This is a genomic window from Frigoribacterium sp. CFBP9029, assembly GCF_034045305.1.
Lineage (GTDB): Bacteria > Actinomycetota > Actinomycetes > Actinomycetales > Microbacteriaceae > Frigoribacterium.
Map to the genome: position 1 here is coordinate 1 of NZ_JAXCWB010000006.1, position 111,055 is coordinate 111,055.

General features: G+C 70.8%; 118 protein-coding genes, 2 tRNA genes and 1 pseudogene (1 of these 121 cut by a window edge). 47 read left to right on the forward strand and 74 right to left on the reverse strand.

All coding sequences use genetic code 11. The features are described 5' to 3' along the window. Positions 1 to 234: 234 nt before the first annotated feature. Positions 235 to 525 (reverse strand): DUF4190 domain-containing protein, encoded by a 291-nt coding sequence (locus tag SOM11_RS09460; RefSeq protein ID WP_320477863.1) that lies wholly within the window; start codon positions 523 to 525, stop codon positions 235 to 237. Between the two features lie 159 nt (positions 526 to 684). Between SOM11_RS09460 and hutH the strand changes: the two genes are divergently transcribed. Further along, positions 685 to 2,268: a histidine ammonia-lyase gene (gene hutH, locus SOM11_RS09465; protein WP_320477864.1), complete on the forward strand. Its 1,584-nt coding sequence runs from the start codon at positions 685 to 687 to the stop codon at positions 2,266 to 2,268. Positions 2,269 to 2,564: 296 nt separating this feature from the next. Here hutH and SOM11_RS09470 read toward each other — a convergent pair whose 3' ends face one another. Both SOM11_RS09470 and SOM11_RS09475 read right to left on the reverse strand, forming a co-directional pair. Beyond that, positions 2,565 to 5,168 carry an MMPL family transporter gene (locus SOM11_RS09470; protein WP_320477865.1) on the reverse strand — a complete coding sequence of 868 codons (2,604 nt, stop codon included), beginning with the start codon at positions 5,166 to 5,168 and terminating at the stop codon, positions 2,565 to 2,567. A 132-nt stretch (positions 5,169 to 5,300) separates the two neighbouring features. After that, on the reverse strand, positions 5,301 to 5,945 hold the full coding sequence (locus SOM11_RS09475) for a TetR/AcrR family transcriptional regulator (RefSeq protein ID WP_320477866.1): 645 nt from the start codon (positions 5,943 to 5,945) through the stop codon (positions 5,301 to 5,303). A gap of 169 nt (positions 5,946 to 6,114) precedes the next feature. Between SOM11_RS09475 and SOM11_RS09480 the strand changes: the two genes are divergently transcribed. Beyond that, positions 6,115 to 7,413: an NAD(P)/FAD-dependent oxidoreductase gene (locus SOM11_RS09480; protein ID WP_320477867.1), complete on the forward strand. Its 1,299-nt coding sequence runs from the start codon at positions 6,115 to 6,117 to the stop codon at positions 7,411 to 7,413. 84 nt (positions 7,414 to 7,497) lie between these two features. Here SOM11_RS09480 and SOM11_RS09485 read toward each other — a convergent pair whose 3' ends face one another. From SOM11_RS09485 to SOM11_RS09540, 12 genes are all read right to left on the reverse strand, one after another. Further along, entirely contained in the window at positions 7,498 to 9,588 is a 2,091-nt protein-coding gene (locus tag SOM11_RS09485) for a fructose-specific PTS transporter subunit EIIC (RefSeq protein ID WP_320477868.1), read from the reverse strand. 33 nt (positions 9,589 to 9,621) lie between these two features. Continuing rightward, on the reverse strand, positions 9,622 to 10,590 hold the full coding sequence (locus SOM11_RS09490; RefSeq protein WP_243216471.1) for a 1-phosphofructokinase family hexose kinase: 969 nt from the start codon (positions 10,588 to 10,590) through the stop codon (positions 9,622 to 9,624). A 98-nt stretch (positions 10,591 to 10,688) separates the two neighbouring features. Next, positions 10,689 to 11,477 (reverse strand): DeoR/GlpR family DNA-binding transcription regulator, encoded by a 789-nt coding sequence (locus SOM11_RS09495; protein ID WP_320477869.1) that lies wholly within the window; start codon positions 11,475 to 11,477, stop codon positions 10,689 to 10,691. Between the two features lie 137 nt (positions 11,478 to 11,614). Beyond that, positions 11,615 to 12,826: a Fic family protein gene (locus SOM11_RS09500; RefSeq protein WP_192060632.1), complete on the reverse strand. Its 1,212-nt coding sequence runs from the start codon at positions 12,824 to 12,826 to the stop codon at positions 11,615 to 11,617. 122 nt (positions 12,827 to 12,948) lie between these two features. After that, entirely contained in the window at positions 12,949 to 13,653 is a 705-nt protein-coding gene (locus SOM11_RS09505) for an NADPH-dependent F420 reductase (RefSeq protein ID WP_320477870.1), read from the reverse strand. A 44-nt stretch (positions 13,654 to 13,697) separates the two neighbouring features. Next, positions 13,698 to 14,108 (reverse strand): hypothetical protein, encoded by a 411-nt coding sequence (locus tag SOM11_RS09510; RefSeq protein WP_320477871.1) that lies wholly within the window; start codon positions 14,106 to 14,108, stop codon positions 13,698 to 13,700. Further along, a complete protein-coding gene (locus SOM11_RS09515) occupies positions 14,108 to 15,100 on the reverse strand; it encodes an Asp23/Gls24 family envelope stress response protein (protein WP_320477872.1) in 993 nt (330 codons plus the stop codon). Before SOM11_RS09515 ends, SOM11_RS09510 begins: the two co-directional genes overlap by 1 nt. Positions 15,101 to 15,248: 148 nt before the next feature. Then, positions 15,249 to 15,854, reverse strand: a complete 606-nt coding sequence (locus tag SOM11_RS09520) for a hypothetical protein (RefSeq protein ID WP_192060636.1) — start codon at positions 15,852 to 15,854, stop codon at positions 15,249 to 15,251. Further along, positions 15,851 to 16,429 carry a DUF6286 domain-containing protein gene (locus SOM11_RS09525; protein ID WP_320477873.1) on the reverse strand — a complete coding sequence of 193 codons (579 nt, stop codon included), beginning with the start codon at positions 16,427 to 16,429 and terminating at the stop codon, positions 15,851 to 15,853. Before SOM11_RS09525 ends, SOM11_RS09520 begins: the two co-directional genes overlap by 4 nt. Continuing rightward, positions 16,426 to 16,779, reverse strand: a complete 354-nt coding sequence (locus tag SOM11_RS09530) for a hypothetical protein (protein WP_192060638.1) — start codon at positions 16,777 to 16,779, stop codon at positions 16,426 to 16,428. The genes SOM11_RS09525 and SOM11_RS09530 overlap by 4 nt, the downstream gene beginning before the upstream one ends. Continuing rightward, entirely contained in the window at positions 16,776 to 16,964 is a 189-nt protein-coding gene (locus SOM11_RS09535) for a DUF2273 domain-containing protein (protein WP_192060639.1), read from the reverse strand. Before SOM11_RS09535 ends, SOM11_RS09530 begins: the two co-directional genes overlap by 4 nt. Continuing rightward, positions 16,961 to 17,401, reverse strand: a complete 441-nt coding sequence (locus tag SOM11_RS09540; protein WP_320477874.1) for an Asp23/Gls24 family envelope stress response protein — start codon at positions 17,399 to 17,401, stop codon at positions 16,961 to 16,963. The genes SOM11_RS09535 and SOM11_RS09540 overlap by 4 nt, the downstream gene beginning before the upstream one ends. A gap of 257 nt (positions 17,402 to 17,658) precedes the next feature. Between SOM11_RS09540 and SOM11_RS09545 the strand changes: the two genes are divergently transcribed. The 4 genes from SOM11_RS09545 to SOM11_RS09560 all read left to right on the forward strand — a co-directional run bounded on the left by SOM11_RS09545 (position 17,659) and on the right by SOM11_RS09560 (position 20,451). Beyond that, positions 17,659 to 18,255, forward strand: a complete 597-nt coding sequence (locus SOM11_RS09545) for an RNA polymerase sigma factor (RefSeq protein WP_243216454.1) — start codon at positions 17,659 to 17,661, stop codon at positions 18,253 to 18,255. After that, entirely contained in the window at positions 18,252 to 18,890 is a 639-nt protein-coding gene (locus tag SOM11_RS09550; protein WP_192060642.1) for an Asp23/Gls24 family envelope stress response protein, read from the forward strand. Before SOM11_RS09545 ends, SOM11_RS09550 begins: the two co-directional genes overlap by 4 nt. Next, positions 18,887 to 19,288 (forward strand): hypothetical protein, encoded by a 402-nt coding sequence (locus SOM11_RS09555; protein ID WP_192060643.1) that lies wholly within the window; start codon positions 18,887 to 18,889, stop codon positions 19,286 to 19,288. Before SOM11_RS09550 ends, SOM11_RS09555 begins: the two co-directional genes overlap by 4 nt. Before the next feature lie 209 nt (positions 19,289 to 19,497). After that, positions 19,498 to 20,451, forward strand: a complete 954-nt coding sequence (locus SOM11_RS09560; RefSeq protein WP_244637104.1) for a diacylglycerol/lipid kinase family protein — start codon at positions 19,498 to 19,500, stop codon at positions 20,449 to 20,451. 81 nt (positions 20,452 to 20,532) lie between these two features. Here the strand turns inward: SOM11_RS09560 and SOM11_RS09565 are convergent, their stop codons facing one another. Beyond that, positions 20,533 to 21,318 (reverse strand): SDR family oxidoreductase, encoded by a 786-nt coding sequence (locus SOM11_RS09565; RefSeq protein WP_192060644.1) that lies wholly within the window; start codon positions 21,316 to 21,318, stop codon positions 20,533 to 20,535. Positions 21,319 to 21,524: 206 nt separating this feature from the next. Here SOM11_RS09565 and SOM11_RS09570 point away from each other — a divergent pair, with 206 nt between their 5' ends. Together SOM11_RS09570 and SOM11_RS09575 are read left to right on the forward strand one after the other, a co-directional pair. After that, positions 21,525 to 22,550 (forward strand): SDR family NAD(P)-dependent oxidoreductase, encoded by a 1,026-nt coding sequence (locus SOM11_RS09570; RefSeq protein WP_320477875.1) that lies wholly within the window; start codon positions 21,525 to 21,527, stop codon positions 22,548 to 22,550. Positions 22,551 to 22,655: 105 nt separating this feature from the next. Further along, on the forward strand, positions 22,656 to 23,258 hold the full coding sequence (locus tag SOM11_RS09575; RefSeq protein ID WP_320477876.1) for a TetR/AcrR family transcriptional regulator: 603 nt from the start codon (positions 22,656 to 22,658) through the stop codon (positions 23,256 to 23,258). Here the strand turns inward: SOM11_RS09575 and SOM11_RS09580 are convergent. Continuing rightward, positions 23,206 to 24,513: an acyl-CoA dehydrogenase family protein gene (locus SOM11_RS09580; RefSeq protein WP_320477877.1), complete on the reverse strand. Its 1,308-nt coding sequence runs from the start codon at positions 24,511 to 24,513 to the stop codon at positions 23,206 to 23,208. The two genes, SOM11_RS09575 and SOM11_RS09580, sit on opposite strands and share 53 nt — an antisense overlap. A 162-nt stretch (positions 24,514 to 24,675) precedes the next feature. On the opposite strand from SOM11_RS09580, the gene SOM11_RS09585 reads away from it, so the two are divergent. The 4 genes from SOM11_RS09585 to SOM11_RS09600 all read left to right on the forward strand — a co-directional run bounded on the left by SOM11_RS09585 (position 24,676) and on the right by SOM11_RS09600 (position 28,119). After that, a complete protein-coding gene (locus SOM11_RS09585; RefSeq protein ID WP_320477878.1) occupies positions 24,676 to 25,737 on the forward strand; it encodes a MetQ/NlpA family ABC transporter substrate-binding protein in 1,062 nt (353 codons plus the stop codon). Then, the gene (locus SOM11_RS09590) at positions 25,734 to 26,771 is read left to right on the forward strand and encodes a methionine ABC transporter ATP-binding protein (protein ID WP_320477879.1); all 1,038 of its coding nucleotides are present in this window, start codon (positions 25,734 to 25,736) and stop codon (positions 26,769 to 26,771) included. Before SOM11_RS09585 ends, SOM11_RS09590 begins: the two co-directional genes overlap by 4 nt. Next, on the forward strand, positions 26,764 to 27,444 hold the full coding sequence (locus SOM11_RS09595) for a methionine ABC transporter permease (protein WP_243215034.1): 681 nt from the start codon (positions 26,764 to 26,766) through the stop codon (positions 27,442 to 27,444). Before SOM11_RS09590 ends, SOM11_RS09595 begins: the two co-directional genes overlap by 8 nt. A gap of 87 nt (positions 27,445 to 27,531) precedes the next feature. Then, complete coding sequence (locus SOM11_RS09600; RefSeq protein WP_320477880.1) at positions 27,532 to 28,119, forward strand: sugar O-acetyltransferase; 588 nt, start codon at positions 27,532 to 27,534, stop codon at positions 28,117 to 28,119. Between the two features lie 40 nt (positions 28,120 to 28,159). Here the strand turns inward: SOM11_RS09600 and SOM11_RS09605 are convergent, their stop codons facing one another. From SOM11_RS09605 to SOM11_RS09615, 3 genes are all read right to left on the reverse strand, one after another. Beyond that, complete coding sequence (locus SOM11_RS09605; RefSeq protein ID WP_192060651.1) at positions 28,160 to 28,453, reverse strand: ArsR/SmtB family transcription factor; 294 nt, start codon at positions 28,451 to 28,453, stop codon at positions 28,160 to 28,162. An 88-nt stretch (positions 28,454 to 28,541) separates the two neighbouring features. Further along, positions 28,542 to 28,697, reverse strand: a complete 156-nt coding sequence (locus SOM11_RS09610) for a zinc transporter permease (protein ID WP_192060652.1) — start codon at positions 28,695 to 28,697, stop codon at positions 28,542 to 28,544. A gap of 138 nt (positions 28,698 to 28,835) precedes the next feature. Continuing rightward, positions 28,836 to 29,957 (reverse strand): ROK family transcriptional regulator, encoded by a 1,122-nt coding sequence (locus SOM11_RS09615; protein WP_320477881.1) that lies wholly within the window; start codon positions 29,955 to 29,957, stop codon positions 28,836 to 28,838. Positions 29,958 to 30,103: 146 nt separating this feature from the next. Between SOM11_RS09615 and SOM11_RS09620 the strand changes: the two genes are divergently transcribed. Next, the gene (locus SOM11_RS09620; protein ID WP_320477882.1) at positions 30,104 to 31,087 is read left to right on the forward strand and encodes a bile acid:sodium symporter; all 984 of its coding nucleotides are present in this window, start codon (positions 30,104 to 30,106) and stop codon (positions 31,085 to 31,087) included. Between the two features lie 99 nt (positions 31,088 to 31,186). Continuing rightward, the gene (locus SOM11_RS09625) at positions 31,187 to 31,477 is read left to right on the forward strand and encodes a hypothetical protein (protein ID WP_320477883.1); all 291 of its coding nucleotides are present in this window, start codon (positions 31,187 to 31,189) and stop codon (positions 31,475 to 31,477) included. Here SOM11_RS09625 and SOM11_RS09630 read toward each other — a convergent pair. Then, positions 31,470 to 31,775, reverse strand: a complete 306-nt coding sequence (locus SOM11_RS09630; protein WP_320477884.1) for an MmcQ/YjbR family DNA-binding protein — start codon at positions 31,773 to 31,775, stop codon at positions 31,470 to 31,472. The two genes, SOM11_RS09625 and SOM11_RS09630, sit on opposite strands and share 8 nt — an antisense overlap. A gap of 215 nt (positions 31,776 to 31,990) precedes the next feature. Between SOM11_RS09630 and SOM11_RS09635 the strand changes: the two genes are divergently transcribed. Beyond that, complete coding sequence (locus SOM11_RS09635; RefSeq protein WP_320477885.1) at positions 31,991 to 32,539, forward strand: GNAT family N-acetyltransferase; 549 nt, start codon at positions 31,991 to 31,993, stop codon at positions 32,537 to 32,539. Positions 32,540 to 32,547: 8 nt separating this feature from the next. On the opposite strand, the gene SOM11_RS09640 is transcribed toward SOM11_RS09635, so the two are convergent. Continuing rightward, a complete protein-coding gene (locus SOM11_RS09640; RefSeq protein WP_320477886.1) occupies positions 32,548 to 32,931 on the reverse strand; it encodes a MerR family transcriptional regulator in 384 nt (127 codons plus the stop codon). Positions 32,932 to 33,134: 203 nt separating this feature from the next. Here SOM11_RS09640 and SOM11_RS09645 point away from each other — a divergent pair, with 203 nt between their 5' ends. Then, positions 33,135 to 34,649, forward strand: coding sequence for a SulP family inorganic anion transporter (locus SOM11_RS09645; protein ID WP_243215041.1), 1,515 nt, complete (start codon positions 33,135 to 33,137; stop codon positions 34,647 to 34,649). 61 nt (positions 34,650 to 34,710) lie between these two features. Here SOM11_RS09645 and SOM11_RS09650 read toward each other — a convergent pair whose 3' ends face one another. The 6 genes from SOM11_RS09650 to SOM11_RS09675 form a co-directional block, all read right to left on the reverse strand. Continuing rightward, a complete protein-coding gene (locus tag SOM11_RS09650; RefSeq protein ID WP_320477887.1) occupies positions 34,711 to 36,612 on the reverse strand; it encodes an ABC transporter ATP-binding protein in 1,902 nt (633 codons plus the stop codon). A 48-nt stretch (positions 36,613 to 36,660) separates the two neighbouring features. Then, a complete protein-coding gene (locus SOM11_RS09655; RefSeq protein ID WP_320477888.1) occupies positions 36,661 to 37,173 on the reverse strand; it encodes a signal peptidase I in 513 nt (170 codons plus the stop codon). A 113-nt stretch (positions 37,174 to 37,286) separates the two neighbouring features. Continuing rightward, positions 37,287 to 38,585, reverse strand: coding sequence for an RICIN domain-containing protein (locus SOM11_RS09660; protein ID WP_320477889.1), 1,299 nt, complete (start codon positions 38,583 to 38,585; stop codon positions 37,287 to 37,289). A 2-nt stretch (positions 38,586 to 38,587) separates the two neighbouring features. Continuing rightward, positions 38,588 to 39,151 carry a hypothetical protein gene (locus SOM11_RS09665; RefSeq protein ID WP_320477890.1) on the reverse strand — a complete coding sequence of 188 codons (564 nt, stop codon included), beginning with the start codon at positions 39,149 to 39,151 and terminating at the stop codon, positions 38,588 to 38,590. Beyond that, a complete protein-coding gene (locus SOM11_RS09670; protein WP_192060662.1) occupies positions 39,151 to 39,717 on the reverse strand; it encodes an alternate-type signal peptide domain-containing protein in 567 nt (188 codons plus the stop codon). Before SOM11_RS09670 ends, SOM11_RS09665 begins: the two co-directional genes overlap by 1 nt. A 301-nt stretch (positions 39,718 to 40,018) precedes the next feature. After that, positions 40,019 to 40,396, reverse strand: a complete 378-nt coding sequence (locus SOM11_RS09675; RefSeq protein WP_192060663.1) for a winged helix-turn-helix transcriptional regulator — start codon at positions 40,394 to 40,396, stop codon at positions 40,019 to 40,021. 90 nt (positions 40,397 to 40,486) lie between these two features. On the opposite strand from SOM11_RS09675, the gene SOM11_RS09680 reads away from it, so the two are divergent. Beyond that, the gene (locus SOM11_RS09680) at positions 40,487 to 41,137 is read left to right on the forward strand and encodes an NAD(P)-dependent oxidoreductase (RefSeq protein WP_320477891.1); all 651 of its coding nucleotides are present in this window, start codon (positions 40,487 to 40,489) and stop codon (positions 41,135 to 41,137) included. A gap of 49 nt (positions 41,138 to 41,186) precedes the next feature. Here the strand turns inward: SOM11_RS09680 and SOM11_RS09685 are convergent, their stop codons facing one another. Next, positions 41,187 to 41,750 (reverse strand): hypothetical protein, encoded by a 564-nt coding sequence (locus SOM11_RS09685; RefSeq protein ID WP_320477892.1) that lies wholly within the window; start codon positions 41,748 to 41,750, stop codon positions 41,187 to 41,189. Between the two features lie 218 nt (positions 41,751 to 41,968). On the opposite strand from SOM11_RS09685, the gene SOM11_RS09690 reads away from it, so the two are divergent. Both SOM11_RS09690 and SOM11_RS09695 read left to right on the forward strand, forming a co-directional pair. Further along, positions 41,969 to 42,718, forward strand: a complete 750-nt coding sequence (locus SOM11_RS09690) for a helix-turn-helix transcriptional regulator (RefSeq protein WP_320477893.1) — start codon at positions 41,969 to 41,971, stop codon at positions 42,716 to 42,718. Next, on the forward strand, positions 42,715 to 43,575 hold the full coding sequence (locus SOM11_RS09695; RefSeq protein ID WP_197981939.1) for a hypothetical protein: 861 nt from the start codon (positions 42,715 to 42,717) through the stop codon (positions 43,573 to 43,575). The genes SOM11_RS09690 and SOM11_RS09695 overlap by 4 nt, the downstream gene beginning before the upstream one ends. Before the next feature lie 9 nt (positions 43,576 to 43,584). Here the strand turns inward: SOM11_RS09695 and SOM11_RS09700 are convergent, their stop codons facing one another. Next, on the reverse strand, positions 43,585 to 44,532 hold the full coding sequence (locus SOM11_RS09700; RefSeq protein ID WP_192060667.1) for a GlxA family transcriptional regulator: 948 nt from the start codon (positions 44,530 to 44,532) through the stop codon (positions 43,585 to 43,587). 129 nt (positions 44,533 to 44,661) lie between these two features. Between SOM11_RS09700 and SOM11_RS09705 the strand changes: the two genes are divergently transcribed. From SOM11_RS09705 to SOM11_RS09715, 3 genes are all read left to right on the forward strand, one after another. Continuing rightward, a complete protein-coding gene (locus tag SOM11_RS09705; protein ID WP_192060668.1) occupies positions 44,662 to 45,300 on the forward strand; it encodes an isochorismatase family protein in 639 nt (212 codons plus the stop codon). A gap of 117 nt (positions 45,301 to 45,417) precedes the next feature. Next, positions 45,418 to 46,305 (forward strand): helix-turn-helix transcriptional regulator, encoded by an 888-nt coding sequence (locus SOM11_RS09710; RefSeq protein ID WP_320477894.1) that lies wholly within the window; start codon positions 45,418 to 45,420, stop codon positions 46,303 to 46,305. An 88-nt stretch (positions 46,306 to 46,393) separates the two neighbouring features. After that, positions 46,394 to 47,605 carry an MFS transporter gene (locus SOM11_RS09715; RefSeq protein ID WP_320477895.1) on the forward strand — a complete coding sequence of 404 codons (1,212 nt, stop codon included), beginning with the start codon at positions 46,394 to 46,396 and terminating at the stop codon, positions 47,603 to 47,605. A 611-nt stretch (positions 47,606 to 48,216) separates the two neighbouring features. On the opposite strand, the gene SOM11_RS09720 is transcribed toward SOM11_RS09715, so the two are convergent. The 4 genes from SOM11_RS09720 to SOM11_RS09735 form a co-directional block, all read right to left on the reverse strand. Further along, positions 48,217 to 48,801 (reverse strand): DUF1349 domain-containing protein, encoded by a 585-nt coding sequence (locus tag SOM11_RS09720; protein WP_192060671.1) that lies wholly within the window; start codon positions 48,799 to 48,801, stop codon positions 48,217 to 48,219. A 68-nt stretch (positions 48,802 to 48,869) separates the two neighbouring features. After that, entirely contained in the window at positions 48,870 to 49,091 is a 222-nt protein-coding gene (locus tag SOM11_RS09725) for a hypothetical protein (RefSeq protein ID WP_320477896.1), read from the reverse strand. 159 nt (positions 49,092 to 49,250) lie between these two features. Further along, positions 49,251 to 50,450 carry a Fic family protein gene (locus SOM11_RS09730; RefSeq protein WP_192060673.1) on the reverse strand — a complete coding sequence of 400 codons (1,200 nt, stop codon included), beginning with the start codon at positions 50,448 to 50,450 and terminating at the stop codon, positions 49,251 to 49,253. A gap of 136 nt (positions 50,451 to 50,586) precedes the next feature. After that, the gene (locus SOM11_RS09735; protein WP_192060674.1) at positions 50,587 to 50,943 is read right to left on the reverse strand and encodes a VOC family protein; all 357 of its coding nucleotides are present in this window, start codon (positions 50,941 to 50,943) and stop codon (positions 50,587 to 50,589) included. 334 nt (positions 50,944 to 51,277) lie between these two features. On the opposite strand from SOM11_RS09735, the gene SOM11_RS09740 reads away from it, so the two are divergent. The 3 genes from SOM11_RS09740 to SOM11_RS09750 all read left to right on the forward strand — a co-directional run bounded on the left by SOM11_RS09740 (position 51,278) and on the right by SOM11_RS09750 (position 54,805). Beyond that, positions 51,278 to 52,324 (forward strand): NAD(P)-dependent alcohol dehydrogenase, encoded by a 1,047-nt coding sequence (locus SOM11_RS09740; protein WP_192060675.1) that lies wholly within the window; start codon positions 51,278 to 51,280, stop codon positions 52,322 to 52,324. Positions 52,325 to 52,534: 210 nt separating this feature from the next. Next, positions 52,535 to 53,371, forward strand: a complete 837-nt coding sequence (locus SOM11_RS09745) for an alpha/beta fold hydrolase (RefSeq protein WP_192060676.1) — start codon at positions 52,535 to 52,537, stop codon at positions 53,369 to 53,371. 126 nt (positions 53,372 to 53,497) lie between these two features. Beyond that, positions 53,498 to 54,805: an alpha-amylase family glycosyl hydrolase gene (locus SOM11_RS09750; protein WP_320477897.1), complete on the forward strand. Its 1,308-nt coding sequence runs from the start codon at positions 53,498 to 53,500 to the stop codon at positions 54,803 to 54,805. Positions 54,806 to 54,867: 62 nt separating this feature from the next. Here the strand turns inward: SOM11_RS09750 and SOM11_RS09755 are convergent, their stop codons facing one another. Beyond that, on the reverse strand, positions 54,868 to 56,019 hold the full coding sequence (locus SOM11_RS09755; protein WP_320477898.1) for an MFS transporter: 1,152 nt from the start codon (positions 56,017 to 56,019) through the stop codon (positions 54,868 to 54,870). 222 nt (positions 56,020 to 56,241) lie between these two features. On the opposite strand from SOM11_RS09755, the gene SOM11_RS09760 reads away from it, so the two are divergent. After that, positions 56,242 to 56,586: a carboxymuconolactone decarboxylase family protein gene (locus SOM11_RS09760; RefSeq protein ID WP_320477899.1), complete on the forward strand. Its 345-nt coding sequence runs from the start codon at positions 56,242 to 56,244 to the stop codon at positions 56,584 to 56,586. Next, positions 56,583 to 56,984, forward strand: a complete 402-nt coding sequence (locus SOM11_RS09765) for a cupin domain-containing protein (RefSeq protein ID WP_320477900.1) — start codon at positions 56,583 to 56,585, stop codon at positions 56,982 to 56,984. Before SOM11_RS09760 ends, SOM11_RS09765 begins: the two co-directional genes overlap by 4 nt. A 59-nt stretch (positions 56,985 to 57,043) precedes the next feature. Here the strand turns inward: SOM11_RS09765 and SOM11_RS09770 are convergent. The 6 genes from SOM11_RS09770 to SOM11_RS09795 form a co-directional block, all read right to left on the reverse strand. After that, a tRNA-Arg gene (locus SOM11_RS09770) sits at positions 57,044 to 57,113 on the reverse strand. Positions 57,114 to 57,249: 136 nt separating this feature from the next. After that, entirely contained in the window at positions 57,250 to 57,717 is a 468-nt protein-coding gene (locus SOM11_RS09775; protein ID WP_192060680.1) for an RbsD/FucU family protein, read from the reverse strand. A gap of 81 nt (positions 57,718 to 57,798) precedes the next feature. Beyond that, positions 57,799 to 58,854 (reverse strand): ABC transporter permease, encoded by a 1,056-nt coding sequence (locus tag SOM11_RS09780; RefSeq protein WP_192060681.1) that lies wholly within the window; start codon positions 58,852 to 58,854, stop codon positions 57,799 to 57,801. Continuing rightward, entirely contained in the window at positions 58,847 to 60,454 is a 1,608-nt protein-coding gene (locus SOM11_RS09785; protein WP_320477901.1) for a sugar ABC transporter ATP-binding protein, read from the reverse strand. Before SOM11_RS09785 ends, SOM11_RS09780 begins: the two co-directional genes overlap by 8 nt. Continuing rightward, entirely contained in the window at positions 60,451 to 61,347 is an 897-nt protein-coding gene (locus SOM11_RS09790) for an ABC transporter substrate-binding protein (RefSeq protein ID WP_320477902.1), read from the reverse strand. Before SOM11_RS09790 ends, SOM11_RS09785 begins: the two co-directional genes overlap by 4 nt. A gap of 268 nt (positions 61,348 to 61,615) precedes the next feature. Further along, a complete protein-coding gene (locus tag SOM11_RS09795) occupies positions 61,616 to 62,563 on the reverse strand; it encodes a sugar phosphate isomerase/epimerase family protein (RefSeq protein WP_192060684.1) in 948 nt (315 codons plus the stop codon). Between the two features lie 185 nt (positions 62,564 to 62,748). Here SOM11_RS09795 and SOM11_RS09800 point away from each other — a divergent pair, with 185 nt between their 5' ends. Continuing rightward, positions 62,749 to 63,705 (forward strand): ribokinase, encoded by a 957-nt coding sequence (locus SOM11_RS09800; protein ID WP_320477903.1) that lies wholly within the window; start codon positions 62,749 to 62,751, stop codon positions 63,703 to 63,705. After that, positions 63,653 to 64,408, forward strand: a complete 756-nt coding sequence (locus SOM11_RS09805; RefSeq protein WP_192060686.1) for a DeoR/GlpR family DNA-binding transcription regulator — start codon at positions 63,653 to 63,655, stop codon at positions 64,406 to 64,408. Before SOM11_RS09800 ends, SOM11_RS09805 begins: the two co-directional genes overlap by 53 nt. Positions 64,409 to 64,442: 34 nt before the next feature. Here SOM11_RS09805 and SOM11_RS09810 read toward each other — a convergent pair. From SOM11_RS09810 to SOM11_RS09885, 16 genes and pseudogenes are all read right to left on the reverse strand, one after another. Further along, positions 64,443 to 64,715 (reverse strand): annotated as a pseudogene (locus SOM11_RS09810) (ABC transporter permease subunit); the annotation flags it as partial. After that, positions 64,643 to 65,395 (reverse strand): LacI family DNA-binding transcriptional regulator, encoded by a 753-nt coding sequence (locus SOM11_RS09815; RefSeq protein WP_320477904.1) that lies wholly within the window; start codon positions 65,393 to 65,395, stop codon positions 64,643 to 64,645. The gene SOM11_RS09815 and the pseudogene SOM11_RS09810, both read right to left, overlap by 73 nt. Positions 65,396 to 65,523: 128 nt before the next feature. Next, complete coding sequence (locus SOM11_RS09820; protein WP_320477905.1) at positions 65,524 to 67,545, reverse strand: serine hydrolase domain-containing protein; 2,022 nt, start codon at positions 67,543 to 67,545, stop codon at positions 65,524 to 65,526. A gap of 136 nt (positions 67,546 to 67,681) precedes the next feature. After that, positions 67,682 to 68,428, reverse strand: coding sequence for a TIGR03943 family putative permease subunit (locus SOM11_RS09825; RefSeq protein ID WP_243214275.1), 747 nt, complete (start codon positions 68,426 to 68,428; stop codon positions 67,682 to 67,684). Continuing rightward, positions 68,421 to 69,452, reverse strand: coding sequence for a permease (locus tag SOM11_RS09830; protein WP_320477906.1), 1,032 nt, complete (start codon positions 69,450 to 69,452; stop codon positions 68,421 to 68,423). Before SOM11_RS09830 ends, SOM11_RS09825 begins: the two co-directional genes overlap by 8 nt. 33 nt (positions 69,453 to 69,485) lie before the next feature. Beyond that, positions 69,486 to 70,133 carry a DsbA family protein gene (locus SOM11_RS09835; protein ID WP_320477907.1) on the reverse strand — a complete coding sequence of 216 codons (648 nt, stop codon included), beginning with the start codon at positions 70,131 to 70,133 and terminating at the stop codon, positions 69,486 to 69,488. Positions 70,134 to 70,194: 61 nt separating this feature from the next. Then, positions 70,195 to 70,875 (reverse strand): cation diffusion facilitator family transporter, encoded by a 681-nt coding sequence (locus tag SOM11_RS09840; protein WP_192060691.1) that lies wholly within the window; start codon positions 70,873 to 70,875, stop codon positions 70,195 to 70,197. Beyond that, positions 70,872 to 71,225: a Cd(II)/Pb(II)-sensing metalloregulatory transcriptional regulator CmtR gene (gene cmtR, locus SOM11_RS09845; protein ID WP_192060692.1), complete on the reverse strand. Its 354-nt coding sequence runs from the start codon at positions 71,223 to 71,225 to the stop codon at positions 70,872 to 70,874. Before cmtR ends, SOM11_RS09840 begins: the two co-directional genes overlap by 4 nt. Positions 71,226 to 71,497: 272 nt before the next feature. Then, complete coding sequence (locus SOM11_RS09850; RefSeq protein ID WP_320477908.1) at positions 71,498 to 72,088, reverse strand: DJ-1/PfpI family protein; 591 nt, start codon at positions 72,086 to 72,088, stop codon at positions 71,498 to 71,500. A gap of 147 nt (positions 72,089 to 72,235) precedes the next feature. After that, positions 72,236 to 73,006 carry an ABC transporter ATP-binding protein gene (locus SOM11_RS09855; RefSeq protein WP_192060693.1) on the reverse strand — a complete coding sequence of 257 codons (771 nt, stop codon included), beginning with the start codon at positions 73,004 to 73,006 and terminating at the stop codon, positions 72,236 to 72,238. Further along, the gene (locus SOM11_RS09860) at positions 73,003 to 74,043 is read right to left on the reverse strand and encodes a FecCD family ABC transporter permease (RefSeq protein WP_243214279.1); all 1,041 of its coding nucleotides are present in this window, start codon (positions 74,041 to 74,043) and stop codon (positions 73,003 to 73,005) included. Before SOM11_RS09860 ends, SOM11_RS09855 begins: the two co-directional genes overlap by 4 nt. Positions 74,044 to 74,056: 13 nt before the next feature. Further along, complete coding sequence (locus tag SOM11_RS09865) at positions 74,057 to 75,151, reverse strand: ABC transporter substrate-binding protein (protein ID WP_192060694.1); 1,095 nt, start codon at positions 75,149 to 75,151, stop codon at positions 74,057 to 74,059. 118 nt (positions 75,152 to 75,269) lie between these two features. Then, positions 75,270 to 76,115: a DJ-1/PfpI family protein gene (locus SOM11_RS09870; RefSeq protein ID WP_243214280.1), complete on the reverse strand. Its 846-nt coding sequence runs from the start codon at positions 76,113 to 76,115 to the stop codon at positions 75,270 to 75,272. A gap of 47 nt (positions 76,116 to 76,162) precedes the next feature. Next, a complete protein-coding gene (locus SOM11_RS09875; protein ID WP_320477909.1) occupies positions 76,163 to 76,942 on the reverse strand; it encodes an ABC transporter ATP-binding protein in 780 nt (259 codons plus the stop codon). After that, the gene (locus SOM11_RS09880) at positions 76,939 to 78,006 is read right to left on the reverse strand and encodes an iron ABC transporter permease (protein ID WP_320477910.1); all 1,068 of its coding nucleotides are present in this window, start codon (positions 78,004 to 78,006) and stop codon (positions 76,939 to 76,941) included. Before SOM11_RS09880 ends, SOM11_RS09875 begins: the two co-directional genes overlap by 4 nt. Beyond that, positions 78,003 to 79,049, reverse strand: coding sequence for an ABC transporter substrate-binding protein (locus tag SOM11_RS09885; protein WP_320477911.1), 1,047 nt, complete (start codon positions 79,047 to 79,049; stop codon positions 78,003 to 78,005). The genes SOM11_RS09880 and SOM11_RS09885 overlap by 4 nt, the downstream gene beginning before the upstream one ends. Positions 79,050 to 79,182: 133 nt before the next feature. Between SOM11_RS09885 and SOM11_RS09890 the strand changes: the two genes are divergently transcribed. Further along, positions 79,183 to 79,416: a hypothetical protein gene (locus tag SOM11_RS09890; RefSeq protein WP_192060699.1), complete on the forward strand. Its 234-nt coding sequence runs from the start codon at positions 79,183 to 79,185 to the stop codon at positions 79,414 to 79,416. 89 nt (positions 79,417 to 79,505) lie between these two features. Next, positions 79,506 to 80,450, forward strand: a complete 945-nt coding sequence (locus tag SOM11_RS09895; protein WP_320477912.1) for a PDR/VanB family oxidoreductase — start codon at positions 79,506 to 79,508, stop codon at positions 80,448 to 80,450. Between the two features lie 57 nt (positions 80,451 to 80,507). On the opposite strand, the gene SOM11_RS09900 is transcribed toward SOM11_RS09895, so the two are convergent. Beyond that, the gene (locus tag SOM11_RS09900) at positions 80,508 to 81,119 is read right to left on the reverse strand and encodes a DUF5134 domain-containing protein (protein ID WP_192060701.1); all 612 of its coding nucleotides are present in this window, start codon (positions 81,117 to 81,119) and stop codon (positions 80,508 to 80,510) included. 77 nt (positions 81,120 to 81,196) lie between these two features. Here SOM11_RS09900 and SOM11_RS09905 point away from each other — a divergent pair, with 77 nt between their 5' ends. From SOM11_RS09905 to SOM11_RS09925, 5 genes are all read left to right on the forward strand, one after another. Further along, positions 81,197 to 82,648, forward strand: a complete 1,452-nt coding sequence (locus SOM11_RS09905) for a PepSY domain-containing protein (protein ID WP_320477913.1) — start codon at positions 81,197 to 81,199, stop codon at positions 82,646 to 82,648. A gap of 91 nt (positions 82,649 to 82,739) precedes the next feature. Beyond that, a complete protein-coding gene (locus tag SOM11_RS09910; RefSeq protein WP_192060703.1) occupies positions 82,740 to 82,958 on the forward strand; it encodes a heavy-metal-associated domain-containing protein in 219 nt (72 codons plus the stop codon). 108 nt (positions 82,959 to 83,066) lie between these two features. Next, entirely contained in the window at positions 83,067 to 83,273 is a 207-nt protein-coding gene (locus SOM11_RS09915; protein WP_243214286.1) for a heavy-metal-associated domain-containing protein, read from the forward strand. Beyond that, positions 83,266 to 85,341, forward strand: coding sequence for a cytochrome c oxidase assembly protein (locus SOM11_RS09920; RefSeq protein ID WP_320477914.1), 2,076 nt, complete (start codon positions 83,266 to 83,268; stop codon positions 85,339 to 85,341). Before SOM11_RS09915 ends, SOM11_RS09920 begins: the two co-directional genes overlap by 8 nt. Further along, entirely contained in the window at positions 85,338 to 87,638 is a 2,301-nt protein-coding gene (locus SOM11_RS09925) for a heavy metal translocating P-type ATPase (RefSeq protein ID WP_320477915.1), read from the forward strand. Before SOM11_RS09920 ends, SOM11_RS09925 begins: the two co-directional genes overlap by 4 nt. A gap of 20 nt (positions 87,639 to 87,658) precedes the next feature. Here the strand turns inward: SOM11_RS09925 and SOM11_RS09930 are convergent, their stop codons facing one another. The 5 genes from SOM11_RS09930 to SOM11_RS09950 all read right to left on the reverse strand — a co-directional run bounded on the left by SOM11_RS09930 (position 87,659) and on the right by SOM11_RS09950 (position 91,097). Then, entirely contained in the window at positions 87,659 to 88,501 is an 843-nt protein-coding gene (locus tag SOM11_RS09930; RefSeq protein ID WP_192060705.1) for a M56 family metallopeptidase, read from the reverse strand. Between the two features lie 50 nt (positions 88,502 to 88,551). Further along, positions 88,552 to 88,932, reverse strand: coding sequence for a BlaI/MecI/CopY family transcriptional regulator (locus SOM11_RS09935; protein WP_192060706.1), 381 nt, complete (start codon positions 88,930 to 88,932; stop codon positions 88,552 to 88,554). 63 nt (positions 88,933 to 88,995) lie between these two features. After that, positions 88,996 to 89,877 (reverse strand): DsbA family protein, encoded by an 882-nt coding sequence (locus SOM11_RS09940; RefSeq protein ID WP_192060707.1) that lies wholly within the window; start codon positions 89,875 to 89,877, stop codon positions 88,996 to 88,998. A gap of 188 nt (positions 89,878 to 90,065) precedes the next feature. Further along, positions 90,066 to 90,629, reverse strand: a complete 564-nt coding sequence (locus SOM11_RS09945; protein ID WP_320477916.1) for a hypothetical protein — start codon at positions 90,627 to 90,629, stop codon at positions 90,066 to 90,068. An 87-nt stretch (positions 90,630 to 90,716) separates the two neighbouring features. Then, complete coding sequence (locus SOM11_RS09950; RefSeq protein ID WP_192060709.1) at positions 90,717 to 91,097, reverse strand: winged helix-turn-helix transcriptional regulator; 381 nt, start codon at positions 91,095 to 91,097, stop codon at positions 90,717 to 90,719. A 65-nt stretch (positions 91,098 to 91,162) separates the two neighbouring features. On the opposite strand from SOM11_RS09950, the gene SOM11_RS09955 reads away from it, so the two are divergent. Both SOM11_RS09955 and SOM11_RS09960 read left to right on the forward strand, forming a co-directional pair. Then, a complete protein-coding gene (locus tag SOM11_RS09955; RefSeq protein WP_192060710.1) occupies positions 91,163 to 92,011 on the forward strand; it encodes an SDR family oxidoreductase in 849 nt (282 codons plus the stop codon). A gap of 73 nt (positions 92,012 to 92,084) precedes the next feature. Continuing rightward, the gene (locus SOM11_RS09960) at positions 92,085 to 92,570 is read left to right on the forward strand and encodes a GNAT family N-acetyltransferase (RefSeq protein ID WP_192060711.1); all 486 of its coding nucleotides are present in this window, start codon (positions 92,085 to 92,087) and stop codon (positions 92,568 to 92,570) included. Positions 92,571 to 92,715: 145 nt separating this feature from the next. On the opposite strand, the gene SOM11_RS09965 is transcribed toward SOM11_RS09960, so the two are convergent. Continuing rightward, the gene (locus tag SOM11_RS09965) at positions 92,716 to 93,915 is read right to left on the reverse strand and encodes an MFS transporter (protein WP_192060712.1); all 1,200 of its coding nucleotides are present in this window, start codon (positions 93,913 to 93,915) and stop codon (positions 92,716 to 92,718) included. Between the two features lie 63 nt (positions 93,916 to 93,978). Then, the gene (locus SOM11_RS09970; protein WP_192060881.1) at positions 93,979 to 94,182 is read right to left on the reverse strand and encodes an ArsR/SmtB family transcription factor; all 204 of its coding nucleotides are present in this window, start codon (positions 94,180 to 94,182) and stop codon (positions 93,979 to 93,981) included. A gap of 132 nt (positions 94,183 to 94,314) precedes the next feature. On the opposite strand from SOM11_RS09970, the gene SOM11_RS09975 reads away from it, so the two are divergent. After that, on the forward strand, positions 94,315 to 94,512 hold the full coding sequence (locus tag SOM11_RS09975) for a hypothetical protein (RefSeq protein WP_320477917.1): 198 nt from the start codon (positions 94,315 to 94,317) through the stop codon (positions 94,510 to 94,512). A gap of 122 nt (positions 94,513 to 94,634) precedes the next feature. On the opposite strand, the gene SOM11_RS09980 is transcribed toward SOM11_RS09975, so the two are convergent. From SOM11_RS09980 to SOM11_RS09990, 3 genes are all read right to left on the reverse strand, one after another. After that, on the reverse strand, positions 94,635 to 95,294 hold the full coding sequence (locus SOM11_RS09980) for an HAD hydrolase-like protein (RefSeq protein WP_192060713.1): 660 nt from the start codon (positions 95,292 to 95,294) through the stop codon (positions 94,635 to 94,637). A gap of 215 nt (positions 95,295 to 95,509) precedes the next feature. Further along, positions 95,510 to 95,582: transfer RNA gene (locus SOM11_RS09985), tRNA-Arg, on the reverse strand. Positions 95,583 to 95,681: 99 nt separating this feature from the next. Further along, a complete protein-coding gene (locus SOM11_RS09990; protein ID WP_320477918.1) occupies positions 95,682 to 95,972 on the reverse strand; it encodes a hypothetical protein in 291 nt (96 codons plus the stop codon). A 161-nt stretch (positions 95,973 to 96,133) separates the two neighbouring features. Between SOM11_RS09990 and SOM11_RS09995 the strand changes: the two genes are divergently transcribed. Then, the gene (locus tag SOM11_RS09995) at positions 96,134 to 96,994 is read left to right on the forward strand and encodes a phosphatase PAP2 family protein (RefSeq protein ID WP_243214292.1); all 861 of its coding nucleotides are present in this window, start codon (positions 96,134 to 96,136) and stop codon (positions 96,992 to 96,994) included. 212 nt (positions 96,995 to 97,206) lie between these two features. On the opposite strand, the gene SOM11_RS10000 is transcribed toward SOM11_RS09995, so the two are convergent. Further along, on the reverse strand, positions 97,207 to 98,409 hold the full coding sequence (locus tag SOM11_RS10000; protein ID WP_320477919.1) for a VIT1/CCC1 family protein: 1,203 nt from the start codon (positions 98,407 to 98,409) through the stop codon (positions 97,207 to 97,209). Positions 98,410 to 98,714: 305 nt separating this feature from the next. Between SOM11_RS10000 and SOM11_RS10005 the strand changes: the two genes are divergently transcribed. Next, entirely contained in the window at positions 98,715 to 99,626 is a 912-nt protein-coding gene (locus tag SOM11_RS10005) for a DUF429 domain-containing protein (RefSeq protein WP_320477920.1), read from the forward strand. Here SOM11_RS10005 and SOM11_RS10010 read toward each other — a convergent pair. Both SOM11_RS10010 and SOM11_RS10015 read right to left on the reverse strand, forming a co-directional pair. After that, complete coding sequence (locus SOM11_RS10010) at positions 99,623 to 100,009, reverse strand: YchJ family protein (protein ID WP_243216596.1); 387 nt, start codon at positions 100,007 to 100,009, stop codon at positions 99,623 to 99,625. The genes SOM11_RS10005 and SOM11_RS10010 overlap by 4 nt on opposite strands. Positions 100,010 to 100,148: 139 nt before the next feature. Next, complete coding sequence (locus SOM11_RS10015; RefSeq protein ID WP_320477921.1) at positions 100,149 to 100,562, reverse strand: VOC family protein; 414 nt, start codon at positions 100,560 to 100,562, stop codon at positions 100,149 to 100,151. A 145-nt stretch (positions 100,563 to 100,707) separates the two neighbouring features. On the opposite strand from SOM11_RS10015, the gene SOM11_RS10020 reads away from it, so the two are divergent. The 5 genes from SOM11_RS10020 to SOM11_RS10040 all read left to right on the forward strand — a co-directional run bounded on the left by SOM11_RS10020 (position 100,708) and on the right by SOM11_RS10040 (position 104,776). After that, a complete protein-coding gene (locus SOM11_RS10020; RefSeq protein ID WP_192060720.1) occupies positions 100,708 to 101,103 on the forward strand; it encodes a hypothetical protein in 396 nt (131 codons plus the stop codon). A 119-nt stretch (positions 101,104 to 101,222) separates the two neighbouring features. Continuing rightward, entirely contained in the window at positions 101,223 to 102,128 is a 906-nt protein-coding gene (locus SOM11_RS10025; RefSeq protein WP_320477922.1) for a metallophosphoesterase, read from the forward strand. 136 nt (positions 102,129 to 102,264) lie between these two features. After that, positions 102,265 to 103,281, forward strand: a complete 1,017-nt coding sequence (locus tag SOM11_RS10030) for an NAD-dependent epimerase/dehydratase family protein (RefSeq protein ID WP_192060722.1) — start codon at positions 102,265 to 102,267, stop codon at positions 103,279 to 103,281. 55 nt (positions 103,282 to 103,336) lie between these two features. Then, positions 103,337 to 104,239 (forward strand): aminotransferase class IV, encoded by a 903-nt coding sequence (locus SOM11_RS10035; RefSeq protein ID WP_320477923.1) that lies wholly within the window; start codon positions 103,337 to 103,339, stop codon positions 104,237 to 104,239. A 285-nt stretch (positions 104,240 to 104,524) separates the two neighbouring features. Beyond that, positions 104,525 to 104,776, forward strand: a complete 252-nt coding sequence (locus SOM11_RS10040) for a hypothetical protein (protein WP_320477924.1) — start codon at positions 104,525 to 104,527, stop codon at positions 104,774 to 104,776. A 191-nt stretch (positions 104,777 to 104,967) separates the two neighbouring features. On the opposite strand, the gene glgX is transcribed toward SOM11_RS10040, so the two are convergent. Further along, entirely contained in the window at positions 104,968 to 107,016 is a 2,049-nt protein-coding gene (gene glgX, locus SOM11_RS10045) for a glycogen debranching protein GlgX (protein ID WP_320477925.1), read from the reverse strand. Between the two features lie 344 nt (positions 107,017 to 107,360). Here glgX and SOM11_RS10050 point away from each other — a divergent pair, with 344 nt between their 5' ends. Continuing rightward, positions 107,361 to 108,410, forward strand: coding sequence for a hypothetical protein (locus tag SOM11_RS10050; protein ID WP_320477926.1), 1,050 nt, complete (start codon positions 107,361 to 107,363; stop codon positions 108,408 to 108,410). A gap of 177 nt (positions 108,411 to 108,587) precedes the next feature. Here the strand turns inward: SOM11_RS10050 and SOM11_RS10055 are convergent, their stop codons facing one another. Then, positions 108,588 to 110,579 (reverse strand): APC family permease, encoded by a 1,992-nt coding sequence (locus SOM11_RS10055; protein WP_414655458.1) that lies wholly within the window; start codon positions 110,577 to 110,579, stop codon positions 108,588 to 108,590. 99 nt (positions 110,580 to 110,678) lie between these two features. Beyond that, positions 110,679 to 111,055, reverse strand: partial view of a response regulator gene (locus SOM11_RS10060; RefSeq protein ID WP_192060728.1) — the 3' portion only. The gene runs 322 nt beyond the window's last position; only the last 377 of its 699 coding nucleotides appear in the window; the start codon falls outside the window, past its right edge; it ends in the stop codon at positions 110,679 to 110,681.

A 111,055-nucleotide genomic window follows, 5' to 3' on the forward strand; every position in this document is an offset into this window, starting at 1 on the left:
CCGAGTCCGACCTTGGTGATCTTCTTACGGGAGAAAGCATTCATGATCAGGTCCTTTTCTGTGATTCCCGGTGGGGATGAAAAGGATTCGCCACCCTCCCCCGAAAGGATTGGAACGATCTTCTTTCGTTATCGCCCCGTTACCTGCGCGGGCGACCGGTGATCCGTCGCGCGCCTCCTCGGGGGGGGGGTACGACGAAGGGGCCGGGCACATGGCCCGGCCCCTTCTGCTGGATCAGCCCTGGAACGTCTGGACGGCGATCATCGCTCCGACGACCATCGAGGCGATGTTCGCCGCGATGCCCACGAAGCCGAGGATGATGCCGACGAGCGCCATCGTGCGGGCGTTCTCGCGCTTGCGCGACAGGAAGCCGAGGATGACGGCCGCGATCGCCATGAGGATCCACAGGATCGGGAAGAACGGGCTGAGCACGACGCTCACGATGCCGAAGACGAGCGACAGGACGGCCATCGTCTTCTTCTGCGTGGTGGGCGTGGCGTCGGGTGCCGGGTTGGCGTAGGTCATGGGTTCCCCTTGGTGTGAAAGATGACAGGCCGTCGTGATCGAACGGCCCGGTACGGATCGAAGATACCGGCAACCGGGGCGGCAGGCACGGACTCGACTCGAAAGGCGCCCACGGCGCGCCCACGATGCGCGGCCGGGGTGACGCGGTGTGATGTGGTCATGACCGACTCGACCCGCGCCTCCTCGTCCACCACCGCCCCCGACGAGACGCCGGTCGTCGTCGGGATCGGCCCCGTCTCGGCCGCCGACGTCGTGCGCGTGGCGCGCCACGGCGTCCGCATCGGGATCGCCGAGGAGGCGCGGGTCGCCGTGGCCGCCAGCCGCACCGTCATCGACGCGCTCGCCACCGACGACCGCCCGCACTACGGCATCTCGACCGGCTTCGGCGCCCTCGCCACGACCTACATCGACGCCGATCGTCGCACGCAGCTGCAGAAGAGCCTCGTCCGCTCGCACGCCGCCGGATCGGGGCCCGAGGTCGAGCGCGAGGTCGTGCGCGCACTGATGCTGCTGCGCATCTCGACCCTGCTGACCGGGCGGACGGGCATCTCCCCCACCACCGTCGAGCGCTACGTCGATCTGCTGAACGCCGGCATCACGCCCATCGTCGCCGAGTACGGCTCGCTCGGCTGCTCGGGTGACCTGGCACCTCTCGCCCACTGCGCGCTGGCCCTGATGGGCGAGGGCGAGGTGCGCGACGCGACGGGCACGGCCATGCCCGCCGCCGAGGCCCTGGCGGCCGCCGGCATCGAACCGGTCGTGCTCGCCGAGAAGGAGGGTCTGGCGCTGATCAACGGCACCGACGGCATGCTCGGCATGCTGACCCTCGCCCTCGCCGACCTCGACCTGCTGCTCGCCACGGCCGACGTCTCGGCCGCGCTGTCGATCGAGGCGCTGCTCGGCACCGACGCCGTGTTCGCGGCCGATCTGCACGCGCTCCGCCCGCAGGCCGGGCAGCAGTCGTCGGCCTCGAACCTCCGCCGACTGCTCGCCGGGTCGCCCATCGTCGCGAGTCACGCCCACCCGGGTCACACCGTCGTGCAGGACGCCTACTCGCTGCGCTGCGCCCCGCAGGTGCACGGCGGCGCGCGCGACACCGTCGACCACGCCCGACTGGTCGCCGACCGCGAGCTCGCCTCGGCGGTCGACAACCCCGTGGTCACAGTCGACGGGCGCGTGCAGTCGAACGGGAACTTCCACGGGGCGCCGGTCGCCTACGTGCTCGACTTCCTGGCGATCGTCGTCGCGGACGTCGCGAGCATGTCCGAGCGGCGCACCGACCGCCTCCTCGATCCGCATCGCAACCACGGGCTGCCGGCGTTCCTGGCGCACGACGCCGGGGTCGACAGCGGACTGATGATCGCGCAGTACACGTCGGCGGGCATCGTCTCGACGCTGAAGCGGCTGGCCGTGCCGGCGTCGGTGGACTCGATCCCGTCGTCGGCCATGCAGGAGGACCACGTGTCGATGGGCTGGTCGGCCGCCCGCAAGCTGCGGACCGCCGTCGACGGACTCGCCCGCGTCGTGGGCATCGAGGCGCTGGCCGCTGCTCGCGCCCTCGAGCTGCGCGCCCCGCTCGAGATGGGGGCTCCGGCGCGCGCGGTCGTCGAGGCCCTGCGGCCCGGGGTCGGCGGACCGGGGCCGGATCGCTGGCTCGCGCCGGAGATCGACGCCGCGCACGCCGCCGTCGCGTCGGGCCGGGTGCGGGCTGCGGCCGAGTCGGCCGTGGGGGCGCTGGACTGACGCGTCGCCTGGCCGCCGCGGGGGTTCGGCGGGTCCGTGTCGGCGGCGGCGGGTGCGCTGGGCTGACGCGGCGGGGGCGCGGCGGGTCCGTGTCGGCGGTGGCGGGTCAGCGCTGACCCGCCGCGGATGACGGGAACCCGCCGAACCCCCTCGGGACATGCAGGAGGCGCGGTGCGGGAACCCGCCGAACCCGATTGTGCACGCAGGAGGCGCGGTGCGGGAACCCGCCGAACCCGCGCGGGGATACGCAGGAGGCGCGGTGCGGGATATCCCCGCACCGCGCCTCCTCGGTTCCGCTACGCCCGGTGCGCGGGCGGGCCGTCCGACCCCTGCACGTGCGGAGCACCGTCGGGTGCGGCACCCTCGATCACGTGCGACGCGTGCTCGCCGTCGGCGTTCGCGGCGGCGTCGGTCGAGCTGCCGGGGTGCGACCGCTCGAGCGAGGCGCCCTCGACGTCGACGTCGGGCAGGATCCGGTCGAGCCACTTCGGGATCCACCACGCGGCGTCGCCCAGCAGGTGCATCACCGCGGGGATCAGCAGCAGGCGGACGACGAAGGCGTCGACCAGCACGCCGAGCGCGAGCCCCAGACCGATCGACTGGATCATCACCGAGTTCGAGAACACGAAGCCGGCGAACACCGCGGTCATGATCAGCGCGGCCGCGGTGACGACGGTGCGCCCCGCGTGGACCCCGCGCTGCACGGCGAGACGCGCCCCCGCACCGTGGGCGTACGACTCGCGCATGCCGCTGACGAGGAACAGCTGGTAGTCCATCGCGAGCCCGAACAGCACGCCGACCATCAGGATCGGCAGGAAGCTCAGGATGGGCCCCGGGTCGTGCACGCCGAAGACGGGCGCCAGCCAGCCCCACTGGAACACCGCGGTCACCCCGCCGAACGCCGCGAACAGCGACAGCACGAACCCGATGGTCGCCGTGATCGGCACGAGGATCGACCGGAACACGAAGATCAGGATGATCAGCGAGAGCCCCACGACGACGAGCAGGTAGAGCGGCAGCGCGGCCGACAGCTTCTCGCTGACGTCGATGTTGCCGGAGGCGTTGCCGGCGACTCCGAACTCGGACACCCCGTCGAGCTCGAGACCGCGCAGATCGCGGACGAGCTGCTCGGTCGACTCGTCGGTGGGACCACCGTCGGGCACGACCTGGAAGGCCAGCAGCGTGTCGTCGTCGGAGGCGCCGATCGGCGCGACGGCGACCACGTCGGACTGGTCTTTCAGCAGTGACCCGACGCGGACCTGCTCGGCGACGAGATCGTCGTCGGACACGGCCTCGTCGAGATCGGCGACGACGAGCAGCGGACCGTTGACCCCGGCGCCGAACTTGTCGGCGACGAGCGTGTACGCCTTGTACGCGCTCGAGTCGACGGGCTCGGACGAGCCGGCCGGCAGACCGAGACGCATCGAGAGCGCGGGGATCGCCACGATCAGCAGCACGATGACGCCGCCGATCAGGGTGAGAACGGCACGGCTGGTCTTCATGGGCTTGCTCGGCACACGCACCGGGCCGGTGTGACCGACTCGGGCGCGGACCTTCTTCGGCAGGATGCGCATCCCGACGATCGAGAGGAGCGCCGGCGTGAGCGTGATCGCGATGAGGATGGCGGCCAGCACGCAGACCGCGCCGACCGTCCCCATCAGGCCGAGGAACGGGATGCCCGTGAGGTTCAGCGCGAGCAGGGCGATGAGCACCGTCGAGCCGGCGAAGACGACCGCGTTGCCCGACGTGCCGTTGGCCAGCCCGATCGACTCGGGCAGCGGGGTGCCGTCGCGGAGCTGCGTGCGGTGCCGGTTCAGGATGAAGAGCGAGTAGTCGATGCCGACCGCGAGACCCAGCATCACCCCCAGCACGGGCGTGACCGACAGCATCTCGACGGTGCCCGAGAGGGCGAGCGAGGCGAGCACGCCGACACCCACGCCGATCAGCGCGTTGATGAGCGGCAGACCGGCGCCGATGAGGGTGCCGAGCATGACGAGCAGCACGATGGCGGCGATGACGACACCCGCCACCTCGCCCGGTCCGAGGATCTCGGGGATGGAGGCGGCGATGTCGTTCGACACCTCGGCGCGGACGCCGTCGATGTCGGCCTCGTTCATCTCGGCGACCACGGCCTCCTTCGACTCGGCCGGGACGAGGTTCAGCGCCTCGTCGAACTGGATGGTCGCGACGGCGGTCGTCTCGTCGGTCGAGACCTGACGGATGTCCTCGGCGAGGGCCAGCAGGGCCGCGCCGTCCTCCAGGGTCGAGCTCTGCGTCTCGAGCTCGGTGCGGCTGGAGTCGAGGGTCGCCTGCTGCTCGTCGATCTGCTGCTGGCCGGCGTCGATCTGAGCCTGCTGCGCGTCGAGCTGCGGCTGCGCGGCGGCGAGCTGACCCGCGGCCTCGGCCTGGGCGCGCGCGGCGTCGAGCTGCTGCTGACCGGCGGTGAGCTGGTCTTGCGCCGCGTCGATCTGCGACTGGCCCGCCTCGAGCTGCGCGGTGCCGTCGGTGATCTGCTGACGACCGTCGGCGACCTGCTGCTGCTGATCGTCGAGCTGCCGCTGCGTGTCGAAGGGGTTCGTGCTGCCCTTGACGTCGTCGAGCTCTTCGGTGGACGTCAGAAGATCGCCGACGGCGGTCTTCTGGGCGTCGGTGAAGGGGGCGTCGTCGGTCGTGGTGAACACCACGGTGCCGGTGCCGCCGCTGGCCTGCGGGAACTTGTCGGCCAGCTCGTCGCTGACCTCCTGGGTGGCGGTGCCGGGGATGCTGACGGCGCTCGTGAGCGTGCCGCCGAACAACGCGAACGCGCCGCCGGCGAGGCCGAGCACGACGAGCCAGGCGACGACGACCGTCCAGGCCCGGCGGGCGGCGAACCGTCCGAGTCGATAGAGCAGAGATGCCATGGTGCTGGGTTCCTCCAGAAGGTGAAGCGGGGTGTGCTGCGGTGGGGGTGGTGGAGCCTCGCGTCGCGTCGTCGGGAAGGAGGTGCGGGTCGGCCGTCGCGGGCGGCGGCCGGGGGGGGCGGTCGGGGGCGGTCAGTCGGCGGGTGCGTACCCGCGTCGGACGGTCGAGACGAGTCGGTCGAGGAGGGCGTCCCACTCGGCGCGCGAGGCGGGGTCGAGGGAGGCGCCGGTCGCGGTGATCCAGCGGTGCGAGACGACGGCGATGCCGTTCATCATCGAGCTGACAAGGATCTCCGCCTCGAGTCCGTCGACGTCGCTGCCACGGACGGCGAGCTCGGCGGAGAGCTCTTCGGTCGTGCGGGTGAAGACGTCCTGGATGAGGTGGTGCGATCGCGGATCGGTGCCGTCGTCGCCGAGCACCGTCCAGAGGTAGGCGATCACGGCGGGCAGGTCGATGCCGCGCATGGCGGCGGTGATCTCGGAGAACATCGACGCCGGCGAGCCGTCTCCGACGGGCGTCGCCGCGGTCGCGGCCCGGAACTCGTCGACGGCGCCGGTGAGCACGCGAGTGCAGGCCGTCATGACGACCTCGTCGAGCGAGGCGAAGTGGTTGAAGACGGTGCGGCGCGAGACGTCGGCCCGCTCGGCGAGCTCGTCGACGCTGAACCTCGGGGCGCCCCGTTCGGCGATCAGGGCGTCGGCGGCGTCGACGATCGCGAGGCGGTGCCTGGCCTTGAGGGCGGCACGGCGATCGGGCGCGAGGGTCTTGACGGTCACGTGCCTACACTAAGTGCACCGACGCACTCGGTGCACGGTGCGGGGCTGGGGATCGACTGGGACTTCGGAGGCGCGCCGAGGCGAGTAAGCTCGCGGCTGGCCGCACGAGGGCCGCGAATTCAAGGGTCGATGGGGATCCGCACACCATCGACACCCGCAGGAGCTCAGCATGAGCGAAGATCACCGTAAGCACGTCGTCATCGTCGGCGGAGGGTTCGCCGGCATCGCCGCCGTCAGGGCGCTGCGCAATGTCGACGTCCGCGTGACCCTCGTCGATCGCCACGTCTACAACATGTTCCAGCCGCTCATGTACCAGGTCGCGACCGGCGGCCTCAACGCCGGCGACGTCACCTACTTCCTGCGGAGCCTCCGCTCCCGGCAGTCGAACGCCGACTTCCGTCACGGCCTGCTCACCACCATCCGCCCGGACGAGCGCATCATCACCCTGCGCGACGGCGAGGAGATCGCCTACGACGCCCTCGTGCTCGCGAACGGCGTGAACACCAGCTACTTCGGCACCAAGGGCGCGTACGAGTACGCCTACTCGATGTACTCGCGCTCGCAGGCGCTGCGGATCCGCGACGAGCTCTTCACCCAGCTCGAGAACGCGGCCGCGTCGCAGGGCAGCGGGGAGGTGCGGGTCGTCATCGTCGGCGGCGGTGCGACCGGCGTCGAGATGGCCGGCTCGCTGGCCGAGCTGCGCGACCAGGCCCTGAAAGACGCCTACCCCGAGATCGACGCGTCGAGCATCACGATCACCCTCGTGCACCGCAGCGGCGAGCTGCTGAAGCCCTTCGCCCCGCGCCTCCGCCGCTACGCCGCCAAGGTGCTGCGCAAGCGCGGCGTCGATCTGCGCCTCGACACGGGTGTCGAAGAGGTGCGCCCCGACGGGGTCGTCGCCGCCGACGGCGAGTTCATCCCGGCCGAGCTCGTCATCTGGGCGACCGGCGTCGCCGCGCACGCCGAGGTCGCCGGCTGGGGTGTGCCGCAGACCCACGGCGGGCGCATCCAGGTGAACGACGACCTCACGGTCAAGGGCCTGAACTGCATCTTCGCCGCAGGCGACATCGCCGCCACCGACGACGCCCTCGCGCAGCTGGCCCAGCCGGCCATCCAGGGCGGCGAGCACATCGGCGAGCAGATCCAGCGGATGTTCGCGGGCAAGCCGCTGACCAGGTTCAAGTACCACGACAAGGGCACCATGGCCACGGTCGGCACCAACGCCGCCGTCGTCCAGCTGCCGAACGGCTTCACCCTGACCGGCCCGATCGCCTGGCTGCTCTGGGTCTTCGTGCACATCACGAGCCTGCTCGGCAACGGCAACCGCCTGTCGACCCTCACCCACTTCACCGTCCGGTACCTCTGGGCGATGCGCAAGCGGGCCATCCCGATCGTCGGCGACGTGCGCCCGGTGCGCCCGAACGGCGACCGTGCGCCCGAGAAGTGGCAGACGGAGAAGACCGAGTAGCGCCTCCTCGGCCACCCCGCCACGAATTCAACAGCCCGCCACCGGATTCGGTGGCGGGCTGTCGAGTGTGTGGCGGCGTGCGGCCTAGGCGACGACGGGGCTGCGCTGACCGACGACCGAGCCGGCCTCGGCCGCCTCGACCGACGCGTCGGCACCGGCCGGCGTCGAGCGACGGACGAACTTCTTCAGCAGCACGAGCACGACCGCGCTCACCACGGTGCCGGCGAGGATCGCGACGACCCACATGCCGAGACCCGTGATCGCGAAGAACACGAAGAAGCCTCCGTGCGGGGCCTGCGACGTGACTCCGGCGGCCATCGAGATGGCTCCCGTCACCGCGCCTCCCACCATGCTGGCGGGGATCACGCGCAGCGGGTCGGCTGCAGCGAACGGGATGGCGCCTTCGGAGATGAACGACGCGCCCAGCAGCCAGGCCGCGGTGCCGTTCGAGCGCTCGACCTGGGTGAAGCCCTTGCGGTACAGCACCGTCGACGCGAGCGCCATCGCGAGCGGGGGCACCATGCCGGCGCCCATGACGGCGGCCATGATCATCAGCGGTGCGGGGTTGTCGGTCAGCGAGCCGGCCGAGAGACCGGCGACCGCGAACGAGTACGCGACCTTGTTGACGGGTCCGCCGAGGTCGACGCACATCATCAGACCGAGGATGACGCCGAGGATGATCGCCCCGCCGCCGTTGAGGCCGTTCAGGGAGTCGGTCAACGCGACGGTCAGCGCGGCGATGGGGCCGCCCAGCACGAGGACGAGCAGACCGGACGCGAAGATCGAGCCCACCAGCGGGATGATCACGACGGGCATCAGACCGCGCAGCCACCGCGGCACGCTCAGACGGCCGATCCAGTAGGCGGCGAAGCCGGCGAGCAGACCGCCGACGAGACCGCCGATGAAGCCGGCGCCCATGAAGACGGCGACGGCACCGGCGACGAAGCCGGGCGCGATGCCGGGTCGATCGGCGATGGCGTAGGCGATGTAACCGGCCAGGGCGGCGACCAGGAAGCCCATCGACAGATTGCCGATCTGGAACGCGGCGGCACCGAGGAAGTACTGCAGACCCTCGGGCGGCAGGTTGGTCAGCGAGTAGTCGGTCAGCACGGTCGCGGCGTTGCCCGCGATCTCGTAGCCCGACAGCAGGAACCCGAGCGCGAGCAGCAGACCGCCGCCGGCGACGAACGGGATCATGTACGACACGCCGGTCAGCAGCCAGCGCTTGAGCGACGAGCCGAAGCCCTGCTTCTCGGCGGTCGAGCCCGCGGCGGCACCGGCGGCACCGGCCGTGCCGCCCACGCGGGCGGCGTTCGGGTCCGTGGCGGCGGCCAGGGCCTCTTTCACCATGGCGTCGGGAGCGTCGACGCCGCGCTTGACCGGTCCGCGGACGACGGGCTTGCCGGCGAAGCGGCCCTGGTCGCGCACGTCGACGTCGACGGCGAAGATCACCGCGTCGGCCTCGGCGATGACGGCCGGGTCGAGCGGAGTGACCTTGCCCGAGCCCTGCGGCTCGATCTGCAGGTCGGCGCCGAGGCGCTTGGCCGCGGCGACGAGGGCGTCGGCGGCCATGAAGGTGTGCGCGATGCCGGTCGGGCAGGCGGTGACGCCGACCAGCTTCGGGCGGCGGGCGCCGTCGGTCGAGCCGGCGGCACCGGCGGCCGAGGAGGCGCTGGTCGCGTCGGTCGCGGACGCCGCGGTCGCGCCGCGCGTCTCGGCGACCTCGCCGCTGACCTCGTCGTCGACGAGCTTCACGATGTCGGCGGGGGTCTTCGCCGCGCGGAGGGCCGCGGTGAAGTCGTCGCGGATGAGCGCACGGGCGAGCGTCGAGAGCACCGTCATGTGGTCGCTGTCGGCGCCCTCGGGCACCGCGATCATGAAGACGATGTCGGCGTCGCCGTCGGGTGCGCCGAAGGGCACGGTGCGGGCGAGGCGCGAGAACGCCAGCGTGGGCTCGGTGACCGAGGCCGACCGGGCGTGCGGGATGGCGATGCCGCCGGGCACGCCGGTGCCGACGGAGGCCTCGCGCTTGATGGCGTCGTCGGCGAGCGAGTCGGCCGAGCCGGCGCGTCCGGTCGCCGCGACACGGGCGGCCAGGGCGCGGATCACGTCGGTCGACGTGCCGCCCAGGTCTTCGTCGAGACCGACGAGGTCGGTGCTGATGAGGGATGACATGGTGTTCTGCTCCTTGGGTGTGGGCGACGCTGCTCAGAGGTGCCCGACGGCCGCGGGGGCCACCGGGACGACGTCGATGTCGTCAGGGAAGGTCTGGTCGAGGGAGGGGACGATGCTGCCGGGCAGGGCCGCCGCGGCGGCTCCCGACGCGACGGCCTGGGCGAGGCGCGCGGGGGCGGGAGCGCCCGTCGTCTCGGCGAGCAGGTAGCCGGACAGCGACGAGTCGCCGGCGCCCACCGTGCTCAGGGCGGTGATGACGGGGGCCGCGGCGAACCACGAGCCCTCGCCGTCGATCAGCAGGGCGCCGGCGCTGCCGAGGGTCAGCAGGACGGTCTCGACGCCGAGCCCGCGGAGGCGACGCGCGCCCTCGACGGCGGACGCGGGGTCGGCCTCGTACTCGGCGGGGTCGCCGCCGACGATCTCGGCGAGCTCCTCCGCGTTCGGCTTGACCAGATCGACGCCGACGCCCGAGGCGATGAGAGCGGCGAAGGGCTCGCCCGACGAGTCGACCGCGATGCGGGGTGCGTCGTCACCGCAGGAGGCGCGCACGGCCCGGACGACGTCGGCCAGCCAGGTGGTCGGCAGGCCGGGCGGCAGCGAGCCGGCCAGCACCAGCCACGAGGCGAGCGGCGCGTGCTCGACGATCAGCGCTGTCAGCGCGTCGGCGTGGGCGCTGAGATCGGGGCCGAGCTCGTTGATCTTGGTGGTCGTGCCGCCGGGCTCGGTGACGGTGACGTTCGAGCGCAGGCGCACGTCGATCGGGAGGTTGACCGTCGGCACGCCCCGCTCGCGGAGGGCGACGAGCACCGGGTCGTCGAGCGCGCCGGGCAGCACGGCGACCGTCTCGGCACCCGAGGCGACCAGTGCGCGCGAGACGTTGACGCCCTTGCCGCCCGGCTCGTCGGTTGTGCTCACGGACCGCTGGACGGCACCGCGCTGCAGGTGACCCGAGAGCTCGATGGTGCGGTCGAGCGAGGGGTTCGCGGTGACGGTGAGGATCATGCGGGCTGCTCTCTGCGGATCGGCTCGGTGCGGATCGGCGTGCTGGGGGTCGAGATGCTGCGGGGTCGGGCTCTCGGAGACCGGCTGCGGGGTGGCGGTCATGCGACGATCACCTCGACGTCGGCCTCGGCGAGCGCGTCGGCCAGATCGGAGGCGGGGGCGGCGTCGGTGACCACCGTGTCGATCTCGGGGAGGCGCGCGAACCGGACCAGCGCCTCCTCGCCGTGCTTGGTGCGGTCGACCACGGCGACGATCCGACGCCCGGCACGGACGTAGGCGGCCTTGACCGCGCCCTCGAACTCGTCGGGGGTCGACAGGCCGAACCCGGCGCTGACGCCGTTGGCCCCGACGAAGACGATGTCGGGGCGGAGGGCCTGGATCTGCTCGACGGTGGTCGTTCCGACGGCAGCGCTGGTGAGCCCGCGCACGCGACCGCCGAGCAGGTGCAGCTCGATGTGCGGGCTGTGCTGCAGCAGCGCGGCGATCGGAACGGCGTTCGTGATGACCGTGAGCACGGTGCCGGTCTCGGCCGGGACCCACGTGGCGAGCTGCGCCGCGACGGCCGCGGTGGTCGTGCCGGCGTCGATCGCGATGGAGCCGGTGAAGGTGGCGGGCACGAGCCGCGCGGCGGCGGAGGCGACGGCGGTCTTCTCGGGCGAGTGCTGCCCCTCGCGCTCGCTGAGACTCAGCTCGCGGATGCTGGAGCGCCCCGCGGCGACGGCTCCGCCGTGCACGCGCTGGAGGAGACCGGACTGCTCGAGCTGATCGAGGTCGCGGCGGACGGTCTCGGGGGTGACGTCGAAGCGGACGGCCAGATCGGCGACGGAGACGCGGCCCACGGTGCGCAGGTCGTCGGCGATGGACTCGTAGCGCTCTGTCGCGTACATCCCGGTGACCTCTTCGTCGTCTGCGTGCTCTCACGACGGGTTCTCTCGTCGTGCTGACGAGACTCTACGTCGATGAACCCACAGAAAACAAGATCAACGAAGAGAAACGCAGAATCCGCGAGTCGGGCGCTCAGGGGTCACGGGTGTCTGCGCTTGGCCCGCTGCGCGAACGCGTCGAGGGCGACGAGCACGTCCGGCGCCTCGAACACCCGGTCTCGCCGCGCCTCGCCGATCGGCCGGATGATCCCGTCGGCGGCGAGCCGGTCGATGCCGGCCCGCGCGTTGTTGGTCGCGACACCGAGCTCACGGGCCACGAGCGACACGTCGACCACGGGCTGGCGCTGCAGCAGATCGAGCATCCGGTGCCCTGCCGAGCCCTGGCGAGCGCTCGTCAGATCACCCCACTCGAGGCGGAGTTCGGTCAGATCCGTGACGAGCGCCCTGCCGTTGACGACCGCTGCGAGCGTCGCGTCGACGAAGGCCCGGACGACGGGCTCGACCTCGCCCTCGCGATAGGCCCCGAGCGCCGCAAAGTACCCGGACGTGTCACTGAGCAACCCGGCCGAGACGGGCACGGTGACCTGCCTCGTGATGCGCAGTCGGCGGAGCATGGAGTGCACGATGGCCCGACCCGTCCGCCCATTGCCGTCGGGGAACGGATGGATGGTCTCGAACTGCGCGTGCGTCAGGGCGACATGGGCGAGGGCCGGGATGTCGACCCGTCGTGCGAAGCGGATCAGGTCGTCCATGGCGGCGGGCACCCGGTCGGCGTGCGGCGGGACGAAGTCGGCGGTGTGCGGGCTGCGACCGGAGCCCCCGATCCAGACCTGCTGATCACGCCACGAGCCCGTGAGGTGCGGCTGGTCGTCGGCCAGCAGCGCCGCGTGCATGCCGATCACCGCAGCCTCGTCGAGGTCGTCCGCCAGGGTGAGCGCCGCCTCCATCGCGTGCACGTTCGCCACGACCAGCCGTGCGTTCGGGCCGGCCTTCTTACCGAGGGCCGCCAGGGCGATGCCTCGGGGCAGAGCCGTGAGATTCTCGATCTCGGAGCTCGAGGCGCTCTCGCTCCGCAGCAGGATGGCGGCGAAGGGAGCGGTGAAGGCCCCGACCTCGGTGTCGAAGCGGGACAGCTCGGCGACGGCGTCCTCCGCATCGACGACGAGATCGGCGGACAGCCCGGGAGGCGCGGTGGCGGCGATCTCGGGCGTCACCGCTGCGAGATACGGACCCCGCGCCCGGAGTCTGGCACGGCGCGAGGCCGGTGCATGCTCGTCGTCGTCCCACGCGTACGACTCGAACCGGACGCCTGGCCATGCCGCCGATGCGGCAGAGGACGCGACTGACTCCATGCGACGATCTTAGCCATGGTTATGGACTTAACCATGGTTAAGAGAATCTCTCAGCCATGGTTGCCTCGATGACCATGGTCAGTGAGGTGCGGTGTCGACGCCTGTGGAGAAGGAGGCGCGGGTCAGGCGGGCTCGACCGCCGCGTCACGCGAACGCGCACGACCGACGGCGAGACCGCGCTGCGACGACCAGAACGAGCGGGCGGTCTCGACCAGTTCGGCGGCGCCGACGTTCGCGCCGAAGGCGAGCGAGCCGGGCTCGAGCGAGATGCCGTCGGCGAGGCTCGGCAGCGCGACCGGGTCGAAGCCGATCGCATCGACGATCTCGGCGACGCGGGCCAGGGCCGCCTCGTCGTCGGCGGCCAGCGCGATCGCCTTGCGCTCGGGGTCGCCTGCGGGCAGCGCGCCCTCATCGAGGTCGTGATAGCCCATGTGATTGAAGCCCTTGACGATGATCGAGTCGGGCAGGTGCCGCTGCACGAGCTCGCTGGTCGACTGGCGCACGTCGGCCAGGTCGTCGCGGATGCCGTCGGTCTCCCACCAGTAGTTCATCGCGTCGACGACGATCTTGCCGGCGAGGGCGTCGACCGGCACGGAGTCGAGCTTGCCGAGCGGGAGCGCGAGCACGACGATGTCGGCCTCGCGCGCCGCCTCCTCCGACCAGACGGCCCGGGCACCCGGGGCGATCACGTCGACGATCAGACGGATGCGCGCGGGGTCGCCCGACCCGGAGAGGAGCACCGGGTGCCCCGCGGCGTGCAGGAGGCGGGCGAGCACCGTGCCGACCTTGCCGGCGCCGAGTATTCCGATGGTGGCAGGAGACGTCATGCGTCGTGCAACCGCGGAGCCGCTGTGGTCATTCCTGGTGCGGATCAGGCCCCGGGGAAGTACTGCCGGATGAGGTCCTGGATGAACGGGACGACGTCCTGCACCTGGTCGACGCCGGCGATCGCCACGGCGACCAGCGGCCACAGCGACACCAGCAGCGTCGAGATGACGGCCGCGACACCGAGGATCCAGGCGAGCGCGCCGTTGCGGACCTTGATGATCAGTGCCAGCAGCACGAGGGCGAGGATGTAGCCGATCGCGATCGCCGCGACGATCTGGCCGACGGGCACGTCGAGGGCGCCGGCCGTGCCGCCGTCCGCCGCGCCGATCAGCGTCAGCACGGGCACGAGCACCCCGACGACGATCAGGAAGCAGACGATCGCCGAGGTGATCAGCGCCGCCCAGACCGCCCGCGGGCGGGGGCGTCGGGTCGAGCCCGACCGGGCGCCGCGCATCAGCGGGCCTGGCCGTTCTCGTCGCGGGCCGCCTCCGCGGCGGCCGCGTCGGCGGCGACGTCCGCAGCAGCCTGCGCGGCGTCGGCGGCAGCCTGCGCCGCGTCCGCTGCGGCCTGCGCGGCGGAGGGGGCGGCCGTCGGGGTCCCGCTCGCGTCGGACGAGGTCTCGCTCGCGTCGTCCGAGGTCTCGTTCGCGTCGCCAGAACGCTCTGCGTCGTCGGCCGCTTCGCGGGCGCGGCGGGCGTCGCTCTCGGCCGCGTCGGCAGCCGCATCAGCGTCGTCGGCGGCGTCACGGCGGTCGGCGTCGCGGCGGCCCTTCTCGTCGTCCACGGCGTCGGCGATGCCGTCGAGGGCGTCGGCCGTCTTGCTCTTGGCCGTGTCGACGACGTCGGCGGCGACCGTCTTCGTGGTCTCGAGCGCGTCGGACGCGCCCTTCTTACCGTTCTCGAGCGCGTCGGACGCACCCGCCTTGGCCTTGTCGGCGGTCTCGGAGGCCTTCGCACCGGCGGTGTCGAGCGCCTCCTTCGCCTGGGCCTTCTTCTCGGCGATCGCCCGCTCGCGCTGCTCCTTCTTCTCGGCGTCGGCCGCGGCCTTGGCGGCGTCGGCCTCGTCGAACGGGCCGTGCACATCGGTCACGGTCACGTCGATCGTCACCGGCTCGCCGTCGAGCTGGCCGACCGCGTGACGGACCTGGGTGCGGATGGTGTCCGCCAGCTCGGTCACGTTGGTCGGGTACTCGGCGACGACGGACACGTCGACGGCCAGACCCGTGTCGGTCGTGGTGACCTTCACCCCGGTCGAGTCCGCCGAGCCGACGGCGTTGCGGACGGCGCCGACGACGCGGGCCGCTCCGGTGCCGAGACGGTGCACGCCCGTCACGCCGAGCACGGTGACCGCGATGGTGCGCTCGAGTCGCTGCTCGGGCGTCTCGGGAGCGGACTGACCTGCCGAGTCGAGGTCGATGGGGGTGACGTGGTGGGTGGACTCGGACATGAGGCCGTCCTTTCTTCGTGATGCGGGAGGCGGTCTGCGCGATGCAGGCGGCGGGGTCGTGCGGGTCTGGGGACGGCGATGGCCCTCGTCCTCGTCGGAGGTCGAGGGCCATCACCGGGGTGGTGCGGATGCTGCTGCGGAGCGCTTCTCAGTCGAGGCGCGTGGCCGAGGCCATCTGCGTGCGGAGACCGCCGTTGATCTGGATGACCACGGGCGTCTCGGTGCCGAGCAGCTCGTCCCAGCGGGCGACCGCCTGGTCGATGCTGCGACGGATCTCCACGGGCGAGGCGCCCTTGCGAGCGTCCGCCGTGACGCGGAGGACGTTCTCGCCCTTGACGCGGAAGGCGGTGACGTCGATCGAGACGATCCCCGCGGTGTCGGCCAGCGCCTCCTCGAGGACCTGCTCGGCGACCTTCGCGTCGATGACGAGGCGTCCACCGGTCGGCTCGTCACGGCCCGACCCCTCGTGGACGGTCAGCAGCTCGCCGGTCTGACCGTGCCCCTGACGGAGCGCGAACCAGACGAGCAGGAGGATCAGCACCAGGGAGGCGGCGGCGACGACCCAGAGGATCCAGACCTGGTCACCCGACAGGGCGTCGGAGACCGGACCTGACGCGTCGGAGGCGGCGCCGGAGACGGTGTCGCGGACGTCGGGCCAGAGGGCCCCGACCGCCACGGCCGCACCGCCGGCGAGCAGCACGAGGCCGATCACGAAGACGAGGAGACGGTTGAGGGCGCGATTGGTGTTGTTCATGCTCCGACCGTTCCTTTCTTGGACAGGCGCACGGTGTGCGTGAGCGCGGGGCTGAAGTCGTACGCGTCGAGCTCGTCGCGGACGGCCTCGTCGATGCTGCGCACGTCGGTGTTGCGACCGGAGGTGCGGGTCACCTCGATCAGGGCCTTCCGCTTGCCGACGCTGACGCTGACCTGCGAGGGGTCGACGTCGCCGGCGTAGCTCGCGGTGCGGGCCAGAGAGCGGGCGATGACCCGGTCGTCGACGATCGCCGCGGTGCGACCGACCTGACCGCCTCGACGACCGCGGCGCCCGGGGGCGAGTGCGACGACGATGAGGACGATGCCGATCACGGCGACGACGGCGCCGATGGCCGTGAGCACGCCCACGGCGGCCCCGGCGGCGCCGAGCACGGCGCTGGCGGCGTCGGCCGGAGCGACGAGCAGCGGCTGCTGCCCGATCGCGGCGAGCACGGACTCCGTGCCGATCCAGGCGAGGACGACGATCAGGATCACCGCGAGGGTGATCGCGATGACCGCACGCGACGAGTGCGTCTCACGACGCACGACGCGGCGGTAGAGCGGACTGCTGCTCATGAGACCCGCTTCCTTTCACGGAGTTCGGCGCCGGTGATCTGGAGATCGACGCGATCGATGGACGACCCGGTCAACTGCAGGACCCGGTCGCGGATGGTGCCCTGCGCCGAGGTGAGGCGTTCGAGCAGGGTGCCCGACGAGCGGGCGGGGATCCCCAGCGGAGTGATCCGGATGGGGGTCTTGGCGATCACGCTGAGCGCGCCGTCGCGGTCGGCCAGTTCGACCGACACATCGGACGCGGTGACCTCGAGGGCCTCCGCGGTGACGGCCGACACGACCCGGCGGACGGCACGCGACGTGATCTTGTTCCGGCCGTGGAGGGTCTGGTCGGCCGTCACCGCCGCGGTCACGACGACCGCCGCCCGCGGAGGGCGTCCGCGAGACCGCGGACGTCGAGCTTGCCCTCGACGACACGACCGACGCCGAAGCCGATCGCCATGGCGATGGCCACGAAGACGAAGGCCCAGAATCCGAAGGCCACCGCCGTCAGCGCGAGGACCGCGCCGACGAGGATGCCGGTTGTCGTGGCGGTCACTTGACGCGGCTGTCGTCGGTGTCGTCGTCGTTGTCGTCCGAGGGGATGTGGACGTCGGAGACGGTGACGTTGATCTCGGCGACCTCCATGCCGACGACCTGCGAGATGGCCTCGGCGACCGACTTGCGGACGTCGTCGGCGACGCGCTGCAGCTCGACGGGGTACTCGGCGACGATGACGATGTCGGCGGCGACCTGCTTCTCGCCGACCTCGACGGAGACGCCCTGGCTGCGGTCCTGCTGGTTGATGGCGTTGCGGATGGCGCCGATGGCACGGGCCGCTCCGTTGCCGAGGTCGTGGACTCCACGGACCTCGCGGGCGGCGATGCCGGCGACCTTCGAGACGACGCCGTCGGCGATCGTGTTCTTGCCGGTGGCCGACGAGCCCGAGGTCTTCGCGGCGGCGGAGCCGGTCGTGGTGGGGGTGACGTTGCTCATGGGATTGCTCCTTGATGTCGTTGTCGCTGGATGTCGTGGTCGCCGACCCGGGGAGGTCCGCGATGCCCGTGAAGCGGGACACATCATTCAGACGCATCGAGCATCTCGGAGGTCACGGTCGTTCAGGTTCCTATCAGGAACGATCGACGGGCCACTCGTTTTCCGGCCGGACGACGGCCCCGGTAGGGGGGCCTCCACCGTTACCGGCCAGCGCGGACGCACCGCCTGCGACGAGGTGGTATCCACGAAGAGCGCGGGTGATCGACCCGCGCACCGCACGCCATGAGGAGGTCGTCATCACCACCGACGATCCCCTCCTCGACGCCGGCGACGCACTCCTCGCCGCTCGAGCCCGCGACGGCGACGTCCACGCGTACGAGGTCCTGGCCCGTCGGCACGGTCCCCTGATGCGCGTGTACGCCTCGCGCCTCCTCGGCTCCGATCTCGAATCCGACGACGTCGTGCAGGACGCGTTCCTCACCGCATGGCGACGACTCGGAGATCTGGAGAACCCCGCGCAGGTCCGCAACTGGATGATGCGCATCGTCAGCAACAAGAGCATCGATCGCCTGCGCGCCCGGCGCGACCACGACGACATCGATCAGCGCGACCCCGCGGCCCCCCGGTCGCAGTCGCCCGACCGGGTCGTCGAGGCCCGCCTCCAGATGGACGCCATGTGGACGGCGCTCGACAAGCTCCCCCTCGACCAGCGACGCTGTTGGCTGCTGCGCGAGACCGCCGAGTACTCGTACGCCGAGATCGCCGAGGCCCTGGGCATGTCGGTCTCGACCGTCCGCGGGCGGATAGCCCGAGCACGCACCTTCCTGATGACGGAGATGGAGGCATGGCGATGACGACACCCGACGACGCCCTGCCCGGTGCGACGCCTCCCGACGGCGCGCTGCCCGACGAGGCGCTCCCCGACGAGACCGTCGACGGGTACTCGGTCGAGCGTCTGAGCGACTACCTCGACAGCGGCAGGTCCCCCCGCGACGCCGGCATCGAGGGGTCCGCCGCGTGCCGTCTCTATCTGATCTCGCTGGCCCAGGTGCACGAGCTCTCGCGCGCCTCCCTCGAGAGCGAGGCCACCCGCGAGCCCGACCGCGACGGACTGTGGATCAGCAGCCTGCTCGAGTCGATCAGGCGCGAGGTCGTCGGCGGCCGCGAGATCCCGGTCAGGCACCCCGACCCCGGCATCGACCTGCGCATCACCGAGGCGGCCGCCCGCGGTCTCGTGCGGCGGACGGGCGACGCGGACAGCGGCGTCGTGCTCGGCGCCACGACCTTCTCGGGCGACGTCACCCAGCCGGGCGAGCCCATCACGGTCGAGGTCACGGCCGCCGTCCGCTACGGCCGCGACATGCGACTCGTCGCCGACGAGCTGCGCGCCCGCATCGTCGAGACGCTGACCCGACACACCCACCTGACGATCGCCGCCGTCGACATCGTGATCGACGACGTGCTCCTCCCCCGAGCGGACGACCGATGAGCACCGACGACCGACTCTCGCAGAACCTGACCGACCTGCTCCGGCGGATCGACGGCGTGATCGACGTGTTCGACGCGCACCCCGCCGTCGAGTCGACCGTGCGCGCCGTCGCCGCCGAGCTCGACTGGGCCGAGTCGACGGGGCTCGTGCACGTGCACCGCTCCCCCGGGATCGTCGCCGTCACGGCGAAGGTCGCGACCGACCTCGACGGCTCCACGCCGGAGATCCTCGCGCGTGCAGCCGAGGCCCTGAAGGCACGGGTCGAGCAGGGCGCGGACGACGCGGGCGAAGGCGCGAGTGCGGGTGCGGGCGAGGGCGTCGACGGCGACCGCGCCGAGACGCTCGTGACCGTGACGGCGCATCTCGTCGACCGACCGAGCGGCCCCGCCTCCGTCTGACCGGGCCGCGGGACCACGCGGCGGCGTCGCGGGCCGCGGCCTGGCGCCGACGGGCCTGGCGCCGACGGGCCTGGCGCCGGGGGCCGATGGCGACCCCGTGACCCGCCGGGGCTCCGGACGCGACGGGCACCGCGCCTCCTCGGCTCGGCGACCTTCGGCGTGTGTTCTGCGGTTTCATGGAGGACCACCCCGCACTCAGAAGGTCGTCCATGCGCGCAGCCGTCGTCTATAACCCCATCAAGATCGATCTCGATGCCGTCAAGGCGGTCGTCGATCGCGAGCAGAAGGCCGCGGGATGGGACGACACGCTCTGGTTCGACACGTCGAAGGAGGACCCGGGGCGCGGCGCCACGCTGGAGGCGCTGGAGGCGGGGGTCGACCTGGTCATCGCAGCCGGCGGTGACGGGACGGTGCGCATCGTCGCCGAGACGCTCGCCGATCACGACGTCGCCTTCGCCCTGCTGCCGTCGGGCACCGGCAACCTCCTCGCGCGCAACATGAACCTGACGCTCGACGACGTCGACCACTCGATCCACACCGCGTTCACCGGTCAGGACCGCGCCATCGACCTCGGACGCATCGAGATCCGCGCCGGCGACGGCTCCATCTCGAAGCACGCGTTCCTGGTGATGGCGGGGGTCGGCATCGACGCGAAGATGCTCGCCGCCACCGACGAGGACCTCAAGGCGAAGATCGGCTGGCTCGCCTACGTCAAGGCGATCGTCGTCGCCCTGCGCGACGAGAACACCCTCAAGCTGCGGTACCGGTTCGACGACGGGCCCACGAAGCGATCGCACGTGAACACGGTGATCGTCGGCAACTGCGGCACCCTCACCGGCAACATCCTGCTGCTGCCCGACGCGGCTCTCGACGACGGCCAGTTCGACATCATGCTGCTGCGCCCCGAGGGTCTCGGCCACTGGCTGCAGATCATCGGGAAGGTGCTGATCGAGAACGGCCTCGTGCAGCGCACTCCGCTCAAGCGCATCGTCGGCTCGCGCGAGATCGCGGCGATGAACTACGTCAAGGCGAAGCAGCTGACGGCCCGCCTGTCGGAGCCCCAGGAGATCGAGCTCGACGGCGACGGCTTCGGCAAGGCGATCGGGTTCCGCACGACGATGGACGCCGGGGCGCTGCGCGTGCGGGTGCCGCGCGACGCGTAGCGCGACGAGACCCCAGCAATTCGCTCAGACCCCCGTGCGCGCACCGGGGTCTCAGCGAATTGCTGGGGTCTGAGCCGAACGCTAGTACTTGGCGGACTGCCCGCCGTCGATCGGCACGACCGCGGCGTTGACGTACGTCGCGTCGTCCGACAGCAGGAACGCGACGACCGAAGCGATCTCGGCGGCCTCGCCGTAGCGCTTGGTCGGGTTGATCTGGATGAACTGCTCGGCGGCGCCCTTGGGGTCGTCGGCGTCGAGCTGGCGCATGGAGGCCTCGACCATGGGGGTCCAGATCGCTCCCGGCGCGATGGCGTTGACGCGGATGCCGAACTGGCCGTACTCGACGGCCGAGTTGCGGGTCAGCCCGACGACGCCGTGCTTCGCGGCGGCGTAACCCGACTGGTTGCCGACGCCGCGGATGCCGCCGACGCTCGCCGTGTTGACGACCGCGCCGCCGTCGCCCTGGGCGCGCATGACGCCGAGCACCTTCTCGAGCCCGAGGAAGACGCCGCGGAGGTTGATCGACACGACCTTGTCGAACTCGTCGGCCCCGAAGTCCTCGGTGAGGTTCTGCCGACCCTCGATGCCGGCGTTGTTGAAGAACGCGTCGATGCGTCCGAAGCGCTCGAGCGTGGCGGTCACGTAGGCGTCGACGTCGGCTGCGCTCGACACGTCGGCGACGGCGGTCAGCACCTCGGCACCGGGGACGGCGTCGAGCACGGCCTCCTGCGAGGCAGCGAGGCCCTTCTCGGAGATGTCGACGAGCGCGACGCGCGCACCTTCCTGTGCGACACGGACGGCGGCGGCGCGGCCGAGGCCGGACCCCCCGCCGGTGATGAGGACGACCTTGTCGGTGAAACGCTCCATGGGGATGACTCCGGTTCTCTCGGTGACTCGGCGGACCCGACGCTTCGCCGAGCCCTCGGCACGCTACGTCGCGCACCCCGTTTCACGCTACACCTGTCGCTTTACCCTCCCCTCAGGTCGTGCGGCGACGACATCCGGCCCGCTCCCAGCAAAACGAGACAAACTGTCTCGAAATAAGCCGCCCGACCCATGGAGAAGAGACCCGCATGCCCGAGAACACCGCCCCCCTGACCGGTTCGAGCACGATCGGCCGCTGGCTCGAGCACTCCGAAGGCGGGCCGGCCCTGCGGGGCGCGCTCGCCCAGGGCGGGGAGTTCGACGAGAGCACCCTCACCCCGGTGCTCGGCCTACCCCTGCAGCAGCTCGTGTCGCTCAGCCAGGGCCGACTGCCCCAGGAGCTCGTCGACGGCCTCGTGCTGCAGGTCAACGGCGGGGTCCGGCCCGATGAGACCGACGACGCCGACGGCCCGTGGCGCGAGACCATCACCGCCGGTCGCTTCGCAGGGCGGACGGTCGTCGTGACCGGGGCCGCGGGCGGCATCGGCAAGGCCACCGCGTCGCGTGTCGCCCGAGAGGGCGGGCGCGTGATCGCCGTCGACATCACCGCACCGGGGCTGGAGGCGCTGGTCGCCTCCCTGCCCGACAGCACCGTCGAGACCGTGGTCGGCGACATCACCAGCCAGGCCGACATCGACCGCATCGTCGAGGTCGCGGGCGGCCGCATCGACGCGCTGGCGAACATCGCCGGCATCAACGACGACTTCTCGCCGCTGCACGAGACGAGCGACGCGATGTGGGAGCGCGTCATCGGCATCAACCTGACCGGCGGTTTCAAGCTCTCGCGCGCCGTCATCCCGGTCATGCTCGCGGCGGGCCGGGGCTCGATCGTGAACGTCGCCTCCGAGGCGGGTCTGCGCGGCAACGCGTCGGGCAACGCCTACACGGTGTCGAAGCACGGCGTCGTCGGGCTGACGAAGTCGGCCGCGTTCATGTACGCGAAGCAGGGCCTGCGGGTCAACGCGGTCGCCCCCGGCGGCGTCGCCACCGGCATCCCGTTCCCCGCGAACGTGTCGGAGGCGGGGTCGGCGCGACTGCGCCCCTTCCAGGCGGCCATCCCGACCGTCGCCACGGCCGAGGAGCTCGCCGCGTCGATCACGTTCCTACTGAGCGACGACGCGGTCAACATCAACGGCGCGGTGCTCGCCTCGGACGGCGGCTGGTCGGTCCAGTAGGCGGCGCGCCTCTGCAGGCGGCGCATCTCAGGAGGCGCGGGTCGGCGAAGCCCAGGAGGCGCGGGTCGGCGATCACCGGCCCGCGCCGTGCACGAGGATGACCGTATGACGACAGCACGCCCCGGCCGGGTCCGCAGCGAGGCGGCGCGCCTGGCCATCCTCGAGGCGACGACGAGCGAGCTCGCCGAGCGCGGCTACGACAAGCTGTCGCTCGACCGGATCGCGGCGGCCGCCGGGGTCGGCAAGGCGACCATCTACCGCTGGTACCCGAACAAGGGGGCGCTGGTCGCCGAGGGGATGCTCTCGGGGCACCTCCTCCCCCGGGTCGCCGTGCCCAGCAGCGGTGATGTGCGCCGCGACGTCACGCACTGGCTGATCGAGACCTCCGCGTCGCTGACCGAGCCGACGACGGGGGGTCTCATCCGTGCGACGATCGCGGCGACGGCCGAGGACGCCGACGTGGCCCGGCACTACGACGACCACGTTACCTCCGTCGCCCGGGCCGAGCTCGTCGCACGGCTCGAGTCCGGTCGGCGCGACGGTCAGGTCGACGCCGACGCCCCCCTCGACGCGCTCGTCGAGGCGCTGGTCGGCGTCGTCCTGCTGAACGTGCTGACCCGCCGCGAGCCCGACGCGACCGCGCTCGGCGCCACGGTCACGCTCCTCTTCGACGGCGCCGGCTCGGCGGGAGGTCACAGCGGTCGCTGATGGCGACCCCCTCGCCGGCAGCAGCGGCAGTGCCTGCGGCAGCAGCGGCAGTGCCTGCGGCAGCGGCGGCGGCATGCGGGCCGGTGCGGAACGGCGTGCCGTTCAGCCGGTGGTCGCCCAGGGCCCGCTCGCGGTGGATCGCGGGGTTGTGCGAGGCGATCGTGCGCGCGTTGCGCCAGTGCCGGTCGAGCGACCGGTCCGCGTCGACGGCCGACGCGCCTCCCACCTCGAAGAGCGAGGTCGCCGCCTCCAGCACCAGGGGCAGCACGACCTGCTGCGCCTCGAAGACGGTGGCCAGCGCCCGCTGGTACTCGTCTTCGCCGGCCCCGTCGTCGCCGTCGAGCGCGTCGAGACCCCGCACGGCGGACAGCGTGATCGCCTCGACCGACGACGCGATCGCCGAGAGACGACCGACGACGCTCTGGACAGACGGATCCTCCCGGGGCAGCGACACGCCCGCCACTCCGAAGGTGCGGGCGCGCGGTCGGACGAACCCGACCGCGTCGCGCAGCACGGCCCGCGCCGTGCCGGCCTGCGCCGCGAGCAGCACCAGCTGGTACAGCGCCTGCGTGTAGGCCAGCGGTCGGCGCTCGGCGTTCTCGCTCCAGGGCAGCACCTGTCGAGGGTCGACCTCGACGTCGTCGAACACGGTCGTGCCGCTGCCCGTGAGGCGCTGACCGAACCCGTTCCAGTCGTCGACGCGGGTGACCCCCGGCGCATCGGCCGGCACCGCCAGAGCCACGGCCTCGTCGCCCCGCCTCGCCCCGACCCAGATCCAGTCGGCGTAGATCGTGCCCGTGCTGTAGAACTTCCGCCCCGAGAGCAGCAGGCGACCGCCTCTCTCGTCGAGGCGCGTCTCGGTGGCCGTCGCGTCGCCGCGTTCCGCCTGGGCGTTGCCCACGAGGGTGCGACCGGCACCGAGCCTCCTGAGCCATTCGGTGCGGAGCGCCCCCTCGGGCTGCGCTCGCTGGGTCTCGACGAACGCGATGTGACCGCGCAGCAGCTGGGGCAGGTTGGAATCGGCGGCGCCGAGGCGGATGAGGAGGCGGAACTCCTGTTCGAGGGAGATACCCCAGCCCCCGAAGCCGGTCGGCACGCGCAGGGCCCCGAAGCCCGCCTCCTTCAGGGCGGCGACCTCGTCACGAGGGAGGCGGCGGTCGCGTTCGCGCGCCACGGCGCCGTCTGCGATCGCCTCGATCACGGGGCCGAAGGCCGACTCGAGGCGCTCGTCGAGGTCGCGGTTCTGTTCGCTCATGCCGTTCTTTGTGTCACGGGCGGGACCGGTCGCGACAGTGCCCCGTCACATGACGACACGTCGTGACACACGGCGAAAGACGGCGACACATGTCGCACGGCGCGGCGCGGGGCTCTGGCAGGGTTCACAGCCATCACCCGCCCCTCGACGTCAGGAGTCACCGTGTCCGATCACGACGCACCGCAGCAGTCCGCACCGCAGCAGTCCGATGCGCAGGAGTCCGATACGCAGCAGTCCGCAGGCGGAGGACGTGCACCCAGCGGGCTCCGCGCCTCCCTCGACGACTCTCGGCGGCGGCGGCGACGCGGGCTGCTCGCCGGCGTCGGGGTGGTCGTCGCGGCGGCGCTCGTGGGCGGCGGCTTCTGGGCGGGCACCGCCGTCGGGGGCGCCGACGCGCAGGCCGCGGGTTCGGGCGGGTCGGGCGAACGGCTCAGCGTGCGGATCGCGGGCAGCGGTGAGAGCGACCTCCAGGACGCCGTGAAGACGGTGGCCGCCGAGGAGGGGCTCGACGTCACGTGGGTCAACTTCGACGACTGGACGCTGCCGAACTCCGCGCTCGTCGCTGGCGAGGTCGACGCGAACGCCTTCCAGCACACGGCGTTCCTCAGCGCCTACAACGTCGCGAACGACACCGACCTGACCCCGGTGTTCTCCACCACGATCACGCAGTGGGGCGTCTTCTCGGCGACCCTCGACTCGATCGGCGACATCGGCCAGGGGGCCCGGATCGCCATCCCCGACGACGCCTCGAACGGCGGCCGCGCCCTGTTCATCCTCCAGGCCGCGGGATTGATCGAGCTGGGCCCCGACGTGGGCGTCTACCCGACCGTCGACGACGTGACGGGCAACGACCTCGGGCTCGAGTTCGTGCCGATCGGCGCGACGACGATCCCCACCCAGTTCGACGACCCGAGCCTCGACGCCGTGGTGGTCGGCACGTCGTACTTCGACCCCTCGCAGGACGTCGACGCCGACGACGCCCTCTACCTCGACGACTCGCTGAGCGCCGAGTCGCGGCCCTACGTCAACGCCGTCGTCACGCGCGCCGACGACGCGGACGACGAGGCGTGGACCCTCCTCGCCGACGCCTACGCCGACCCGCGAGTGGCGGACGCGCTCGAGGAGGAGTCGTTCGGCGCCACGCAGCTCGTCGACGTGTCGGCCGCCGATCTCCGCAGCACGCTCGCCGAGCTCGAGACCGCCGCGCGCGAGCTGGACTCGTGACCGCCGCCCCGGTCGTGACCTTCGAGGAGGTCTCGAAGTCGTACACCGTGCAAGGCCGGCGCTTCGAGGCGCTCAGCGACGTGAACCTGGAGGTGCGGCGCGGCGAGGTCTTCGGCATCGTCGGCTACTCGGGGGCCGGCAAGTCGACGCTGCTGCGCACGGTGAACGCGCTCGAGCGGCCGACGAGCGGTCGGGTCGTGGTCGACGGGCGGGAGGTGTCGTCGCTGAAGGGCAGGGAGCTGTACGCGGCCCGCCGCCGGATCGGCATGGTGTTCCAGCAGTTCAACCTGCTGTCGTCGCGCACCGTCTACGGCAACATCGCCTATCCCCTGCGGCTGTCGGGGCTGTCCCGAGACGACACGGTCGACCGGGTCGACGAGCTGCTCGACTTCGTCGGACTCGCCGACAAGGCGCTCGAGTACCCGGCCAGACTGTCGGGCGGGCAGAAGCAACGGGTCGGGATCGCCCGCGCCCTCGCCAACCGGCCCGACGTGCTGATCTCCGACGAGGCCACCAGCGCGCTCGATCCGCAGACGACCGGCGAGGTGCTCGACCTTCTGCGCCGGGTCAACGACGAGTACGGCCTGACGGTGCTGCTGGTCACCCACGAGATGGACGTCATCCGCGAGCTCGCCGACAGCGTCGCCGTGATGCAGGGCGGCCGGGTCGTCGAGAGCGGATCGGTCTACGACCTCTTCGCCGACCCGCAGCACCCCACGTCGAGACGGTTCGTCTCGTCGGTGCTGCACCACGAGGCGACTCCCGGAGCCCTCGCGCGGATCCGTGAGGTGCACACGGGACGCATCGTGCGCCTCCACGTCGAGGACCGCGAATCGAACGACCCGTTCCTCTCCCGCGTCGCCCGCACGCACGGCATCGACTTCAACGTCGTCTACGGCGGCATCAGCGAGCTGCAGTCGAGGCTGTTCGGCGATCTGACCGTCGAGCTGCTTGGCGACGACACGGCCATCGACCGGGCGGTCGTCGACCTCCGACGGACGACGACCGTGACGGAGGTGACCGCCGGTGCGTGACATCGACCCCGCCGTCCTCTGGCCGAAGATCGTGACGGCGCTGCTGCAGACCCTGCAGATGGTGACCGTGTCGTTCGTCCTGGCGACGGTGCTCGGTCTCGTGCTCGGGCTCGTGCTCTACTCGACCCGGCGCGGCAACCTGCTGCAGAACGCGGTGGTCTTCACGTCGCTGAACGCGGTGATCAACGTGATCAGGCCCATCCCGTTCATCATCCTGATCGTCGCGATCTCGCCACTGACGCGTGTCGTGATCGGCACGAGCATCGGCACGGAGGCCGCGATCTTCGCGTTGACGATCGTCGCGACGTTCTCGATCGCGCGCATCGCCGAGACGAACCTGGTGGCCGTCGACCGAGGCTCGGTCGAGGCGGGCGCCGCGATGGGGGCGTCGCCCGTGCGGGTGCTCGCGACGATCGTCGTACCCGAGGCCCTCGGACCCCTCGTGCTCGGCCTCACCTACATCTTCGTCGCCCTGGTCGACGCGACCGCCGTGGCCGGACTCGTCGGCGGAGGCGGACTCGGCAACCTCGCCATCACCTACGGCTACCAGCGGTTCGACACATTCGTCATGGTGACCGTGATCGTGCTGATCATCGTGCTCGTGCAGGTCGCGCAGCTGCTCGGCAACCTCGTCGCCCGCAAGGTGCTGCATGAGGAGCCGGCCGGTCGGTGACCGGTCGGCGAGCGGTCAGCGACGCCGACGTGCAGCGCCGACGGGCCGAGCCGACACGGCGGGGGTTCGATGTGTACGGTCGTCCACATGACTGTCGACCACTTCGCCGGAGACGACCGCAGCAACCGCGAACGGATGCTCGCCGGAGACCTCTACATCGCCGACGACCCCGAGAACGCGCGCCTCGCGCAACGGGCCGTGCGCCTCGCCGACGCCTACCATCGGGCGGCCGTGGAGGACGAGGCCGCCGCCAGGCCCCTCCTCGAAGAGCTGGTCGGATCCCTCGGCGCCGACGCGTTCGTCAAGCCACCCCTGTTCGTCGACTACGGCGAGAACATCCACATCGGGGCCCGCACGTTCGTCAACTACAACCTCACGGCGCTCGACGTCGCCACGATCACCATCGGCGACGACTGCCAGATCGGGCCGAACGTCCAGCTGCTCACCCCCACGCACCCCGTCGACCCGCAGCCGCGACGCGACAAGCTCGAGGCCGCCCGGCCCATCACGATCGGCGACAACGTCTGGCTGGGCGGCGGAGTCATCGTCTGCCCCGGCGTGACCATCGGCGACGACAGCGTCATCGGCGCCGGGGCCGTCGTCACCCGCGACATCCCGTCGGGAGTAGTCGCCGTGGGCAACCCGGCGAGGGTCGTCCGACGCATCGCGACCTGACACGGATGCGCGACCGGCTCGGCGCGCCGGGCGACGAGGCTCAGGCTCGAGACGCCTCGCCGGCGTGCTCGACGGCGTCGTCGACGATGTGCGAGACGTGTCGGTCGGCGACCGAGTAGATCGCCTCGCGGCCGACGCGCGTGACCTCGACGAGACCTGCCGACCGGAGGACGCGCAGATGCTGCGACACCAGGGGCTGAGCCAGACCCGAGGCCTCCACGAGCGCGGTCACGCCCGCCTGCCCCTCGCCGAGGAGGCGGAGGAGTCTGAGTCTCGAGGCCGACGACAGGGCCTTGAAGAGCTCCGCCGCGGAGTCGAGGGCATCGGTGCTCATGACCGACACATTAGCCTCCGCGAATGCGACGAGGGCCCCACCGACCGGTGGGACCCTCGATCATGCGGCGCGGTCGGCCGTCGGACGATCAGTGCTCGTCGTAGTGGTCGCCGTGCTGGGCGTGCTTGTGCTCGCCGTGGACGTAGTCGACGTGGTCGTCGTGAGTGACGGTCTCGTGGCCGCACTCGGTGCCGTGCTCGTGCTCGGTGACGGTGTGCTCGGCGTGGACTTCTGCATCGGTCATGGTGGTGCCTCTCTCATCGGGGGGATGCACCCATCACATCAGACGCATGCATCTATGGCAATACGTTTATCCAATCGATGATGAGAACCGGAACCATCGTCACGTGATGTCCCCGCCGCGACCCCACACCGACGCGGCTCAGCCGATCCGCCCGATGCGGGACTGGATGGCCATGGTGGCGGCCCCGCGAGCCCAGATGCCGAAGTCCGAAGCGCCGATCAGGAGCTCGACGACCGACGCGTCGGGGTCTCGATCCTCGGCCAGCGCCTCCTCGATCCGCGTCCGCACGAGCGGCACCAGCCCGATGCCCTCGCCGGCCAGCACGACGGTGTCGACCATCGTGAGATTGGCGACCGCGGCGATGAACCGCCCCAGGGCACGACCGGCCTGCTCCGTCACCGTCCGGGCCGCCGGGTCGCCCGCACCGGCCAGAGCGAGGACGTCGTCGTACGAGACGTCCCTCCCCGACCCCTCCGAGACGGAGGCGCGGATGCTCGGGATCGACAGCATGGCGCTCGAGCACCCGCGATGCCCGTCCGAGCACAGCGGCCCGGTCGGGTCGAGGGGGTGGTGCGCCCCGAGCCCCAGCCCGGTGTCTCTGGTGATCCGCTGACGCCCGTGCACGACCAGGCCGTACCCGACACCGGCACCGATCGTGATGACGGCGAAGTCGTCGACCCCCCGGCCCAGTCCGAACCAGTGCTCGGCCTCGGTGAGCGCGACGACGTCGTTCGCCACGACGACCGGCAGAGCCAGCCGGGTCGCCAGGAGCCCCCCGAGGTCGATGTCGGACCAGCCGAGGAAGGGCGCTCGGACGACGACGCGCGAGCCCGACACCCGACCGCCGATCGAGACGCCGAGAGCGGTGGGCGCGACGGTGCCGACCGCGCTCGTGAGCTCCGCGACGATCTCGGCCACCGCCTCCACGATGCGCTCCGGCGAGTGGTCGCCGAGCTCGACCACGGCCTCGGCGAGGACAGCCGCACGGAGGTCCGTCGCGACCCCGAAGGCGTGCTCTCCGGTGAGCTTGACGCCCACGTGCCAGTGGGCGTCGACCCGGACGTCCAGCGGTCGCACCGGGCGTCCGATGCCGCCGCGGGCGCGCTCGTCGCTCTCGATGAGGAACCCGTCGTCGATGAGCGGCCTGCTCAGACGCGTGAGGCTGGCGGCCGAGAGCCCCAGCCGGCGGATCAGGTCGCTGCGGGCGATCGGCCCGTGGATGAGCACCTCGCGGGCCAGCTCGCGAGTGGGCGACCGCACGTCGGGACCGGTGCCGAGCGGAACCCCGACCTCGTCGCCTGAGAAGTGATCCGATGCGCCCACACGCTCATCATGACCCACCACGACCGCTCGCGGAGACGGCGGGGCGTGCCCGGCCGCCCCCGCGAGGCCCTACCGTCGTTCGGGTGCCCTCCTCCCCGCCCGTCGACGCCCACCTGACCGGCGCCGTGTCCTGGCTCGAGCGGCACCAGATCGGCCTCTACCTGGCGGCGATCGTCGCAGCGGGCCTCGTCGGGCTCACCGTGCCGGCCGCGCACACCCTCGAGGTGGCGATCGAGCCCGTGCTCGCCCTGCTGCTCTTCGCGACGTTCCTCGGTGTGCCGTTCGCGACCATCCGGCGGGCGCTCCGCGACGGGCGCTTCCTCGTCGCGATCGGGGTGCTGAACTTCGTCGTCGTCCCGGTGGTGGCGTTCGGCCTGTCGCGGTTCGTCGACGACGAACCCGCCCTGCTGTTCGGGGTGCTCCTGGTGCTGCTCTCCCCGTGCATCGACTACGTCATCGTCTTCGCGGGCCTCGCAGGCGGAGCCTCCGCCCGTCTGCTCGCGGCGGCACCGGTGCTGATGCTGGCCCAGATCCTCCTGCTCCCCCTGTACCTGCTGCTGATGATCGGCCCCGACGGCGTGGCCGTCGTCGAGATCGGGCCCTTCGCCCGCGCGTTCGTCGTGCTCATCGCCGTCCCGCTGGCGGCGGCCGCGGCGGTGCAGGCCGTCGCGCGCCGTCATCGAGCCGGTGTCGCGATCGAGCGGACGATGCTGGCGCTGATGACGGCGACGCTGTTCCTGGTCGTCGCATCGCAGGCCGGAGCCGTGGGCGCGTCGTTCGGCCGGCTGCTCGTGCTGGTGCCGATCTACGCGGGGTTCGTCGTCGTCATGGTCGCCCTCGGCGTGGGGGCGGGACGGGTGTTCCGGTTCGACCCGCCCGCGACCCGGGCGCTCGTGTTCAGCGGCACGACCCGCAACTCGCTCGTCGTGCTGCCGCTCGCACTCGCGCTCCCGGCGTCGATGTCGCTGGCGCCGGTGGTCGTCGTGACCCAGACCCTCGTCGAACTCGTCGGCATGGTGGTGCTCGTCCGAGTCGTCCCCCGACTCGTGCCGAGCCTGAGGGGTTAAAAGTGATTGCCCCAGCGCGCCGATGCTCTCGCATCCCGTCTGGGGCTTACACCTGCGAGGCTACCAGGGCCGCGCCCTCCGATCTAGCCCAGGACTCTCGTGAACCCAGTCGACCCATCGACCTTGCCGAATCTGCCCATCCTCATCGGAAGCAGCCGACTGGCCCCCTACCTGGCTTCCTGCGGTGATGATCCCGCAGCCGCCATTCGTCTGTATAGCTGGAACATCGAAGCGAGCACCGCCATCCTCGGCGCGAGTGCTGCTCTTGAAGTCGGCATACGAAACGCAATGCATCGAGAGCTCACGACGTACTCGACACGGGAATCGTGGTGGGACTCTCTTCCGCTGCGGTCGAATGAAGACGACCAGATCCGCGAGGCCATCAAATGACGAGCTCGTCGACGAGGCCGGCATCGAGGCCGCCGTCGGGGTGCAGCGTGATCCAGTGCCGTTTGTTCATGTGGTAGCCGGGAGTGATGTCGTCGTGGTCGCTGCGGAGCGCCTCCGAGTCGGCGGGTGACGATTTGAGGACGACGATCGGGTCGCCGCTCAGCGCCGTCTGCAGCATGAACACCTTGTCGCGGACCTTGTAGACGTCCCACTCCTCGCCGAAGGGATGGGTCAGCTCGGCCCCGGGCAGCTCGTCCGCCCGAGCCGCGGCCCGCTGCTGGAGCTCGTCACGTCGCATGATGCGTCCTCTCATCCGGAGCCGTCCGTCCGTCCCTCCAGGCTAGGACGCGAGCGCGTCACGTCGCGGCGACGGCTCCGGGTTCGCCCCAGCGGGTCGTCGCGCGGGGCGGGACCATGTCGCGCTCGATCGCCCGACGGGCCCATCATGGACTCATTCCCGATGCGGAGCCCTTAGCCGGCTGCGCACACGGCGCATGCAGGAGGATCGAGGTCATGGACGGTGACACGGTGGCGTCGACTCCTCGCCTGACCCTCCGCCTGCATCGCGAGAGCGACCTCGATCGACTGGTCGCGATCTACTCCCGGCCGGACGTCGCCAGGTACCTCCTGGAGGAGCCGTGGACGGCCGAGTCCGGCCGGGTCCAGCTCGATCGACGGCTGCGTCGGACGGGTCTGGCCGAGCCCGTGGGTGCGCTCTCGCTCGTGATCGAGCGGGCGGGTCTGGCGATCGGGGCGATCTCGATCTGGCGGACGGAGGCGGAGCGGCGCACGGTCGAGCTCGGGTGGACGGTGGATCCCGAGCACGGAGGCAGCGGCTACGCGACCGAGGCGGTCTCGGCTGGTCTGCGGATCGCGTTCGGACAGGACGACGTCCATCGCGTCGTCGCTCAGGTGGACGCCCGCAACACGTCGTCCGCTCGCCTCGCGACCCGGGTCGGCATGCGACAGGAGGCGCACCACCGTCAGGATTTCTGGAGCAAGGGCGAATGGACCGACAGCCTGGTCTTCGCCGTTCTCGCCGGAGAGCACCCTCCCCGGTAGGCGGCCGGTCAGCGGGTGCGGAGGAGCTCGAGGAACTCGTCGGCCATCTCGAGCTGCCGGCGCAGCTTCTCCCGCCGCGTGATCGTCTGCTCGACGAAGCCGCTCAGCTCCGCACTCAGCTCCGCCCGACGGTTCTCGTCCGAGCCGTTCTCGAGAGCATCGATGATGCGGAGCAGGTCCGCCATCTCGTCGAGACTGAATCCGAGGGGCTTCATGCGACGGATGAGGATGAGCCGCTCGTAGTCCGTCTCGGTGTAGAGCCGGAAACCGCCCTCGGTCCGACCGGAGGCCGACAGCAGGCCGATCTCGTCGTAGTGCCGCAGGCTGCGCAGCGACATCTCGGAACGCTCGGCGAGTTCACCGATGTGCATCATGCCGTTCGATGTCGCCATGTGTGACCGACCTCCTAACTCGACCCTTACGTTAGGGTAGAGTTTAATTCGTCGGCTGATGAGCCGAGCACCAGAACTTCCTCCTGCCATTCTCCCGCCTTCAGATGCGGTCGAGCAGATGGCGTGGCGCCGACGCGCGCCGACCCCTCCGTCGACACCCACCCGGCTCACACGATGCGAGCCCCTCTCCCCCAGGAGTCCTCATGACCACAGCGACCACCCCGTCCACCACGAGCCGGGACCGCGCCGAGCACTCGGTGCTGACCGCGCTCCGCACCCCGAAGATCCTCAGCCGGGAGGTCCTCGCCGGTCTCGTCGTCGCGCTGGCCCTCATCCCCGAGGCGATCTCGTTCTCGATCATCGCCGGCGTCGACCCCCGGGTCGGTCTCTTCTCCTCCTTCGTCATGGCCGTCTCGATCGCGTTCCTCGGCGGGCGCCCCGCGATGATCACCGCGGCCACGGGCGCCATCGCGCTCGTCATCGCACCCGTCGCCCGCGACCACGGACTGGACTACTTCATCGCGACGGTCATCCTCGCCGGGATCATCCAGATCGTGCTCGGCGTGCTCGGCGTCGCCAGACTCATGCGCTTCATCCCCCGCAGCGTCATGGTCGGCTTCGTCAACGCCCTGGCGATCCTCATCTTCACCGCTCAGCTGCCGAACCTGATCGGCGTGCCGTGGCTGGTCTACCCGCTCGTGGCGGTCGGCATCGTCGTCATGATCCTCATGCCGCGCCTGACGCGGGTCGTCCCCGCTCCGCTCGTCGCGATCGTGCTGATCACCGTCGCCGTCGTCGTGACCGCGATCGACGTGCCCACCGTCGGCGACGAAGGCGAGCTGCCCCGCAGCCTGCCCGAGCTCCTCATCCCCGGCGTCCCCCTCACCTGGGACACCCTGAGCATCATCGCCCCCTACGCGTTCGCGATGGCGCTCGTCGGACTCCTCGAGTCGCTGATGACCGCGAAGCTCGTCGACGACATCACCGACACCCCCTCGCAGAAGACACGCGAGTCGCTCGGTCAGGGCGCGGCGAACATCCTCTCCGGCCTCTTCGGCGGGATGGGCGGCTGCGCCATGATCGGCCAGACGATGATCAACGTGAAGGCCTCCGGCGCGCGCACCCGCATCTCGACGTTCCTCGCCGGCGTGTTCCTGCTGATCCTCGTCGTCGCGCTCGGCGACGTCGTCGCCATCATCCCGATGGCGGCCCTCGTCGCCGTCATGATCATGGTCGCCGTCGCGACCTTCGACTGGCACAGCATCCGCCCCTCGACCCTGAGGCGGATGCCGATCGGCGAGACCATCGTCATGGTCGCCACCGTCGCGGTCGTCGTCGTCACCCACAACCTCGCGATCGGCGTCGTCGTCGGCGTCATCACCGCCATGGTCGTCTTCGCGCGCGGCGTCGCCCGCCTCGCCACCGTGGAGCGCACACTCGCCGACGACGGCACCGCAGCGCACTACACCGTCACCGGGGCGCTGTTCTTCGCCTCCAGCAACGATCTCACCACCCTGTTCCGGTACCGCGACGACCCCGAGCGCATCGTCATCGACCTCACGCAGGCGCACGTCTGGGACGCCTCCACCGTCGCCGCCCTCGACGCGGTCACGACGAGATACGAGCGGCGCGGCAAGCACGTCGTCCTCGAGGGGATGAACGAGGCCTCCAGCCGGATGCACGACCGGCTCGCCGGCAGGCTGGGCGCCGGCCACTGACCCGTCCGCCTGCGCGCCGGAGAGCGGCGAGACGTCGGCGCAGGGCTCGACGCTTCGGGGGCTACGACCCGCCCCGCGCCTCCTCGTCGGCTGCGACGTCCTTCTGCACGGCGAACTGGGTCCGGTGCAGCTCTTCGTAGCGGCCCGCCGCGGCGATCAGCTCGTCGTGCGTGCCGCGCTCCACGATGGAGCCGTCCTCCACCACCAGGATCATGTCCGCGCTGCGGATGGTGGAGAGGCGGTGCGCGATCACCATCGCCGTCCGACCCTCGAGCGCCTCGCTCAGCGCCGCCTGCACGGCCGCCTCGGACGTGGAGTCCAGGGCCGCCGTCGCCTCGTCGAGGATGACGACTCGCGGCTGGGCGATCAGGAGGCGCGCGATGGTCATCCGCTGACGCTCGCCTCCCGAGAGCCGGTAGCCGCGCTCCCCCACCATCGTGTCGAGCTGGTCGGGCAGCGAGCGGATGAGCGGCTCGAGCCGCGCACGGCGGATGGCGTCCCACACCTCGTCGTCGGTCGCCTCGGGCCTCGCGAACCGCAGGTTGGAGAGGATCGTCTCGTGGAACAGATGGCCGTCCTGGGTCACCATGCCCAGGGTGCGCCGCAGGGAGGCGGAGGTCACGTCGCGGACATCCGTCCCCGCGAGGCGGACGGCGCCGCCGTCTACGTCGTACAGGCGCGAGAGCAGCTGCGCGATCGTCGACTTGCCGGCACCGGACGTGCCGACTAGGGCGACGGTCTGCCCCGGCTCGATGCGGAACGACACACCGTGCAGCACCTCGTCGCCACCGCGGGTGTCCAGTGTGGACACCTCCTCGAGGGAGGCGAGGGACACCTTGTCGGCGGACGGGTAGGCGAAGCGGACGTCGTCGAACTCGACGGCCACCGGGCCCTCGGGCACGACGACGGCGTCGGGCTTCTCGGTGATCAGCGGTTCGAGGTCGAGCACCTCGAAGACGCGCTCGAAGCTGACCACGGCGCTCATGATCTCCACCCGGGCGTTCGCGAGACCGGTCAGCGGCACGTAGAGGCGGGTGAGGAGGAGCGCCAGGGTGACCACCTCGCCGGTGTCCAGCTGACCGGCCAGGGCGAGGAACCCGCCGAGCCCGTAGACGAGCGCCAAGGCGAGCGCGGAGACGAGCGTCAGCGCGGTGACGAAGACGAACTGCAGCAGCGCGCTGCGGACGCCGATGTCGCGGACGCGGGCGGCCCGGACGCGGAACTCCTCGGCCTCCTCGTCGGGGCGGCCGAACAGCTTGACGAGGGTGGCGCCGGGTGCCGAGAAGCGCTCGGTCATCTGGGTGCTCATCGCGGAGTTGTGGTCGGCGGCCTCGCGACGGAGCGCGGCGAGACGGCTGCCCATGCGCCGCGCGGGCACCAGGAAGATGGGAAGCATGATCACGGCGAGGACCGTGACGAGCCAGGACGTGCTGAGCATGACGATCAGGGTGAGGACGAGGGCCACGATGTTCGTGACCACGCCCGACAGCGTGCCGCTGAAGGCCTGCTGGGCGCCGATGACGTCGTTGTTCAGACGGCTCACGAGGGCGCCCGTCCGGGTGCGCGTGAAGAACGCGATCGGCATCTTCTGCACGTGGTCGAACACGGCGGTGCGGAGGTCGAGGATCACGCCCTCGCCGATCCGCGCCGAGAACCATCGCGTCACGAGTGACACGGCGGCGTCGGCCACGGCGACCGCGGCGATGAGGACGGCGAGCCGCACGATCGTGGCCACCTCGCCCCGCGCGACGATGACGTCGACCACCCGGCCGGCCAGCACCGGCGTCGCGACCGCGAGGAAGGCCCCGACGATCGACAGGGCGATGAACACCACCAGCCTGGACCGGTAGGGCACCGCGAACTTCATGATGCGCCGCACGGCCTCGCGGGAGATGCCGTGCTGGCCGTCTCTCGCGCTCGAGATCTTGTAGAGCGAGCTCCAGGCCGCGCCTTCCATGCTCATCGCGGTTCCAATCGTCGCAGCCGATCCCCTCTCGTCAGGATAGAGCGGTCAGCCCTGCCGATCCGCGCGGCGACGGCGGACGACGCCGCGCCCGGTGAGGAACGCCGCGTACCCGAGCAGCCCGACTCCGACGGCCGGCACGAGCCACGCACGCGCCCCCGCCGAGACACCCGTGTTCAGCCGCCCCAGCCACGGCACCGAGTACCAGACCTCGCCCATGACCTGCCCCTCGACGACGGCGTCGCGGTCGGGCTCGGCATTGGCGTCGCCCTTCAGCGTGAACGTGCGGCCCGCCTCCCCGACGGTCACCCCCACCACACGATGCGAGATGACGCCGGGCACCCCGGGGCGGATCTGATAGGTCACGACATCGCCGACCCGGATGTCGGCCGGATCGACCGGGCGCACCACCACGAGCGTCCCGGGCGGCAGACCGGGCTCCATCGAGCCGGTCAGGATGGTCAGCGGCACGCCACCCACCAGCCGGGGCACGACCACGGCGAGCAGCCCGACCGCCACGACGCCGATCAGCACGACCACTGCGACGGCCTGCGCGAGCATCGAGCCGAGGCCCCGGCCCTGCCGATCCGACCCGCCCCGCGCGTGCGAGCCCGAGTCCGTCCGCGAGCGGGAGCCCGACCGCGAGCGCGACCCCGACGGCGGCGCCGCATGAGTCACGACGACGCCCCGAGGGTGAACAGCTGGGTCTCCGACGACGTGCACGCCGACACCTGCATCTGCGTCGTCACACCCGACCCGGTGCTGGTCAGGCACAGCGAGTTCCTGTCTCGGAACTGGAACATGCCCGTCCCGGTGCCGACCGGCACGGCGGTCCAGCGCTGAGCGCTGATCGCGTTGTCCGAGCGCAGCACGGACTGGCGATCGCTGGCGCTGTCCCAGTACAGACCCGAGACCGCGGGCGAGGTGATCTTCAGGTACTGCCCCTCGGCGACGAACTGCCACAGCTGCGTCGTGGTGCCCCGGCAGCCGCTCGACCAGAGCGGTGATCCGCTCGTCGAGCCGCCGACCGTCGCGCACCGGTTCGTGGCGACGTCGCGGACGACGTACCGATCGCTGTTGGTGAAGTACGCGGTCGCGTGCCGGATGGCCGGTGACGCCGGGGAGGTGCGGGCCGGGTTCGACGCGTCGAGCGCGCGGATGGCGTACGCGTAGTACCGGAAGGCCCCCAGCCCGGTGTCGGTGTAGCTGCGCGTCGACGCCGGCACGGTGCCGACGAGCACCCCGTCGCGGTAGACGCCGTAGCGGGACACCGCGGCCGAGTCCGACGAGGCGGCCCAGGTCAGCGAGATGCTGCTGTCCGTCTCGGAGGTCTTGGTCGGCGCCCCGGGCGTGAGGGTGTCGGCGACGGTCTGCGTCGACGTCGCCGAGCCGGCGCTGGTCCATGAACCGAGGCGCGCGGTGAGCACGGCGGTGAGCCTCGCCGTCTGGCCCACCGAGTCGAACCGGTCGGCCTGGGTGATCGACGTCTGGACGCACCAGGACGAGGAGGCGCCGACCGGCAGGGTCCCGGAGGGTGCGCCGACCGTCGCCCACGTCCCCGACGAGGCGTCGGCGGGTCGGCTGCCGCAGCGACCCGAGGCCAGCGGCCAGGTGGAGACGCGGGTCGCGGTGGCGAGGGTCGAGCCGCCCGCGGGGGTGATGGCGAGAGTCCACGGGGCGGGCACGGTGCCGGTGTTGGCGACCGTGACGGTCGCCAGGTGCGAGAGGGCGGACGACGAGTACGTCGTGGCCAGGCTCTCGACACCGGTCAGCGCGACGGCCAGCCGACCCGTCGAGGTGGTCGCCGAGGCGGTCTGCACGGGTGCCGTCCAGGTCGCCTCGGCGGGCACGGCGATCAGCGCCGTGAGCACGGCGACGACGAGGGCGGCGCCCCACACCGGGGCGCGACGCACCGAGCGGCGCGGGCTCGGTGGCCGGCGCGACCCGCGATGCGGTCGGGTGTTCGTGGGCACGGTCAGACCTGCGTTCCGGTGAGACGCAGGGTGAGAGCGAGATCGCCGAGTCCCTGCGAGGTGCTCCGACCGTCGTCGCCCATCGCGACGGAGACGCAGAGCGTGCGGGACTCCCCCGCGGCGAGGACGACGCTGGTCGGCGCCGACGCGGCGGCGGGTCGATCGGTCGCGGTGCCCGACCAGACGGAGGCCGCGCGGCCCGCGCGGCAGTCGGTCGCCGAGGTGGCCGTGCCCAACCCGAGCAGGAGGGCGGGCACGGGCGCCGTGTCGGCGTGGACGCTCGTCACGGTCGCCGCGGCCACCCCGAGCGAGAGCCCGACGGTGCCGGTGTTCGTCGCCGTGACGGGGCCGCGCAGGGTGAGCCCGGGGTAGAGCGGGTCGGCGGGCAGGGCGAGCGCGTCGAGGGTCAGCGACGCCGACCCCGACGTCACGACGACAGGACCGTCGGAGGTGCTGGCCGAGTCGCTGAGTCGGGCCGACGAGCCGCCCACCTCGCCGAGCGACACGACGGCCGCCACGACGGTCGCGACGACCCCCACGACGAGCCACGTGCCGCGGGCGCCCACTAGATCTGGGTCAGGGTCACGGCGACGGCCCCGAGGTCCACCGAGCCGAGCTGCGTGTCGTTCTCGAAGCCGACCGTGGTGCTCTTCGGGAACTCGATGGTGACCGCCACGGTGACGTCCTCCTCGAGGCCGTCGCGCCCGGTCACGGTCACGGCGTCGGGGGTCGTCGTGATGCCGTCGCCGGTGGCGGTCAGCTGGGCCGTCGACGAGAGGTAGTCGGCGAGCGCCACGTCGGACGACGACGTCGAGCTGGCCTCGATCGAGGCGGGGTCGAGGGTGAAGGCCGCGTTCAGGCCGTCTCCGTGCGCGGTGACCGTCATGTCGCGCGAGTAGACGACGACGTCGCCGGGCACGATCGGGTAGCCGGCGATGGTCGACTGCGGTGCGCCTCCGTTGACCGTCCAGGTGGCGGCCTCGGCGCTGGGTTCGACCTCGAGGCCACCGGAGACGATCGTGCCGCCGGCCGTCTCGGCGCTGGTGTTCCAGAGCGCGAACGTGCCCGCGCCTCCCAGGAGGAGGGTGACGCCGGTGGCGGTGGCGATGGTGCCCTTGACGATGGTCTTCATGGTGCGGTCCTTCCGGGCGGCACGGGTGCCGTCGGCTGGTGTCCCGGCTCCTGGCGACCGTGGTCGGCTCCACTCGGTTCAGGGAGAGGGCGACCGTCGGGAGGAGGCACTTGAGATGCCGCGGGAGGCGGCACAGGCAGGGGACGGTATCTGCATGCAGGACCGGTGGATCCACCGGGATGTCTGCTTGTCTCAACCATCTCACGGATCGGTGCGATCGATGCGGATGCATCGGAAGCGCAGGCCGATTGCCAGGGTCGCGCCGGCGCGCCGGTGCCGACGGGGACCCGACCCGCGCCTCCTAGGCGATCCGCTCGTCGTATTCGCCCCAGGCCTCTCGCACGTCGCCGAAGTGCTCGATCGACCATTCTTCGAGCGCCTTGAGCGGCGCGCAGAGGGTGCGACCGGCCGTCGTGAGCTCGTACTCGACGCGGGGCGGCACCTCGGCGAACACCGTGCGGGTCACGAGCCCGTCGCGCTCGAGACCGCGCAGCGTCTGCGTCAGCATCTTCTGCGAGATGCCCGACACGCTCTTGCGGATCTCGGTGAAGCGGTGCGGGCCCGACTCGAGGGTGCCGACGATCAGGACCGTCCACCGGTCGCCGATGCGATCGAGCACCCGCCGCGTGGGGCAGCCGTCGGCATAGGGGTCGAGCGTGAGAGAGGGGTCGGTTACCAAGAAGTGCCTACTTCCCAAGAGTGACTAATGGATCTACCGTAGCCGTGCGACCCCGCAGCGGGGAAGCCCCAGCACAAGAAGGAGCACGCCATGAGCACCATCACCGTCGTCGGAGGAACCGGCTACGCCGGCAGCGCCATCGTCCGCGAGGCCGCATCGCGCGGTCACGAGGTCGTCTCGTTCAGCCGTTCCGTCCCCGCCGAGGAGGCGCGGGTCGACGGCGTCCGCTACGAGACCGGTTCGATGCTCGACGCCGAGGCCCGCCTCCGTGCCGTCACCGGCAGCGACGTCGTGGTCTCGTCGCTCTCACCCCGCGGCGAGCTCGACGGGAAGATCGTCGAGGCCGATCTGGCCCTCGCCGCCCTCGCGGCCGAGCACGGCGTCCGTTTCGGCGTCGTCGGCGGCTACAGCTCGCTCCGACTCGAAGAGGGCGGCCCGCGTCAGGCCGACACCGATCAGCTGCCCCCCGAGTTCGCGAGCGAGGCCAAGCAGATGAACGAGGTGCTCGAGCTGCTCGGTGGCACGGACGACAGCCTCGACTGGTTCTTCGTCTCGCCCGCCCAGCTGTTCGGCGCGTACGCCCCCGGCGAGGCGCGCGGCGAGTACCGCACCGGCGGCGACCTGGCCTTCACCGACGCCGAGGGCGTCTCGGCCGTGAGCGGGCAGGACTTCGCCCTCGCGATCGTCGACGAGATCGACACCCCGAAGCACCGCCGCGCGCACTTCAGCGTCGCCTACTGAGCGTCGCCTGGCGGGCATCATCTGACGGGCGTCGCCTGACGGGCGTCGCCTACTGAGCGTCGCCCTGCAGGTCGGCCACGCGGTCGCCGGCGACCCGCTCGTCGAGCGCACGGTCGTCGGCGCCGCGGTCGTCGACGGCGCTGCCGTCGAGCGCGCGGGTCGCCGCCTCCGTCACGTCGCGTGCGAGCGCGATGGCATCGACCCGCAGGAGACGGGCGGCCCGCGACCTCGACACGTCGAAGGCCACGGCGAGGGCGGAGGCGGTGTAGCCGGCCGCACCGAGGTCGCGTGCGATGCGTCGCTGCTCGACCCGCGCCTCCTCGGCGGGGAGGTCGGGTCGGGTCGCGGCCACCCAGCGACGTCGTGCGTCGTCGGGGAGGTCGATCACGAGTCGCACGTCGATGTCCTCCGGGCGGACGGCCATCCAGAGGGCGGCCAGCTCGCGGGCCTCGTCGACCAGGGTGTCGACGTCGACCGCCGAGCCGTGGGCGGTGAACGTGCCGGTGGTGCGATCGCCGCCCTCGGGGCCGGATCCGGTCACGACGACCGTCCACGACGTGGGCGTCGGCCGCGCCGCGCGGGCGTGGACGGACCTTCTGGTCGGGGTGGTCATGTCGGGAGGCTCCTGTCATGGACGCCGATCGACGGTGAGACGGCCTGATTCTGACGACGAGCCCGAGTCGTGACGCTGTCGGTGCGCTTCGGGCCGCACCCCCATTAGACCCCCTATCGAGGGTGAGAGCGTCGCGAGCGCTCGAATCGGTCCAGATCATCACCGTCTCAGTTCTGAGACTCGATGACGATTCGTCTCAGAATTGATACGATCGTGTGATGGATCTCCAGCAGCTGCCGACGCGCGCCCGTCAGGCCACCCTGCTCGGTGCCACAGAGCTCGCGGCCAGAACAGGGCTCAGCCGCCCGACGCTCTACAGGGTGCTCGGCGGGCGCCCCCCTCGCATCGACGACCTGCGCGAACTGGCCCTCGCCTGCGGATTCGACATCGACGCCGCGCTGATCCCCGTCAGCGATCCCCTCGCCGCAGTCGCAGCGAGAGCCGCCCTGGGTGATCCCGACGTCGCCGAGTGGTCGGATTCCGCGACCGCGTGGCGCGAACGACTGCAGCGCTATGTCGCCGCGGGCTCGGAGGCCGACGTGCAGGTCGCGCTCATCGACGAGGCCGGCCGGGCGTCGGCGCCCGCCCAGCGGGAGGGCTCGATCCATCTGCGGGGCGACGCTCGCTACGTGGATCGCCTCGTCTCGGCCGGGTCCGCCTCCGGCGACGACTGGGCACTCTCGGGCTGGGCGGCGCTCGATGCGATGGAGATCGACGCCGACGCGCCGACCATCCTCTGGACACCCGAGCCGCGACGCGTCGCGCAACTGCTCGCCGACTCCTTCCGCCCCGGTCTCGCGGGGCTGTCGGACCTCATCCTGACTCCGGCCCACCCGTCGGTGTTCGCCGGTGCGCTCGAGATCGACTCCGTGCGACTGGTCGCGCCGATCCAGGCGCACATCGACGCCGTCGGGCTCGGCGAGGCACCTCGCTCGGCCGCTCTGGCGCACCTCCGGCGAGAACGATGACAGACGAGCAGTCACGGGGACTCGGGGCCGACGGGTACCGCACACGGCCCGGGCGCCCCCCGGCCGCTACGACCGAGGCGCGAGCCGGCGCACCACGCAGGGGCCTCCGGGCGACGACCCCCGACGAGACCTTCGCCGCCACGGCCGTCCGCTGGGACATCACCCGCGTGCCCCTCGACCGCATCGAGAGCTCGTCGATCGAGCGGGCACGCCACCGATTCAGGGCGTCGCTACCCGATCTCGTCTGGAACGCCGCGGCACTCGAGGGCAACACCTTCACCCTCCCCGAGGTGCGGACGCTGCTCGACGGCGTGACGGTCGGCGGCCGGCCCCTCGACGACGAGAAGCAGGTGCTCGCCCTGGTCGACGGCTACACCCATCTCGACGAGCTCGTGGCGTCCGGCTCGTTCAGCCTGTCGAAGAGCGTCTCCGACGATCTCCATCGCCGTGTCGCCATCCATGAGGCGATCGAATCGGGCGGCTTCCGTGGCGAGGGGGACGTCGGAGGCGGGGGCACGGTCCGACTCGCCTCCGGCGGACTGGTCGTCGGTGTGCCCCAGAGCGAACTAGCCGGGCGTTTCGCCGCGTCGGCGGATTTCCTCGAAGCTCTCGACGATCCCCGAGAACGAGCCCTCGGCTACTTCGTCTCGGCGACCAGATCGCAGTTCTACTTCGACGGGAACAAGCGGACGGCCCGCCTGATGATGACCGGGCTGCTCATGTCCGAGGGCTACGAGGCGGTCAGCCTCCCGGTGGCGCGCAAGTTCGAGTTCAACAAGGCGCTCGACATCCTGTTCACCGACGACGACGCCACCCCGCTCATGGCGTTCATCGCAAGCTGCGCCTCGCGAGCCTGACCCTGCCGGTCACGCCCGGGCGTCGAACCGGCGTCGGTAGCTCGACGGCGTGCTGCCGAAGGCGCTCGCGAAGTTCTGCCGCAGCGTGACGGGATTGCCGAACCCGCACGACGAGGCGACCTGGTCGATCGGGAGGTCGGTCGTCTCGAGCAGGCGTCGCGCCTCGTCGAGGCGTCGTGATCGCACCCAGGCGGCCGGTGTCGTGCCGGTCGACGCCCGGAACGCCCGCACGAACGTCCGGCGACTCAGCCGCGCCTCCGACGCCAGACGGTCGACGCCGAGCTCGTCGCCGAGATGCTCGAGGGCCCAGGCGGTCGCGACCGCGATCGGGTCCGTCGCCGCATGCTGCGCGACGGGTCGCTCGATGTACTGCGCCTGACCGCCTTCGCGATGCGGTGCGACGACCAGGCTGCGGGCCACCCTGTTCGCGGCCTCCGCACCGAGGCGGGTCCGGACGACGTGCAGGCACGCGTCGATGCCGGAGGCGGTGCCCGCCGAGGTCAGCACGTCGCCGTGGTCGAGATAGAGGACGCCCGGCTCGACGGTGATACCCGGGTGCCTCCGCGCCAGCCCCTCGACGGCGTGCCAGTGGGTGACCGCGCTGCGACCCTCCAGCAGGCCGAGGTCCGCCACGGCGAGGGCGCCGAGGCAGAGACCGACGATCGTCGAACCCCGGTCGTGCGCCGCGAGCACGACCCGGCGCAACGCGGCGCCGGGCTCGCGGCCGTCGTCGACCCACGACGGGACGACGACCAGATCGGCGTCGGCCACGGCGTCGAGACCGGCGACGCCGCCGAGCGAGTAGCCCTCGGCGGTCGTGATCGATCCGGCCCGCTCGGAGAACAGCGTCGTCCGCCATGGTCCGAGCCCCTGGCGGGCGACCTCGTCGAAGACGATCTGCGGCACCGACAGATGGAACATGGAGACGCCCTCGAAGGCGTAGACGGCGATCTTCACGGGCGGACCTCCTCGATGGCCTGGATCCATCGTATCGACGCACACGGGCCACTCGTGCGAGGCGCCCCCCGCGAGGAGGATCGTCGGTGGATCGCATCCCGCGCCGACGCCCTCGAACAAGGAGCCCCCATGACCACACCGAACCGCGCCCTCATCGTCGTCGACGTCCAGCAGGAGTACTTCGCCGGCCCGCTCGAGATCCAGTACCCCTCCGTCGACGACTCCCTGGCCCGTGTCGCCGAGGCCATCGACGCCGCCTCGGCCGCCGGCATCCCCGTCGTGGTGTTCCAGCACACGTCGGGCGAGGGCTCCCCCGTGTTCGATCCGAGCACCGAGGCGTTCGCCCTGCACCCCGAGATCGAGAGGCGTCGCCGCTCCGACTGGAAGTCGATCACCAAGCAGTACAGCTCGGTCTTCGCCGACACCGACCTGCTCGACTGGCTGCACGAGAACTCGCTCGACACCGTCACCCTGGTCGGGTACATGACGAACAACTGCATCCTCGCCTCGGCCGCCGGGGCCGAGGCGGTCGGCATCACCGCCGAGGTGCTGTCCGACGCGACGGGCGCCATCAGCCTCGGGAACGACGCCGGCCACGTCGACGCCGAGACCGTGCACCGCACCCTCATGGCCCTCCTCGATTCGAACTTCGCGGCCGTCGCCACGACGAAGGGGTGGACGACCGCGGTGTCGGCGGGCCAGCCGCTCGCCGCGAGCAACCTGCCCGAATCGGCGACGGCGGGCGCCGCGCGCTTCCCCCGCGGCTGACCGAAGAGGAGGAGGCACGGCCCGCCCGCGCCGGTCCGTCTCCGCTCGCCCGGCCCGCCGGACGGGGGTTCCGGCAGGGCCTGGCTGGGCCTGGCGGGCGGCTCTAGGGTCGGTGACATGGATGAACGAGCCGAGGTCCGCGAGTTCCTCGCTTCACGCCGGGCACGGCTGTCGCCCGAGCAGGCGGGCGTCGTCAGCGCCGGCGGGCGTCGACGCGTCCCCGGGCTGCGGCGTGACGAGGTCGCCCGCCTGGCCGGTGTCAGCGTCGACTACTACACGCGTCTCGAGCGGGGGAACCTCGGCGGGGTGTCCGACAGCGTCCTCGACGCGATCTCCCGTGCGCTCGGGCTCGACCAGGCCGAGACCGACCACCTCCACGACCTCGCCAAGGCGTTCGCCCCGTCGCGTCGCAGGCCGCCCGTCGGCGCCGGGCGGAAGATCGCCCAGTCGCCCGTGCAGCACATGCTCGACGCGATGACCGGCGCGCCCGCCATGGTGACGAACACCCGCATGGACCTCGTCGCCGCCAACACGCTCGGCTTCGCCCTGTACTCCGACATGTACCGCGGCACGCTGCGCCCCGGCAATCACTCGCGCTACATCTTCCTGGACCCGGGCGCGCGCGACTTCTACCCCGACTGGCAGCGCGCGGCCGACGTCAACGTGGCCATCCTCCGCCGCGACGCGGGGCGCGACCCCCACGACGCCGGGATCGCCGCGCTCGTCGGCGAGCTCTCGATCCGCAGCGACGAGTTCCGCACCCGCTGGGCGGCGCACGACGTCCGCCGCCACTACACGGGCGCGAAGCAGTTCCGGCATCCGGTCGTCGGACTGCTCGAACTCGACTTCCAGGCGATGGAGCTGCAAGACACCCCGGGCCACTCGCTCACCGTCTACACGGCCGTGCCCGGCTCGCCCTCCGACGAGGGCCTCAGACTCCTCGCCTCGTGGGCCGCCACCGAGCACATCGTCGAGCGCGCCCACGCGATCGACACCGCCTCCTGACCCTCCACCCTCCGCCGCCCCGCGGCATCCTCCCCGCCACCGGGCACGCCCCGAGGAGGCGCGGCTCCGCGCCCGAAAGGACCTCACGATGGCCACCGCGCCCGTCCCCACCCGCTCGACCCGCGCCTCCGGCCCCACCGCGCCCGTCGACCGTCTGCCGCTGCTCTCGCTCGTCGTCCTCGCGACGATGGGGTTCATCCTCGTCGCGATGGAGACGATGCCGGCGGGCCTGCTGCCCGTCATCGCGGACGGCCTCGACACGAGCGAAGGGGCCGTGGGTCTGCTCATCAGCGCCTACGCGCTCGGCACCGTGCTGGCGACCGTGCCGGCCATCGCGCTCACCCGGGGGATGCGACGCAAGCCGCTCCTCCTGATCGCGATCACCGGCCTGGTCGTGGCGAACACCGTGACGGCCCTCTCGCCCGTGATCGCACTCGCCCTGGTGTCGCGGTTCGTCGCCGGGGCCTTCTCGGGCGTGATCTGGGGCATGCTGGCCGCCTACGGCCGCCGCATCAGCCCGCCGAGCCGCGCCGGTCTCTCGCTCGCCATCGTCTCGGCCGGCGCACCCGTCGGCTTCGCGTTCGGCACGCCGCTCGGCTCGTGGCTCGGCATGACCTTCGACTGGCGCTGGTCGTTCGGCGGATTGACCCTGATCGGCGTCGTGGTGTTCGCGCTCGTGGCCGCGGTCGTCCCCGACGCCGCACCGGCACCCGAGGGGGCGCGCCTGTCGCTCGGGTGCGTGTTCCGCATCCCCGGCATCGCGGTGATCCTCGCGGTGATCGCGGCCTGGATACTCGCGCACAACACGATCTACACGTACGTGTCGCCGTACCTGCGGGCCGGCGACTCGGGGCTCGGCGTCGACGTGATGCTGCTGATCTACGGCGTCGCCTCGATCGGCGGGATCGTCGTCACCGGGGCGCTGCTCGACCGGTACCCGCGTGCGCTGCTGCACGGCAGCGTCGCGCTCTTCGTGGTCGCCGGGGTGATCCTGCTCGTGGGCCACGCGTCGGTGCCGGCCGTCGTCGTCGCTGCGGTGCTCTGGGGCGTGACGTTCGGCGGGGCGTCGGCTCAGCTGCAGGCGGCCCTCACGACCGTCGGCGGAGACAACGCCGACGTCGCGAACGCGTTCCTGCCGGTGGCGTTCAACGTGGCGATCTTCTTCGCCGGCATCGTCGGGGCGGCTCTGCTGACCGCGGCCGACGGCCTCGTGCTGCCCGTGCTGATGATCGGGTCCGGGGTCGTGGCGTTGGCGCTGACCGTGTACGGGCGGCGCGACGCGTTCCCCGCGGCACTCTGACCGTCGCTGGGTCGCCCGCGACGAAGGCCCTGCCGATCGTTCGGGAGAGCCTTCGCCCTGGCTTCATCGCCTGCGGTGATGCGCGGGACCACGGGCGGATCAGCACCCTGAACGCCTCGTGGGAGTCCATCAGTTGGCAGCCCTCCGCGATCTCCCACAGGCGCACTTTGCGGTCGAACACGCGGCCCGGGCCGATGGTTTCGTCGAGCACCTGAAAAGTGGAGCTGACGATCGACTGGGGAGTGCTCGACGCCAGGTACGACTACACAGCCATCGTCTGAATGTCGGAACCGGGATCACCGTCGCAGAAGGGGCTGTCGCGTCTGGCTGACCCTCTGAGAGTTGGTCGAAGTCGTTTGGTCAGCGTAAGACACGGCGCGAGCTAGTCGCACCGTCCTCTGTGTAGGGGGGCTCTCCTCGATGCAAGCATTCGGCCACGCTCCAAGCACCCTCGGACCAACATCTCGTCGGGGCCGAGGATAAGACGAGGAAAGTTGAACCCGTACTGCGTCTGCTCGCCGTGGATGAAGCGGAGCTCGTCCGGGGAGTCGAAATCGATGGTGCCCGAGACCTGGATGGTGGTGCTGGTGCCACGACCCTAGCCCGAGCGGTCAGTCCTCGGGGTGCAGGCTCTCATCGGCGGGCATCGTCCTCCATGCGGTGAAGTGCACGGTGAGGTCGGCGCGCGACGGGGCGCAGCAGAAGGGGCCGGCGCTCGCCGCGGCATCGGGAGCGAGCGGGGCGACCCGCACCAGACGCCAGGGCTCGGCGTCGACCCGCGCCCGGACCGTGAGCGCATCCCCCGAGCGGCTGGCTCGGATCGTCACGGTCCGGCCGGTCCAGTCGACCGGTGACAGCGACCAGTCGGACTCTCCTCGCGTCACCACGGCACCGAGGCTCTGCTCGCCGTCGCTGAGCTCCACCCCGGCCTTGACCCAGGTCTCGGGGTCGACCGAGACGAAGAGGCCGGCCTGATCGAACTGGGCGGCGAAGTCGAGCACGAACGACACCTCCATCGCCGTGCCCTGCGGGAAGGGCGCGACCAGGGCGTGCTCGGTGTCATGGACGAACCCGTACGAGGTGAGGCGCCAGGCGTCGCTGCCCTCCGTCGCCGTGACCCGCATCCCGTCGACGGCGACGGCGACCGCTGTCGGCTCGGTGGTCCAGGTGCCGGTGGTCCAGGCGATGTCGGTCATGGCGTCCTCGTTCTCGGTGGTCGTCGGGGGTGACGGCGGCAGCGGCGGCAGCGGTGGCGCCGGCGGCGTCAGCGCTCGTGCGTCGGGGCGTCGCCGGCCTGGAGGGCGGCGTGCTGCCTCTCGACGCGTCGGTTCACGGCCATCGCCCGCAGCCCGACCACGATCGAGAACGAACCGCTGACGATCATCAGCACGCCCAGGAGGCCGCTGTCACCTTGCGTGAGCAGCGCACCGCACACGACCACCACGGCGCAGAGGATGAGCTGCAGGGTCGTCCATGTCGTCGTCATCCCTCGACCCTACGAGCCTCCGACCGCGAGCGGCTCGCCCGCACGGCGGAGCGCGCGGCGGAGGCGCGGCGCTCAGACCCCAGGAGGTGGCCGAGACCCCAGCGCGCAGGCGGGGGTCTCGGCGACCCGCTGGGGTCTCGGCGTCTCAGCGGACGTGCGTCACGCCCCCCGCAGTCGGGTGATGCGCTCGCGGATGCGGGAGTCGAGATCGTCGAACTCGTCGAGGACGTCCATCGCCGCGTAGGCCCGGCCGCGGACGCGCTCCGTGACGGCTTCGACGATGTGGTTCTCCGCCAGCACCTCGACGCCGCGATACACGCTCCGCTCAGGGAGGTCGCGCAGCTCGTCGACGAGCTGCTCGACCGTGAAGACGGGCAGCGTCAGCAGAACGGGCAGGATCCGGTCGGCTGCACTGCCTGCCCGAGGTCGGGCCTGTTCCCGCCAGTCCTCCACGTACCGGGCGAATCGGCGCGCAGTGCCTCGCGCCTCACGGGCCGCGGTCTCGACAGAGAGCGCGAGGTCGGTGACGATCGGCGCGACGTCGCCGGTGCGGTAGGCGGTGAGCAGCGAGAAGTAGTGGGTCGTGTCCGCAGCGAGGGCGCTCGCCACAGGCAGCACCGTGTGCGGCGTCACGCCGCGGCGGCGGAGGATCGCCCCGATGAGCGCCCGGCCGATGCGGCCGTTGCCGTCGGTGAACGGGTGGATGCTCTCGAACTGCGCGTGGGCGATCGCCGCCTGAGTGATCGGTTCGACGTCGGCCCGGTTCGAGAAGACGACCAGATCGCGGAGGAGGGCGGGGACGTCATCCGGGGGCGGCGGGACGTAGAGCGCGTTCCGCGGGGAGTGCTGCGAGCCGCCGATCCAGTTCTGCACGTCGCGCACGCGTCCGGCGTACGGGCGCTCGGTCACGTCCGGGTCGTCTCGCATGAGCGCCCCGTGCGCGGTGAGGATCTCGTCGAGCGCGATGGTCGCACCGGAAGCAGCGATGAGCTTCGTGATGGCGGCCCCGGCGGCCACCATCGACATCGCCGAGTCGTTCTCCTTCAGGCCGCCGATGGCCCGTGCGAACGCGAGGGGCGATGCCTCGACGTGTTCGATACGGCTCGAGGCCACCGACTCCATGCGGATCAGGAAGCCGGCGAGCGGGCTGAGCACACCGTCGGCGACCCGCTCGAGGTCGGTCGCCTCGTGGCGGGCTCGAGAGAGATCGCGACTTGAGACGACGGGTACCTCGAGATCGGCGATCATCGGGGGGATCGACGCCCGGACCTCGGAGAGCATCCGGTCTTCCCGCGTGCCGCGGCGGCTCGCGCTGGCCCAGGGCACGGTTCGCGTCGTGTGGGCCGGCCACTCCGCCATCGGGCATCCTCTCGTCGACGACCGAACTCATGATGACAGTTGTCGAGCCTAGATGACAATAGCGAGGAGGTCGTCGCCGCTCGGTGTCGGCGCGGTGCCGGTCCGACCGACACCGCGCCTCCTGCAGGCCCCGAGGTCAGTCGGTCGGGGGCGTGTAGAACTGCAGGTCGTTGCCCTCGGTGTCCTTGAACGGCAGGATGCGGCCCCACGGGTGCTCGCTGATCGTGCCGGTCACGTCGGCGCTGCGCGACTGCAGGTCGGCCAAGGCGTCCTCGAGGGTGCCGTCGGGCTGGAACGTGATGACCGCGCCGCCCTCGCTCGACGCCGCGGCCTCCTCGCGACCGTTCAGGCCGATCATCAGGCCGTTCGCGTCGATCTCGGTCCAGTCGTCGCTCTCGCTCGTCACCGTGAGACCGAGTGCGTCACGGTAGAACGCCGTCGCCCGCCCCATGTCGGTCACGGGCACCCACACTGTTGCCACTCCGCTTGCCATGTCGACTCCTTCGTCCGCCACCGGAATGCCCGATGCAGCGTCTGATCCTTGCTACGCCCCGCACCGTGCGAGCCGTGTCGCTAGTCAGGGCACTTTCCCATCCGGAGGCGTGTCTCACGGGGGCCGTCGCCCTACCGACCCACCCGCAGGAGGCGCGGTGCCGGTCGGACTCGCACCGCGCCTCCTGCGGGCCGTCGCCTCGGGGGGCCCTCTCAGGGCCACCCACGGTCGGCGCGGGAGCGTAACGTCGCAGACGGAGGGCCCGTCGTCGAGCACCGTGTTCCGACCCGCTCCTCGAACCCCCGCGAACCGAACCCACCACCCCAGGAGAACCATGCGCACCGTCAACGCCTACGCGGCACCGTCCGCCACCGAGCCCCTCGTCAAGACGACCATCGAGCGCCGCGACGTCGGCCCGAAGGACGTCATGATCGACATCGCCTACGCCGGCATCTGCCACAGCGACATCCACACCGTCCGCGGCGAGTGGGGCGAGATCCAGTACCCGCAGGTCGTCGGTCACGAGATCGTCGGCACCGTCTCGGAGGTCGGCTCCGAGGTCACCAAGCACAAGGTCGGCGACCGCGTCGGCGTCGGCTGCATGGTCAACTCGTGCGGCGAGTGCGAGTACTGCAAGCGCGGCGACGAGCAGTACTGCGCCAAGGGCAACGTCGGCACCTACACGGGCGTCGACCCCGCCGACGGCACCATCACGCAGGGCGGCTACTCGCAGGCCGTCGTCGTCACGGAGGACTTCGTGCTCCGCGTGCCCGAGTCGCTCGACTACGACAAGGTCGCCCCGCTGCTCTGCGCCGGCATCACCCTGTACTCGCCCCTGCACCACTGGGGCGTGACCGAGGGCACCAAGGTCGCCATCGTCGGCATGGGTGGACTCGGCCACATGGGCGTCAAGATCGCCGCCGCCCTCGGCGCCGAGGTCACCGTGCTGTCGCAGACCACCTCGAAGAAGGACGACTCGCTGCGCTTCGGCGCCAAGGCGCACTACGCGACCAGCGACGAGCAGACCTTCACCGACCTGGCGAACTCGTTCGACCTGATCATCAACACCGTCTCGGCGAAGGTCGACATGGGCGCGTACCTCGGTCTGCTGGCCGTCGACGGCACGCTCGTCAACGTCGGCGCCCCGTCCGAGCCGCTCGAGGTGCCCGCGTTCGCGCTCATCCCCGCGCGTCGCAGCTGGGCCGGTTCGGCCATCGGCGGCATCCGCGAGACGCAGGAGATGCTCGACTTCTGCGCCGAGCACGGCATCGTGCCCGAGACCGAGCTCATCGACGCCGACCAGATCAACGAGGCGTACGAGCGCGTGCTGAAGTCCGACGTGCGCTACCGCTTCGTCATCGACGCCGCGACGTTCGCCTGAGCCCAGGCCCGGCGGCCCGGGGCTTCCGAGCTCCGGGCCCCGAGCTCTCGGCCCGAGGCCCAGGCTCCGAGGCTCGGGCCCCGGGCACCGCGCGACGGGCAGCGATTATCCGTATTGCGCAACCCCGCCGGCCGGCTGACCGAACCGTCAGCCGGCCCGGGTACGAACGTGGGGGGAAGGCCGCAGCAGCGGCCGGGAAGGCACAACCTCATGACTGAGATCACCGCCCACCACGGGCTCTTCAAAGACACGAACCTCCACGTCGACGACTTCGGCGGCTCGGGACGCACCGTCGTGCTCATCCACGGCTGGCCCCTCTCCGGCGAGTCGTGGAGCAAGCAGGTCCCCGCGTTCCGCGACGCCGGCTACCGCGTCGTCACCTACGACCGCCGAGGCTTCGGACGCAGCGACAAGCCGAAGACCGGTTACGACTACGACCACCTGACCGAAGACCTGCACACGGTCCTCACCGAGCTCGACCTGAACGATGTCACGCTCGTCGGGTTCTCGATGGGCGGCGGCGAGGTCGCCCGCTACTTCACGAAGTACGGCACCGAGCGTCTGCACAGCGTCGTCTTCGCCTCGGCCGTCCCGCCGTACCTGATGAAGACCGACGACAACCCCGAGGGCCCTCTCACCAAGGAGGCGGCCGCCGACATGACCGCCGGCCTCACCAAGGACGAGGACTCCTTCTACGACGAGTTCACCACCGGCTTCTTCTCGGTCGACGGCGTGCTCAAGGTCTCCGAGGCCGACCGCCAGGACGCCCTGCGTCTCGCGAAGCAGGCCGACAAGGCCGCCGCGCTCGAGGCCATGGCCTCGTTCGCGAACACGGACTTCCGTGACGACCTCGCCAAGGTGACCGTGCCCACGCTGGTCATCCACGGCGATGGCGATGCGACGGTCCCCTACGAGGGTTCGGGTGCTCGTACGCATAAGGCGATCGCGGGCTCCGAGCTGCACGTCATCGCGGGCGCGCCTCACGGCGCCAACGTGAGCGACGCCGACGAGTTCAACCGCGTCGTGCTCGCCTTCCTCGCGAAGTAGCACTGCTCGCGAAGCAGCACGGCCCCCCAGGAGGCGCGGTGCCGGTCCTCGAGACCGGCACCGCGCCTCCTCGGTTCCCGGCCCGCGCCGGGCCGCCGTCGAGCCGCGACCCGTACGGTGTCAGAGGTGAACAGCTCGCAGCACACCATCTGGTGGCACGTCTACCCGCTCGGCTTCGCAGGTGCGGACACGACCGGGGCGGATCGCTCGCCGGCACCGCGCCTCCTCGATCTCGTGCCGTGGCTCGACCATCTGCTGGCGCTCGGTGCGAACGGACTCGCCCTCGGGCCGGTCTTCGAGTCGTCGACTCACGGCTACGACACGATCGACTGGCTCGCGGTCGATCCGCGTCTCGGGACCGAGGCCGACCTGGTCATCCTGATCGAGGCGGCGCACGCGAAGGGCGTGCAGGTGATGCTCGACGGCGTCTTCAACCACGTCGGGCCCGAGTTCCCGGCGCTGATCGAGGCGCGGAACGACCCCTCGTCGCCGGCGGCCTCGTTGTTCCGCCGTGACGACGACGGCAGCCTGGGCACCTTCGAGGGCCACGGCGGGCTGATCGCGCTCGACCACGACTCGCCCGAGGTCGCCCGTCTGGTGACCGAGGTGCTGACCTACTGGGCCGACCGCGGCGTCGATGCCTGGCGACTCGATGCGGCGTACGCGGTGCCGTCGACGTTCTGGGCGACCGTGCTGCCGGTGCTGCGCGAGCGCCACCCCGACGTGTACGTGGTCGGCGAGGTGCTGCACGGCGACTACGTCGCGGCGGTGGCCGACGGCGGTCTCGACAGCGTCACCCAGTACGAGCTGTGGCAGGGCGTCTGGCACGGGCTGAACGACGTCAACCTGCACGAGCTCGAGTGGGCCCTGCAGCGTCACGACGGGTTCCTCGACCACTTCGTGCCGCTCACCTTCGTCGGCAACCACGACGTCACCCGCATCGCGAGTCAGATCGACGACGACCGGCACCACGACCACGCTCTGGCGCTGCTCTTCACCCTCGGCGGCACGCCGTCCGTCTACTACGGCGACGAGCTCGGGCTCCGGGCCCTGAAGGAGGAGCGGGTCGGCGGCGACGACGCCGTGCGCCCGGCGTTCCCCCCGGCGCCCGTCGACGCCCCGGGTGTCGGCGTGCCCGGCGCCCTCCCCGAGGTCCTCGCCCTCCATCAGCGGCTGATCGGCGTGCGACGTCGGCACCCGTGGCTGCACACCGCCCGCAGCCGCACCGTCTCGGTGTCGAACGAGACGCTCGTGCTCGAGGTCGTCGGCGACGGGCCGGGCAAGGCGCTCGTCGTGGCGCTGAACCTGGGCGACGACGAGCTGCGCGTGGCCGAGCCGGCGCCGGGCGAGTGGCTGGCCGGCCGCGACGCGGGGCTCGACGGCGACGTGCTGTCGGTCGGGCCGCACGGCTGGGCGGTCGTCGCGCGACGCTGAGGCGCGGGCGGGGTGCGGTCGCGGGCGGGGTGCGGTCGTGCGGCATGGGGTGCGGTCGCCGACTAGTCGTCGTCACGAGGTCCATGCGGACCGGAAGAGGCCGCGGCGTTCAGGGCGCGCACCGCGCGGGGCGCCATGGCCGCCGCGCAGGCGCCGACGACCAGGACCACCGCGACGGTGACGACACGGGGCTCCAGGGCGAGGGCGGCCCCGCCCGCGACGGCGCCGATCGCCCCGCCCAGCAGCGCGGCCGCCTCGTAGGTGCCGAGGGCCTCGCCGACGCGGCCGTCGGCCGACCCCGTCACGAGCTCGAGCTCCACGGGCTCGACCAGCGCCCAGGCGGAGCAGGCGAGCACCCAGGCGATGCCGATGGCGAGGGGCTGATCGACGAGGAACAGCGCCGCCGAGGCCACCGTGCTGGCGGCCGTGGCGAGCGCCAGCGTGCGGGGGGCGCCGAGGCGGGCTGCCAGGCGTCGCCCCGGGACGGGCAGCAGGGACCACACGACGAGGCCGGGGAGGAAGGTCAGGGCGATCGCATCGACGCCGAGCCCCTGCCCCTGCAGCTTGAGGAGGACGGCCAGGCCCACCGCGCCTTCGACGAGGGCGACGACGGCGACGAGAACGAGCAGCGGCAGGAGGCGACGTCGCAGCACCCGCGACGCGACGCGGTCGCGCTCGGTCACGGTGCGACGGTGGTCGAGCCGCAGCAGGGCCGCGCAGCAGGCGAGGGCGGCCGCTGCCCCGAGGGCGAAGACGCCTCTGCTGCCCACCAGCCCCAGGGCGGACAACCCGACCACGTAGCCGACCCAGGTGCCGGTGGCCTCACTGGAGGTGAGGCGGGCGAAGACGGCGGGCTCGTCGGCGGAGCCCTCGGCCACCATCGCCCGCACGGGCACGCGGAAGAGACTGGCGCCGAGGCCGGCGACGGCAGCGGACACGATGGCGGTCGGCACGTCGGGGCTGAGCGCGTACCCGGCGGCCCCGAGCGCGAGCGTGGCGGCGCCGAGGGCGGCGACGCGGTTCCTGGCTCTGGTGTCGGCGAGGCGTCCCGCCGCGGCTCGGGCGAGGAAGGACACCACGAGCTCCACGCCGACCACCACGCCGACGAGCGTCGACGAGGCACCGAGCGAGGCCGCGGCCCAGAGCGGCACGAGGAACCCCAGCACCTCCACCACGCCACCCACGGCTCCGGCCGCGGAGAGCGCGGTGGACACCCGCCTCGACGTCGTGAGATCAGCGCCCACGAGCATCACCCCCGATCGGGCGAAAGTCTGGCACGCAGCGCCGGGCCGGACCATCCGCCGAGCGACGGAGGCGCAGAGCGGCCCTCGTGGGGTGCCACAGCAGTGCCCCCCAGCTGTTCTCCGCAGGGCGTTCGCTGGAGACGGCGGCCACGAGACGTGGTCGTCGACGACAACAAGCTGAGGAGAACGACCGTGGCAGAACAGCCCAAGCAGGTCGGGGGTGGACGGAACATGTTCGGCGACTTCGCCCCGAAGCTCGCCGCCCTCACCGACGACGTCCTGTTCGAGGACGTCTGGAACAGACCCGAGCTCTCCGCCCGGGATCGGAGCCTCGTGACCGTCGCCGTCCTCGGCGCCGGTGGGCACACGGGGCAGCTCGAGTTCCACCTGGGCCGCGCCGTCGAGAACGGCGTGACCCAGGAGGAGCTGATCGAGGCCATCACCCACGTCACCCTCTACGCCGGCTGGCCCAATGGCATGGCCGCGATGGGGGTCGCCAAGAAGCTCTTCACCACGGAAGACCAGGAGAAGTCGTGAACATCGAGCCCGCCACCCCTACGAGCAAGAACCCGCCCGAGCAGTTCGCCGGCGACGTCTGGCTCGACCCGATCGCGCTGCCCCACGAGGACGGCCAGCACATGGTCGTCGCCACCGTCCGCTTCGCCCCGGGCGCCCGGACCGCGTGGCACTCCCATGAGAAGGGCCAGTACCTGCGCGTCACCGCCGGCGTCGGCCGCTTCGGCACCCGCGACGGTCAGATCATCGACGTCCACCCCGGCCAGACGATCTACACCCCGCCCGGGCAGGAGCACTTCCACGCCGCCGCGCCCGGTGTGTTCATGGAGCACATCGCGATGCTCGAGAACGGCGACGACCCCGCCACGACCACCACCTGGCTCGAGCACATCACCGACAGCGAGTTCGACGGCGGCTAGGTCGGCGAAGTCGCACGAAAAAGGCGGCCCACGTAGTGGACCGCCTTTTTATTGTGTGCGCCTGGAGGGACCCGAACCCCCGACCTCCTGATCCGTAGTCAGATGCCTGGGAGGGTTGCCGTTACGGCAAGAACTGGCAGTCGCTCACTGCGGGCCTGAATGCCGTCGGGCAGATCACACCGACCCAGGCCCGACGACCTCTCGGCGGCCTCGTGCTCCGCCGTTCGACGCGGTCACCGAAGTAGAGGCCGGCGGCGACGGCGGATCACGACGACACGGAGCCGCGGTCGACGTCGATGACGCCTTTACGGAGGATGAAGCAGCCGTACGGGCCAGGGTCCGACGTCCGGACGACGGCGAAGGACCGGCGAGCCGCGGCGTAGAAGTCGAACCGTTCCACTGCCTCCACGGTGACCGGGTGGCCGGTGATCCCGTCGAGCGTGGCTTGGAACTCCAGTTGCACCGGCACGAGGCGCTCAGGGTCGTCGACGACTGCCATCCTCTTGACGGGGGCTTCGACGAACGTGTCGAGAGGCATCAGCGAGAGGATCGCAGTACAGGCACGAGGGAGGTCGCAGCCAGCGAGGTCGACGACCTTGCCGTGGGTCGTGTGGGCCGCGATGGAGGCTGCCGGGTGGTTCACGTCGCAGAGGAGCAGATCATCTCCGTGCCCCATCGACATGAGGACGAACAGCAGCTCGGCGGTCAGTGCACTGTCGATGCCCTTGAGCATGACGACTCCTTCGGTGAGTGGTGGCTGGACGGGACGGCGGAGGGGTCAGGGCGCCTGTGGCACCTGACCCCGCCGCCGTGGTCACTCCCGGGCAGCGGCGCGGGTGTTGAGCTGGTCGAACGCGACCGCGACGAGGATCAGCAGGCCGATCGCGATCTGCAGGTAGAACGAGTTCACCGCGAGCAGGTTGCCGCCGTTGTTCAGGACCCCGATCAGCAGCGCACCGCAGGCGGCGCCGATCGCGCTTCCCCGTGCGCCGGACAGGCTGGCCCCGCCGATGACGCAGGCCGCGATGGCCTGCAGCTCGAAACCGGTGCCGGCTGTCGGGACTCCCGCCCCGAGGCGGGAGGTCAGGAGGACGCCCCCGACGGCGGAGAGCAGGCCGGCGATGCCGTAGACCGTGATGGTCACCAAGCGCACCGGGACGCCGGCCAGGCGGGCCGCTTCCGGGTTCGAGCCCACGGCGTAGACGTACCGGCCGAAGACAGTGCGCTTGAGAACGAAGGCCGCGATCGCCGCGATGACGACGAACAGGATCAGCAGGTTCGGGATGCCGGCGACCGAACCGTTGGCGATGGTCTGGAACTCCTCGGGCAGGCCCTGGATCGTGTTGGCGTCGGTGATGACGAGCACGACTCCTCGAGCGATGCCGAGCATGCCCAGGGTCGCGATGAAGGGCGGGAGCTTGAACCTCGTCACGAGCAGGCCGGTGATGATGCCCAGCACGGCGCCGACCAGGGCCCCGAGGAGGAGCGCGAGGGGGATCGGGACCCCCGCGACGAGCAGCTGAGCAGTGACCGCGCCGGCCAGGCCGAGGATCGACCCGACCGAGAGGTCGATGCCGCCGGTGAGGATCACCATCAACTGGCCGATCGCCAGGATGCCGAAGATGGACACCTGCCGGGCGAGGTTCGCGAGGTTGTTGCCGGTCAGGAAGTCGTCGCTCGCGAGCGTCAGGGCGCCGAACACGACGAGGAGGACGATGAGCACGCCGCTCTCGCGGCCGGCGATGCTGCCGAGGGTCGTGACCCGCGGCTTGGACGACGCGCGGGCGGCTGCGGCCGCGGCGTCGTCGCCGTTCCGCACCACCCGGATGGTCGTGGTCTCGATGGGTTCGCGCCACATCAACTTAGGCATGGGGGACTTCCTCGATGTTCTGTCGGGTGACCGGGTCGGAGTGGGGGTCGTGGCTGAGCGGCGTGATGCCGTGCAGGTGGTCGGAGGGGTCGTCGACCCCGCCGCTGGCGAGGCGGAGCACGTCCTCCTCGGAGGCGCCGCCCGGCAGCTCACCGGCGACGGCGCCCTCGCGGAGGACGACGACGCGATCGGCGAGGCCGAGCAGCTCAGGGAGGTAGGACGAGACGACGATGACGGCGAGTCCGCGGCGGGCCAGGTCGTTGATGACGTCGTAGAGCTCGCCCTTGGCGCCGACGTCGATGCCCTTCGTCGGCTCGTCGAACATGATGACCTTGGGCTTGGTCAGCAGCCAACGTGCGAGGAGCACCTTCTGCTGGTTGCCGCCGGAGAGCGTCGAGACCGGCTGGTCGTAGGAGCCGGCGCGGATGCGCAGACTGTCGAGCAACGCGTCGGCCTCGTCTGACTGGGCCTTGCCGGGCAGCAGCCCTCGGCGGGACCCGACCCGGAGGCTCGCGATCGTGACGTTCTCCCGGATGGAGAGCTCCGGCAGCAGGCCGAGCACCTTCCGGTCCTCGGTAAGCAGGGCGACGCCGGCGTCCATCATCGTGCGCGGGCCGTCAGGCCGGACGACGGCGCCGTCGATCAGGATGTCCCCCGATGCGACGGGCTCGGAGCCGAAGACGCTGAGCAGCAGCTCGCTCCGCCCCGAGCCGAGCAGGCCGCCGATGCCGAGGATCTCGCCGCCTCGAGCCTCGAGTTCGACGGCAGGGCTGTCCGGCGTGCGCCGGAGGGCGCGGAGGCTCAGGCGGGCGGGATAGACCTCTCGTGCCTCATCCGGGTAGAGCGACGACACTTCCCGGCCGACCATGGCGTTGATCAGGGTGTCCTCGGTGTAGTCGCTCATGGGGCCGCTCTGGGACAGCTCGCCGTCGCGCAGCACCGTCACCCAGTCACCGATCGCGAACATCTCCTCGAGCCGGTGCGTGACGTAGAGGATCGCGACGCCCTCGCGTTTGAACTTGCGGATCTGGTCGAGCAGACGGTCCGACTCGGCCTCGGTCAGCGCCGTGGTCGGCTCGTCGAAGACGATGACCTTGACCGCGTCGGCCGTGACGACCTTGGCGACCTCGACAAGCTGCTTCGTCGCTGCCGGCAGCCGCTCGACGATGACGTCGGGGTCGACGTCGGCGAGGCCGAGCGAGTCGAGGACGAACCGGCACCGGTCGTGCAGGTCACGGGCCCGGATCACGCCGGAGCGTGACGGCAAGCGGCCCATGAACATGTTCTCGCCGACGGACAGGTGCGGCAGGAGGCTGAGCTCCTGGTAGACGGCCTGGACGCCCGCGGTGCGGAGGGCCCCCGGGGAGGCGGTGGTCACGGTGGCCCCGTCGATGTCGTAGTCACCCGAGTCTCGGTGCACGGCACCGGTCAGGACTCTGATCAGAGTCGACTTGCCGGCACCGTTCTCACCTGCCAGGCAGTGCACCTGACCGGGGACGAGCTTCAGCGAGACACCGCTGAGGGCCTGGACGGCACCGTAGGCCTTGGAGACGTCGGTGAGCTGCAGGACCGCAGTGCCCTCGGGCTCGCGGACGGTCATCCGTTGGTCTCGGCAGTCTGCGGCTCGAGGAGCGACTTGATCTCGGGGCTGTCCATGTTGTCGCGGTCGGCCACCGCGACGCCGGGGTCGAGGCTGGCCGGCGGGATGCGGCCCTGGGTCGCCATCGCGGCCTCGACGACTCCCTGGTAACCGAGGAACCACGGGTTCTGCACGACCAGGGCGTCGATGCTGCCGTCGGCTAGGGCCGCGTTCTCCGCCGGGTCGGAGTCGAACGCGACCACGGCGATGTCGTCGGCGGCGTCGTTGTCCTTGATGGCGGTGGCCGCGCCGACGCCCGAGCTGTTGTTGTCCGCGAAGACGCCCACGAGGTCCGAGTTCGCCGAGATCGCGTCGTTCACCTGTGAGGCGGCGGTGCCGATGTCGTTGTTGTTGTAGCTCTGCAGGCTGGAGTCGATGTCGGGGCAGTCGGTCGCGAGGCCTGCGCGGAAGCCGGCGTCACGGTCCTGGTTGGCCTCGATGCCGGCGATGGGCGCCTCGACGAGGACCTTGCCGGTGGTGGTGCCCTGCTCGGTGAGCAGCTGGCACATGCGCTCACCGGCGGCCGTGCCGGCGAGGATGTTGTTCGTGCCGATGTGGCCCTCGATCTCGGCCGTGACCTTCGTGTCCGCGGTGATGACCTTGATGCCCGCCTGCCGCGCCTGGTCGATCGAGGCGTTGAGGGCCTCGCTGGAGCTCGGGGCGATGAGGATCGCGTCGGCTCCGCGTGAGACGGAGTTCTCGACGAGCTGCACCTGGCCGGCGATGTCCGTCTCGGAGGTGGGGCCGAAGGTGTTCACCTCGATGCCGTAGTCGGCTGCCGCCGCCTCGGACCCGGCGAGGAGGGTCTGCCAGTAGGCGGAGTCGCTGGCGCGGATGATGACGTCGACCTTCACGCCGGCCGCCGCGCCTCCGTCCCCACCTCCGCTCGAGGCGGCTTCGGAGACCGTTGCCCGGCCGCCGACGACGCCGAGAACGAGGGCGACGAGGGCGATCGCCGCTACGAGGGACAGGGAGAAGACAGTTCTAGATCGCGCCATTGCGTGTCCACCTAGGTGTGAGAAGGGTTCGGGTGTTCGTGTTCGAGGTGTTCTGGGAGGGGCCGGTGCCTCGCTCGACGGGGACCGTCGCGGGCACCGGCCCGGGAGCCTGGTGGCTCGTGGGTCAGGCGGTGTGGCCTGCGGGGGTGATGCTCAGCAGCTGGTTGCGGAGGCGCTGTGAGGCGATGCCGTCGGCCTGGTCGATGACCGAGGTGATGTGGTCGACGCCGACGGCCTCGATCTTCGCGATGAGGAGCTCGACGGTGGCGCGGTTGGTCTCCGCCTCCTCCTGTGCGTCTTCGCGGATCGGGAAGGTGTCGAAGTAGATGACGCCGTCGTAGTCGTGGCGGAGCAGGTAGTACAGGAACTCGATCGTCTCGAAGGGGTGGATCGAGCCGATCATGAGCCCGTCGTCGTGGTCGTTGTTGCCGTCGTTGAGGTGGACGCCCCAGAGCTTGCCCTCGGCGAGGAGGAGCGCGGCACCGAAGCCGGGAGCGTCGCCAGCCATGAGCATGTGGGCGAAGTCGAGGGTCGCGCCGACGTTCGGCCGGTCGATGAGCTGGAGGACGTGCAGGGTCTGGCCGACGCTGCGGATGACGGAGTGGACGCGTTCCTCGTAGGGCTTGTACTCGATGCTGATGCGGACGTCGGGGCGGTAGTCGGCGAGCTCCTGGAAGGCCTCGACGATGCGGCCGAGGTCACGCGCGTAGTCCTTCTGGAACGTGTAGTCGAAGCCGTCGAAGCCGAGCCAGACCGTGACGAGGTCGCTGCCGCCGAGGGCCGCGGCGTCGATGCCCGCCTTCGTGAGCTCGATGGCCTCGCGGCGCACCGCCTCGTCGCGGTTGCTGTACTCGCCGTGGACGAAGTCCTTGCGGAACCGCATGGCGACGCTGTTGAGGGTCAGTCCGAGCTCGTCGAGGAGGGGCTTCATGTCGGCGGGCTCGATGCCGACGAAGTGCTCGGGGTAGTTGAGGTCGACGTAGTCGATGCCCTTCGTCGCGCTGATGCGACGGAGGGCTGCGGCGGTGTCTCCACCGGCGATGAACGAGTTGAGGCGCGTGGCGAACTTCATGAGGGAGACCGTACGGAGCATGATCACTATTGTCAAGCGTTGTCATTTTTGGTCAACCGCGATCGCCCAGCAGGCGTTGTTTAGTCCGTAGATTCAACTCTCGGTGCTTTGACAACGATTGTCACGCTCGCCTAATGTCAAGCCAGGCGACGCTGTGTCGTCGGCACGATGGAGTGGAGAACGGCATGACGGCGAACGCCATCGTGGTTATCGGGAGCATCAACTACGACCTGATCGTCAGTCAGGATCGACTCCCCCGCCGCGGTGAGACGCTCGTGTCGACCGGCTTCCGCAGCGACTTCGGCGGCAAGGGCGCGAACCAGGCGGTCCAGGCGGCGCGACTCGGCGCCCGAGTCCAGTTCGTGGGTGCGGTGGGCGCGGACCACTACGGGGCGATGTGTCGCGCGAACTTGGAGCGCGAGGGCGTCGAGTGCCGTCTGCGCCCGACGGACGCGGTGAGCGGCCTGGGACTCGTGAACGTCGTGGGCGACGGGGAGGTGCACGCGACGATCGTCGAGGGCGCCAACGCCGTCGTGACCGGTGACTGGGTCGACGCCGCCGCCGACCTCGTCACCTCCGCCGCGGTCGTCGTGCTGCAGAACGAGGTACCGGCCTCGGCGAACGACCGCGCGGTTGTCCTGGCGGCAGCAGCTGGCGTGCCAGTCATCTACAACGCGGCACCAGCCAGGCCCGTGCCGCTCGCGACGACCCGCGCCTGCACGTGGTTCGTGGTGAACGAGGACGAGGCCGCCGAGTACCTGGGGCACGCCCTCGGCGACGTCGCCGACGACGACGCCATGCGTGCAGTCATCGAGGAGCTGACGTCCTTCTGCGCGAACGTCGTCCTGACCCTGGGCAGTCACGGCTGCTATGTTTCTGCAGATCGGCGAGTGGAGTTCGTCGGGGCCGTGGAGGCCCGGGCGGTCGACACGACAGGCGCAGGTGACTCCTTCATCGGCGCGTTCGCCACGGCGATCGCTGACGGGGTCGACCCGTTCCAGGCGTCCCAGACGGCGGCCCTGGTCGCCTCGATCACGGTGGCGGGGATGGGTGCCCAGTCCAGCATGCCGACACGGGAGGAACTCGACCATGAAGTCGTTCGCGAGACACCAGCTGATCCTCGACCGGGTCGCGCTGGGTGACTCGATCCTCATCGACGACCTCGTCACCGCGACGGGCGCGTCCCCCTCGACCGTGCGCCGCGACATCCGCGAGCTCGAGCGCTCCGGCCAGGTCGTCAGCCTGCGCGGGGGCGCCATCCGTGCCGAGGAACGCGCGGCGGAGCTGCCGGCGGCCCTGAAGTCGCAGATCAACCGCGACGAGAAGGTCGCCATCGCCCGCGCCGCCGCCGCGATGGTCGTCGAGGGCGAGACGATCTACGTCGACTCCGGCACGTCGCTGACCGAGTTCATGATCGCGCTCCCCAACATCGGTGTCCACGTCATCACGTCGAACACCCAGGTTCTCGGGATGGTGCCGCGCCCCAGGGTCACCGTCACGGCGCTCGGGGGCGACTACCTCCCCGACATCGGCTCCGTGGCCGGCACGATGACCGACCGCCAGCTCGAGGATCTCTACTTCGACCGTGCGTTCATCGGCGTCACCGGCATCGACGTCGCTGCGGGCGTCACCACCTTCGACATCCGAGAGGCCAACAAGAAGCGCATCGTGCAAGCGCACAGCCGCGAGACCGTCGTGCTCGCCGACAGCAGCAAGTTCGACGTCGTCTCGCTCTGTCGCTCGTTCAGCTTGTCGGTGTGCACGGTGGTCAGCGATCTCCGCGCGCCGGTTCTCGAGGCAGCGAGGTCGTTCGTGGTCGCACCGGTCAGGGACGTCGGGGCCTGACCCCGAGCGTGTGGGATCGGCTCCGTCGTGGTCATCAGGTCTGCCGACGTCTCGCCATCACAGCGCGCTGCAGGAGAACGAAGACCAGGAGTATCCCACCGGTGATGATGGTGGTCGCCTCGGGCGGGATGCCTCCGTCTCGCGTGATGAGCACGTTCATGAGGCCGAGCACGAGCGCTCCCACGACGGACCCGAGCACGAAGCCGACGCCGCCGGTGAGGAGGGTGCCGCCGATCACCGTGGCGGCGATCGAGTCGAGCTCCCAGCCGATGCCGGTGATGTTCTGGGCGCTCCCGAGCCGGGCTGTGTCACGATGGGCCTCTCGTGCATGCCCCAGGCCCGGGTGCGGGTGTGGAATGCACGCTCGCGAGCGCGCGCGTCGAACCAGTCGAGGGGCCCTGAGAGATGGAGTACGTCGCGGTGGCCGAGCGACGCGAGGTGATCGACGGCCAGCTTCGTGCCCGCAGCCTGGTCGACGGAGACCGTGAGGAAGGCCGGGTCCTTCTCGGCCTTGACGACCAGGGTCGGCAGCCCCGTCGTGATGGTCCGGAGCACGGCCACGGACGACGAGCGCGGAGCGACCACGCAGAGTGCGTCGATGCCCTGGCCTGTGAGGTGGCGCACGGCCTCCTCGGGCGTCGCCGAGTCGTCGCGGAGCGCGAACGACGCCACGGAGTACCCGCCGTCGCGTGCCGATCGCTCGATGGCCCGCAGGATGCTCGACGGACCGAACTCGACGGCGCTCTCGATCAGCACGCCGATCCGGAGGGCTCGCTGGGTCACGAGCTCGCGCGCGGCGCTGTTGGGCCGGAAGTCGAGCTCGGCGACGACCTCGAGCACGCGCGGGCGCGTGGACTCCTTGACCTGCGGGTGACCATTGAGTACGCGGGACACGGTCATGTGCGACACACCGGCAGGCTCTGCCACCTCGCGAAGACCGAGACGTTCACCGCCGCCTCTGACGCTCACCCGGACTCCATCCTGCACGCTTCGCAACGCAGCTCGGCGTCATCTGCGCCGGCGTGGAGGTTCTGGATGGCGCCCGTCCATCTTAGGCGGGGCCCTTCACCGACAACGGGACATCGATCCGGTCGTGGAGGCACAGATCGCGCAGGTCAGTAGGAGATGTCAGGGAGCAGCAGGCCACCGGTGACGGCGGCGTACCCGAGCCCCGTGAACGCGAGGACCAGCAGCGCCTGACCGGCGACGGCGACGAGCTTCCGGAGGCGTGGAGGCGCTCCGCCCCCGGCGACCCGCTGAGCAGGCGCGCGCCTGACCCGCCCGACGAGTACGACCACCGCAGGCAGCACCCCGGCCACGGTGACGGCCGTCAGGACCTGCGCCGTCCGCAGCACGAACGCAGCGGGCGGTCCGGCGTCGCTGAGGAGGGCGGACGCGACCGTGGCCCAGAGCACGCCGGCGACCACGAGGGCCAGCAGGGCGACGGCGACCCCGACTCGACCGATCGTCTCCGCACGCGACTCGACGGACCCCGTCACGCACCTCCCGGACCAGATCCGGCGTCCCGCTGCGACGATGGTGCCCAGCAGAGTCAGCACCAGCACGGCCAGCGACGCGACGAGGACGAGGGGCAACACCTGCCGCGTCGCCGGCATCGGCTGCAGGGTGAACGCCGGGTTCAGCCCGACGGCCTGGACGGCACCGTCGACCTGGTCGACGGCGACCCTGCGGTCGCCGTCGATCTCCTGCCAGACCCACGGCTCGACCTCCACCAGCTCGACCGGCGCCCCCGACGTGTCCGTGAGGGCCGAGATCAGGACGGAGTCGCCGGTACCTCGGGAGATGTCTACAGGTGACAGGGCGTAGAAGAGCCGGACGAAGGTCGACTCCGCACGCCTGGACACCTGGTAGCTGCCCACCAGGGCGTCCGCATGGTCGCCGGCGGTCGCCGTGGCCGTCACGGCCGTCGCCTCCGCAGCGTCGGAGGGGAACCACCGGTCGGCGAAGCCGTCCACGAGGGCGTCCCGCACGGCAGTCGTGGCGTCGCCCCGAGCGCCCGTGCTGTTGAGGGAGACGTAGATGCCCGCGTCGTCGTCGGGCCAGAGGTCCATCTGGGCGTGGAAGGCCGTGAGGTCACCGCCGTGCCCGAGGACCCGGCGACCGTTCCGGTCCTCCTCGAAGAGGCCGAGCGTCATGCGAGGCCCCGCAGCGAGACCGCCCAGGTCGTCACGCCCGAGCGCGGGGGCGTGCATCTCCGTCAGGGTCTCGGGCTTCAGCATCCCGTCCGCGTGTCCGAGCTGGGCGAGCATGAAGGCGCTCATGTCCGACGCCGTCGCCGAGATCGCACCGGCCGGTGCCGGCGAGACGATCTCGAAGGGCACAGCTGCTGCCCCGGCTGCATCCCAGCCCCCCGAGACCAGGGCCGCGTCGTCGGCGGTCAGGGGCTGGTCGAGCGTCGCGGTCGTCATGCCGGCCGGGTCGAAGACCCGCTCCTGCACGAGATCGGACCACGGACGCCCCGTGGCCTGTTCTGCGACGTACGCCGCGACTCCGTTCGACCAGTTCGAGTAGGCAGGCGTCGTGCCGGGCTCGGAGATCTGCTCGGGCGGCTCGACGGACACGGCGTCCCGCAGCGTCGTCGGGCCCTGCCCCGGTCCTGCGATGACCCCGGCCAACTCGTCCTCGAAGCCCGCGGTGTGGCTCAGCAGATGTCGGAGGGTGACCGGACGGTCGAAGGCCCTGGGCAGTGTGACGTCGAGGCGGTCCTGGACGGGGTCGTCGAGGTCGAGGACGCCCTCCTCGACGAGCGACATGACGACGGTCGCCGTGATGACCTTCGAGATCGACCCGATCCGGAAGAGCGTCCGGTCGGGGTCGACGGGACGTCGGTCCGCCCGCTCGTCACCGAGGTCGGACCAGCCCCAGCCCCGTTCGGTGACGACCTCGCCGTCGGCGACGATCGAGACGGTCGCGCCGACGATGCCCTCCCTCTCCAGGGCTGCCGGGACGAACCCGTCGAGCCAGGCATCCGCCTCGGCGGTCGTCAGCTCGGAGGCGCCTCCCCCGAGGCCCGGGACGACGGAGGCGCGAGGCGCGGTGGCGCAGGATGCCACGAGCAGGCAGGCCAGCAGCGTCGAGACCACGCCTCCTGCGGTCCTGAGGCGGGCGTTCGTCACGGGCGTTCTCCTGGGGCGCGAGCGAGGGCGGACCGGGCGTCGCACCTCGACGACCATATCGGTCCGCGACGAAACCTCACATGCTGGCTCGTGGTCGTCTGGCCGTGCTGGTCGCGTGCGCGATCTCGAGTCGTTTCTAGTTGTAGATGTAGGGATCGTCGGGCTGGGCGGCGTTCCTCACGGAGTCAGCCGTCACGGCGATGCCTTGAGCACTGCTCGTGCTGGCGTTCACCGCGAACTCGCCCTCGAGGTCGATCCACTCGTCGGCGTCGTAGGTGTCGTCCCAGTTGGGCATGTAGACGGGGACGCCGACGGCTTGGGCGTCGATGGCGCAGTGGCTGATGTAGAACCGCGACACGTAGAACACGTTGCCGGGGTCGTCTCCGTCGGGGGTGATGAACCCCGTGGCCTGAACGGTTTTGCCTTCGTAGAAGCCGATGTCGCTGGTCTGCCTGAGGAGGGATGCCCAGTCGAGTAGTGAGAGGTTCGCGGTCGAGGCGTCGGGTTCGGATTGCTCGTCGAGGGTCGTGGTGTCCCCGAGCGGGGCTGTGCTGTTGACGTCGCGCTGCGCCGCCGTGGCGGAGGTCAAGGTCGCCGGCGGCAGGAGGACCATCGCTGCGGTCACGAGTGCCGCGACCGTGCCGCCGATGCCTGCAGTGACGCGGCCGAGCGTCCGCGGCCGCGCCTCGGCGTGGTGATGGACGGTGACGCGCATGGCGCTGACGAGGACGGCGGCGAGGCCGAGGGTCGACATGACGACCGCGAAGATCGCGTGCTTGGGGGCGACGTAGAGCTCGAGCTGTCCGGTGGCGGCGAGCCACAGGGTCGAGGCGGACATGACGCCGATGAGGGCGAGGCCTTGGTAGCGCTTGAGGTCAGGCATGGAAATTCACCATGAATCCGATCGTGGCGCTCATGAGAGCGACGACTGTCGTGATCTGGACGAGGGTCGTGGTCGTGAAGGTGGTCCGCATCATGGCGAGCATCTTGATGTCGACGATGGGGCCGAACAGCAGGAACGCGACGATCCCACCGGGCATGAACGTCGAGGCGAACGGGAGGATGAAGAACGCGTCGATGTTCGAGCAGATCGAGATGACGAACGCGAGGGCCATCAGCGCCAGAACCGACCAGACGGGGTTGCTGCCGAGCGTCACCAGCACGGAGCGGGGAACGGCGACCTGGACGAGGCCGGCGATGAATGCTCCGAGGACCAGGGCCGGCATCACGGCGGCTGCTTCGCGGGCGAAGAGGTCCCGGCTCTCCTGCCAGCGGGATCCGCTGTGGTCGTGGTCGTCCGTGGCGGGGAGGGCGCACTCCGCGGCGAACTTCTCCGTGAGCAGCTTCTCGGGGGTCGGGTGCTGGCTGAACAGCCAGCCGACGAGGTTCGCGATCAGGAACCCACCGACGATCCGGGAGACCAGGATGCCGTCGGTGAAGCCGAACACCTGGTAGGTGGTGAGGATCGTGACCGGGTTCACGATCGGCGCGGCGACGAGGAACGTCATGGCCTCCGGGACCGAGAACCCCTTCGCGATGAGGCCGCGCGAGAGGGGCACGTTGCCGCACTCGCAGACGGGCAGGAGCACACCGAGGACGGAGATCACGACCCGCCGGGCTGCCGCGTTCCGAGGAAGGACCTTCACGATCCACCGGTCGGGGATCCAGACCTGCACGAGGACAGAGATGAGGATGCCGAGGATCACGAACCCGAGGGACTCGATCATCACGCTGACGGTCAGGGTGATGAGGTCCTGTGTGGCGTTGGGCAGGTCGACGAGGGCGATGTCTCCCGTGAGCGTGCGGACGAGGAACACTGCAGCGAGCACGCCGGCAGCGACGAGGAGCCCGATGCGCTGAGCACGGCGGGCGACCTTGGGCCGTGTCCGTGTGAGCAGGTTGGTCATGGGCCAGCCTCCTCTGTACCGGGCGCCGCGCCGTTAGTTCTGGTCAACGGCGTCTTGGACAGCTTGCCTCAGCTCGTCCGGAGTCGACAGCTCGATCGGCTCGTCACCCAGGAAGATCGTCGGCGTCGCCTCGACCCCGAGCGCCATGCCGGCGTCGAAGTCCTGCTGCACCCGCGCCTCCGTCGACGGATCGCCGACTGCGTGGTCGTACTGGCCCATGTCGAGCCCCAGGTCCTCCGCGTAGCCGCGGAACACGTCGGCCTTCGACTCCTGCTGCTCGCCCCACTCAGCCTGGGTATCGAACATCCGCTGGTACATCGCCTCGAACTGACCCTGCTCGGCTGCTGCCTCGACGGCGATCGCAGCGTTCATGGAGTTCTCGTGTCCGGGCAGCGGGAAGTACCGGGTGACGAAGGTCACTTCGCCCGCGTGCGTCTCGCGCAGCTCCTCGACGACGGGGTGCACCGCAGCACAGACCTCGCACTCGAAGTCGAGGAACTCGGTGAACACCACCGACCCGTCGGGGGCGGTGTCGAGACGGTGGCTGTTCTCCGCGACGACGGTCACCTCAACCGGGTCGGCCTGTGGTGCGGCCGGTCTGACCAGGACGACGGCCGCGACCGCCGATGCCGCGGCGAGGGCGCCGATCAAGGCGAGGTTGATCTTCATGGTGCGCTTCATGGTTCTCCTGGCGGTCGCGGCACGGACGTCGTGCCGTCAGGGGGGGGAGGTGGTGGCTAGGTCAGCAGCAGTCGCAGGGCTCGACCTGACGCTCGCCCGTCAGAGCCGACACGGGCGTCTTGCACGCGTCGCCGCGCCACGCCTCGAGTCCTTCCCGCACGGCGAACACGACGATGACGAGCCCGGCTACCGGATCAGCCCATGTCCACCCGAACGCGAGATTGAGCACGAGGCCGACGAGGACGGCCGCCGACAGGTACGAGCAGATGAGCGTCTGCTTTGAGTCCGCCACGGCCGACGCCGAGCCCAGCTCGGTGCCGGTGCGGCGCTCGACCAGGCTGAGGAACGGCATGATCGCGAGGCTCACCGCGGCGAGAACGATGCCGACCGGGGAGTGGTCGGGCTCACGGAGACCCGTGAGTGACAGCACTGCGTCGACCGTGACGTAGGCGGCCAGGCCGAAGAACGACACGGCGATGACGCGCAGCGCGACCCGTTCCCGCTTCTCCGGGTCGGGGGCGGCGAACTGCCATGCGATCGCGGCTGCCGACAGCACCTCCACGATCGAGTCGAGGCCGAATCCGATCAGGGCGGTCGAGGAGGCGACGGTGCCGGCGGCGATCGCGACGATCGCCTCGATAACGTTATAGGTGATCGCGACGGCGACGATGATCCGGATGCGACGCTGTAGGAGCAGACGGCGGGCGGGCGCGAGCAGGGCGGGAAGAGTCGTCGTGCTCATGCGCCGGTCCCGCAGCAGAGGGGGACGTCGCAGGCGTCGTCGGTGCAGGGCTCCCCGTCGTCGACGGCGAGCACGACGTCGACCAGGGCCGTCAACGCCTTCGTGAGGTGAGCATCGGCGATCTCGTAGCGGGTCGATCGCCCCTCGGGCACGGCGACGACGATGCCGCAGCCACGGAGGCAGGAGAGGTGGTTCGACACGTTGGACCGGGTGAGTTCGAGCTGATCGGCGAGTGCGCCTGGGTAGCCGGGTTCATCGAGCAGGTGCAGCAGGATGCGCGATCGGGTCGGATCGGCCATGGCGCGCCCGAGGCGGTTCATGACATCGGCCCGCGTCGAAAGGGTCAGCATATGCTGACTATACAGCCAATACTGACGAGTTGGTCTGGGGCGCCACTCAAGTCAATTGGGCCTTCGAGCGCCGGACACACTGCTCTTCGGCAGTCGTCCTGCACGAGAATGGCCAGTCATCTGATCCCGCAGGACGGAGACCTCGAAGGCGAGCTCGAGCCTCATGGGCTTCGTGACGGACTGCGTCCAGGTGACGCGGGCGCCCTCGTCGCCGCCCTCGACGCGAAGGTCCCGCAAGGGCACCTCCTCCGACTTGCCTGAAGCCCTTCCCCTCACCGTTCCGTCATCGACAGAGAAGACCAGCACGGCTCGCATGGTCCCGATGGGTGTCCGCATCGAGATGTCCCATGTGCCGGTGACGCGGCCGATGGAAGCGCCACACGGGTCGTCGGAAATCGGCGCGGTCGGGGCCGTCCCAGCGCGAGCGCCTCAGGTCCGCGCGCGGCCCAGACGATGCCACGGCGCTCGTACCCGAACAGCTTTTCGACTGCAAGGGCGATGCGGGGCCCGAACTCCCGCTCCAGCAGGTAAAGAGCGAGGTCGAGGCCAGACGTCACACCTCCGGCACTGACCAGGTCGCCGTCGTCCACGACGCGAGCTCTGACCACGGTCGTCCCGGTCGCCTCGAGGACGTTGTTGCCCTGGGTGTGCGTGACTGCCGTCCTCCCTTCGAGGAGGCCAGCCATGCCGAGCGCGAGGCCACCGACGCAGATGATGGCAACGAGTGTGTCGGGGGCCGCCAGGGCTCGACGCATGAGGTCGGGCAAAGCAGTCTCGCCGAGGCCGGCGAGGATGACGGGGATGGTCCTGACCATGTCCGGATCCCCGACGGTGGGTCCTGACGCTCCGGGCAGGATCACCATGCCAAGTGCTTCTGGTCCAGGACGTGGCTGGCCGTGAGCGTCATCCCTCGGGTGCCGCTGACGACGGATCCCGGTTCGTCGAGGGCGACCAGCCTGGGGAAATGAGCTCTGCCGCTCTCGTGACGTGGTCCTGGTGTGTCCCGTCTGTCATCGGCCTATCGGCGCCGTCACGAGGTGCGGGCGCCCGGTCAACGGGTGCTCGATGATCGCCGACCGGCAGCCGAAGACCTCTTCCGTGAGCCTTGAGGTGAGCACCTGAACGGGGTGTCCGGAGGCGCGGATGCGCCCTTCGTGCACGACGAACAGATGATCGGCGTGGGCGACGGCGTGGTCAAGGTCGTGCAGCACGACGACCCTGGTCAGGTCGACATCCTCGAGGAGGGCGAGCAGGTCGTGCTGCGCCCGGACGTCGAGGTGGTTGGTGGGTTCGTCGAGCAGCAGCACAGGCGCGTCCTGGGCCAGGGCCCTTGCGAGGAGCACTCTCTGACGCTCACCACCGGAGAGCGTCAGATAGCGACGCTCGAGGAGGTGCACGGCACCGCATCTCTCGAGGGACAGCCGCATGATCTCGCGATCCGCCGCGGACTCCACGGCGAACCATCTCTGGTGCGCATGGCGTCCGGTGGCGATCACGTCTCGGACGAGAAGGCTGTCGTTCGTCGTCTGGTGCTGGGTGACGACTGCGCGAAGTCGTGCGGCGTGGCGAGGCGTGATCGTCGAGACGTCGGTGTCACCGATGAGGATGCTCCCCGAATCGGGCTGGAGGGCTCGATACATCGCGCGGAGGAGGGTCGACTTCCCCGAGCCGTTCGGGCCCACGATCGCGACGAACGAGCCCTCCTCCACCTCGAGACTCAGGTCGTCGATGAACGGGCGTCCGCCCAGGCTGATGGTGACGTGGTCGAGGGAGACCCTCATGCTCGCTTCCCCTCGGAGTTCATCAGCCAGAGGAAGAAGGGGCCGCCGATGAGGGCGGTGAACACGGTGAGCGGGTATTCGTTCGGGCTGCCGACGGTGCGTGCGACGAGATCGACGAGGATGAGGAACAGAGCCCCCGCTATTGCTGAGACCGGCAGCAGGCGCCTGTGGTCTGACCCGACGAGCAGCCGCATCGCGTGCGGGATGATGAGGCCGACGAAGCCCACTCCCCCGGCCACGCTCACCGCCACCGCGGTGAGGACTGCCGAGACCAGCAGCAGCCCGAGTCGGGTGCGCCGCAGGTCGACGCCGACTGCGGTGGCGTCGTCGTCGCCGAGTGCGAGAGCGTTCAGGCCTCGCGACTGAGCGAGCAACCACGCCCCCGCGACGACGAGGACCACCGCGGGCAGGACCAAGGCCGACCACCGTGCCCCGGCGACGCTCCCCATCATCCAGAACAGGATGCCTCGCAGCTCACCGGGATCCGCGTGGAGCTGGACGAAGCTCGTGCCGGCCATGGCGACGTAGCCCAGGGCGACCCCCGACAGCACGAGCCTCATGTCGGTGAACGAGCCAGACCGCTGCGCGAACGCGAAGACCAGTCCGAGCAGCCCGATCGCCCCGACGAAGGCGGCGACGGAGGTCGTGACGCCCAGCAGGGCGGCCGACCCGAAGGCCATCACCAGGACGGCCCCGAAGGAGGCGCCCGAAGACACCCCGATGATGTACGGGTCCGCCAGGGGGTTGCGGAGCAGCCCCTGGAGAGCTGCCCCCGCGAGGGCGAAGGATGCCCCGACGATCCCGGCGAGGACGACCCGGGGAGCTCGCAGCTCCCAGATGATCCTCTGGTCGAGGGGATCGATCGAGCCCCTGTCCCCGCTGAGGTTGCCGACGACGGTCCGCACGACCGCCTCGGGGCTCACGGAGACGCTGCCGATCGAGACCGCCACGACGGCGACGACGGTCGTCGCGGCGGCCAGGACGACCATCCACGCGAGCAGCGAGCCCCGTCGCGTCGGCGACGCACGAACTTCCACGAACCCCGGCCGATCAGAAGGCGTCGGGGTGCGCAGCGCGAGCGATCTTGTCGATCGCGGCGGCGTTCGTCGGCCCGACGTACACCCCGTCCGACACGGTCACGTAGCTGTTGTTCTTGGCTGCGTCCCACTGCGGGTACTCGGCGAAGAGCGCTGCCGCCTCAGCGTCGAGGTCTTCTCCCCGAGTGAACCCGCCGACGACCAGGATGTCCACATCGGCGGAGGAGAGCTGCTCTTCGTCGATGGCCGAGGTGAAGGTCAACCCGCTGTCCTTCAGTGCGCCCGAGACCCCTGCGCGGGCGAGGACGTCGTCGAAGATCCCCCCGAGGAACACGGCGGGCATCCCGTTGGGCGTCATCATCGACATGCCGGGGAACACGATCAGCCCCGTGGGCTCTTCCTTGCCCTCGACGGCTGCCGACACGGCGTCGATCTGACCGCGCAGGTCATCCACGAGGACCTGCGCCTCGTCCTGCACGTCGAAGACGTTGCCGACCAAGTTGAGGAAATCGAAGGACGACTCCACGGTGGCCTCGTCGAACGCGCCGAGTTCTTCCTCTGTCGCGTCCTCCTTGCCCATGGCGCAGTTGGCAGGGTTGACGAGGGTCTCGATGCCCGCCTCGGCGAGCTCCTCCCGTGACGACTGACCGGAACTCGGGTCGAACCCTCCCGAGGTCGTCGCGATGACGAGGTCCGGCTCGAGCGCGAGGAGCTGCTCGGCGGGGATCTCGAAACTGCCGGCCATGTCGACGTCTCCCGTCGGGAGCGCGTCGATCTGCTCGACCAGTCCCGGCATGTCGGACATGCCGTAGTTCTGGGTGTTCGCGAGGATCGTGTCCTCGAGATCGAGCATCACGAGTGATTCCACCTCGGAGACCGACGCTCCGTTCATCAGGACGACTCGAGAGGGCCGCTCGTCGAACGTCTGGGTGAGGCCGCAGTTCTCGATGCTGAGGGGATACGACGTCGGCCCGCCGGTGAGCGTCGTCCCGTCGCCGACCGGGCCGGCTGAATCGGCAGGAGACGGAGTGGCCGAGCACCCCACCAGGGCGGTGAGGGTGACGAGTGATCCAAGGGCCAGCGCGGTACGTGATCTGGCGAAGTGCATGGGAGGGCCTTTCTTCAGAGGGAATGATTGACTCTACAAGTTGTAGAACACAGCGACACGCGGATTCCTCCACGTCGACACACCGTGCGCCGCATGGCGAACGGATGCCCGTGCAGTGTCAGCGTGCGGGGGCGCGGAGCTCTTCGACGAGCGGTGCGAGGAAGTCGCGAGAGAGGTCGGTCAGTGCCGGGCCGGCCTTCTCGGGAGTGCCCGTGTCGATTGGGGGCTCAGGGGCGTACTCGGCGCCCAGAACGGCGAAGCGTGCCATCTCCTCCCCGCACAGGTACGAGACCAGCGTGATGGCGAGGTCCATGCCAGCGGTGACTCCTGCCGCTGTCAGCCGGTTACCGTCCTCCACCACGCGCTCGTTGACCTCGACGGCGCCGTAGCCGGCCAGGAGGTGCCGGACGGACCAGTGCGACGTCGCACGTCGTCCCTCGAGGAGGCCTGCGGCGGCGAGAGCGATCGAGCCGGAGCAGACGCTGGTGACGTAGGTCGCCTGGTCGCCGAGGCGTCGCAGGTCGGCCATGGCACGGGCGTCACGGAGGAGGATGCCCGTGTCGCCACCGGGCACGAGGAGGACTTCTGGGGCGACACGCATGTCGTGGAGCGCCAGCGCGGGCACCAGGGCCACACCGCTGCTGCTCAGCACCGCTTCATCCGCGGAGCCCGTCGTGACGAAGTGCACGTCCGCGCCCGTCGCTGCCAGGAAGTGGAAAGGACCGACGACGTCGAGAAGCTCGAAGCCGGGGTGCAGGACGATCAGGATCGTCTTGCCCGTGGCGAACCGCATCCCGGGCCGCGCGGCGAGGGTGTGGTGAGCAGCGACGGAGCGGTCGATGGCGTTCTGCTTGGCGGGGTCGTCGCCGACGACGCTGAACAAGGTGCTCCCAGTCTGGTCGTTCCCTGCCGTGCGTCCAGGCAGCGCCTCGGTCTCCGTGCTGTCGTGGGATTCATCGTTCATGTCTGGTTCTCCTTCTCGTGATGGTCGTGGTGGGTCGAGGTCGGCCGTCAGCTGTCCGCATAGACGAGCTGCAGGCGACCGGTGAGCGGGTTGACGAGCGTGTCGGCGCGAACGCCGAATACGCGCTGCAGCAACTGCGGAGTGAAAACCTCGCCCGGCAGCCCCGAGGCGACTACCCGGCCGTGTTCGAGCACGACGATCTCGTCGCAGTAAGACGCCGCAAGGTTCAGATCGTGCAGCGTGACCAGGGTCGTGACGTCGAGCGACCGGACGAGAGCGAGCAGCTGGAGCTGGTGTCGGATGTCCAGATGATTGGTGGGCTCGTCGAGGACGAGGAGCCGCGGCTCCTGTGCGAGCGCGCGGGCGAGCTGCACTCGCTGACGCTCTCCACCCGACAGTGTGCTCATGTCACGGTCGGCGAAGTCCTCGACACCGGCCCTCCTCATCGCCAGTTCGACGACTCGCCCGTCCTCGGCACGGCCCGATCCGAGCAAGCTGCCGTGCGGCAGGCGTCCGGTCGTGACGCAGTCGACGACGGTGAGTTCGAGGTCGACGGGGCTGTCCTGGACGACCGCTGCGGTGATGCGCGCCGCCTCCTTGGCCGACATCGACCAGACGTCACGATCCTCGACGAGCACGGTCCCCTCGGCCGGCCGCAGCATGCGGTAGATCGTCCGCAGGAGCGTCGACTTGCCGCTCCCGTTCGGGCCCACGAGGCCGACGACGTTCCCGTGGGCACTCAGGGCCACCTCTTCGATGATCCGGTGTCCGGCGAGATCGACGCTGACGCCGTCGACTCGGAGCGCTCCGCCCGCCCTGGCGCTCATCGTCCGCTCCGCCCGGAGCGGCGCAGCAGCCAGAGGAAGAACGGTGCACCGACGACGGAGGTGAGGAGGCCGACCGGCACCTCGGTCGGCGCGAGGAGCAGCCGGGCACCGATGTCCACCAGCACCAGGAGGAGTCCTCCAGCGAGAGCGGACGCAGGCAGCACCCAGCGGTGGTCGGAGCCGATCACCATGCGGACGGCGTGCGGCACGACGAGGCCGACGAACCCGATGGAGCCGCTGACCGCGACGACGACGCCGACGAGCAGCGAGGTGATGACGAACAACCCCAGTCGCACCCGGCCGACGTCGACGCCGAGACTCGCGGCCGTCTCGTCACCGGTGAGGAACGCGTTGAGGACGGGGGCGAGGAGCACCAGCACGGTCGTCGATGCGACCAGCACGAGGGCCGGTACCCCCAGGTCGCTCCAGGTCGCCGCGGCGAGGCTGCCGGCGAGCCACGAGAGCACTTGCCCGACACCCTGGTTCGCGCCGCTCGACCGGAGGACGAGGTAGCTCGTGACGGAGCTCAGCAGGTACGACAGAGCGACGCCCGCGAGCAGCAGCCTGTTCGGCGTGACGCGCCCTCCCTGCTGGGCGAGAACGAAGACGAGGAGGGTCGTGACGAGAGCTCCGACGAACGCGGCCACCGGTGTGGACACGGCGGCGAGGGCACCGGTCGTGAGGGTGAGCGCGGCCACCGCGGCGACGGAGGCGCCCGACGAGACGCCGAACACGAACGGGTCTGCCAGGGGGTTCCGCACGACGGCCTGGAGGACGGCACCCGCGACCGCGAGGGCCGCCCCGACGACGAGGCCGAGGAGGGTGCGAGGCAGACGGAACTCCCACACGATCTGGTCGTCGAGACCGTCGACGCGACCGAGGGCCCACGGTGCCAGGCGCCCGCCGACGACCTCGAGGACTCGACTCGGCGCGATGCCGACGCTGCCGACGGCCACGGACAGGACGACGGCCACGACGCAGGCGGCCACGAGCACACCGATCATCAGCTGCGGGTGTTGGAGAGCCCTGATCTGCTGCCGGGAAGCGGTGGCCGCGCCGTTCATGAGGAGGGGACCGTCAGGTCCAGGTCTGAGTGGATCGCGTTGGCGATCTTCGTCAGCCCGACCATGACCGAGATGGAGGAGTCGGTCTCCTGCGTGGGCACCTCGGCGATCCTGCCGGCCTGCACGGCGGGCAGGTCGGGGAAGTTCTCTTCGAGGAACGCCTTCTGGGACGCGAAGTCCTGTCCGGGAAAGGTCCCCACCAGGACGACGTCCGCGTCGGAGGCGGCGAATTCCTCCTTGCTGACGTAGACGGAGTCCGAAGGGAACACGTTCTCGCCTCCCGCTGTCGTGATGAGATCGTCGTAGATGCCGCCCGCGAGGACGATCACCGGACCGGTTCCGCCGTTGAAGTAGGCCGTCTTGACGGTCGGCTCGCCCTCGACAGCCGAGACGACGGCCGATCTGTCGGCCTCGAGCTCCGCGACGACCTCGTCAGCCCTGTCAGCGACGTCGAAGATCGTCCCGTAGTCGCGGAGCGTCTTCTCGACGGACTCGATGTTCCAGGTCTCGGTGCTCTGCGAGTCGGTCGAACCGCAGAGGTTGGCGCCGTAGACGGCAGCCCCGGTCCGTTCGAGCTGCTCGACGGACGCGTAGCCCTGCGAGGCGTCGAACGCGAAGCCGTCGAGGACCTGACCGGTCACGAAGTCGGGCTTCTCGCTGAGGAGGACCTCCTTCGAGGGGAAGCCCATCTGACTGCCGACGTCCTTGAGCCCCGTCGCCTGCGACGCGACCGACTCGGGATAGGGCGCGTAGTTCTCCTGGACCGCGACGATCCGGTCGCCCAGGCCCAGGGCGAGGAGCGCCTCGGTGTTCGACTGCCACAGGCTGACCGCACGCTCCGGTGGGGCGTCGATCGTGATCTGTCGACCGCAGTTCTCGAGGGTCACGGGATACGTGGTCGACGTCGACCGAGTCGACGCCGCACCGGGGGGCGAGCTCGCGGGCGTCGCCTCGCCGTCTGCGGCCGTGCACGCGGTGGTCAGGAGCAGGAACGCGGCCGCCGCCCCGGTTCCGGTGAGGACGTGTCGGACGGTGGGTCGCATGGGACTCCTTCAGTCGGTGATGACCGCTATTCTACGTCTCGTAGAAGTCTGCAGAAAAGTACTTCTCGACGATGAACTACATTCTGTAGAACACCGTCGTGACCACACCGGAGAACAACTCGAGGGAGCACCGATGACCACTGCCGATGAGATCGACCACCTCCCGTGGCTCGACACGGCGACGAGCCTCACGCAGGTGGTCGCCATCGCCGTCTTGATCGTGATGGTGCTCGCTCGACCCACGCCGGACGACGACGACCCGCGGGCCGTGACCCTCGGCGACGACGTCGCCTCCCTGAGGCACCTCGCCGACCGGCTCGCCTCCCGATTCGCTCGAGCGCTTCGAGCACCGAGAGACCCCTCATGACCCCGCCGCTGTTCCGGGCCCTGCGCACCCGCCGGATGCGCGGCTCCTCGACTCGTGGAACGACCCTGTCTGCAAGACAGTCAGTACGCGTGCACGACATCACCCGTGCGGCCCGCGACGCGCTCCTCGTCGAGCTACGGCCCGTCGAGCCAGACCAGGAGCTCGAGACCTTCGATGCCGGGGCCCACGTCGACCTCCACCTCGACGAGCATCTCGTTCGCCAGTACTCGCTCGTCAGCCACGGCGAGGACACGGCGAGGTACCTCGTCTGCGTGCGGCACGACCCGAACGGTCGCGGCGGCTCGGCGGCTGTGCACGAGCGCCTCACCGTGGGCGACGTGGTCGAGGTGTCGAGGCCCCGCAACACGTTCCCCCTCGGCGGGTCGGACTCGTCGGCGGTCCTCCTGGCAGGGGGTGTGGGCATCACGCCGTTCGTGACGATGGCCGAGCAGCTGCACCGGCGGGGCACGCCCTTCGAACTCCACGCCTGGTCCCGCGACGCCGATGCCCTCCCCCTCCTCGCCCTCCTCACCGCCAGCCCGTGGCGTGATCGCATCACCCTGCACCACAGCGACGACGGCGACTCCTTCCGGACGAGCTGGCCGCGATCGCTCGAGTCGGTCGACGACGGAGGCGCGGTGTACGCCTGCGGTCCCGAGGGCTTCGTCAGCGTGGCCCGTGACCGCGCCCTCTCGGCGGGCTGGCGGACGGACCAGGTGCGATGCGAGAGCTTCGACCCACCCGCCGAGCCGACTCGAGACGGCGACAGGACCTTCACCGTCGTGGCCCGCTCGACGGGCGAGAGGATCGAGGTCGGGGCAGACGAGTCCATTGCGGACGCCTTGGAGCGGCGAGGCTACGAGACCTACCGCTCCTGCGGCCAGGGGCATTGCGGGTCGTGCCTGACCGCCGTGCTCGCCGGCGTCCCCGATCATCGCGACGACTTCCAGACGGAGGTGGACCACGCTGCAGGGACCCGCATCAACACCTGCTGTTCGCGGTCGCTCTCTCCCGTCCTCGAACTCGACGTGTGAGCCATGGGCGGTCACGTGGGCCCGTGGGCCTGGGCCCTCATGGGCGCGAGGTGGGCACTACACGTTCATCAGGACGAGCATCCACGCCATGCCCGCGGCCATCACGACATGGCAGAGCAGGTGGACGCGGTGCCCCCGGCTGACGAACATCTGCACGAGCCACCAGAGGGCCGCGGCCACTGAGACGACGACGAAGAGGACGTTGACGACGTCGGCCCAGATGGGGGTCGCCGTCAGCATGTCGGCACCGGCGTCCGCTCCGGCGTGCTCGGCGTGGACCGATCCCCCGCCGGGGCTCATGGCACCGGCCATCAGCAACGGCATCGCGGCGAGCATCCAGATCATGGCCACGTCCAGCGCGATGTGGCCCGCGAGGTCGGTGCGCGCACGCCGGGACGACGCGCGCAGGAGCGGCGGCACGAGAGAGAGACCGAGGATCGCGAACAGGAGGACCTGTGCCCAGGTCACGACGTCCATCGCGAAGAACCAGGTCATGGCGATCATGGCGATGCTCATGACGCCGTGGTTGACGTCGACGAGCTCGCCGTCGGTGATGACTGCTCGCCGATCCGCGGCACGGAGCCTTCCCACCAGGGCGTCCCCCACGCAGATCACGAAGGTGAACGCGAAAGCGATGGTCAGGACGATGTTCCAGGGGTAATCGATCACGTCGACAGGTTAGTTCTACATCTTGTAGAGTGCCAACTCGACGACCGGACGATCCCGGTCCCGACCGAGAGGCTGGCATGACCGCGACCGAGATGGACCGCCGCACCGGAGCCGACGTCCCGAACAGGCCGACAGGCCGAGTGGGCCGTCCAGGCAAGCGTCCGACGAACTGGTTCGCCGCTTTCTGGCGGTGGCACTTCTACGGTTCGATCATCGTCATCCCGGTCCTGTTCATCCTCTCGATCTCGGGCTTGACCTACATGTTCCGAGCCGAGGTGGACTCGTTCACTCATCCCGGCGTCCTCACCGTCACCGCCCCCGAGGACGCAGAGCGCGCCTCCCTGTCGAGCCAGGAGGCTGCTGTCAGAGACGCGTTCCCGGACAGGGAGGTCCTCTCCGTCGTGGACGCGGTCGGCGACCGTTCGACCGTCTTCGTCACGGAACGCGCCGACGGCGTCGGGAGCAACGTCTACGTCGACCCGTACTCGACCACCGTGACGGGGGACCTGACCGAGAACGAGCTCGTCTCGAACTGGGCCGAGCGCATCCACGGCGACCTGCTGCTGGGCGACGAGCAGATCGGCGACAGGATCGTCGAGCTGGGGGCCAGCTGGGCGATCGTCCTGACCATCACGGGGTTCATCATCTTCTTCCTGGGTCGCCGTCCCCGAGGCGCGGCTCGGGCGAAGAAGGTGCCGGGCTCCAGGCTGCGCGGCATGCACGCGATCGCAGGCCTGCCGGTCGGGCTGGGCATCCTGATGCTGGTCGTCTCCGGCCTGCCGTGGACGGGCGTCTGGGGTTCACTTGCCGAGCAGGTCGCGGCGGGCGACGGAGGATCGCTGTGGGGCGCGGACCCCGGCGCCGAATCGACCCTCGGCGACCTGATCGAGGACACCAACGGGACGACAGCTCCGGCCGGCTGGGCGATCGCAGGCGGCCCTCTGGGGACGAGCCAGGGCGCCGGCTCGATGATCTCGATCGACGAGGCCGTAGCCGCCGCTCGCGACGAAGGCGCGCCCGAGCCGTACTCGATCGTCTACCCGGAGGGGGACGACGGCGTCTTCAGCGTCATGGGCAGCCAGTGGAACGACAACGGCAACCCCTCCGAGTCCGACGTGGCCCTCGAGAAGACCGTCCACGTCGACCAGTACACCGGCGACGTCGCCGGCACCTATGGTTACGACGACTTCAGCGCCACCGCCAAGACGGTGTCACAGGGCGTCGCGCTGCACGAAGGACGTCGCTTCGGCACCGTCAACACGGTTTTCACGGTGCTCTTCTGCCTCGCCGTGATGTTCCTCTGCATCTCGGGGCCACTCATGTGGTGGACCCGTCGAGGACGCGCCTCCGGACTCTCGGCCCCCCGGGCGGCGCTCCCCGTCTGGAGCAGCAGGGTCCTGCTCATCGCGATGGTGGCCCTGGGGCTCTTCCTGCCGATCTTCGGGCTGTCCCTGATCCTCGTGCTGGCACTGGACCAGCTGCTCATCCGAAGAGTGCCGCGCCTGCGCAAGTTCTTCGGCTCGGTCTGATCACACAGCCGAGTCGCCAGATGTCGGACGAGACTGCCGACGACCGCTCGGGCATCACGCCCGTGCGGCCCACGATGGAAAGGAATGCACGATGACCACTTGGACAGGGCCCGTGAACGGCCTCACCTGCAACGGCTGCGTGACGACGGTCACCGAGACTCTCATCGGCCTCGACGGCGTCGACTCGGTCGACGTCGACCTCGCCCCCGGGAAGACATCGACGGTGACTGCGCACGGTACGCGCGAGCTGAGCGACGCCGAGGTCGGCGCCAGCCTCTCGGCGGTCGGAGCGTTCTCGATCGCTCGCTGAGGAACCGGTCGACGTCGAGAGAACACGTTCGCCACCGCGTTCTACAGCACGTAGAGTGGGAGGTGCGTGAGGCGTCGACCGGGAGGCCTCCACTTGAGAGGACCCCCTGTGCAGACCACGTTCACCGTCGCCGGCATGACCTGCGAGCACTGCGAGAAGCGAGTCACCGGGGAGGTGGGCGATGTCGTCGGTATCGAGGCAGTGACCGCCGACCACGTGACGGGCCTGCTCTCCGTGACCAGCGCCTCCGCCCCCGATCCCGAGGCCGTCCGCGAGGCGGTCGAGGAGGCGGGCTACACCGTCGTCGATGGCTGAGACGATCCCGCCACCCCCCGCAGCCGCCGCCTCAGCGGGCCCCTCGCGGCGAACTCGCGATCGGCGCGCGGCCCTCGGCTCGGTCTTCGTCGGCATCCCGCTGCTCGCCGTCGTCGTGACCGTCGTCGTGATGGGCCCGTCCGGGTACGAATCCCTGCACCGACCTGTGCCCGACCTCGTCACATCCCTGATGAGCGGTCTGCTCCGGGTCGTGGCCGAGTGCGCCGGCTCCGTGACGGTGGGCGCATTGTTCTTCGCCGCCTTCATCCGAGCACGCTCGGGCGCCCGCCGGCTCGTCGTCGACAACGGTCGTGACCTGAGCACCGTCCGGTGGGCGTCGCTCCTCTGGGCCCTCAGTGCGACGAGCCTCGCAGCCGTCGACGCCGCCGACGCCAGCGGGCAGTCGCTCGATCGCCTGCTGGAACCCGGCTCGCTCGCGTACCTGATGTCCGCCTCCTACCTGCCCGGCGCGTGGGTGGTGGCAGCTGTCGTCGCGTGGACCATCTACCTGATGGCGAACTTCCTGGGGACATGGCAGCCGCTCCTCATCATGCTCGCCCTCAGCATCCTCGCCGTCCTCGCCCCTGTCGTGGTCGGGCAGGTCCTGGTCGGACCGCAACACGACTTCGGCGGAGATGCTGCCATCATCGGCACACCCGCCACGACCATCCTCACAGGACTCGTGTTCCTGGTCGCCTGGGCTGCCGCGCGAGGGGACGCCCTCGGCGCGGTCGAGGCCCGCCGACTGCGGTGGACGGCGGTCGTTACCGGCGTGATCGCGGCGGGCACCCAGACGATCATCGCCGCGTTCATGCTGGCAGGCTCGGCCCCGTGGGAGAGCGCGACGGGGTGGCTGTTCCTGGTGCGGTTCGCCCTCCTCGGCGCCCTCGGCGTGCTCGGTTGGCGGGCGACACGGCCCGCTGCCGCTCCGCAGCACTCGACCTGGACCATCACGGCACTCGCCGCTCTGCTGCTCTCCGCGCACCTCGGGATCACCAGTGCCATGACGCGCATCCCGCCTCCTCAGTACTTCGTCCCCACCTCGGTGGACCAGGTGTTCCTCGGCTACGACGTCGACAGCGAGCCGAGCCCGCTCGTGCTCCTCCTGGAGTGGCGGCCCAACATCCTCTTCGCCGTCCTGACCGCCGCCGGGATAGGCCTGTACCTCTGGGGTGTCCGACGGCTCCGACAGCGCGGCGATGCCTGGCCCGTGGGACGCACGGTCGCCTGGGTGCTCGGCTGGGCCACGGTGTTCCTCACGACGTCATCCGGTCTCGGCAAGTACTCCAGCGTGTCGTTCAGCCTGCACATGATCCTGCACATGTCCCTCAACATGCTCGGGCCGCTGCTGCTCGTGATGGGCGGCGTCGTGACGCTCGCCCTGCGAGCCAGCACCGCACACCGGAGGAACGAGCCCGCAGGCGTGCACGAGTGGATCACCGCCATGCTCAACTGGCGCCTGACCCATGCCTTCTACCACCCCATCCACGTCTTCGTCTCATTCGTCGGCACCTACTACCTGCTCTACCTGACGCCGATCTTCGGGGAAGCACTGAGGTACCACTGGTCGCACCAGCTGATGAACCTCGACTTCCTCATCATCGGCTACGTCTTCTACAGCCTCGTCATCGGCGTCGACCACCCGCCGCGGCCTCTGCCCCACATCGGCAAGCTCGGCCTCGTCCTCGCCGCGATGCCCTTCCACGCCTTCTTCGGCGTCGTCATCATGTCGAGCGAGACCGTGATCGCACGGAACTACTACGAGTACATCGGCAAGTGGTGGATGACCGACCTCGCCCACGACCAGTACGTCGGCGGCGGCATCGCCTGGGCCGCCGGCGAGCTGCCCCTGATCGCAGTCGTCTTCGCCCTCGTCACCCAGTGGTCGAGACAGGACTCCCGACGCGCGAAGCGGGTCGACCGCCACCTCGACAGCGGCATCGACGACAGCTTCGAGGCCTACAACGACATGCTCAATCGGCTCTCCGGCCGGAGCACCACCCCCTCGGGAACGCCCGAGACGACGGCGATCGCCGAGCGGGTGCCCGAGATGAAGGACCAGACGTGACCACCACCTCCCAGCCCACGGCAGCCGTCGACACGACCACCGCCCCGTCGGAGGCGTACTTCGAGCTCGACGTCGGCGGCATGACCTGCGCGTCGTGCGCGAACGCCGTCGAGCGGAAGCTCAACAAGCTCCCCGGGGTGACCGCCTCGGTCAACTACGCCACCGAGCGCGCGCTCGTCTCGGGGCTGGCGCCCGCACAGGTCGACACCGCCATCGCCGCGGTCGAGAAGGCGGGCTACGCCGCCGCGATGCGACAGGGCGACGACGACAGCTGGACCGCCAGGGCCACCGAGACCACCATCACGTCGCTGCGTCGCCGACTCGCCGTGGCTGCTCTACTCACCATCCCGCTCTGCGACCTGACGATCCTGCTCGCGCTCGTCCCCGGTTTCCGGTTCGACGGATGGCAGCTCGTCTGCGTCCTGCTGGCCGTGCCCATCGTCACGTGGGCGGCGTGGCCGTTCCACAAGGCGACCTGGCGCAGCCTGCGTCGAGGCACGTTCGGCATGGACAGTCTGGTCTCGCTCGGCAGCATCGTGTCCTTCGGGTGGGCCGTCTACACGCTCGTCTTCGCCCCGAGCACGGAGCCGGGCTACTGGCTCGGCTTCGGCGTGACCCCCGCCGGCGCCGACGCCATCTACCTCGACGTCGCTGCGGGCATGGTCACGTTCCAGCTCGGCGGACGCTACTTCGAGACCCGCTCGCGCCGCCGCGCGGGCGACGTGCTGAACGCCATCGGGAACCTGGCCGTCCGGCAGGCCCGCGTCCGTGACGCCGACGGCACCGAGCGTGTCGTGCCGTCGACCGAGCTCCGTGTCGGGGACACGGTCGTCGTCCTCCCTGGCGAGCGGATCGCCGTCGACGGGACCGTCTCGTCCGGGACGTCCACCGTCGACACCAGCGCCATGACCGGCGAGTCCGTCCCCGCGGACCTCGCACCGGGAGACGACGCCATCGGCGGCACGGTCAACGTCACCGGACGTCTGGAGATCACCGCCGTCACCGTCGGCGCCCGCACCCGCCTGGCCCAGATGGCGGCCCTCACCGAGGACGCCCAGAGACGCAAGGCCGGGGTGCAGACCTTCGCCGACAAGGTCTCGTCCGTCTTCGTGCCCTGCGTGATCGTTCTCGCTGTCATCGTGACCGCCATCTGGCTCCTGATCGGTGCCGAACCCTCGACGGCCGTCGGCAACGGCATCGCCGTCCTGATCATCGCGTGCCCCTGCGCACTCGGCCTCGCCACCCCGACCGCGCTCATGGTCGGCATCGGACGCGGCGGGCAGCTCGGCGTGCTCATCAAGGGACAGGACGCCCTCGAGGCGAGCGGTGTCATCGACACCGTCGTCCTCGACAAGACCGGCACCGTCACCACCGGCGGCATGCGCGTCGTCGACGTCGTCGTCACCGGGATACTCGATCGCGAGACCCTGCTGCGCCTCGCCGGCAGTGTCGAGACGGCCTCGGAGCACGCTGTGGCCCGCGCCGTCACAGCGGCAGCATCCGCCGAGGTCGGCATCCTGTCGACGCCCGAGGGCTTCACGGCGCTGACCGGCCTCGGAGCCCGCGCCGTCGTCGACGGCCACCAGATCCTCATCGGCAACGCCCGCCTCCTCCGGGAGAACGGGATCGAGCTCGACGCCGTGCTCACCGAGGCGGTCGAACGGCTCGGCTCGACCGGCGCCTCCGCGGTCCTGCTGGCCGTCGACGGTGTCGCCTCGGCCGTGTTCGGGGTGCACGACGACATCAAGCCGTCCGCACCTGCCGCGGTCGCGGGGCTCCGAGCACTCGGCCTGCGCACCGTGCTCCTGACCGGAGACACGGACGGCGTCGCGCAGACGGTCGGCGCAGCCATCGGAGTCGACGAGGTCATCTCGGGTGTCCTGCCGACCGACAAGGCCGCTGCGATCTCCGCCCTCCAGACCGACGGCCACAGGGTCGCGATGGTGGGTGACGGCGTGAACGACTCCGCTGCTCTCGCGACCGCCAACCTGGGGCTCGCCATGGTGCAGGGCACCGACATCGCGATGAAGGCCGCCGACATCATCCTGGTCAGGGACGACCTGCGTGTGGTGGTGGACGCCGTCCAGCTGTCACGCCAGACGCTCCGGACGATCAGGCTCAACCTGGTCTGGGCCTTCGGGTACAACGTCCTCGCCATCCCCCTGGCTGCGGTCGGCTTGCTCAACCCGCTGATCGCAGCGGCGACGATGGCCCTGTCGTCGGTGCTCGTCGTGTCGAACAGCCTGCGGCTGCGCTCGTTCGAGCCGAACCGCAGCGGAGGCGCACCCCGCGGGTGATGCGCCTCTGCTGACGTCGGTCAGCCGTGCACGCGCACTGCCAGCGGAGACCGCCGACGGGACGGTGAGTGCCGGTTGCTCGCCTCCACAAGGCGACGAGCGCGGAGCGACAACGACTCGTCCCGGGCGAGGTGCGCCATCTTGACCAGCGCGTTGGCGGTGTGCACCGTTCCCAGGCGCCGCGCGGCCGCGTCGTCGGCGATGAGCTCGACGAGCATCCTGGTGGTGCGCTCCAGGTGCCGGGCTCCAGCCAGGCCCGGAGTGCACGCCCTGTTGAGCTGCGCGAGCTGCGCGATCACGCCGTGGTGCTGCCGCAGGTGCGTCCGCTCGTGCTCGACGACCGCCGCCAGCTCCATGGCGGTCAGAGCCCGCTCGAGCGCCGTCGTGACGAGCACCCGGTTGCTCGGGGCAGGGATGCTCATCGCGAAGGCGCGGTCGAAGGGCACGACGGTCACATCGACCCCTCCCACCCGTGTGCTCGGGTGGCAGGCCGCCACCAGCGCCATCTGCTGGTGCAAGGCCCGGTCCGTCGCCGCGAGCGGCTCGAAGCGCGTCGTGACGAGCGCCACCAGCCCCCCGACGGCGACGAGACCGCCCCAGCCGACCACGACCAGCACCGTCGACGCGAACCACCCACCCATCGGGTCCGACGAGGCTTCCCGAGAGAATGCGACCGCGGCCATCGAGTTGACGAGCCCGAGAGCAGCCGCCGCGATGCCGCCGAGGAACGCGGTGTACCAGGAGGCGAGCGCCAGCCGCGGCCAGCGGAACCGCCAGCGGCCGTGCGCCAGCACGAAAGGTGCACCGACGATCAGCACGAGCGACGCCCCGATGCAGGCGAGCACGATCAAGGCGACCGCCACCTAGATCACCCTGCCCGAGACGAGCTGGCCAGGGACCAGCCGTCCAGGGGTCAGTCGGCTTCGAGCGCCGCCCGCAGCGCCTCGACGTCGCGAGGATCGAGCTGCCCGGCGAAGCGCAGCAGCGCAGCGCTTCGGTCGCTGCTCGCCACGAGGGCGGAGACCATCGTGCTCGCAGCGGACTCCGACTCCGACTGTGCCGCCGAGAAGACGAATCCACCGCCCGCAGCGGGTGCCTTGACGACGGACCCCTTCTTGTGGAGACGATCGAGGATCGTGAGCACGGTCGTGATCGCCGGGGTCGCGTCGAGCTCGAAGGTCGCCTGGACCTCTTTCGCCGAGGCAGGCGCGCCCGCACGCCAGAGGGCTCTCATGACCTCGTTCTCGAGCTCGCCGCGAGAACGCTTGGCGGGAGTGTCGGACTTGTCGGTCATCCCTCGACTCTATCCGGGCGACGGCTTCCCCGATGGTCACGACGGCCCGGGGTTCCGCGGACCTCACGGCGCCTCCGTGCCCGTCGCCCCACCCGACACCTGCGCCACGAACTGCGCGAACGCAGCGGCGTCGGTCGGCGAGCCCTGGTACTGCTGGCCGTTGACCAGCACGGTCGGCGTCGCGGACACCGCGGCGAGGTCGGAGTTCGGCACCGGGTCGTTCAGCGCGCGCTCCGTCGCGGAGGTGACCCACTCCGTGAACTCGCCGTCGGTGATGCAGGAGGCGACGGCAGGGTCGTCGACGCCGGCGCCCTCCACCAGCGTGACCAGCTCGTCGTTCGTCAGGCCGGTGGTGTTCTCGGTCGGCTGCTGGGCGAACAGGGCGGTGTTGACGTCGAGCGCAGTATCAGGCTGGTAGTTCGCGACGCAGGCCAGCACGTTCGCCGACCGGGTCGAGTACTTCGACCCGAGGCTCGCGTTGTCGAGGAACCCGAGGGGGTGGATCTCGAGCTCGGCCGCTCCCTCGCTCACCCAGGTCTCGAGCTGTTCGGCGTTCGTCGTGTCGAACTGACCGCAGAAGGGGCACATGTAGTCGAGGTAGACGACGATGCTCGGCTTCTCGGTCGTGCCCGCCGCCGAGGGTGTCGGGGAGCCGTCGGCCGGCGTCGCGTCCGTCGTCACGGCCGATACGGTCGTGCCATCGCCCGACAGCAGGATGCCGTCACTCGCCATGTTCCGGGGGCCGGGGCCCGCCGGCACGAGGGACCTCGTGATCACGAGGGCGATGACGGCCAGCACCGCCAGCACGCCGACGATGAGACCGCCCTGAAGGGCCCACTTGTTGCGCCGACGGCGTCTGGCCTCGGCTTCACGGGTGATGCGGGCCTTCTCGCGGGCCGACTCCCGTCGTTCGCGTTTGGTTTCGGAGTTGTGTGTTGCGGACAAGATGACTCGTCTCGTTCTGGTCGGCACGGGGTGCCGGAGTTTCCAAGGTGCTCGTCCGGTCGCAGCGACGCAGACGGGCGCATGCCGGGACGTCGTCCACGGTGAGGATGCGCAAGAAGCTCTGCCGGCGTGTGAGCGACGGCAGAGCACACGACACGCGCTCTCGGCGCATCGTGCATCAGCTCGGATCAGGCGGCGAGCGGCGGTCCTCGAAGGGGCTGGGCAGGCGCCGCGGCGCGGAGCGCGTGGGGGATGATCCGTGCGACTCGCGGCACGAGGTGCCGGGCGATCCGCGGTGCGGTGGTCACCGCGATCCCCGGGGCGGAGATCACGATCAGCAAGACCCGGTCCGCCAGACCGATGGCAGCGCGGACGGCCCTCTCGCCGCGCCAGAGGCCGGCGACGGTCACCAGCCAAGCGGCAGCGTGCGCGATCCACATCACGCCGCCGTGGTGCATCGCCGGCATCGCCCCCGCTGCCATCGATGTGTCAGCCACGAGCACGAGAGTCTCGTGTGCGTGGTGCCCGCCGCCGGTGACGGCTACACGAGCAGCGCCTCCTCCCCCCAGGGAGAAGAGCAGGTGGAAAGCCGCCTGAGAGACGGCGACGACGATCGAGAGCCGGACGAGCGACGGGCCTCTTCCCGCTAGGGCGACACCCAGTGGCAACGAGAGGGCGATCGCGAGGACGACGCCGAGCACGCCAGGAGAGGAGCCGCCACCCGCGACGTGCGAGAACGCTGCCAGGGTCACTGCAACGAGGGTCGCCGATGAGCCACGCGCCAGGCGTCCCCATCTCGACTGCACTGTGGCCGCCTCCCGCTCGTTCCGGTTCTCAGCCTAGATGGCTGACGCCGCAGGTCGGTGGGAGTCCGCCGTCGCGGCGTCGTCGGTGTCCGCGACGGCGGGGACGGCCAGCGCCCAGGCGTTCATCGACTCGAGCACGGGTCGGAGCCCGAGCCCCGTCGGGGTCAGCTCGTAGACGACCCGCGGGGGGATCTCGGCGTAGACCGTCCTGGTGACGAGGCCCGACGTCTCGAACTTGCGGAGACGGTTCGTCAGAGTGTGCGCACTGATGCCCGGCAGCGACTCCTTCAGCTCGGAGAACCGGGCCGGCCCCTCGAGCAGATTCCGGACGATGAGGGTCGCCCAAGGGCCGTCGAGCAGGGTCAGGAACTTCGCGATGCCGCACTCGGGCCAGATATCCCCACAGAAAGCCATGAAAAAAGAGCCTAGGCCAATAGTGCAGTTGACGTAACCGATGCACTAGATGCACTAATGGGTCCATGACCTATCTCATCCACGGCGCCACGGGCGCCCAAGGCTCCCCCGTCGCCGCTGCACTCACCAAGTCCGGCGCCTCCGTCGCCGCGGCTGTCCGCGACCCCTCCACATATTCGGGAGACGGCACCGCCGTCGCCGTCGACCTCACCTCTGTCGCATCGCTGGCGGCCGCCTACGAGGGCGTGGACGGCGTCTTCGTCCACCTGCCGATCGGCACGAATGAGCAGCAGCTCGCTCACGCCCGCAACATCGTCGCCGCGGTCGACCGGGCACGTCCCGGCCGCGTCGTCGTCTCCACCAGCGGCTACCCGACCGAGGACGACGGCTCGGGCGCAAACCCCGTAGCCGCGCTGATCGATGGGCTCACGGCAACCGGCGTCTCGGTCGCGATCGTCGCGCCTCGCCTCTTCCTCGAGAACCTCCTGCTGCCTCCCGTCACGGCCGGCGTGGAGAAGGATGGCGTGCTCCGCTACCCGATCCGTCAGGACTACGCCGTGTCGTGGAGCTCGCACCTCGATGTCGCGGACGTCGCCGCACGGCTGCTCACCGACGCGTCCGTCGTCGGCGTGGTCGGAGTCGGCGCCCTTCCCGGTCTGGTCGGAGCGGATCTCGCCGCCGGCTTCGCAGCGCAGTCCGGTCGCGCCGTCCAGTTCGAGTCCCAGGAGCCGGACGACTTCGGGAGCCTGATCGAACCGCTCTTCGGCAAGGCCGGGTCCGACCCCGTGGTCGACTCGTACCGCTGGCGCGCCACGCAGGAGTCCGAGCTGATCGACCCGGCGACCAGCGCCCAGGAGCGTCTCGGTCTCAGCCCTCGCTCCGTCGAACAGTGGCTGGTCGATCTACAGGGCTGACGCTGGGTACGGTGGGGTGCCGGGCCTGCTGAATGATGGGATCACCGTGGACGACAGTTACACCCTCCGCCCGATGAGCGAGGCGGACCTTCCCACCGTGCTCTCGATCTACCAGCAGGGAATCGACGGAGGCGACGCGACCTTCGAGTCGGCTCCACCGACTCCGGAGCAGTTCGATGCTTCGAGGCTCGCAGAGCACCGGATCGTCGCGGCCTCCCGCTCCGGCCGCGTCGTCGGCTGGGCTGCTGTTTCACCGGTGTCTCCCCGGGCTGTCTACGGCGGCGTCGTCGAACACTCCGTGTACGTCGATGCCGCCGCCCGAGGCTTCGGAGTCGGGCGAGGGTTGCTCCGGGCCCTCGTGGAGTCGACTGAGGCAGCGGGCATCTGGACCTTGCAGGGAGTCGTGTTCCCCGAGAACACGGCCAGCCTCGCGCTCCACGCCGAGCTGGGGTTCCGGGTGGTCGGCCGGCGGGAGCGGATCGCCGCACCCCTGGCCGGGCCCCTCGTGGGACGTTGGCGAGACACGATCCTCATCGAACGTCGATCCCAGCTCACGTGACGGATTGTCGCCGGCCCAGGGGTTGCGGCCCTTGTTCGCCGTGGCCTGGGTCACCGGCCGAGGGTGCGCCCTGCCCCCAAGGGATGTCATGGCCTCGTCGTGATGAAGCGTGTGATGTGAGGGTGTGGTTCCAGGCCGGTCGACCTCAGGTCAGATGACTGTGGCGCCGTCTTGTGAGTGCGGGCGCGAGAACGGCGGCGACGAGGAAGAGGGTCGCGACGGGCCAGAGCGCCGGCAGCAGCCCGAACCCCTGGGCGAGCAGACCGATCAGAGGTGGCCCGATGAAGCTGGCGACGTACCCCACGCTCGCGACCAGAGCCACTCGTGCCGCGGGATCGTTCCCCTCGGCTGCAGCGGACATGCCGAGGGGGAAGCCCATGGAGACCCCGACTGACCAGAGGACCACGCCCACGACGAGCGTCACCGTGCCGAGGTCGAGGATGAACAGGACGACGCCCACCAGACCCAGGATCGAGGTCCAGCGGATCATGCTCGCCCGGCCGAATCGGTCGACCAGAGGTCCAGCGGCGACTCGCACCACCACTTGAGCTGCGGAGTAGATCGCGATCGCCAGTGCTGCGAAGGTCTCCGGTTGATCCAAGGCATCCCGCACGACGACACTGATCCATCCGTTGGCAGCCCCCTCACCGAACTCCGCGGCCAGCATCACGACCCCGATCGCCAGGAGCCGGCCATCGATCAAGCGAAGCAGTGGCATTCGCGACCGTCCTGGCCCCGGCGCTGGCCTCGACCGGCGGGTTCCGCGGCTGCCTGATGGAATAGCGCGCACGAGCAGGACTCCTGCAATCGCGATCAGGGCAGCTTGGGTGAGCAACTGGGTCTGAGGCGGGATGCCGAGAGCGGCGCAGGCAGCACCAACGCCCGAGCCGATCACGGCTCCTCCAGGCCAGGCAGCGTGCATGAGGGGCAGAAGCGACCGTCGAGACAATCGTTCGATGACTGCGCCGTCGATATTGATCAGCACATCCGTCGCACCGACACCGGCCCCGGCGATACCGAGCCCGAGGAGCAGCACTCCGACACTCCCCATCGCCACACCGAGGGCGACGGACACCACACCGATGGCCATCGTCATCGCCGTGACGAGGAGGGCGCGCCGCCCACCGACGCCGGAAAGCAATGTGCGTGAGGCGGCCAGCCCAGCCATGGACCCGAACGTCGTCGCTAAGAGAACGAACCCCAGCTCCGCGTCGGACAGGCCGAGATCCGAGCGGATCGCCGGCAACCGGGCCGCCCAGCTCGACAGCGCGAATCCACCCAACGCGAACGCACCGAGGATGGCGAACAGCCACCCCCGACGAGCCCTTGCTGCTGCCTCTGTCACTATGCCCCCAAATTTTACAACGTTGTAATCCTGAGCTTAGGGGACATGCGCGCTTCGCCTCAGTCAGCCCTGGTGCGCCTCGTCTGCATGCTCGACGGCGTCGTCGACGATGTGAGACACGTGCCGGTCTGCCACCGAGTAAATGGCTTCACGGCCGACGCGAGACAGCCACGCGGCCCGCAGGACCCTGAGGTGCTGCGACACGAGCGGCTGCGAGAGACCGGAGGCCTCGACGAGAGCGGTGACGCCCGACTCGCCCTCGCCGATGCCCCTTCAGGACGCTGTCGACCAGGGGGAGGCGCTGCTGCGGGACGCCGCCGAACGCACCCTTCGGCTCGTCCTGCTCGGTTCATCCATCTCAGCTCGACAGACGGATCGGGGTCGGCATCTGCAGAGCCTGTGAGCGACTCCGGCCAGGGGATGCAGGTTGCCGTGCGAGCCTGTTCATCAATAGGCCGGGTCCGACCCCGTGGTCGACTCGTACGCTGCCGCGCCACGCAGGAGTCCGAGCTGATCGACCCGGCGGCCAGCGCCCAGGAGCGCCTCGGTCTCAGCCCTCGCTCCGTCGAGCGATGGCTGGTCGACCTGCAGAGCTGACGCTCAGTTCGACGGCTGTCTCGCCGGCTTCACGTCGGGGCGTCGACGGCGGCGGCGTCGGGCACTCGATGCACGTCGACGCCGTCGCCCAGATTCCGGGTGGTGGCTCGGGGTCGGGGTCGCTAGGCGATCGGTCCACCCAGGACGAGGTCTCCCACGTCTCGAGGCGCGGCCGCCGTCAGCCGTGCGCCCGCGCGGCGGAGCTCCTCGGCGGTCCCGAAGCCGTAGAGCACCCCGATCACGTCGACACCGTTCTCCAGGGCGGCTTCCACATCGTGCTCGCGATCGCCGATCATCACGACCTGTCCCGGCGAAGCGCTTCTGGTCTGCAGCGCGCGACGGAGCGTGACGGCCTTGCCGACCACGTCGTCGGGAGCACGACCGTGCACCGTCGTGAAGGAGGAACGGAGCCCCGTCGTCTGCAAGGCGCCCTCGGCGAATTCCTGGATCTTGGCCGTCACCACGCCGAGCTGGACGCCGGCAGCGAGCAGACGTTCGAGGAGCTCGCCGATGCCCGGGTACGGACGGTACTGGGCGATCCCCCCGTCTGCGTAGTGATCACGGTAGTGCCCGACGGCCTCGGTCACGGCCGCCGCGTCGAACCCGTAGAGATCACGGAAGGAGTGCTCCAAGGGCGGGCCGACGAATCGACGCAGAGCCGCGGGGTCGGCCTCTACGACACCCATCCGGGCCAGAGCGTGGGCTGCAGCCTCCGTGATGCCCGAGCCCGGGTCGCAGAGGGTTCCGTCGATGTCGAAGAGGGCGATGTCGTAGTGCCGCATGTGTTCTCCTGACCTGTGGATCTAGGACGATACCCACCACTCGCCTCCGAACGAGAGCTGGCCGAGCTCTATCAGCGGGACGTGCAGGAGGGACGTGGTCGTCTCGCATCCGGCGGTCGCCTACGGCGCGCCAGCGACGCCGGGCCGCTGGGGGTTCGAGTCCCGGAAGGCGCACGAAAAAGGCGGCCCACGTAGTGGACCGCCTTTTTGTCGTGTGCGCCTGGAGGGACTCGAACCCCCAACCTTCTGATCCGTAGTCAGATGCTCTATCCGTTGAGCTACAGGCGCATTTCTCCGGCCGATTGGCCAGAGGAAACACTACACGAGGCAGGGCCTCCCCGCCAATCGGCCCGGAGGGCGCGGGTCAGGCCCCGCCGGAGGCGCGGGTCAGGGAGCGCGCGGACCCTCGGCGTCGTCGTTCCGCTCGCCGAGCAGCTCGTCGATGTCGTCAGCGTCGGCGGTGCCGGTCCGCTCGCGCATGTCGCCGGTCGCGTCGCGGCCGTTCACGTCGTCGGACCCTTCACCGGAGCCGGCGTCCGACCCGGGCGCAGGCGGGGCGTCGGCCGTGCCGCTGTTCTCCGACACCTCGACGGTGGGGGTGTCATCGCGTTCGCCGAAGGTGCTGTCCTCGTCGGTGACGCCGCCCTGGTGCGGCTCGTTGCTGTTCGTCGTGCTCATGGATCCTCCTCGATCGGGTAGGTGACAGTCTCCACCTGCCCGACCCGCGCCTCCCAGGCTCACCGCAGACAGGGCCGACGAACCTGGGAGTCCCTCGGCTTTCGGGTCATTCCGTGCCCCGTGGGAGGTTCCGCCCAGCGACCGTGTTGTTTCATTGGTCGGTGTCCGCTTACCCGACCGTCTCCGCACCCCCGGCTGTCCGCCGCCCGGGTGCCACTCGGTGGGCGGTCACCTCGGGCGTCGCGGCCGTCGCCCTCGTCGGCGTCTACATCGCGGCAGTGCTGACGCCGGCCGGCCAGCGGGTCGAAGACAGCATCCTCGCGTCGGTAGACGGCAACACGCTGCTGCAGTCCGGCGTCGCGCTCGATGCGATCTCGCCCACGGCCGTGCTCGCGATCCTCGTGCTCACCGTCGGCGTCTCGCTGCTGCGCCGCCGCCCGGGTGCCGCGATCCAGTCGGCAGCGCTGATCATCGGGGCGACCGTCACGTCTCAGCTGCTCAAGCAGTTCGTGCCCCGCCCCGACCTGACCGGCGAGCTCTACAGCAACAGCTTCCCGAGCGGGCACGCGACCATCGCCGTCGCCGGTCTGCTCGCGGTGATGACGGCGTTCGGCCGTCACCTGCGGCCCCTGCTCTTCGTGGTCGGCACGGCGTTCGCAGCGATCGTCGCCGAGCAGACGGTCGCCTACGGCTGGCACCGCTGCAGCGACGTGGTCGGCTCGTGCGCCGTGGCGCTGCTCTGGCTCGGGATCGTCCGGTTCGCCGCGAGCCGCTGGTCTCGCGCCGCGACGACGGTCGACCAGGTCGGCGCGAAGTCGCACGCGGTGACCTCGAGCATCATCGGCCTGGCGGTCGTGGTGTGCCTCGCGACCTCGGGCGCGGTCTGGGGCATCGGCATCGGCAGCGACATGAGCCTCTCGGGGTCGACCGGGTACGGGGTGCTCGACGGCGCCCGCCTGGCCGCGGCGGGCGTGGTGCTCGTCACGGCCTGGATCGCCTGGAAGCTCGACCGCCGAGCCTGACCGCCCAGGAGGCGGCGCAAGCGGTGCGGCGGGTCGGTGTCCTCCGCGGCGGGTCAGCGCTGACCCGCCGCGAGTGACACGAACCCGCCGAAGCCATTACGCATCAGAACGTAATAGCTAGCGCGAGTTGGGGGTGCCCGCCGAAGTGGCTGCGCATCGGAACGTAAAAGCCCGCGCGGGTTGCGGGGACCCGCCGCGGGTCGCCGTCGGGCTCAGCTCCCGCCGGTCCCGAACAGCAGCCCGAGCGCATACGTCACCGCGGCCGCGCCGAAGCCGATCGCGAGCTGCCGCAGGGCACGGCGCAGCGGACTCGCACCCGACAGCAACCCGACGACGGCGCCCGTGCCGAGCAGCGCGATGCCGACGAGCACCGCGGCGACGACGACGGCGGTGAGTCCCTCGAGGCCGAACAGGTAGGGCAGCACGGCGATGATCGCGCCCGATGCGAAGAAGCAGAAGCTCGAGCCTGCGGCTCCGAACGCGGTGCCCAGAGCGTCCCGGTCGTCGTCGGGAGCGGACACCGAATCAGCCGCATCACCGCGTACGTCGCCGGCCTCGACATCGCCGCCGACCCGCAGGTCGCGCACCGCACCTCCTCGTGAGCCGGTGTCGTCCGGACCACCGAAGGGCGCCTCCCCCTGGTCTGTCCCGCCGAGCACGGCGCGGGCCCGCGCATCGGCGTCGACCGCCGACATCCCGCGCGCGCGGAACACCAGCGCCAACTCGTTCGCGTCGACGTCGAGGTCGGCGAGCACTCCGCGGGTCGCGGGGTCGGGGGTCGACGCATCGAGCAGTTCGCGTTGCGAGCGCACCGAGACGTACTCCCCCGCGCCCATCGAGAGCGCCCCGGCGAGCAGCCCCGACAGGCCGGTCAGCAGCACGACACGGTTCGACACCCCCGTCGCGCTGATGCCGAGCACGAGGGCCAGGTTGCTGACGAGTCCGTCGTTGGCGCCGAAGACCGCCGCCCGGAACGACCCCGAGAGCCGCGTCCGCCCGCGCTCGGCCAGGGCGCGCACCACCTCGCCGTGGATCCGCTCGTCGGCCGCCATCGCGTCGGTCGCGTCGACGTCGGTCGCGTACGGCGAGCGGGCCTCGGCGCTCTGCACCAGGGCGAGCACGAAGATCGACCCGAACCGCCGGGCCAGCAGGCCGAGCACGCGCGTGCGCACGTCGGTGCGGGCGGGGCGCCCGACCCGGTCGCCGAGCAGCGTCAACCAGTGCTGGGCGTGACGGGCCTCGGCGTCGGCGAGTGCGAGCAGGATGTCGCGCTCTTCGCCCGTGCGGCGTCGGGCGAGGTCGCGGTAGGTGCTCTCCTCGGCGCGCTCGTCGGCGAGGAACCGGCGCCACCGCCGCAGATCGGCGGGCGTTGGCGCGGGCGCGGCGGCGACGGGGCCGCCCGGTGTGCTCGACATGCCCCCAGTATCGGTGCTCGCGAGCGGCCCGTGCGGCGCGGGGGGCGGGTTCGGCGGGCGGGTTCGGCGGGCGGGTTCGGCGCGGCGGCGGGCGGGTTCGGCGCGGCGGCGGGCGGGTTCGGCGTGCGGGTTCGGCGTGCGGGTTCGGCGGGTTCCCGTCATCGGTGGCGGGTCAGCGCTGGCCCGCCGCCCAGGACGGGGACCCGCCGAAGCACCCGGCGCGCACGGGAACCCGCCGAACCACCCGGCTAGCACCGAAACCCACCGAAGCCCCGAGCCGAGGAGGCGCGGGTAGCGTCCCCGACGTGACCTCACCCCGCTTCGTCGGCATCGACCTCGCCTGGCGCGACTCGACCCCGGCGCGACCCGCGAACGAGACCGGTCTCGCCGTGATCGACGCCGACGGCACGGTGCTCGACGCCGGCTGGGCGCGCGGCGTCGACGAGGTCGTCGAGTGGATCGGCGCCTGGGCGACCCCGGGCTCGTCGATCGCGATCGACGCCCCGGTGCTCGTGCCGAACGCGACGGGCATGCGGCCGAGCGAGCGGGAGGTGGCTCGCGCCTACGGTCGCTGGCACGTCGCGGCCAACGCGAGCAGCGCCTCCTTGGCGTGGCTGGGCGGTCGCACCCTCGGCGAGCGCCTCGAGTCGGCGGGGATGGTCTACGACGACGGTGTGGCCGAGGTGCCGGCCGGTCGGTCGTCGTACTTCGAGTGCTACCCGTACACGACGCTGGTCGGCATGTCCGAGCTGGGCTACGAGACCCGGCGGCCGCGCTACAAGCGACCCGACACGACGCTGCCGCTCGCCGATCGCCGGGCCGCGCGGGCCGCGGTCTGCGACGACCTGATCGCCCGCATGAGCGCCCTGGACTCGGCCACCCCGCCGCTGTCGCTCGCGTCGCACACGGTGTCGCGCCTCCTCGTGGACGAGCCCTCGCCGCTCGTGGACCGGGCCTACAAGCACCGGGAGGACCTCCTCGATGCGCTGCTCTGCGCCTGGACGGCGTCGATCAGGGTGCGGACGCCCGAGCGGCTGCAGGTGCTCGGCAGCGCGACGGAACCCGACGAGCGAGGGAGGCGCGCGACGCTCCTCGCGCCGGCCCGCGACTCGCAGCGGCTGGCTCCCGCGCCGCGGGCTCTGGGCCGACCGGCAGCGTCGGACCGCACGCCCGGCGCCCCGGCCCGGGGCGCACCGGCCCGAGGCGCACCGGCCTAGGAGACGTCGCCGTCGAGGTACAGCCAGCGCCGATCGCGGTCGCGCACGAACCGGCTCGCCTCGTGCTGCACGTGCACCTCGCCGTCGGTCTTCGAGTGCGCCTCGAACTCGACGACGCCCGTGTCGTCGAACGGACCGCCGCGCTCGGTGCGCACGATGTCGAGCCGGAACCAGCGGGTGCCGGCCTCGACCTCGAGCGCGGTCGGCCGGGACGACGGGTGCCAGGTGGCGGCGAGGTAGGGGGCGTCGCGTAGCGAGTAGGCGGTGTAGCGCGAGCGCATCAGACGCTCGGCGGTCGGCGCCGCGGCACCGCGGTGCAGGGGGCCGCAGCAGTCGCCGTAGACGTCTCCGCTCAGGCAGGGGCAGCGGGCGGTGTCATCCATCCCGCCATTCTCGCCGGTCGGCGCCGGCGGGCGGCGCCGGCAGCGGCGGGCGGCGCCGGCAGCGGCGGGCGGCGCCGGCAGCGGCGGGCGGCGGCAGCGGCAGCGGCAGCGGTCGGCGGGCGCCAGCGGCGGGCGGCGTTCAGGCGGCCTCGCCGGCGATGTTGACCATCCAGTGGATGCCGTACCGGTCGGTGACCATGCCGAAGCTGTCGCCCCAGGGGGCCTTCTCGAGCGGGACGCCGACGGCGCCGCCCTCCGAGAGCCCGGCGAAGTAGGCCGTGAGCTCGTCGGCGTCGTCGCCGGACAGCGACAGCGAGATGGAGTTCTCGCTCTCGAGGGGGATGTCGTCGGGGCGGTCGGAGGCCATCAGCAGCATGCCGTTCGCCGCGATGAGCTGGCCGTGCATGAGGCGGTCCTTCTCGGCCGGGCCGCCCATGCCGAACTCGCCGAAGGTGCTGACCGTGCACTCACCGCCGAACACCGAGCGGTAGAAGTCGAGCGCCTCGCGCGCCGTGTCGCGGAAGGCCAGGTACGGGGTGAGCTGGGTGGGCATCATCGCTCCTCTTCGTCGGTGACGGCAGCATGGCACCGGTCGACCGCCGACGGAACCCCTTGCGGCGTCCTCATCCGCGACTCCCGTCCGGGGGCGACCCGAACTGGGCCTCGTCGGGCTCGGCGCCGGGTGGCACAGTGACACGATGAGCACCTCGCCCGGCGACGGCCCGCACGCCGTGCACGACGCCGAGCTCGTGTTCGCGCACGTGCGCGCGGTGGTCGGCGACCGGGCCACCCGCCAGGCGTCGCCCCGGCTGTCGGCACGACTGACGGCGCGGGCGCTGCGACGCGCCGGGTTCCACCACGTGACCGGCGAGCGGCTCACCGCCGGTGATCTGCGCCGCGACCGCACCCAGTTCTTCGACCGCAGCGAGACGGTGCTCGTCGAGGTGCTCGCGCTGCCGCGCTGGTTCTACGGCCTGTACGTCGAGCCGAACACCCCGACCTGCACGCAGTGGGCCGAGGTGACGGCCGTGCTCGACGAGCTCGGCCGCCGCGTCGACGCCCGCCTCGCCCCGGCCGACGACTTCGCCCACTGACCCCGCTCGCCCGCCTGCGGTGCGGCTCGGCGCCCCGGCCCGGCGGTGCGGCTCGCGGTGCGTCCCCGCGGCGCGGCCCGGCGCGATCGGATGTCGGCGGCCGTCTCTACGCTGACCTCATGCAGCCACTCGCGCCGGGGGCCCTCCGCCTCGTCCATGTCAGCGACTCCCACCTGACCGGCGACGGCACCCTGCACCAGGGCGTCGTCGACACCACCGCGGCGCTCGACCGGGTGCTGACCGAGGCGGGGCGGGTCGAGGGGGTGCGACTGCTCGTCGGGTCGGGCGACCTGTCCGACGACGGCAGCAGCGCCTCCTACCGTCTGCTGCGCGGTCGGCTCGACTCCTGGGCGGCGCCACGGGGTGCGGCCGTCGCGCTGGTGCCCGGCAACCACGATCTGCGGGCGGGTTTCGCCGAGGTGTTCGGCGGAGACCCCGATGCGCCGCTCGACCGCGTCGTCGAGGTCGACGGCTGGCGCGTGATCGGGCTCGACACCTCCGTGCCGGGCGCCGGCTACGGCGACCTCCGCCCGCGCCAGCTCGATCTGCTGCGCGATCTGCTCGCGACCCCCGCCGCGCGGGGCACCGTGCTGGTGCTGCACCACCCGCCGCTGCCCGCACCGACCACGCTGCACGAGGCCCTGGCCCTCCGCGCTCCGGAGGCGCTGGCTGCGGTCATCGACGGAACCGACGTCAGGGTCGTGCTCGCCGGCCATTACCACCACCACATCGTCGGCGACCTCGCCGGCGTGCCCGTCATCGTGGCCCCCGGGGTCGCCAACGACACCGACGTCGCGGCGCCGGAGGGCACGGAGCGCGCCGTGCGCGGGTCGGGCTTCGTCGTCGTGGACATCGAGCCCATGGACGTCGAGCCCATGGACGTCGAGCCCGGCGGCGGGCACGTCGGCGGCGTCCGATCGACGGTCGTGCGGGTGTACGACGCCCACGACGGCGACGAGGTCTTCTCACTCGATCGCGACACGGTCGAGCGGATCGCCGCGGAAGCCGGGCCGCCGCGCGACTGACACGAGCCGCATGACGATGACGACCGGAGGGCCTGCGGGCGGGCCCGGCACCCCGGCCGTCCAGCCCGGAGGCGTACGCTCGCAGCACACGCGGGCAGCGCCCGCACCCCTTGTCGCACAACCAGGAGGAGCCCGCATGCGCGTGGTCGTCGTCGGAGCCACGGGCAATCTGGGCACGGCCCTCCTCAGACGCCTGCAGGCCGAGCCCCGTGTGACCGAGCTCGCCGGTGTCGCACGCCGCGGGCCGCGCTCGGCCTCGCCGCCCTACGGCGACGTCACCTGGTTCGGCATCGACATCGGCGACGACGCCGCTCCCGAGCAGCTCGCCGCCGCGTTCGCCGGGGCCGACGCCGTCGTCCACCTCGGGTGGGCGCTGCAGCCCAGCCACGATCGCGACGCCATGTACCGGACCAACGTGACCGGCACCTCCCACGTCCTCGACGCCGTCGTGCGCGCCCGGGTTCCGCACGTGCTGATCGCCAGCTCGGTCGGCGCCTACAGCCGCGGCCCCAAGGGGCGCCGGGTCGACGAGTCGTACAAGACGCGCGGCGTGCGGCACTCGAGCTACTCGTCGTACAAGGCGACGAACGAGAGCGTGCTCGACGGGTTCTCGCGGCAGCACCCCGACGTCGTCGTGACGCGGATGCGCCCCGGGCTGGTGTTCCAGGCCGCGGCGGCGCGCGAGATCGTCGGGCTCTTCGCCGGGCGCTGGGTGCCGACCACCTGGCTCAGCCGGTTCCGACCGCCGTTCCTGCCGCTGTCGCCCCGCTTCGTCTCGCAGGTGGTGCACGCCGACGACGTCGCCGACGCCTTCTGGCGCGCCATCGACCGGCGGGCCGGGGGCGCGTTCAACCTCGCCGCCGAGCCCCTCGTCGACTCGTACTCGATCGCCGAGGCGTTCGGCAGCCGCGTCGTGCCCGTGCCCTACCGGGTGCTGCGCACCGCCGCGCTCGTGACCTGGCTGCTGCGCCTCCAGCCGACCGAGCCCGGCTGGCTCGACATCGCCGCGAAGATCCCGGCGATGTCGACCGAGAAGGCCCGTCGCGAGCTGGGCTGGGCTCCGACCCGCACGGCCGACGAGACCCTGCGCGAGTTCGTCGGCGGACTCGCCGCCGGCACATCGAACGAGGCGTCGCACCCCCTCAGCGGCTGACCCGCGCCTCCGCCGCCACCACCAGCACCACCGCCGCCGACCGAGGAGAACCGCCGTGTCCGACCTGCCCCCCGCCTCCCTCGTCGTCGTCGACCGGCCGATGCGGGGCACGCCGCCCCGGGGCCCCGGCGACGTCGGCTTCCGGCTCGTCGACCCCGACAGCATGACGATCCACGTCACCGACCTCGGGGTCACCCGAGGCGACGGCGTCTTCGAGGGCCTGGGCGTCGTCGACGGGGCGGTGCAGGCGCTCGAGCCGCACCTCCTGCGCCTGGCGCGGTCGGCCGCCATGCTCGATCTCCCCGAGCTCGACCTCGACGTCTTCCGCGCCGCGTGCCTCGCCTCGGCCGCCGCGCACGAGCCGGCTCCGTTCCTGCTGCAGAAGCTCGCGGTCACCCGGGGCATCGAAGGCGGCGACGGCACCCCCACCGCCTGGGTGCGGACCGCCGTGATGGACGACCCCGCGCCCGAGCGCCGACAGGGCATCTCGGTGGTCTCGCTCGACCGCGGTTACCGGCACGACGTGGCCGAGACCTCGCCGTGGCTGCTGCAGGGGGCCAAGACGCTGTCGTACGCCGTCAACAAGAGCGTGCTGCGCGAGGCCGCCCGGCGCGGTGCCGACGACGTCCTCTTCGTCAGCAGCGACGGCTACGCGCTCGAGGGTCCGTCCGCCTCGCTGATCGCCCGCTTCGGCGACCGGTACGTGACGCCGCGCACCGACCAGGGGATCCTCGCCGGCACGACCCAGGCGGCCGCGTTCGACGCACTCGGACGACGCGGAGTGACCGTCGAGTACGCGCTGCTGACGCTCGAGCAGGTGCGTCGGGCCGACGCGCTCTGGCTGGTCTCCAGCGGTCGGCAGATCGCGCCCCTCACGTCGCTCGACGGCGTCGCGCGGGTCGTCGACCACGACGAGACCGAGCGCCTCGGCGAGGCCCTCGTCGGGCGGCGGAGCTGACGCGGGCCCGCCCCTTCGGCACCGGCGGAGACAGCCGACGAACCCCGTTGTCCATGATGCGAACGGACTCCGTCGGCGACTGGACGACCCTCGGAGCCGGTGCGAGAGTGACGGTGCACCGGTTCACGGCGGTGCGACACCAGTTCCCCTCACGGTGACCACAGGGACACCAGAAATGAGTTGAACCATGATCTCCACCCCCGATTCGATCTCCTCCCCCGCCGTCCTCGACCTGGCCGAGACCCAGCCGCTCGACCTGGCCGCCCTCTTCGCGGCGGACGCCCGATGAGCGCCGCATCCCTCGAGCGCCTCTCGCACGAGGCGCTGGTCGCGAACATCCGCAGCCGCGTCGACACCTCGAGCGACAGCTTCTACCGCCGCGAGGTCGGCGTCTCGGCCGTGCGCATCACCGCGTACCCGAAGCGCCGCCGCGCCTCCACCGGGCTCGCCTCGCAGCCCGAGACGCCCGCCGCCTCGAGCGAGCCCACCTACGCCGACTTCCTGCGCGGCACCCGGTCGGAGCTCGCCTCCGCCTGACCCCGCACGACACGAAGGGCCCGTTCCGCCGACCGGCGGCGCGGGCCCTTCTGCGTGTCGGCCTCCGACGTCGCTGCGACCGCCCTCTGCGGCCGGACCGCGCCTCCTGAACCGCCGGGTCGCGACATGCGGGCGGCACCGGCACCGCGCCTCCTGAACCGGCGGCCGAGGAGGCGCGGTGCGGCACGTGCCTAGGAGGCGCGGCTCCGCAGCAGCGTGAAGCTCGCGTCGCGGACGAGCAGCGTCGTGACGGCACCCTCGACCTGCTGGCCGGGGTCGCTCGACAGCGCGAGCTCCCACTCGCCGTGGGGCGCGTCGGGCACGTTGAACTCGACGACGGCCGTCGAGCCGTTGACGAGGTAGGCGAAGGCGTCGGCGTCCTTGTGGGTCAGCACGAACGTGATCGCCTTGTTCTCGCCCTGCTGCCAGTCGCCGCTCGTGAACGAGTGGTCGTCGGCGCGACGCACCTGCACGTGGTCGTCGCTCTCGACCTCGGGCGCGTAGCGGAACCAGTCGGGGCGGAGGGCCGGGTTCTCGCGACGGAGCGTGATGAGCTCGGTCGTGAAGGCGAGCAGGTCGCGGTCGGCGCGCTCCCAGTCGAACCACGAGATCTCGCTGTCCTGGCAGTAGGCGTTGTTGTTGCCGCCCTGGCTGCGGGCGATCTCGTCACCGCCGAGGATCATCGGGACCCCGGCGCTGACCAGCAGCGTGCCGAGGAAGTTGCGGCGCTGACGGTCGCGGTACTCGTTCACCGCGGGGTCGTCGGTCGGGCCCTCGGCGCCGCCGTTGAACGACTTGTTGTCGCTCTCGCCGTCCTGGCTGTCCTCGCCGTTCTCCTCGTTGTGCTTCTCGGCGTAGCTCGTCAGGTCGGCGAGCGTGAAGCCGTCGTGCGCGGTGACGAAGTTGACGCTCGACAGCGGCGACCGGCGGTCGGCCTCGTAGACGTCGGGGCTGCCGAGCACCCGGTCGGAGAACGTCGACAGCACGCCGGGCTCGCCGTTCCAGAACTCGCGGACGTCGTCGCGGAACTTGCCGTTCCACTCCGACCAGTCGGCCGGGAACCCGCCCACCTGGTAGCCGGCGGTGTCCCACGGCTCGGCGATCATCTTGACGCTTCGCAGCACCGGGTCCTGGTGGATCAGCGTCAGGAACGCGCTGTGCTCGCTGGCCTCGCCGCCCTGACGGGTCAGCGTCGTCGCGAGATCGAAGCGGAAGCCGTCGACGTGCATCTCGGTGACCCAGTAGCGCAGGCTGTCCATGATCAGACCGAGTGCGGCGGGGTGGCTGACGTTCAGGCTGTTGCCGGTGCCGGTGGTGTCGAAGTAGTTGCCCTCGTCGCCCTCGACCAGGCGGTAGTAGGCGGCGTTGTCGATGCCCTTGAACGAGATGGTCGGGCCCATGTGGTTGCCCTCGGCGGTGTGGTTGTAGACGACGTCCATCCACACCTCGAGACCGGCCGCGTGCAGGTCCTTGACCATCTGCTTGAACTCCGCCACCTGACCGCCGCGCGTGCCGGCGGCCTTCGAGGCGTACTCGTCGTGCGGGGCGAAGAACCCGATGGAGTTGTAGCCCCAGTAGTTGCGGAGGCCCTTCTCCTCGAGGTGGCTGTCCTGTACGAACTGGTGCGTCGGCAGCAGCTCGACCGCGGTGACGCCGAGGTCGGTGAAGTGCTTGATCGCGGCCGGGTGACCCATGCCGGCGTAGGTGCCGCGGATCTCCTCGGGCACGTCGGGGTGCTGCTTCGTGAAGCCCTTGACGTGGACCTCGTAGACGACGGTGTCCTCCATCGGCGTCAGCGGGCGCTCGTCGTCGCCCCAGTCGAAGTCGCGGTCGGCGATGACGTTGCGCGGCATGGCGGGGGCCGAGTCGGTGTCGTCGCGCGTCTCGGGCTCGTTCATGTCGTGGCCGAAGACGGCCTGACCCCAGTCGAACGTGCCGTCGAGGGCGGTCGCGTAGGGGTCGAGCAGCAGCTTGTTCTCGTTGTGGCGGACGCCGTTCGCAGGGTCCCAGGGGCCTGCGACACGGAGGCCGTAGCGCGAGCCGACCCGCGCCTCCTCGACCACGGTGTGGAAGACGTGACCGGTTCGGTTCTCGAGCTCGGTGCGGTGCTCGGTGCCGTCGTCGTCGAAGAGGCAGAACCAGATGCGGTCGGCGGTCTCGGAGTACACGGCGACGTGCGCGCCGCCGTCGGGCAGCGGGGTGACGCCGAGGGGGTAGGGCAGGGAGCGGGGATCGGTCATTGATCCAGATGTACAGCAGCGGCGCGCGCGAGGGCCAAGCTGAGCGGTCGCGCCGCCCGCCGTACCCCGCGCTGCCCTGCCGCCCCGGCCCGCTCCCTGCGCCTGCGCCGCGCCACCCCGCCCTGCCACCCACCGCGGACCCGGCCCGCCCCCGCCCCGCCCCAGCGATGAACCGCGTTCGCGAAGATGAACTGCGATCTATCGCGGTTCATCTTCGCGAACGCGGTTCATCGCGGCTCACAGGCCGACGAGACGACTCCTCCACACCGGCGTTCCGCCCCTCTCGGTACACAGCCCAGGAGGCGCGAGCCGGCCTGGCGACTCCGGGTCGCCACGATCGGTGCATGACGCCGACAGACCCCCGCCGCTGCCCGATCGTCTACGCCGCCGGCCATGGCGCCGGGACGAGAGAGCAGCGGCGCCTCCAGCTGAGGACGCTGCGAGGTGATCTAATCCGCATCCACAGGGGCGTCTACGTCGCAGCAGACGTCTGGAGCGGACTCGACGCGCGCGGACAGCATGTGGTCCTCACCCGAGCCGTGACCGCCGGCCTCGACGAACAGTGCGTCATCGGACACCACACCGCCGCGGCCGTATGGGGCCTGCCTCGCGTGCACGACGGCTACGGCGACGTGGTGACCGTGTTCGACCCGAGACGCTCGACGACCAGCAGGTCCACGCACCTCCTGCGACGTCCCGGCATCGTGGCACCCGACGACCAGGTCGTGGATGACGGGCTGCGGCTCACGACCATCGAACGGACCGCGGTCGACGTCGCACGGACGGCGTCGTTCGCCGACGCGGTGCTCTGCGTCGACGCCGTCCTGCGGCGGCTCGTCCTGCCCCACGGCGATCGACCACTGGACCCGGTGGTCGTCCGAGCCCTCGATTCGCGGCGAGCCGATCTGCTCGGCCGGTTGGGTCCTCCGTCGCATCCCGGCAACCGCTCTGCGCGACGCGTCCTCGAATTCGCGTCACCCCTCGCCGAGAGCGCCGGGGAGTCGTTGTTGCGCGTCGTCCTGTTCGAACTGGGCCTGTCGCACGTCGAGCTGCAACGGGTCTGCAGAGATCGGGGCCGCTTCGCCGGGCGATGCGACGCCTTCCTGGCCGAGCTCGGCGTGGCCATCGAGTTCGACGGCCACGCCAAGCTGACCGACCCCGAGATGCTGCAGGGACGGCGACCGGCAGACATCCTGCGGGAGCGGAGTCGGCGGGACCGGCGCCTCCTCGGTGACCCTGCGATCCGCGTCGTCGTGCACTGCGAGTACATCGACCTCGTCCAGCCCGAGAGGCTCGCCGGACTGCTTCGTTCAGCCGGCGTGCCGCTCGACCCCCGTCGCGTGACCGCGGCCGCTCGCATCGCCCGTCGGCGATTCACGGGCGTGACGTCATGAACCGCGTTCGCGAAGATGAACTGCGATCTATCGCGGTTCATCTTCGCGAACGCGGTTCATCGCGGGGCGGGGCGAGGCGAGCCGGGGCGGGGCGAGCCGGGGTGGGGCGAGCGAGGCGGGGCGGGGTGGGGCGAGCCGGGCCGGGGCGTGGCGAGCGCAGAGCGCCTCGGCGCGGGGCTAGCTGACGTGCACGTCGGGGCGGCGCGAGCGGTGCGGCTCGGCCTGGCGCAGCACCTCGCGGGTGACGGGTGCGACCTCGCCGGCGCCCGTCACCAGGAACCTCCCCATGTTCGACAACGGGCTGCCCTCGGTCCACTCGAAGTAGATGTCGGGCACGACGCCCGTCTCGTCGCGGATCGCCAGCAGCACCGACGCGATCGTGTTCGGCACCGCGCCGCTCGTCACACGGATCACCCGGTACCCGTGCACGACGCAGCCGGTGACGACGAGGTCCTCCTCGAAGTCCGACGAGTCGCCGGGGTGCACCTCCAGGAAGATGACCGGCGAGCGCTGCGGGATGCCGCTGTACCGCCGCTCAGCGCTGAGCTTCTTCTTGTAGATCTCGGCGACCTCTCGCCCCGGCTCGTGCGCGATCACGCGGATCGACCCGTACTCGTCGGCGTCCTCGCGCACGTACCCGAGCGCGGTGTCGTCGAACGAGATCGAGGTCGCCCGCAGCTGGAACGACCGGCGCACCCGCGAGAACAGCGACACGGCCATGATGCCCACGATGAAGATCGCCGCGATCTTGACGCCGTCGGGCCGCTCGACGACGTTGACGATGGTCGTGTAGACGAAGACCAGGGCGATGGCGCCGAAGCCGATCGTGCGCTTCGACTGGCGTGCGCGCCGAGCCGACAGGGTGACCGCGACGGAGGCGCTGGTGATCAGCACGAGCACTCCCGTCGCGTAGGCCCCGCCCTGGGCGTCGACGTCGGCGTCGAACACGATGGTGATGATGAACGCCACGACGGTGAAGACGAGCACGAGCGGGCGCACCGCGCGCGCCCACTGCGGCGCCATGCCGTAGCGGGGCAGGTACCTCGGCACGAGGTTCAGCAGGCCGGCCATGGCCGAGGCCCCGGCGAACCACAGGATGCAGATGGTGCTGATGTCGTAGATCGTGCCGAAGCCGTTACCGAGGTACTCGTGCGCGAGGTAGGCCAGTGCGCGGCCGTTCGCCGCGCCTCCTGCCTGGAACTGCTCTTGAGGGATCAGCAGGGTCGTGACGAAGCTCGACAGGATGAGGAACGAGCTCATGATGATCGCCGCGGTGGTCAGCAGGCGGCGGGCGCCGCGGATGCGACCCGTGGGTCGCTCGGCGGTGTCGGTCGCGTCGCCGGTGATCTGCGGCATGACGGCGACGCCGGTCTCGAAACCGGAGAGGCCGAGCGCGAGCTTCGGGAACACGATCAACGCGATGCCGACCATCACCAGAGGGTTGCCGTGCTGCACCGTGAGCGCCTGCCACCAGTTGCCGATCACGACGGTGTTCTCGGCGACATGGAAGATCGACACCGCGATGACGACGAGGTTCAGCGTCAGGAACACCCCGACGAGCACCACGGCGATGCCGATCGCCTCCTTGAACCCGCGGAGGAACACGGCGGCCAGCAGCGCGATCAGGAACAGCGTGATCGGCACCTCCGCCCCGTGGAACCACTCGGGCGTGAACGGGTTCTCGACGGCGTGGGCGGTCGCGTCGGCAGCCGACAGCGTGATGGTGATCATGAAGTCCGTCGCCGCGAAGCCCAGCAGCACCAGCACGAACAGCTTGCCGCCCCACCAGGGCAGCAGCCGCTCGAGCATCGCGATCGAGCCCTCGCCGCGGGGGCTCTCGCGGGCGACCCGGCGATAGACGGGCAGCGCGCCGAGCAGCGTGAGCGCGATGAGCACGATGGTCGCCAACGGCGACAGCAGACCGGCGGCGACCGCGGCGATGGCGGGCTGGTATCCGAGGGTCGAGAAGTAGTCGACGCCGGTCAGGCACATGACGCGCCACCACGAATGCGTCTTCTCGACCTTCTCGGCGTGGGGCCCCTGGTGGGCGCCCGAGTTCTCGGTCAGCCCGTCGAGCAGCCAGTTCCGGAGGCGCGAGTCATCCGGTCGCGTCGGCTGCGGTTCGAGCGCATCGCCGTCGCGACCGCTTCTCTCAGACACTGTGGACACGGCGGACCCTCCGATCGCACGCTCCGAGGCCGAAGCACGCGTGATCACACGTTAGGCGTGCGATCGGCTGCTCAGAGGGGGTCGAGCGTAGGGATTCCGTTAGGACTGCGGTTCGTCGGGTTCGAAGCGGTAGCCCATGCCGAGCACGGTCACGAGGTAGCGGGGCGACGCGGGCACGGGCTCGAGCTTCTTGCGCAGCTGGGCGAAGTAGAGACGGAGGTAGCCGGTGTCCTTCGCGTGGAACGGGCCCCAGACCTGCGTGAGGATCGTCTCGCGCGTGATCAGCTTGCCCGGGCTGTGCAGCAGCAGCTCGACGATCTTCCACTCGGTCGGGGTGAGCCGCACCGGCTCGCGGTTCGCGCCCCGCTCGACGGTCTTCGCCGACAGGTCGACGCGCACGTCGCCGAACGTCGTCACCGGATGCTCGTCGTCGGCTCCGCTCGGCAGCCGCCGGGTCTGCGCCCGGATGCGCGCCA

Coding starts and splice junctions, on each gene's coding strand:
- SOM11_RS09710 (WP_320477894.1), top strand. CDS start 45,418: ATGGATGAACGAGCCGAGGTCCGCGAGTTCCTCGCTTCACGCCGGGCA.
- SOM11_RS09855 (WP_192060693.1), bottom strand. CDS start 73,006: ATGAGGGTCTCCCTCGACCACGTCACCATCAGCCTGGGCGGACGCCCG.
- SOM11_RS09645 (WP_243215041.1), top strand. CDS start 33,135: ATGACCACAGCGACCACCCCGTCCACCACGAGCCGGGACCGCGCCGAG.
- SOM11_RS10025 (WP_320477922.1), top strand. CDS start 101,223: ATGCAGCCACTCGCGCCGGGGGCCCTCCGCCTCGTCCATGTCAGCGAC.
- SOM11_RS09600 (WP_320477880.1), top strand. CDS start 27,532: ATGACTGTCGACCACTTCGCCGGAGACGACCGCAGCAACCGCGAACGG.
- SOM11_RS09490 (WP_243216471.1), bottom strand. CDS start 10,590: ATGATCCTCACCGTCACCGCGAACCCCTCGCTCGACCGCACCATCGAG.
- SOM11_RS09955 (WP_192060710.1), top strand. CDS start 91,163: ATGACCTATCTCATCCACGGCGCCACGGGCGCCCAAGGCTCCCCCGTC.
- SOM11_RS10050 (WP_320477926.1), top strand. CDS start 107,361: ATGACGCCGACAGACCCCCGCCGCTGCCCGATCGTCTACGCCGCCGGC.
- SOM11_RS09540 (WP_320477874.1), bottom strand. CDS start 17,401: ATGAGCAACGTCACCCCCACCACGACCGGCTCCGCCGCCGCGAAGACC.
- SOM11_RS10000 (WP_320477919.1), bottom strand. CDS start 98,409: ATGTCGAGCACACCGGGCGGCCCCGTCGCCGCCGCGCCCGCGCCAACG.
- SOM11_RS09935 (WP_192060706.1), bottom strand. CDS start 88,932: ATGACCGACAAGTCCGACACTCCCGCCAAGCGTTCTCGCGGCGAGCTC.
- SOM11_RS09520 (WP_192060636.1), bottom strand. CDS start 15,854: ATGAACAACACCAATCGCGCCCTCAACCGTCTCCTCGTCTTCGTGATC.
- SOM11_RS09745 (WP_192060676.1), top strand. CDS start 52,535: ATGACTGAGATCACCGCCCACCACGGGCTCTTCAAAGACACGAACCTC.
- SOM11_RS09485 (WP_320477868.1), bottom strand. CDS start 9,588: ATGTCATCCCTCATCAGCACCGACCTCGTCGGTCTCGACGAAGACCTG.
- SOM11_RS09885 (WP_320477911.1), bottom strand. CDS start 79,049: ATGCGACCCACCGTCCGACACGTCCTCACCGGAACCGGGGCGGCGGCC.
- SOM11_RS09515 (WP_320477872.1), bottom strand. CDS start 15,100: ATGTCCGAGTCCACCCACCACGTCACCCCCATCGACCTCGACTCGGCA.
- SOM11_RS09800 (WP_320477903.1), top strand. CDS start 62,749: ATGACGGCGAACGCCATCGTGGTTATCGGGAGCATCAACTACGACCTG.
- SOM11_RS09510 (WP_320477871.1), bottom strand. CDS start 14,108: ATGCGCGGCGCCCGGTCGGGCTCGACCCGACGCCCCCGCCCGCGGGCG.
- SOM11_RS09850 (WP_320477908.1), bottom strand. CDS start 72,088: ATGGTGATCCTGCCCGGAGCGTCAGGACCCACCGTCGGGGATCCGGAC.
- SOM11_RS10040 (WP_320477924.1), top strand. CDS start 104,525: ATGAGCGCCGCATCCCTCGAGCGCCTCTCGCACGAGGCGCTGGTCGCG.
- SOM11_RS09635 (WP_320477885.1), top strand. CDS start 31,991: ATGGACGGTGACACGGTGGCGTCGACTCCTCGCCTGACCCTCCGCCTG.
- SOM11_RS09865 (WP_192060694.1), bottom strand. CDS start 75,151: ATGCACTTCGCCAGATCACGTACCGCGCTGGCCCTTGGATCACTCGTC.
- SOM11_RS09460 (WP_320477863.1), bottom strand. CDS start 525: ATGACCTACGCCAACCCGGCACCCGACGCCACGCCCACCACGCAGAAG.
- SOM11_RS09825 (WP_243214275.1), bottom strand. CDS start 68,428: ATGCCTGACCTCAAGCGCTACCAAGGCCTCGCCCTCATCGGCGTCATG.
- SOM11_RS09775 (WP_192060680.1), bottom strand. CDS start 57,717: ATGCTCAAGGGCATCGACAGTGCACTGACCGCCGAGCTGCTGTTCGTC.
- SOM11_RS09990 (WP_320477918.1), bottom strand. CDS start 95,972: ATGAGCACGACGAACAGCAACGAGCCGCACCAGGGCGGCGTCACCGAC.
- SOM11_RS09950 (WP_192060709.1), bottom strand. CDS start 91,097: ATGGCTTTCTGTGGGGATATCTGGCCCGAGTGCGGCATCGCGAAGTTC.
- SOM11_RS09835 (WP_320477907.1), bottom strand. CDS start 70,133: ATGAAGCGCACCATGAAGATCAACCTCGCCTTGATCGGCGCCCTCGCC.
- SOM11_RS09470 (WP_320477865.1), bottom strand. CDS start 5,168: ATGGCATCTCTGCTCTATCGACTCGGACGGTTCGCCGCCCGCCGGGCC.
- SOM11_RS09695 (WP_197981939.1), top strand. CDS start 42,715: ATGACAGACGAGCAGTCACGGGGACTCGGGGCCGACGGGTACCGCACA.
- SOM11_RS09565 (WP_192060644.1), bottom strand. CDS start 21,318: ATGGAGCGTTTCACCGACAAGGTCGTCCTCATCACCGGCGGGGGGTCC.
- SOM11_RS09715 (WP_320477895.1), top strand. CDS start 46,394: ATGGCCACCGCGCCCGTCCCCACCCGCTCGACCCGCGCCTCCGGCCCC.
- glgX (WP_320477925.1), bottom strand. CDS start 107,016: ATGACCGATCCCCGCTCCCTGCCCTACCCCCTCGGCGTCACCCCGCTG.
- SOM11_RS09560 (WP_244637104.1), top strand. CDS start 19,498: ATGCGCGCAGCCGTCGTCTATAACCCCATCAAGATCGATCTCGATGCC.
- SOM11_RS10010 (WP_243216596.1), bottom strand. CDS start 100,009: ATGGATGACACCGCCCGCTGCCCCTGCCTGAGCGGAGACGTCTACGGC.
- SOM11_RS09730 (WP_192060673.1), bottom strand. CDS start 50,450: ATGGCGGAGTGGCCGGCCCACACGACGCGAACCGTGCCCTGGGCCAGC.
- SOM11_RS09630 (WP_320477884.1), bottom strand. CDS start 31,775: ATGCGACGTGACGAGCTCCAGCAGCGGGCCGCGGCTCGGGCGGACGAG.
- SOM11_RS09650 (WP_320477887.1), bottom strand. CDS start 36,612: ATGAGCATGGAAGGCGCGGCCTGGAGCTCGCTCTACAAGATCTCGAGC.
- SOM11_RS09890 (WP_192060699.1), top strand. CDS start 79,183: ATGACCACTGCCGATGAGATCGACCACCTCCCGTGGCTCGACACGGCG.
- SOM11_RS09795 (WP_192060684.1), bottom strand. CDS start 62,563: ATGAAGTTCGCCACGCGCCTCAACTCGTTCATCGCCGGTGGAGACACC.
- SOM11_RS09840 (WP_192060691.1), bottom strand. CDS start 70,875: ATGAGCACGACGACTCTTCCCGCCCTGCTCGCGCCCGCCCGCCGTCTG.
- SOM11_RS09705 (WP_192060668.1), top strand. CDS start 44,662: ATGACCACACCGAACCGCGCCCTCATCGTCGTCGACGTCCAGCAGGAG.
- SOM11_RS09525 (WP_320477873.1), bottom strand. CDS start 16,429: ATGAGCAGCAGTCCGCTCTACCGCCGCGTCGTGCGTCGTGAGACGCAC.
- SOM11_RS09605 (WP_192060651.1), bottom strand. CDS start 28,453: ATGAGCACCGATGCCCTCGACTCCGCGGCGGAGCTCTTCAAGGCCCTG.
- SOM11_RS09725 (WP_320477896.1), bottom strand. CDS start 49,091: ATGACGACGACATGGACGACCCTGCAGCTCATCCTCTGCGCCGTGGTG.
- SOM11_RS09905 (WP_320477913.1), top strand. CDS start 81,197: ATGACCGCGACCGAGATGGACCGCCGCACCGGAGCCGACGTCCCGAAC.
- SOM11_RS09680 (WP_320477891.1), top strand. CDS start 40,487: ATGAGCACCATCACCGTCGTCGGAGGAACCGGCTACGCCGGCAGCGCC.
- SOM11_RS09570 (WP_320477875.1), top strand. CDS start 21,525: ATGCCCGAGAACACCGCCCCCCTGACCGGTTCGAGCACGATCGGCCGC.
- SOM11_RS09480 (WP_320477867.1), top strand. CDS start 6,115: ATGAGCGAAGATCACCGTAAGCACGTCGTCATCGTCGGCGGAGGGTTC.
- SOM11_RS09920 (WP_320477914.1), top strand. CDS start 83,266: ATGGCTGAGACGATCCCGCCACCCCCCGCAGCCGCCGCCTCAGCGGGC.
- SOM11_RS09685 (WP_320477892.1), bottom strand. CDS start 41,750: ATGACCACCCCGACCAGAAGGTCCGTCCACGCCCGCGCGGCGCGGCCG.
- SOM11_RS09780 (WP_192060681.1), bottom strand. CDS start 58,854: ATGCCTAAGTTGATGTGGCGCGAACCCATCGAGACCACGACCATCCGG.
- SOM11_RS09735 (WP_192060674.1), bottom strand. CDS start 50,943: ATGGCAAGCGGAGTGGCAACAGTGTGGGTGCCCGTGACCGACATGGGG.
- SOM11_RS09830 (WP_320477906.1), bottom strand. CDS start 69,452: ATGACCAACCTGCTCACACGGACACGGCCCAAGGTCGCCCGCCGTGCT.
- SOM11_RS09875 (WP_320477909.1), bottom strand. CDS start 76,942: ATGAGCGCCAGGGCGGGCGGAGCGCTCCGAGTCGACGGCGTCAGCGTC.
- SOM11_RS09670 (WP_192060662.1), bottom strand. CDS start 39,717: ATGAAGACCATCGTCAAGGGCACCATCGCCACCGCCACCGGCGTCACC.
- SOM11_RS09740 (WP_192060675.1), top strand. CDS start 51,278: ATGCGCACCGTCAACGCCTACGCGGCACCGTCCGCCACCGAGCCCCTC.
- SOM11_RS09500 (WP_192060632.1), bottom strand. CDS start 12,826: ATGGAGTCAGTCGCGTCCTCTGCCGCATCGGCGGCATGGCCAGGCGTC.
- SOM11_RS09610 (WP_192060652.1), bottom strand. CDS start 28,697: ATGACCGATGCAGAAGTCCACGCCGAGCACACCGTCACCGAGCACGAG.
- SOM11_RS09980 (WP_192060713.1), bottom strand. CDS start 95,294: ATGCGGCACTACGACATCGCCCTCTTCGACATCGACGGAACCCTCTGC.
- SOM11_RS09550 (WP_192060642.1), top strand. CDS start 18,252: ATGACGACACCCGACGACGCCCTGCCCGGTGCGACGCCTCCCGACGGC.
- SOM11_RS09575 (WP_320477876.1), top strand. CDS start 22,656: ATGACGACAGCACGCCCCGGCCGGGTCCGCAGCGAGGCGGCGCGCCTG.
- SOM11_RS09640 (WP_320477886.1), bottom strand. CDS start 32,931: ATGGCGACATCGAACGGCATGATGCACATCGGTGAACTCGCCGAGCGT.
- SOM11_RS09690 (WP_320477893.1), top strand. CDS start 41,969: ATGGATCTCCAGCAGCTGCCGACGCGCGCCCGTCAGGCCACCCTGCTC.
- SOM11_RS09580 (WP_320477877.1), bottom strand. CDS start 24,513: ATGAGCGAACAGAACCGCGACCTCGACGAGCGCCTCGAGTCGGCCTTC.
- SOM11_RS10020 (WP_192060720.1), top strand. CDS start 100,708: ATGAGCACCTCGCCCGGCGACGGCCCGCACGCCGTGCACGACGCCGAG.
- SOM11_RS10030 (WP_192060722.1), top strand. CDS start 102,265: ATGCGCGTGGTCGTCGTCGGAGCCACGGGCAATCTGGGCACGGCCCTC.
- SOM11_RS09880 (WP_320477910.1), bottom strand. CDS start 78,006: ATGAACGGCGCGGCCACCGCTTCCCGGCAGCAGATCAGGGCTCTCCAA.
- SOM11_RS09960 (WP_192060711.1), top strand. CDS start 92,085: ATGAGCGAGGCGGACCTTCCCACCGTGCTCTCGATCTACCAGCAGGGA.
- SOM11_RS09785 (WP_320477901.1), bottom strand. CDS start 60,454: ATGACCGTCCGCGAGCCCGAGGGCACTGCGGTCCTGCAGCTCACCGAC.
- SOM11_RS09720 (WP_192060671.1), bottom strand. CDS start 48,801: ATGACCGACATCGCCTGGACCACCGGCACCTGGACCACCGAGCCGACA.
- SOM11_RS09870 (WP_243214280.1), bottom strand. CDS start 76,115: ATGAACGATGAATCCCACGACAGCACGGAGACCGAGGCGCTGCCTGGA.
- hutH (WP_320477864.1), top strand. CDS start 685: ATGACCGACTCGACCCGCGCCTCCTCGTCCACCACCGCCCCCGACGAG.
- SOM11_RS09655 (WP_320477888.1), bottom strand. CDS start 37,173: ATGCTCGCGCAGGCCGTCGCAGTGGTCGTGCTGATCGGCGTCGTGGCG.
- SOM11_RS09495 (WP_320477869.1), bottom strand. CDS start 11,477: ATGTACGCGACAGAGCGCTACGAGTCCATCGCCGACGACCTGCGCACC.
- SOM11_RS09910 (WP_192060703.1), top strand. CDS start 82,740: ATGACCACTTGGACAGGGCCCGTGAACGGCCTCACCTGCAACGGCTGC.
- SOM11_RS10015 (WP_320477921.1), bottom strand. CDS start 100,562: ATGCCCACCCAGCTCACCCCGTACCTGGCCTTCCGCGACACGGCGCGC.
- SOM11_RS09505 (WP_320477870.1), bottom strand. CDS start 13,653: ATGACGTCTCCTGCCACCATCGGAATACTCGGCGCCGGCAAGGTCGGC.
- SOM11_RS09805 (WP_192060686.1), top strand. CDS start 63,653: ATGAAGTCGTTCGCGAGACACCAGCTGATCCTCGACCGGGTCGCGCTG.
- cmtR (WP_192060692.1), bottom strand. CDS start 71,225: ATGCTGACCCTTTCGACGCGGGCCGATGTCATGAACCGCCTCGGGCGC.
- SOM11_RS09555 (WP_192060643.1), top strand. CDS start 18,887: ATGAGCACCGACGACCGACTCTCGCAGAACCTGACCGACCTGCTCCGG.